Below are 111,999 nucleotides of genomic sequence, written 5' to 3'. Positions count from 1 at the left end.
TACTTCTGCACGGTTTCAAATACCCACTTGTTCACGGTGGCGCACTTGGCGAAGAACTCATCCTTGCTCAGGGTTTGCGGCTTGAGGATGTTCAGGTGCAGGTTGCCGTCGCCAATGTGGCCGAACCAGACGATTTCGAAGTCGGGGTAGTGCTCGCCAACGATCGCATCGATTTCCTTGAGGAAGGCCGGCACCTTGGAGACCGTCACCGAGATGTCATTCTTGTAGGGCGTCCAGTGGGAAATGGTCTCGGAGATGTACTCGCGCAGCTTCCACAGGTTGTGCAACTGGGTGTCGCTCTGGCTCATCACGCCGTCCAGCACCCAACCCTGCTCCACGCAATGCTCGAAGGTTTCCAGCGCATGGTTGGCGACGTCTTCGGTGGTGGCTTCGAATTCCAGCAACGCGTAGAACGGGCAATCGGTCTCGAACGGCGCGGGCACATCGCCCCGGCCCATGACCTTGGCCAGGGCCTTGTCGGAAAAGAACTCGAAAGCGGTCAGGTCCAGCTTGCCCTGGAACGCGTGCAGCACCGGCATGATCGAGTCGAAGTCGGTGGTGCCCAGCACCATGGCCGTGAGGTTTTTGGGCGCTCGGTCCAGGCGCATGGTGGCCTCGACCACAAACCCCAGGGTACCTTCGGCGCCGATGAACAGCTGGCGCATGTCATAGCCGGTGGCGTTCTTGATCAGGTCGCGGTTCAGTTCCAGCACGTCACCCTTGCCGGTGACAACTTTCATGCCCGCCACCCAATTGCGGGTCATGCCGTAGCGAATCACCTTGATCCCGCCAGCATTGGTGCCGATGTTGCCGCCAATCTGGCTGGAACCGGACGAGGCGAAGTCCACCGGGTAGTACAAGCCGTTTTCTTCGGCGACGTTCTGCAACTGCTGGGTGACCACGCCCGGCTGGCACACGGCCGTGCGGTCGGTGAGGTTCACGTCGAGAATCTGGTTCATGTAGTCGAACGACACCACCACCTCGCCATTGGCCGCCACTGCCGCCGCCGACAGCCCGGTACGCCCGCCGGACGGCACCAGCGCGACCTTGCGTTCATTGGCCCAACGAACGATGGCCTGCACCTGTTCGATGGTCTTGGGGAAGACGATGGCGGTGGGTGCCGGGGCGAAATGCTTGGTCCAGTCCTTGCCGTAGGTTTCCAGGGAGTCGGCATCGGTCAGCACCTTGCCAGGCTCAACCAGGGTCTTCAGCTCATCAATCAGGGCAGCCTGGGTCATCGACAGAACTCTCGAACAATTCATGGTCATCCTGAGAACGCTTCACGTCGCAGGAATAGGTGTTTAGCGGGGTGCGTATGCTAGCATACCGCCCCCGCAGGACAGACCCAAAGGGCGTTTCTGCGGCGACGGCTTTCCTGCCGTCCGGGTCAGCTTGCGCTGCTCGATTCCCTGCCATTTTTCTCCGGGATACAGGTTTACGCAGATGAGCAAGACTTCTCTCGATAAGAGCAAGATCAAGTTCCTTCTTCTGGAAGGCGTCCACCCATCGGCCGTCGACGTGCTGAAGGCCGCCGGGTACACCAGCATTGAGTACATCACCAGTTCTCTGCCGGAAGCCCAACTGAAGGAAAAGATCGCCGACGCGCACTTTATCGGCATTCGCTCCCGCACTCAGCTGACCGAAGAGATCTTCGATCACGCCAAGAAACTCGTGGCGGTCGGCTGTTTCTGCATCGGCACCAACCAGGTTGACCTGAACGCTGCGCGCGAGCGCGGTATTGCGGTGTTCAACGCCCCGTACTCCAACACCCGTTCCGTTGCGGAACTGGTGCTGGCCGAGGCCATCCTGCTGTTGCGCGGTATCCCCGAGAAGAACGCTTCCTGCCACCGTGGCGGCTGGATCAAGAGCGCGGCCAACTCCTTCGAAATCCGTGGCAAGAAGCTGGGCATCATCGGCTACGGCTCGATCGGCACGCAGTTGTCGGTGCTGGCTGAAGGCCTGGGCATGCAGGTGTTCTTCTACGACACCCTCACCAAGCTGCCACTGGGCAACGCCACTCAGGTGTCGAGCCTGACCGAGCTGCTGGGCATGTCCGATATCGTCACCCTGCACGTACCGGAAACGTCCGAGACCCAGTGGATGATGGGCGAGAAGGAAATCCGCGCGATCAAGAAAGGCGGGATCCTGATCAACGCCGCGCGCGGCACCGTGGTCAAGCTGGACGCCCTGGCCGACGCGATCAAGGACAAGCACCTGATCGGCGCCGCCATCGACGTGTTCCCGGTAGAACCGCGCTCCAACGACGACGTCTTCGAAAGCCCGCTGCGTGGCCTGGACAACGTGATCCTGACCCCGCACATCGGCGGTTCCACCGCTGAAGCGCAGGCCAACATCGGCTTGGAAGTGGCCGAAAAGCTGGTCAAGTACAGCGACAACGGTACGTCGGTGTCGTCGGTGAATTTCCCGGAAGTGGCCTTGCCGGCTCACCCTGGCAAGCACCGTCTGCTGCACATCCACCAGAACATTCCGGGTGTGATGATGGAGATCAACAAGGTGTTTGCGGAAAACGGCATCAACATCTCCGGTCAGTTCCTGCAGACCAACGAGAAGGTTGGCTACGTGGTGATCGACGTCGATGCCGAGTACTCGGACCTGGCGCAGGAGAAACTGCAGCACATCTCCGGCACTATCCGCAGCCGCGTATTGTTCTGACGTTTTACGCTGCACAAAAAATGGGAGACCCGCAGGGGTCTCCCATTTTTTTAGCCGAGCAACGCTTACTTGACGTTAACGGTAATGACCTTGGACACCACGGTCGGGTTGAACTGCATGTGCAGCTTGTCGCCCGCCACCAGTTGCAAGGTGTGCTTGCCCGGGGTGAGGGTCAGTTCGGTTTCGGTCTGAGCCTTGCCGTAATGGATCACGGTATCGGTGGCCGGGATCGGCAGCTTGGCGTCGGGCAATTCCTTCTGATCGATCAACAGGTGATGGTGACCGGTGCCGGCGGCCTGCTCGGTGGCTGGGGCCAGCTTCAAGCCTTCCATGCCGAATTTGACGGTGAAGGTTTTGTCGACGGTGGCGCCGTCCTTGGGCGAGACGATAAACACCTTGGCGCCTTCAGGTGGAGCGCTGCGCGGGATGCCGTCAGCGGCGCCAGCCAACATCGATGCACCCAGCAGCAGGCTGGCCAGGGCGGTACGAGACATAAGGCCTTTCATTCGCTTCTCCAGTTTTGTATGAAATCTGTAGGTTCGGGACAACTTCGCGACATATTGCTGTCCAAGGCACTCGACACCCTGACAAAGCGATGCTGATCGGCGCCTCGCACATTCGAATCTAGGAGTGACCATGCGCTTCTCGCCTGGCCTGTTACTGTTGCTGCCCCTCTTGAGCCCCTTGGCTCACGCCGAGTTGATCGACGATATCAACGATCGCGGCGAACTGCGCATCGTCCTGCAAGCCAATACGCCGCCTTACAACTTCAAGGACGGTGACAAGCTCACCGGTTTTGAAGTGGAGCTGGGCGAACAACTGGCCAAGGAGATGGACCTGCGCCCCTCATTTATCACCACCGATGACGCCGATATGCTGCCCGGCGTGGAAACCGGCAAGTACGACGTGGCCATCAACCATATCGCTATGACTGCCGAGCTTGAGGATCGTTTCGATTTCAGCGAGACGTATAGCGAGAAACCCGCGCTGGCGATTCCGTTTCAGAAGGGCAACCCGGCGTTCAAGTTGAGCCTGAACAACGCATTGCATCGAGTGCAGGCCGATGGCCGATTGAAGGCGCTGTCGCAGAAGTGGCTAAAGCCTGAGTAACACGCAGTGAATGTGGAAGGCGCTGCAGCCTCTGTGGCGAGCGGGCTTGCCCCGCGTTGGGGTGCGAAGCGCCCCCAATCCAGCAAAACGCGGTGTACCTGATACGGCTCAGCGCCTGGTCTTGGGGCTGCTGCGCAGCCCAACGCAGGACAAGCCTGCTCGCCACAGGGAGTCTGCGCTTAAATGAACGGCATTGGGGCCCGGCCGAATCAATGCTTAGAACGGCTCATTGCCCCGCCGGCGAAACCAGCCTGTGAGCGACAACCGTTCGCGGGTGGCGGGCAACACTTCATGGGGCACCTCGCCCGAGAGGAACACCACCAGGCTGCCGCCCGTGGGCACCACATCGTGTTCGATGCCGCCCTTGAGGTACATGCGCAACTGGCCGCCGTGCTCGGGCAGCCAGGCGTCGTTCAGGTAGATCACGGCTGACACCATGCGCCGATCATCGTCGCGAAAGCGGTCCACGTGCTTGAGGTAGAACGCGCCGGGCGGGTACATCGCAAAATGACTTTCGAAATCTTCCAGGCCCAGGAACAGGCCACGGTTCATGGCCAGGCGCAGGCTGTCCATCACGGCCATGTAAGTGTCGCAGACGGCAGCGTCGCCCTCCTCCAGCCACTGGATATGGTCACCGCGAATCCCCTCGCGAATCTCCTGCGCCGGACCGCGCCCCACGGCCGCTGGCGCCAGCTCACCTTCGGCCGCACGTTTACGGCACTCAGCCGCCAACTCCAGCGTCAGAACCTGGGGCAGAAAGGCGTGCTGCTGCGACCAGCCTTTTTCGGCCAGGTCGTCGACAATGCGCTGCAGCAAGGGGTGATCGTGGGGTATTTGCATGGCGCGCATAGTATCCATACGCCTGGGAATCCGACAGCGCCGTCGAGCGACTGAACTCACTTTAGTCAGGTGACTGATAGGACTTCTCGACAAATCCTACGCCCGACACGGACAATAGTGGCCGACTGACAGGAGTCCTTATGCGTCGTTTGTTTTTTTCCTTGCTGATGTTCTGCGTGTTGCCCGCCTGGGCAGACGGCCATGACCAGTTGTACAAGGTCGCCGGCTGGGCCGAACAACGTGCGCATTTCAATGACGCCCTCAGTGCCGCCCAGCAGCGCTACCGCAACAGCCTGCCGCCGGCGGTGTACCAGACGCTGGTGGACAACAGCAACAAACGCTTCGCCGCCCAGGCCATGGACCAGCGGGCCGAGGCGCAGTTGCGCAAGCACCTGGCCGACCCGCAACCGGCGCTGGGGTTTTTCCAGTCGCCGCTGGGCCGCAAGATCGTCGCCGCCGAGTTGCTGGCCACGCGCCGCGACCAACTGGCGAAAAACGCCCATGGCTTGCCGAAAATCCAGGCCGACGCTACCCGCAGCCTGATCATCGGCCACCTGGCCCAGGCGTTGCCCGCCCGTGAAGCCGGCGCGGAAGTCAGTCTGGCGATTGCCGGGGTGGCGGCCGACAGCCTGAGCCAGATGATCCCCGGCCTGCTCGGCGGTGGTCAGGCCCAGGGCATGTTGAACGGGCAGCGCGAACGGTTAATGCAGCAGATCGATAAGGACCTGAACAACACCCTGCTGTACGTCTATCGGGATCTGTCCGACCCGGAGCTGGAAGAATTCGCGACCTTTGCAGAGTCGCCACAGGGCAAGGCGTATTACCAGGCGGCGCTGGCGGCCATCCGGGCAGGATTGGCAGTGGGCCAAAGCACTTCAAGCCTGGCACCGTAAACAAGGTGGGAGGGAACAAGCCCCTTCCCAGCTTGCGACCTGAATTACTTCAAGTGGTCCGTCAAATAACGGAAGTACTCTGCACGAATCGGCGCAATCTCATTGGCCAGATGATGCCTGCCCCTGGGCAACATCAGCACCTCGGGTTGTTCGAACTTGCTGCGCAGCACCTGCAGGTTGTGCTGCCAGTCCACCGTCATGTCTTCCTCGCCCTGCACAATCACCACGCGCCTTGCGCTGCGTGGCGCCGCTTCGATGCGCTTGATCCATTGCACCAGCGCCCCCACCCAGGCGGTGGGCAATTGCCGGGGTTGCAGCGGGTCGGCCTCAAGAAACGGTTTGAATTCGGGGTCGTGGGTGTTCTCGCTGAACCGCCGCGCGATGCCTTTGACGAACGGCCGCAGCAGGTAATAGCTGAGCTGCGACCAACCCCAGGCGCGCGGACGCACCAACGGCGACAGCAGCAGGACCTTGCCTTGGGCCGGGCTGTCGGTGCCGTGGCTGAGCAAGTGGTCCACCACCACCGCGCCGCCGGTGCTTTGCCCGAACAAATGCCAGGGCTGCGGCAAATGCAACGCCCGGGCCTGCTCGAACAACCCGTGCACCACGTGCTGATACACCGCGAAATCATCGATGCTGGCGCGCATGCCGCTGGACAAACCGTGCCCGGGCAGGTCGCAGGCGATCACCACAAAACCCTGTTCCAGCGCCCAGTCCACCACATGCCGATACAGCCCCATGTGGTCATAGAAGCCATGAAACAGAAACATCGTCGCCACCGGCACCGGCGGCCACCATACCTGCGCCACCACCTCGAACCCGTCCACGTCGAAGCGCCCCAGACGGCTCGCCACCTTGCGCGCAGGCAAGTCGAGCCCGTAGAACCGCTGGTACACCCGCGCCTCGGCTGACAGCGGTTGCGCATCCACCAGCGGGCGCAAACTGGCGCGCAGGTGATCGGGGTCAAAGGTGACAGGCATAAAGGGTTCCAGACTCACGGTGAAGATGAAGATCGAGCCGCGATATTCATCTGTCGGGGCAGGCATGGCAAGCTACGCGACCCTTGAGGATCAATCCGAATGCGACAGACCCACCGTTCCGCCCTGTTCGCCGGCCTGTTGCTGGTCCTCTGCGCTGGCGTGCTGTGGGCGGCGTATGCCTGGTTTCAGGGCCGCTACCTGCGCGCCTTCAGCGCACACACGACGGTGTTCTCCGGCGATTCGCTGCGCCTGCCCGCCGAACTGACCGGGCCCGGCCCGATTCGTCTGGTGCACTTCTGGGACCCGGCCTGCCCGTGCACGGTCGGCAACCAGCAGCACCTGGGCGAACTGATCGAGCACTACGCGCCCAAGGGCGTCGAGTTCTACGCCGTGCAAAAGCCCGGCAGTCAGGGCCGGTTGCCCGCCAACCTGCTGGCGCTCAAACCGCTCGACTCGCTGCCCGGCGCCGACCAGCTGCCGGCCAGCCCGGCCGTGGGTATCTGGGACCGCAGCGGCAAGCTCGCCTACTTCGGGCCCTACAGCGAAGGGCTCACGTGCAACGCCGGTAACAGTTTTATCGAACCGATCCTGCAGGCGCTGGAGGGCGGACGCGAGGTCAACGCCACCCACACCCTCGCGGTGGGCTGCTATTGCCAATGGAGTTCGGCCGGCGCTGCACCCTGAGCAGGCAACCTGAACGTAGGCTGTTGCGCCAGCGAACTTCGAAAACCGTGTCGACCGGCTGCGGTATGTTGGCCGCTCCAAGACCACCGCACAGATCCCATGAGCCAACTGACCTTCATCCTCTGGATCCTCAACGTCATCGTTGACACCTCCGGCCAACTGGCCTTCAAGGCCGCCGCCACCAACAGCGCAGAGTTTTCCGGCATGGCCCACTGGCGCCACATGCTCGCGCGCCACTGGTTCTGGATCGGCATCGGTCTCTACGTGATCGAGTTCGTGCTGTGGCTGGCCTTCCTGTCGCTGGTGCCGTTGTCGGTGGCAGTGATGCTGGGCTCGTTCAATATCGTGGTGATCATGATTGCCGGCCGCCTGTGGTTCAAAGAAAGCCTGACCAAATGGCGCTTGATCGGCATCCTGCTGATCGCCCTGGGCACTGTCGTTGTGGGGTTCGACTGATGAAGCGTTTTTATATCCTGGGTTTTCTCTCGCTGATCTTTTTCGACACCCTGGCCCAGGTCAGTTTCAAGTATGCCTCGATCCACGCCGAGCCCCTGGCCATGGACGTGGCCTGGCTCGCCAGGGTGTTTGGTCACCCCTGGATCTACGGCGCGTTTGTCGGCTACATCGGTGCGTTCTTCACCTGGATGACCTTGATGAAGCACGCGCCCATCGGCCCTGCGTTCGCGGCGTCCTACCTGGAGCTGATCAGCGTGACGCTAGTGTCGGTGTGGCTGTTCGACGACACGCTGACAATTGCCAAGGTCATCGGCGGTCTGCTGATCGTGGCGGGTATTCTGTGCCTGGCGCGCCAGGAAAGCCCCGAGGAAAAGGGCGTTACCTGGCAGCCCAACCTTGATGAATCTGCCTGACCAGCCGCGCGTTCAGCGCGTTCTGTTGCTGCTGCCAGATCCGCACCTGATCCGGCGGTAGCGCCACCTGGCCGTCCGACGCACTCAGCCAGCGCTTGAACGCGCCCTGATAATGGTATTCGGACACGTCGCCAGTGATGTCGGCCCCGATAATCCGGCCCTGACAGGCCTCGATCAATGCGGCCAGGTGATGCTCCAGAAACTCACCCTGATCCCAGTTGGTGTTCACCACGTCCGGGCTCAGCACGTCCTTGTCGATGGACAGGTACACCGGCAGCGCGCGATCAAACTGTGCCAGAAATGCGCTCATCAGCTCATCGGCATCGCCAAAGGCGCGATTGCTGCGGCCACAGCCAACCCAGTTCATCCAGCGCGTGTCGACGTTGACGTTCCAGTAGGTCAGCTTGCCCTTGAGCAGCGGCGACCAGTGATTTTCCCAGGCGTGGCCCCGGCCGATGTCCTGCGAGCCGATACCCAGCACATGCACATGCTCGACCTGCGGCAGACGGCTGGCCCAGTACACCCATGAACCACAGTGGATGCCGAACGGGTAGCGCATGTTGTCGGGGTGGTTGTCGCAGATGATCAGCTGAAATGTCGGCTGCGCGGGCAGGCGCTTGAGCAGCAGATGACTGAGGTGGTGATAGTCGCCGCTGCCGGTAAATACACAGCCATGCTGGCCGGGCATGCGCGCATCCAGGGCTTTTTCCAACGCGTTGAACTGCTTCCAGCGACAGCCGAAGCGGATGGTTTCCTGCCAGGCCTGCAACGGCAGGTGCACCGCGTCGGGAATGTCACTCACAGCCGCGTCGAAATCGAGGATCAGCGGTACCAGGGCCGTCATGAGATGTGCTCCCGATGCCATTGGGTGTCGCTTTCAAAGTGATGACGCCAGTGGTTGCCCAGCTTGCGCAGCAACGGGTTGCGCACCCACACCAGATGGCGGGTGAAGGTGAAGCTGGCGCCGAGGCTGGCCTTGACCTCAGGGTCGGTCCAGCCCGCCACGTAAAAAGCCAGGCCCTGGGCGATGGCGTATTCCAGGTTCACGAACCAACTGACCACGTACAGGTTGAAGTCCAGCGCCAGCGGGTAGTTGAGGCCGATGTACTTGTCGAGCAACTTGCCGTCCTGCACGTAGCACAGGTTGTAGCCGACCAGTTCGTCGCAGTGCCAGTAACAGAACACGTGCCCATGGCTGTGGGCGTCGCGCAGCAGCTCGGTGAAGAACGCCGGCGTGAGCAGGTCAAAATGGATGTCGCTCTGGTCGTAAACCGCGCGATACAGCGCATAGAGGCGCGCCAGCCAGGCGTCGTCGTTGAAGCGCGCGTCGCCGGTGTGCAGCACCTCGATCTGCAGCGCCTCGCGGCTGCGCAGTTTGCGCCGGATATTGCGGCGACGGCTGTGGGACAGGCGCGCGAGGTAGTCGTCGACGCTGCTGAAGTCGATCGGCACATATGCCAGCGCCTGGCCTTCCACGCTGATGAAGCCGCGGCGCGTGCAGTCATCGATCAAGGCTTGCGCGTAGTGATTGTCTGCCTCGCTCAGCAGCGGCGATTGGCACGGCACGTCCTTGACGATGGTGAGCGCACGCTGCGGCGCGCATTCATATTGCAGCCATTGGGCAAGGTCCTGGGGCGGCACACCCTGGGGAAACGGCGCATATTCGCTGACGGTGGTGCCCACGAAGCAGCTGTCGATCCGCAGCCAGGCCTGCCAGAGCCCGTAGCCTGGCCAGCCGCGCACACGTTCCACGAATGCGTCGTCGGCGGTGGTCAGCAGGTCGAAGGGCGTAAAAAAGTGCGGCAGGCCCTGGCGGGAAACCTGCGCGTCAAACCCAACAGGCGGGTGTCGCAAAAAACCGGCAATCAGCGAAGGCGACTCCAGGCAGCCGGTGTAAGCCAACTCGGGACGCAGCGGGGCAGGCAAAGGTTGCAGGGCGCAGGTCATGGTAAAAAGCTCGAAAGTATCCCGCGCCATAGTGCCCCAGCGACGTGCGGCCCACTTGAACCTCGGCTGTCGAGGTGGCGTTCGGCATTTCATCGCCAAACCCATTAGACTTCGATGACCTTTGAAGGCGACTGACCAAGGACCGTCCATGAAACGCAGCCTGATCGTGCTTGCCCTGCTGATTGTCGCCGTCATGGCCGGCGTTGGCGGGTATGTCTACAGCAAACAGCCGACCCGCCAGGGCACGGTGACACTGGCCAACCTGCAAGGCTCGGTCACCGTGCGCTACGACGAGCGCGGCGTGCCGCACATTCGCGCTGGCAACGAGGCAGACCTGTATCGCGCCCTCGGCTATGTGCAGGCCCAGGACCGGCTGTTCCAGATGGAGATGATGCGGCGTCTGGCCCGTGGCGAACTGGCCGAGGTGCTGGGGCCCAAACTGCTGGAGACCGACAAGCTGTTTCGCAGCCTGCGCATTCGCGAGCGCGCCGCTGACTATGTGGCGCACATGGATCACGAGTCCGCGACCTGGAAAGCCCTGCAAGCCTACCTCGACGGAATCAACCAGTATCAGGCCGGCCACCCCAGCCCCCTGGAGTTCGACGTGTTGGGCATTGCCAGGCGACCGTTCACCGCCGAGGACAGCGTCAGCGTCGCCGGGTACATGGCCTACAGCTTTGCCGCCGCGTTTCGCACCGAGCCGTTGCTGACCTATATCCACGACCAGTTGGGCAGCGACTACCTGAAGGTCTTCGACCTCGACTGGCAACCCAGGGGAGCGCTGAACCTGGCGACCCGCGACTGGCAACACCTTGGCGCCCTCGCCCGGTTGAGCGACCAGGCCCTGGCCGACAACGGTTTGCCGCAGTTCGAAGGCAGCAACGCCTGGGCCATCAGTGGCAGCCGCACGCAGAGCGGCAAGCCGTTGCTGGCGGGCGATCCACATATTCGTTTTTCGGTGCCGTCGGTGTGGTACGAGGCGCAGCTGTCGGCGCCGGGTTTTGAGCTGTACGGCTACCACAACGCACTGTCGCCGACGGCGTTTCTGGGGCACAACCTGGACTTCGGCTGGAGCCTGACCATGTTCCAGAACGATGACCTCGACCTGATCGCCGAGAAGACCAACCCGGACAACCCCAACCAGGTCTGGTACCACGGCCAATGGGTGGACATGACCAGCAGCGAGCAGCAGATTGCGGTCAAGGGCCAGGAGCCGGTCACCCTCACCCTGCGCCGCTCGCCCCACGGCCCGATCATCAATAACGTGCTCGGCGATAACACCGGCACGACGCCGATTGCCATGTGGTGGGCATTTCTCGACACCGACAACCGCAGCCTTGAAGGTTTCTACGAACTCAATCGCGCCGACACCCTGGACAAGGCGCGCGCCGCGTCTTCCAAAGTGTCGGCGCCGGGCCTGAATATCGTGTGGGCCAACGCCAAGGGCGACATTGGCTGGTGGGCGGCGGCGCAATTGCCGATTCGCCCGCCGGGCGTGAAGGCCGGGTTGATCCTCGACGGCAGCACACACGAGGGCGACAAACTGGGCTTCTACCCGTTCAGCGCCAACCCGCAGGAAGAAAACCCGGCGCGGGGTTACGTGGTGTCCGCCAATGCCCAGCCGGTATCGCCCACCGGCGTGGAAATCCCCGGCTATTACAACCTGCCCGACCGGGGTCAGCAGTTGAATATGCAGTTGAGCGACAACAGCGTGAAGTGGAACGTCACCAACAGCCAGGCCCTGCAATTGGGCACCACCACAGCGTTCGGCCCGCGCCTGCTGGCGCCGTTGTTGCCGGTGCTGCGCGAGGAGGTCAAGGACCCGGCCCAGTTGCGGTTGGTGGAGCAACTGGCGGTGTGGAAAGGTGATTACCCGCTCGACTCCACCAGCGCCACGCTGTTCAACCAATTGCTGTTCAACCTCGCAGAGGCGGCGTTCCAGCCGAAACTCGGCGACGCACTGTTCAAGACCCTGCTCAGCACTCGCGTGATCGACGCCGCGCTGCCGCGCCTGGCCGCGTCAGCGGACTCGCCCTGGTGGGACGGCAAGCGCGCCGACACCGTCAAACGCGCCTGGGACAACAGCCTGAGCCATTTGAAGGCCACCTTCGGTGAGGATCCGACGCAGTGGCAATGGGGCAAGGCGCACACCCTGACCCACGGCCACCCGCTGGGCTCGCAGAAACCGCTGGACCAGATCGTCAACGTCGGCCCCTTCCCGGCGCCCGGCACCCACGAAGTGCCGAACAACCAGTCAGCCCCTATCGGCCCGGCGCCCTGGCCCGTCACCTACGGCCCCTCTACCCGACGCCTGATCGACTTCGCCGACGCCGCCCACGCCCTCACCATCAACCCGGTCGGGCAAAGTGGAGTGCCGTTCGACGCGCATTACAGCGACCAGGCACAGACCTACATCGAAGGCGGTTACGAACAGGCGCATTTCAGCGACGAGGAAGTCACCGCCAACACGCGCGGCACGCTCAAGCTGCTGCCAGCGCGGTAGGCATTGGTCGAGCGGCACTCTCAAACCGGTGCCTCAAACCGGTGCGGCGAAGTTGAGCCTGAACCGCTGCGGCGTCACCCCCAGCCGGCGGCTGAACACCCTGCGCATGTGCTGTGCATCGCGAAAGCCGCATTGATAAGCCACCGTCTTGAGCGGCGCGCGGGTGCTTTCGAGCATCACCCGCGCGGCGTCCACGCGTGCACGCTCGACGAACTCCGCCGGGGTGATGTGCGCTTCACGGGCGAACACCCGGGAGAAATTGCGCGCACTCATGCTGGCCGCCCTGGCCAGATCGGCGATGGTCAAATCCCCGGTTAAATTGGCCAACACATACAACTGCACCCGAGCCACCGCCGAGGACGTGTCGGCATGGGGTGTGAGAAATGGGCTGAACTGCGACTGCCCGCCCGAACGCTGGGTGAACACCACCAGGCGCTTGGCCACGCTCAAGGCCACCTCCGGCCCGTGATCCTGGGCCAGCAGGTACAACGACAAATCGATACCCGCCGTCACACCGGCCGAGGTGTAGAGGTTGCCGTCCTGCACGTAAAGACGGTCGGCCTCTACCCGCGTCGAGGGGCACAGACGCGCCAGGTCAGCGGCATCGTTCCAATGCGTTGTCACGGTTTTCCCGCCCAGCAAACCGGCACGCGCGAGCATGAACGCGCCGTTGCAGATCGACCCGAAGCGCTGCGAGCGGGCCGCTGCGCCGCGCAGCCAATCATAGAACTGCGCGCCGAAGTCCTCGAAGGGCAACTGCGGGCCGCCGGCGACCAGCAGCAGGTCACAGGTTTGCAGAGCTTCGCTGTAGTGTTTGTGGGCTTGCAGCGACAACCCATTGGAGGCGGCCATCACGCCGTGACCCACACCGATCACTTCCAGTTGGTAATGGTCCTCGGGCGCGAGGAATCGGTTCGCCTCGCAGAACACATCCATGGGTCCGCTCACGTCCAGGGACTGGACGCCGGGGAAGATGAGGATGGCGACGGTTTTGTGCATGGGCGAACCTTATATCTCGGGCTGACGTAAAACCCCTGTGGGAGCTGGCTTGCCTGCGATGCAGACGACTCGGTCCATCAGGTATACCGAGGTGATGCTATCGCAGGCAAGCCAGCTCCTACATTTGATCGTGTACGCCTTGGCACGATGTCGCGCCAGATTGGCCGGGATCGCACCCTCGTCACCCTGGCCGCTTCGTGGGCGCGCGACCAGACTGGATGCATTCCACAGGAGAACCACCATGACCACTACCATCGCCGGCATCAAGATCCCCGACAGCGCCCTGGCCAAGGCCACTACCGAGTATATCCGCGACATCGAAACAGACCTGCTCTACCACCACTCGCGCCGGGTGTTCCTGTTTGGCGCATTGAGCGGTGAACGCAAGCAGTTGGCGTACAACCCTGAGCTGCTGTACGTCGGCGCGATGTTCCATGACCTGGGCTTGATGGAAGGCCATCGCAGCGACGACGAGCGCTTCGAAGTGGACGGGGCCAATGCGGCGGCGAAATTTCTCAAGCCTTACGGACTGAGCGATGACGATATCGAGCAGGTATGGCTGTCCATCGCCCTGCACACAACCCCGGGGGTGCCGCAGCATCTGCGCCCCACGGTGGCGCTGGTAACCGCCGGTGTGGAAATGGACGTGCTGGGCATGGACTACGCCGCGTTCAGCAGCGCGCAGCGCGAGGCTGTGGTGCATGCGCATCCACGCGGTGAGGGGTTCAAGGAGTGCATCATCTGCGCATTTGCCGACGGCTTGCGCCATCGTCCGCAGACCACGTTTGGCAACGTAAAGACCGATGTTCTGCTGGACCAGGTGCCGGGGTTCAAGCCGACGAATTTTGTGCAGGTGATTCGCACGTCGCCGTGGGCAGCGTAATCAACTTGAAATGTAATTAAATGTGGGAATGGGCTTGCCAGTTAAGCGCACATCCCATGTGGGAGCGGGCTTGCCCGCGAAGGCGGTGGGTCAGTCAATATCAATGTTTGCTGGACTCCGCCTTCGCAGGCAAGCCAGCTCCCACATTTGATCGCGTTCACACCCCATACCGGCCCGCTCTCAGGCCGCCGGGTTAGCCGCGCTGGGCCAGGGATGGCCCAGCGCTGCGGCCCACGGTCGCCTTCGCGGGCAAATCGAATCGTCGAACCGCCGCTCCCACAATTGACTGACACCCTGCAATCGGGAGCAAGCCCCCTCCCACATTCTAAACCGGAGCCGGCGCCCGACGCTTGTCCGGCTGTTGCCAGCTATCCGCCGCTGCTTCTTCGATGGCTTGCTGGATCGCCTTCTTGCGATGCTCTTCGGCGCGCCGGCTGAAGAACCACACCAGGAACGTCACCAGCGACACCGCCAGCAGAATCAAACTCGCCACGGCGTTGATCTCGGGTTTGACCCCCAGACGCACCGCCGAGAACACTTCCATCGGCAAGGTGGTCGAACCCGGCCCCGACACGAAGCTGGCCAGTACCAGGTCGTCCAGCGACAGTGCAAACGACATCATGCCGCCCGCCGCCAGCGACGGTGCGATCATCGGGATGGTGATCAGAAAGAACACCTTCCACGGCCGCGCGCCCAGGTCCATCGCCGCCTCTTCAATCGACAGGTCCAGCTCACGCAGCCGCGCCGACACCACCACTGCCACGTACGCCGCACAGAACGTGGTGTGGGCGATCCAGATGGTGACGATGCCACGCTCCTGGGGCCAACCGATCAGTTGCGCCATGGCCACGAACAGCAGCAACAGCGACAGACCGGTGATCACTTCGGGCATCACCAGCGGCGCGGTCACCAGGCCGCCGAACAGCGTGCGGCCCTTGAACTGGCTGATGCGCGTCAGCACGAAGGCCGCCAGGGTGCCCAACGCCACGGCCGCCACCGCCGTGTAGCAGGCGATCTCCAGCGAGCGCGCCACCGAGCCCATCAGTTGGGTGTTGTCCAGCAGGCCCACGTACCACTTGACCGACCAACCGCCCCACACCGTTACCAGTTTGGATTCGTTGAACGAGTAGATCACCAGGATCAACATCGGCAGGTAGATGAACAACAAGCCTGCGACCAGCATGAAGCTGGAGAAACGAAAGCGCTTCATATCTTGCCCTCCAGCTCTTTGGCCTGGCTGCGGTTGAACAGGATGATCGGCACGATCAGGATCGCCAGCATCACCACCGCCAGGGCGGACGCCACCGGCCAGTCACGGTTATTGAAGAATTCCTGCCACAGCACTTTACCGATCATCAGGGTTTCCGGGCCGCCGAGCAGTTCCGGAATCACGAACTCGCCCACCACCGGGATAAACACCAGCATGCACCCGGCAATGATGCCGTTCTTGGACAGCGGCACGGTGATTTTCCAGAAGCTGTTGAAGGTGCTCGAACCGAGGTCCGATGCGGCTTCCAGCAGGCTCTGATCGTGCTTCACCAGGTTGGCGTACAGCGGCAGGATCATGAACGGCAGGTACGAATAGACCACGCCGATGTACACCGCAATGTTGGTGTTGAGGATCTGCAGCGGCTCGCTGATCAGCCCCATGGACATCAGGAAGCCATTGAGCAGCCCGTTGTTGCTGAGGATGCCCATCCACGCATACACGCGGATCAGGATCGCGGTCCAGGTCGGCATCATGATCAGCAGCACCAGCACGGTCTGCATCTCTTTGCGCGCGGTGGCGATGGCGTAGGCCATCGGGTAGCCGATCAACAGGCACAGCAGCGTACTGAAAAACGCCATTTTCAGCGAGCCGAGGTAGGCGGCGATGTACAGTTCGTCGCCCGCCAGCAAGCTGTAGTTGGCCAGGTTCAGCACCACTTGCAGCTTCTGCTCGACGTAGGTGTAGATCTCGGTGTACGGCGGGATCGCCACATCGGCTTCGGCAAAGCTGATTTTCAGTACGATGAAAAACGGCAGTGCAAAAAACAGGAACAGCCACAGGAACGGAATCCCGATGACGACCTGCTTGCCATTGGGGACGAGGCGGTTCAAGAGCCGCTTGAGTTTTTTGGTGTTCATGAGCGCAGTACCACGCCGCTGTCGTCTTCCCACCACACGTATACCTGATCACCCCAGGTGGGGCGCTGGCCACGGCGCTCGGCGTTGGCGACGAAGGACTGCACCAGCTTGCCGCTCGGCAGCTCCACGTAGAACACCGAGTGGCCGCCCAGGTAGGCAATGTCGTGCACCTTGCCGCTGGACCAGTTGTGTTCGCCCGTTGGCATCTCGGAGGTGACCAGCAGTTTTTCCGGGCGGATGGCGTAGGTCACCGACTTGTCTTCCACCGAGGTGGCGATGCCGTAGCCCACGTAGATATCGCGGTCCAGGTCCGGGCACTTGAGCACCGCGTGGCCTTCGGCGTCGTCCACCACCTGGGTTTCGAAGATGTTGACGTTGCCGATGAATTCGCACACCAGACGGCTGGTCGGCGTTTCGTAGATATCGATCGGGCTGCCGATCTGCGCGATCCAGCCCAGGTGCATGATCGCGATGCGCTCGGCCATGGTCATGGCCTCTTCCTGGTCGTGGGTGACCATCACGCAGGTCACGCCGACGCGCTCGATGATTTCCACCAGCTCGAGCTGCATCTGCGAGCGCAGTTTCTTGTCCAGCGCGCCCATTGGCTCATCGAGCAGCAGCAGCTTCGGGCGCTTGGCCAGAGAACGGGCTAGGGCCACACGCTGACGCTGGCCGCCGGACAACTGGTGCGGCTTGCGTTTGGCATATTGGCTCATCTGCACCAGTTTGAGCATCTCGGCCACACGGGCATCGACTTCGGCCTTGGGGATCTTGTCCTGCTGCAGGCCGAAGGCGATGTTCTGCGCCACGGTCATGTGCGGAAACAAGGCGTAGGACTGGAACATCATGTTGATCGGCCGCTCGTAGGGCGGCATGTCGGTGATGTCCACACCGTCGAGGTAGATGCGGCCTTCGGTCGGACGCTCGAAACCCGCGAGCATGCGCAGCAGGGTGGACTTGCCCGACCCCGAACCGCCGAGCAAAGCGAAGATCTCGCCTTTCTTGATTTCCAGGGACACATCGTCCACGGCAATCGTCTCGTCGAACTTCTTCGTGACCCGGTCGATTTTGACCAGCACCTTTTTCGGTGTCTGGTCGCCCTCGAGGGCTTTCTTGTAGGCGCCGGAGGCAACAGCCATTTACGAAACTCCCAAAAAAAGAGTGCAGCTCGCCCAATGCGGGCGAACCCTGGATAAGTTGAGCGCTACTTGCCCGTCTTGACCTTGGTCCAGCTACGGGTCATCAAGCGTTGCACCTTCGGGGGTAGCTCGAAGTTGACGAATGTCCGGTCGAGAACCGCCTGCGGTGGGTAAACCGCTGCGTCGGTGCGTATCGATTGCTCCATCAGCGTGTCCGACCCCGGGTTGGGGTTGGCGTAACCGACGTAATCACTGACCTGGGCGATCACCTCAGGTTGCAGCAAATAGTTGATGAAGGCGTGGGCCTCTTTGACGTTGGTGGCATCCTTGGGAATCGCCAACACGTCGAACCACAGGTTGCCGCCTTCCTTGGGAATCGCGTAGGCGATGTTCACGCCCTTGCCTGCCTCGGCCGCGCGGGCCTTGGCCTGGAACACGTCGCCGGAGAAACCGGCCGCCACGCAGATATTGCCGTTGGCCAGGTCCGAGATGTATTTGGAGGAGTGGAAATAGGTCACGTAGGGCCGCACTTTGAACAGCTTTTCCTCGGCCTTCTTGTAATCGGCAGGGTTGGTGCTGTTGGGGTCAAGGCCCATGTAGTTGAGCACCGCCGGCAGCATTTCATCCGCCGAGTCCATGAACGACACGCCACAGCTGGCGAGTTTCTTCATGTTTTCCGGCTCGAACAGCACTGCCCAGGAATCGATATGGTCGACGCCCAGCACCTCTTTCACTTTATCGACGTTGTAGCCGATGCCGTTGGTGCCCCACAGGTACGGCACGGCGTACGCGTTGCCCGGGTCATTCTTTTCCAGGCGTTTGAGCAGGGCCGGGTCGAGGTTGGCGTAGTGTGTCAACAGTGACTTGTCGAGCTTCTGGAACGCCCCGGCTTTGATCTGCTTGCCCAGAAAATGGTTGGACGGCACCACCACGTCATAGCCGGTGCGGCCGGCCAACAGCTTGCCTTCCAGGGTTTCGTTGGAATCAAACACGTCGTACACGGGCTTGATGCCGGTGGCCTTTTCGAAGTTGGCCAGGGTGTCGGGACCGATGTAGTCCGACCAGTTATAAATATGCACGGTGGGTGCAGCCTGCACGCTGACAGCCAGCGTGATACCTGCACCCACCAGCAAGGCTTTGCGAAATAAAGAAATTGGCAAGTGGAGGTCCTCTTCAATAGTTGGCCCTGAAGTTGTTGCCCGGCAACAAAACCGGCGCGCAACTTACCTTCGATAAATCGATCCGGCAAAACTTTCTTTCATTTAATTAATGTGTGGGAGGGCGTTTGCGCCCTCCCACAGGCAGCAGGGCTTACTTGCCCGATTTGATCTTGGTCCAACTGCGGGTCATCTCGCGCTGGGTAGCAGCCGGCAGGTCGGCAATCGCATACAGCTTGGCTTGCACGTCCGCTGGCGGGTAGATGCCCGGGTCGCTGGTGATGTCTTTATCGACCAGTGCGGTAGCCTTCTCGTTACCGTTCGGGAAACGCACGCTGTTGGTGATCGACGCCATCACTTCCGGCTTGAGCAGGTAGTTCATGAACTTATAGGCGGCATCGACGTTTTCGGCATCCTTGGGAATGGCGACCATGTCGAAGAAGCTGCCGGCGCCTTCCTTGGGAATGTCGTAGGCCACTTTGACCTTGCCACCGGCTTCGGCCGCGCGGGACTTGGCCTGCTGGATGTCACCCGAGTAACCCACGGCTACGCAGATGTTGCCGTTGGCCAGGTCCGAGATGTACTTGGACGAGTGGAAGTAGCCGATCGAAGGACGGATCTTCAGGAACAGCGCTTCGGCTTGCTTGAGGTCGTCTTTCTTCTGGCTGTCGGTTGGCAGGCCCAGGTAATGCAGGGCAATCGGCAGCATTTCGGTTGGCGAGTCGAGGAAGCTCACGCCGCAGCTTTTGAGCTTGGCGATGTTTTCCGGCTTCATCAGCACGTCCCACGAGTCGATCTTGTCCACGCCCAGCGCAGCCTTCACCTTCTCCGGGTTGTAGCCGATGCCGATCGAGCCCCACATGTAGGGGAATGCGTGCTTGTTGCCCGGATCGCTGACCGACACGGCCTTGAGCAGGGATTTGTTCAGGTTGCTGTAGTTGGGCAACTTGGACGTGTCCAGTTCCTGGTACACACCGGCCTTGATCTGCTTGGCGAGGAAGTTGTTCGACGGCACGACAATGTCGTAGCCGGACTTGCCTGCCAGCAACTTGGCTTCCAGGGTTTCGTTGCTGTCGAACACGTCGTACACCACTTTGATGCCCGACTCTTTTTCAAAGTTGGCGATGGTGTCCGGTGCAATATAGTCGGACCAGTTGTACACGTGCAGCACTTTGCTGTCTGCCTGGGCCGCGCCCGCCATTGCGCCCATCAAGGATAAGGCGAGAAGGGTCTTGCCAGCGTTTTTCAAACCTGATGCCTTCATTATTTTGATGCTCCAAATTTTTTTCTTTAATCGCCACAGCCTGCGTAAGTTGCTGCCTGCGGAGACTAGCACTTAGCCCTGCAATTGGGCCAAGGTCAGGTCCAGGCACTTGCGCGCTTTGGTGACCAACTCGTCGATTTCGGCCTGGCTGATCACCAACGGCGGCGAAATGATCATGGTGTCGCCCACGGCGCGCATGATCAGGCCATTGTCGAAGCAGAAGGTGCGACAGATCATGCCCGCGCCGCGGCCTTCATAACGCTTGCGAGTGGCCTTTTCCTGCACCAGCTCGATGGCACCGAGCATGCCCACACCACGCACTTCGCCCACCAGAGGGTGATCAGCCAGTTCCCGCAGGCGTTTCTGCAAATACGGTGCCGTTTCAGCCTGCACACGCTGGATGATTTTCTCATCGCGCAGGATACGGATGTTTTCCAGCGCCACCGCCGCCGCCACCGGATGCCCGGAATAGGTGAAGCCGTGGTTGAAATCACCGCCTTCATTGAGCACCGCCACCACGTCGTCGTGCACGATCAGGCCGCCCATGGGGATGTAGCCCGAGGTCAGGCCCTTGGCGATGGTCATCATGTGCGGCTTGAGCCCGTAGAAATCGCTGCCGAACCACTCACCGGTACGGCCGAAGCCACAGATCACTTCGTCGGCGACAAACAGAATGTCGTACTTCGCCAGAATTTCCTTGATGCGCGGCCAGTAGGTCGCAGGCGGCACGATCACGCCACCGGCCCCCTGGATCGGCTCGGCAATAAAGGCGCCGACGTTGTCCACGCCCAGCTCCAGAATCCTGGCTTCCAGTTGGTCGGCGGCCCACACGCCGAACGCCTCCGGGCTCATGTCGCCACCTTCGCCAAACCAGTACGGCTGCGCAATGTGGGTAATGCCCGGGATCGGCAGGTCGCCCTGCTCGTGCATATAGGTCATGCCGCCAAGGCTGGCGCCAGCCACGGTGGAACCGTGATAGCCATTCTTGCGGCTAATGATGGTTTTCTTGTTCGGCTGGCCCTTGATCGCCCAATAGTGGCGGACCATGCGCAACATGGTGTCGTTGCCTTCGGAACCGGAGCCGGCGAAGAACACATGATTCATGCCGGCGGGCGCGACATCGGCGATGGCCTTGGCCAACTCCAGGGCCGGCGGGTGGGCGGTCTGGAAGAACAGGTTGTAGTAGGGCAGTGCTTTCATCTGTTTGGCGGCAGCGTCGGCCAATTCATCGCGACCGTAGCCAATAGCTACGCACCACAGGCCGGCCATGCCGTCGAGGATCTTGTTGCCTTCGCTGTCCCACAGGTAAACGCCGTGGGCCTTGGTGATGATCCTCGGGCCTTTCTCTTTCAATTGCTTGAAGTCGCTGAACGGCGCCAGGTGGTGATCGTTGCTCAAGGCTTGCCATTCACGGGTTTGCGGGTTGTTGCTGGACATACCGGTCTCCTGGTTCGGTGTAGGGCGCGCCGTGTGCACGGCGCGCCCGGCGCATCAGACGGCGAAGAGCAGGAACTCCCGCTCCCACGAACTGATCACGCGCTTGAAGTTTTCATGCTCGGCCCGCTTGACGGCGACGTAGCCGGTGATGAATTTCTGCCCGAGGTATTTCTCGATGGTCTTGCTGTTTTCCATGCGTTCCAGGGCGTCTTCGATGGTCAACGGCAGCCGCAGGTTGCGGCGCTCGTAACCTCGGCCCACCACCGGCGCGCTGGGGTTGTGCTGCTCGACCATGCCGATGTAGCCACACAGCAGGCTGGCGGCAATCGCCAGGTACGGGTTGGCGTCGGCGCCCGGCAGGCGGTTTTCGACGCGGCGGTTCTGCGGGCCGGCATCCGGTACGCGCAGGCCGACGGTGCGGTTTTCTTCACCCCACTCCACGTTCACCGGCGCCGAGGTGTCGGGCAGGAAGCGGCGGAACGAGTTCACGTTGGGCGCAAACAACGGCAGCAATTCGGGGATGAATTTCTGCAGGCCACCGATGTGGTTGAGGAACAGCTGGCTCATGGTCCCGTCTTCGTTGGAAAAGACGTTCTTGCCGGTGGCGATGTCGATAATGCTCTGGTGCAAGTGCATCGCGCTGCCCGGCTCGCCGGTCATGGGCTTGGCCATGAAGGTAGCGGCCACGTTGTGCTTGAGCGCGGCTTCGCGCATGGTGCGCTTGAACACGAGGATCTGGTCGGCCAGGGACAGCGCGTCGCCGTGACGGAAGTTGATTTCCATCTGTGCGGTGCCGTCTTCGTGGATCAGGGTGTCGAGGTCCAGCTCCTGCAGTTCGCACCAGTCGTAGACGTCTTCGAACAGCGGGTCGAATTCGTTGGCCGCTTCGATGGAGAAGGACTGGCGGCCGGTCTCCGGGCGCCCGGAACGGCCAATCGGCGGTTGCAACGGGAAGTCCGGGTCTTCGCAGCGCTTGGTCAGGTAGAACTCCATCTCCGGCGCCACGATGGGCTGCCAACCTTTGTCGGCGTAGAGCTTGAGCACTTTCTTGAGCACGTTGCGCGGCGACAGCTCGATGGGGTTGCCTTGCTTGTCGTAGGTGTCGTGGATCACCTGGGCGGTGGGCTCGATGGCCCAGGGCACCAGGTACACCGCATTCTGGTCGGGGCGGCAGATCATGTCGATGTCGGCCGGGTCGAGCAATTCGTAATAGATGTCGTCTTCGACATAGTCGCCGGTCACGGTCTGCAACAGCACGCTCTCGGGCAGGCGCATGCCTTTTTCGGCGATGAACTTGTTGGTCGGCGAGATCTTGCCCCGGGTGATACCGGTGAGGTCGCCAATCATGCATTCGACTTCTGTGATCTTGTGGTCTTTCAACCAATCGGTGAGCTGGTCGAGGTTGTTACTCATAAATGCCTCTGGGCTGGGTTTCCTGGCGTCCATTAAAGGCCAGGCGTTGGTTGACGCAGCATCCGCGTCGTTTTTTCGTTCAGGTTGGGAGCTTACCTGCCATTTGCTGCAGCGGTGCAAACGAGGAGGCAAAAAAGAGGCCGGTCCGGGCGTCAAGAATATTGGCCGGTTCGCGGTGTTTCGCGAGGAATAAATGGACAGATGACAAGACTTGTCTGATGCGCGTCGAGACGCCGAGTGGCGGCAGGAGAGACATGAAGCACCCCGGTATTATTGCTGTTATGGGTTTGAATCGAGCTTAGCCTTGTTCATTTTTTTACACAACACCCCCGTAAAAAATACAACACGGCCCGCTTTAGCCTGCGACTGCATAGCCTTTCAAACCCAAAAAAACGCCGCAAAAAGCCCCAAAAAAGGCCACTCGGCGCTTTTTCAGGGCAAAAAAGGCCTCGCTTGACTTCGGCATGCCGTTCGGGTTGACTGAAACCAGAAAAGATCAATGATTGATATTTTTAACAACAAAGGTGTTGCATCATGTCGGTACCCCCGCGTGCCGTTCAGCTTAACGAAGCGAACGCGTTCCTTAAGGATCATCCTGAGGTTCTGTACGTAGACCTTCTAATTGCGGATATGAATGGTGTGGTGCGCGGCAAGCGCATCGAACGCACCAGCCTCCACAAGGTTTACGAGAAGGGCATTAACCTGCCTGCCTCTTTATTTGCCCTGGATATCAACGGCTCGACGGTGGAAAGCACCGGCCTGGGTCTGGACATCGGTGATGCTGACCGAATCTGTTATCCGATCCCCGACACCCTGTGTAATGAACCCTGGCAAAAGCGCCCCACCGCGCAACTGCTGATGACCATGCACGAACTTGAAGGTGAACCGTTCTTCGCCGATCCTCGCGAAGTCCTGCGCCAGGTGGTGAGCAAGTTCGACGATCTTGGCCTGACCATTTGCGCCGCCTTCGAACTTGAGTTTTACCTGATCGACCAGGAGAACGTGAACGGCCGACCGCAACCGCCCCGCTCGCCGATCTCCGGCAAACGCCCGCACTCGACACAGGTCTACCTGATCGACGACCTCGACGAATACGTCGACTGCCTCCAGGACATTCTGGAAGGTGCCAAAGAGCAAGGCATCCCGGCTGACGCCATCGTCAAGGAAAGTGCCCCGGCACAGTTCGAAGTGAACCTGCACCACGTTGCCGACCCGATCAAGGCCTGCGACTACGCGGTTCTGCTCAAGCGTCTGATCAAAAACATCGCCTACGACCATGAGATGGACACCACCTTCATGGCCAAGCCTTACCCGGGCCAGGCAGGCAATGGGTTGCACGTACACATTTCGATCCTGGACAAAGACGGCAAGAACATCTTTGCCAGCGAGGATCCCGAGCAGAACGCCGCATTGCGTCACGCGATCGGCGGTGTGCTCGAGACCCTGCCCGCCCAGATGGCGTTCCTGTGCCCGAACGTCAACTCCTACCGTCGGTTCGGCGCACAGTTCTACGTGCCGAACTCGCCGTGCTGGGGCCTGGACAACCGCACCGTGGCGATTCGCGTACCCACCGGCTCGTCCGATGCGGTGCGTATCGAGCACCGCGTGGCCGGCGCCGATGCCAACCCTTACCTGCTGATGGCTTCGGTCCTGGCGGGCGTGCACCACGGCCTGACCAACAAGATCGAGCCGAATGCGCCGGTGGAGGGCAACAGCTACGAGCAGAACGAACAAAGCCTGCCGAACAACCTGCGCGATGCCTTGCGCGAGCTGGACGACAGTGAAGTGATGGCGCGGTACATCGATCCCAAATACATCGATATTTTCGTCGCCTGCAAGGAAAGTGAGCTGGAAGAGTTTGAACACTCCATCTCCGACCTTGAATACAACTGGTACCTGCATACCGTGTAAGCGTTGGTTGTATTGAGAGAACGCCGCAGGCTTTTGGCTTGCGGCGTTTTTTTATGGGTTTCTTCCGGGCGACCGAGGTGTATCCATCGCAGGCAAGCCAGCTCCCACATTTTGATTTGTGAATACATTCAAAGGTGGGAGCTGGCTTGCCTAGACCCTGGCAGACAACACACCTTCCTGCTCATACAATGCCTGCTGCCTTGTAGGAGACTTCCATGCCCGCCCACCCCGCCGCCACTCGCAAACCCCGCGCTCGCAGCCAGGCACGGATCGACGTGATCCTCGACGCCGCCCGCACTTTGCTGGCAGCCGAAGGCGTGGCCGGGTTGTCGATCTACAGCGTGGCCAAGCGCGCGCAGATTCCGGCGTCGTCGGTGTACCACTTTTTCGCCAGTGTGCCTGCGTTACTGCAAGCGCTGACGGCAGATGTGCACGCGGCTTTCCGTGCGGCCATCGAGGCGCCCATCGAGCATGACTCACTCAAGCAATGGCGCGACCTGTCCTCTGTGGTCGAGCAGCGCATGCTCAGCATCTACGAGCACGATGCTGTCGCGCGCCAGTTGATCCTCACCCAGCACGGGCTCACTGAAGTGACCCAGGCCGACCGTCAGCATGATCTGGAGTTGGGGGATCTGATGCTGGCCGTGTTCAACCGCCACTTTGAAGTGCCAACGCTACCCACCGATATGGATGTATTTGCCCTGGCGCTGGAGTTGAGCGACCGCGTATATGCGCGCTCGGTGCATCAGCATGGGCGAATCACGCCGCGCATGGCGGAGGAAGGGATACGGGTGTTTGATGCGTATGTGGGGCTCTACTTGCCGCAGTATTTGCCCAAACGGGCCTCATCGCGGGCCAGCCCGCTCCCACATGTTGATGTGTGAACACCGTCGAGTGTGGGAGCGGGCTTGCCTGCGATAGCGATCTCACAAGCGACGCCACTCACAACTTGGCAATCGACACCTCAGTGGATTTCACAAAGGCGATTACTTCACTGCCGATCACCAGTTCCAGCTCTTTGACCGAGCGCGTGGTGATCACCGACGTGACGATGCCCGAGGCGGTCTGCACGTCGATTTCCGAGAGCACGTCGCCGACCACGATTTCCTTGATGGTGCCCTTGAACTGGTTGCGCACGTTGATGGCTTTGATAGTCATGGTGTTTTTCCTGTGTGGGTTATTGAGCCCAACGCAATTGCGTCGGCAGCGGTGAAACAGGTTCGGGCTCCGGCGGCACGCCGGGCAGGGACAGCACGCGGTTGAGCACTTCGGCTTCCAGTGCAGCCAGGCGATGTGAGCCACGGGCACGTGGGCGCGGCAGGTCGACGGTGAGGTCCAGGCCGATTTCGCCGTCTTCGATCAGGATCACCCGATCGGCAATCGCCACCGCTTCACTGACGTCGTGGGTCACCAGCAATACGGTGAAGCCATGCTTTTGCCAGAGGTTTTCGATCAGTTGCTGCATTTCGATGCGGGTCAGGGCATCCAGCGCGCCCAGCGGTTCATCGAGCAACAGCAGGCGCGGCTGATGAATCAGCGCGCGGGCCAGCGCCACCCGTTGCTTCTGCCCGCCGGACAAGGCCGCCGGCCATTCATCGGCACGCTCGGCCAGGCCCACCGCCTCCAGCGCGTCCAACGCCCTGGGGCGCCAGTTACCCTTGAGACCCAGGCCCACGTTGTCGATGATCTTTTTCCACGGCAGCAGCCGCGCTTCCTGGAACATCAGCCGGGTGTCTTCCATCGCCTCTTCGAGCGGCGCAGACCCGGCCAGCAGCTGGCCGCCACTGGCCTTATCCAGGCCCGCCAGCAGGCGCAGCAACGTACTTTTACCGCAGCCGCTGCGACCAACCACGGCGACGAACTGACCGGCGGGAATATGCAGATCGATCTCTTTGAGGACTTCCCGCGCACCAAAGGACTTGCGTAGTTTGCGCACTGCCAGCGGGATGCCCTTGAGCAGACGTGGAGGTTGTTGAGCCGTCATGCCGCACCTCCCTTGTGCACTTGATACGCCGGGTGCCAGCGCAGCCATACCCGTTCAAGGCCACGCGCGGCCAGGTCGGCCAATTTGCCGAGGATCGCGTACAACACGATGGCCAGCACCACCACGTCGGTTTGCAAAAATTCCCGCGCGTTCATCGCCAGGTAGCCGATGCCGGAGCTGGCCGAGATGGTTTCCGCCACGATCAGCGTCAACCACATGAAGCCCAGGGCAAAGCGCACGCCCACCAGGATCGACGGCAACGCGCCGGGCAGAATCACCTGCCAGAACAGGCTGAAGCCGGACAAGCCATAGCTGCGCGACATCTCTACCAGCGCCGGGTCGACGTTGCGGATGCCGTGATAAGTGTTGAGGTAGATCGGAAACAGCGTGCCGAGGGCGACCAAAAAAATCTTAGCCGTTTCATCAATGCCGAACCACAGGATTACCAGCGGAATCAGCGCCAGGTGCGGCACGTTGCGGATCATCTGCACCGAGCTGTCCAGCAGCCGCTCGCCCCAGCTCGACAGGCCGGTGATAAAGCCCAGGGCTAGGCCGATGCCGCCACCGATCACGAAGCCCAGGCCGGCGCGCCAGCCGCTGATGGCCAGGTGCGTCCAGATTTCGCCGCTGCGCACCAGGTTCACACCGGCCTCAATCACTGCGCTGGGCGCCGGCAAAATACGCGTCGACAACCAGCCCGCCGACACCGACAACTGCCACACCGCCAGCAATAGAATCGGCAGTACCCAGGGCGCCACGCGATGGCTCAATTGTTCGACATTCATGGCGCGCCCTCAGCTCTGTGACGCGGCTTTGGGAAGAATGTCGTTGGCAACCATTTCGCCGAACGGACTGACATAGCCGGTGCTTTTCGGCGGCTCGGCGCGCTCGATGTCCAGGTGCGGGAACAGCAGCTCAGCCACGCGATACGACTCTTCCAGGTGCGGATACCCGGAGAAGATGAAGGTGTCGATGCCCAGGTCCGCGTATTCCTTGACCCGCGCCGCAACCGTCGGGCCATCGCCCACCAGCGCGGTGCCCGCGCCGCCACGCACCAGGCCGACGCCGGCCCACAGGTTGGGGCTGACTTCGAGGTTGTCGCGGCTGCCCCCGTGCAAGGCGGCCATGCGCTGCTGACCCACCGAGTCGAAACGCGCCAGGGACGCCTGGGCGCGAGCGATGGTTGCCTCGTCCAGGTGGGAGATCAATTTGTCGGCGGCTTTCCATGCCTCTTCGTTGGTTTCACGCACGATCACATGCAGGCGAATACCGAAGCGCACGGTGCGCCCATGTTTGGCGGCCTTGGCGCGCACTTGCTCGATCTTTTCCGCCACTGCGGCCGGCGGCTCGCCCCAGGTCAGCACCATTTCCACCTGCTCGGCGGCCAGGTCCTGGGCGGCTTCGGAAGATCCGCCGAAGTACAGCGGCGGGCGCGGTTGCTGGATCGGCGGGTAGAGCAGCTTGGCGCCTTTGACGCTGATGTGCTCGCCGTCGTAATCCACGGTTTCGCCTTCCAGCACGCGACGCCAGATACGGGTGAATTCCACCGAGGCCTGGTAGCGCTCTTCATGGCTCAAGAACAAGCCGTCGCCGGCCAGTTCTTCGGGGTCACCACCGGTCACCAGATTGAACAGTGCGCGGCCGCCGGACAGGCGATCCAGGGTTGCGGCCTGGCGCGCAGCCACCGTCGGCGAAATGATGCCGGGGCGCAGGGCGACGAGGAATTTCAAGCGCTGGGTCACCGGGATCAGCGAGGCGGCCACCAGCCACGAATCCTCGCATGAGCGCCCGGTAGGAATCAGCACGCCGCCAAACCCAAGGCGGTCGGCGGCCTGGGCGACTTGCTGCAGGTAGCCGTGGTCGACGGCGCGGGCACCTTCGGCAGTGCCAAGGTAATGGCCGTCGCCGTGGGTAGGCAGGAACCAGAAAATAGTGAGGCTCATGGAGTTGTCTCCTGAAAAAGTCGAATTACGGCGCGGTGGCCACGGTGGCCGGCGGCGTCCAGATCACGTCCTTGATGCTCAAGGGCTTGGGAATCAATTTGAGCTGGTAGAAGGTGTCGGCGATTTTCTGCTGGGCGGCGACCACTTCCGGGGTCAGGAAGAGCGCACCGTAGCCCTGGCGTTTCACTGAGGTCAGGGTGATGTCGGCCGGCAGGCCTAGCAGCGGCGCCACCTGAGCGGTGACTTCCTGCGGGTTGGCCTTGGACCATTCGCCCACCGCGCGCACTTCTTCCACCAGCGCCTTGATCACGTCGGGGTGCTGTTGCGCGTAGGGTTTGGTGGCGAGGTAGAACTGGTGGTTGTCGGCGATGCCGGTGCCGTCACGCAGGGTGCGCGCCTGCAGTTGTTTCTCGGCGGCGGCCTGGTACGGGTCCCAGATGACCCAGGCGTCGACACTGCCCCGCTCGAACGCGGCGCGGGCATCGGCGGGCGGCAGGAATACGGTCTGCACGTCGGTGTATTTCAGCCCGGCATCTTCCAAAGCACGCACCAGCAAGTAGTGCACGTTGGAGCCTTTGTTGAGCACGATTTTCTTGCCCTTGAGCTCGGCCACCGATGTGATCGTCGACTCCTTGGGCACCAGGATCGCTTCGCTGGTGGGCGCTGGCGGCTCGTAGGCGACGTAGAGCAGATCGGCACCGGCCGCTTGGGCGAACACGGGCGGGGTTTCGCCGGTGACGCCGAAGTCGATGGCGCCGACATTCAAGCCTTCAAGCAGCTGCGGGCCGCCGGGAAACTCGGTCCATTGCACCTGCACGCCTTGGGCGGCCAGGCGTTTTTCCAGGCTGCCCTTGGCCTTGAGCAACACCAGGGTGCCGTATTTCTGATAGCCGATCCGCAGGGTTTCGGCGGCCTGGGCGTTAACAAAGGCGCCGAAGGACACAGCCGCAGCAAACAGTGCGACCAGACCACGACGCAAGATGACAGTGCGCATGGCGCTCTCTCCAAATAGTGCGATGAGGGGTTGGCTGCACCTGCTTGGCCGTTGGCGGCTGAGTAAGGTGAGTGTTACCGGATGTAGGGTGAGGCTTAAATGCTCCAGCGAGCACTCAACAAACGTTCATTCAATACGTCGGGATCCAGCGGTTTGGGGCGGCGGGCCATGGCGCTGTAGAGCTGCTCGACGGCTTCGCGCAGACGCGCTTCAAGCACCGGCACCAGCTGCGCCTGGGCACTGCCCTCGCCGTAAGCGATCTGGCTGTCCTCAGCGAAAATGCCGTGCAGCAATTCCTGGGCCTTGAGCGCCGACAACACTGGCTTCAAGGCGTAGTCCACTGCCAGCATGTGGGCGATGCTGCCACCGGTGGCCATTGGCAGGACGACCTTGTGCGCCAGGGCGCGTTCGGGCAGCAGGTCGAGCACGGTTTTCAGTGCACCGGAGAACGAAGCCTTGTACACCGGCGTGGCAATCACCAGGCCGTCGGCATTGGCCACCTGTTGCAACAGGTCGACCACCTTGGGGCTGTCGAAGCGCGCATGCAGCAAGTCTTCGGCCGGGAAGTCCCGTACCTGATAACTCACCACTTCGACGCCTTTGTCTTGCAACCACTGACGGGTTTTTTCCAGCAGCACCCCGGAGCGGGAACGCTGACTGGGACTGCCTCCGAGTGTTACGACCAACATGCGGGAATTCCTTGAGCAAGTGCCGACGAATCGCCGTAGGGCGATAGCGCCAAGATGGAACAGACCTTAGCAGCAGATTCATATATCTATAAATCTTATTTTTTCATTTGTTTATTCCATAAATACATATGCAATTTATAGAACACCAGACGAAAAAAAAGGCCGTCGAAACGGCCTGAAAAACCCCTGCTTTGATTCAGTGGTGTACTTACAGACGCCATCGCGGGCAAGCCCGGCTCCCAAGGGGAACGCAATCAAACTGTGGGAGCCGGGCTTGCCCGCGATGGCGGTATCAGCGGTTAGGTTGCGGGGTGAGGCGCAGGTACGGTTTCACTGCGCGATAGCCCTTGGGAAAGCGCTTCTGGATCTCTTCTTCGTCTTTGAGCGAAGGCACGATCACCACCTCATCACCGTCCTGCCAATTGGCCGGCGTGGCGACCTTGTGGTTGTCGGTCAGTTGCAACGAGTCGATGACCCGCAGGATTTCATGAAAGTTGCGGCCAGTACTGGCGGGGTAAGTGATAGTCAGGCGGATCTTCTTGTTCGGATCGATCACGAACAAGGACCGCACGGTGAGCGTATCGCTGGCGTTGGGGTGGATCAGGTCATAGAGGTCCGAGACCTTGCGGTCGGCGTCGGCCAGGATCGGGAAATTGACCACGGTGTGCTGGGTTTCGTTGATGTCTTCGATCCACTTGTGGTGGGAGTCCACCGGGTCCACGGACAGGGCAATGGCCTTGACGCCGCGCTTGGCGAACTCGTCCTTGAGCTTGGCGGTAAAGCCCAGCTCAGTGGTGCACACCGGCGTGAAGTCGGCTGGGTGGGAGAACAACACACCCCAGCTGTCGCCCAGCCACTCATGGAAACGAATGTTACCGACGCTGGAATCCTGTTCGAAATCGGGGGCGATATCGCCCAGTCTGAGGCTCATGGCATGGCTCCTGGTGAGTGCTTATGGAGCCCACTGTGCATGCTTCGACATTTATTTAAAAAGAATAAATAACGATTTATCCAGACGATAAAGGAATATTAAAAATCTGTTCACTGGACGCTGGGGCAGGCGGGGATCAACATCGATTTCAAGGTTCGAGAAGGCCTTGAGACGCTGCAAAGAGGGATTCAGGAAGGGCTTGCGGGGGTTGAGCCCGACTTGAAGCAACACACCTTGCCCGGCATTGCGCCGGGCAAGGCTTTACGCTGTTACTTGAATGCGTAGCTGTAGCTGACGATTACACGGTTTTCGTCCTGATCGCGCGCTGCGGCAACATCGTTGCGCCACATGGCGTTTTTCCAGGCGACGCCGAGGTTTTTCAGCGGGCCTTCCGGGATCACGTAGGCAACAGTGATGTCACGTTCCCACTCCGACTGACCGGTGAACTCGGCACGACTGCCGTTGACGGTATCGATGTCGGTACCTTTGAGGTAGACGATACCGGCGGTCAGGCCAGGTACGCCAACCTTGGCGAAGTCATACGCGTAGCGAGCCTGCCAGGTACGTTCGCCGGCACGGGCGAACTTGGCGATCTGCATGTCGGTGGTCAGGTAAGCCGACGAACCGTCGCCCTGGTTCAGCCAAGGGAAGTCGCTGTTACCGTTGCTGACCTGATAACCACCACCAAAGGTGTGACCGGCAATGGTGTACAGGAACAGGCCGCTGTACAGGTTGTTGTCAACCTTGCCACGACCGGAGTTCACGCCGCTGTAGTTGCCCGACGAGAAGTAGGCCGACTCGCTGCCATTCTTGCCGTCATCGGAGCTGTGGAAGTAACGCAGGTCAGACTTCAGGACGCCCGGGCCGATTGCCCAGTTGTGGGTCAGACCCAGGAAGTGCTGCTTGTAGAAATCTTCCAGGTTGCCGTAGTAGTACTGGGCAGTCAGGTCTTTGGTGATCTTGTAGTCACCACCGGCGTAGTAGAACTTGTTGCTGTCACGCCAGTTCACGCCACGGGTGTTGGCACCAGCGATCGACAGGTTGTCGACGTTGCTGGAGTTACGGCCCTTGGCCTTTTCGATCTGACCGGCAACCAGCGTCAGGTCCTTGATGTCGTTGGTGGTGATCTGGCCACCCTGGAAGGTCTGCGGCAGCAGACGACCGTCGTTGGTCACGATAACCGGCAGCTTGGGTTGCAGCGTACCCAGCTTCAGTTCGGTCTGGGAGATCTTGGCTTTGGCAGTCAGGCCCAGGCTCGAGTAGTTATCAACGGCTTCGCCATTGGACTTGCTCGGGAACACAGTGCCGCCGTACGAACCAGGGCTGGTAGCGGTCGCCGGGCTCGCGCCGTTGGTGCCGCCGCCCGAATCCAGGCGAATGCCCAGCAGGCCGATGGCATCAAGACCGAAGCCTACGGTGCCTTGGGTGTAACCGGAGATGAAGCGCAGATCGAAGCCCTGGCCCCATTCTTCCTGCTTGTTCTGTACACCAGCGGCCTTGTTGGCAGGAGTGCCGGCAGCGGCGTCACGGTTGTCGGTGTTGATGTAAAAGTTACGCACACCCAGCGTTACTTTACTGTCATCGATGAAACCGGCAGCGCCTGCTTGCTGGGCGATTGCGCCCAAAGCTACAGCCACAGCCAAGGTGGACTTCTTCATGTACCGCTCCTCTCGTTTCTAATTTTTGTGTTTCTTTGGTCGCGGGTCTGACGCCCTCGATCCACAGATGCGCGATTAGCACCGGTTAGTGACTGACAAGTCAATCGTAACCTTGTGTGTCTACTACCTTCGTCTAATCACAGTTGATTTGGTCCGTGCAGGGTAATGAGTTTCTCATACACCCAAAAAGAATTATTTCATCCCTTTTCATACGATTCGAGAATAAGGCTTTGCAGGACAGCGAACCGGTCAGAGTAGACGAGTTGCCGCACAACCTAATTCCTGAAGGGTATGATTCAAAGCTTTTTTAGATCGCTTAGTGACAGTGCTGACGTCAATCACGACCAGAAAGGCGGCGCCATCATGGCTAAGCGCTATCCTGGCGTCAATTTGTTACAGTTTTTGTGTCACTAATAATTTCTTTGGTTGTCAAAGCGGCCGATTCGAACGCCGACAATGGTTGTATCGGCGCGGTTCCACGGTTCTGAAGCAGTGAAACAAAATGTGGGAGGGAGCTTGCTCCCGATGGCAGTCGATCAGTCAACACATCAGCGACTGAGCTACGCCTATCGGGAGCAAGCCCCCTCCCACAGGTTGATTTGTACTGTCTTTTACAGCGCCTTTTCGAAAATCTTGGAGTTGCGCTGGTAGTTGTACAGCGACGCCCGCGCCGAAGGCAGGCGATCTACGCTGCTGGGCTCAAAGCCGCGCTCGCGGAACCAGTGCGCAGTACGCGTGGTAAGCACGAACAAGGTCTTCAAGCCCTGGGCCCTGGCACGGCCCTCGATACGCTCGAGCAACACATCACCGCGTGCGCCATGACGGTATTCCGGGTTTACGGCCAGGCAGGCCAGCTCACCCGCGTCGGAATCGGCGATCTGGTACAGCGCCGCGCAGGCGATGATCATGCCTTCGCGTTCCACCACGCTGAACTGCTCGATCTCGCGCTCCAGCACTTCCCGCGAACGGCGTACCAGGATGCCCTGCTCTTCCAGCGGGCTGATCAGGTCGAGCAAACCGCCGACGTCTTCAATTGCCGCCTCGCGTACCAGCTCGAATTGCTCCTGGGCCACCAGCGTGCCGCCGCCGTCGCGGGTAAACAATTCGGTGAGCAAGGCGCCGTCTTCCGCGTAGCTCACAATATGGCTGCGCCCCACGCCACCACGACAGGCCTGGGCTGCGGCGTCGAGCAGCTCGGCCTGATAGTTGTTACCCAGGCGTTGCAGGTGCGCCGGCACTTGTTGCGGGCGCAACTCACGTACCAGACGGCCATTTTCGTCGATCAGCCCGAGGTCGGCGCCAAACAGCAGCAGTTTGTCGGCGGCCAGGTCAATGGCGGCGCGGGTGGCCACGTCTTCGCAGGCCAGGTTGAAGATCTCGCCGGTGGGCGAGTACCCCAGCGGCGACAGCAGCACGATGGAGCGCTCATCAAGCAGACGATTGATGCCCTTGCGGTCGACCCGGCGCACTTCGCCGGTATGGTGATAGTCCACGCCTTCAAGAACACCGATGGGGCGCGCGGTGACCAGATTGCCACTGGCCACACGCAGGCGCGAGCCCTGCATGGGCGATGAGGCCATGTCCATGGACAGGCGTGCTTCGATGGCGATGCGCAGGTGCCCCACCGCGTCGATCACACATTCCAGGGTGGCGGCGTCGGTGATGCGCATCCCCTCGTGGTAAGCCGACGTAAGGCCACGCGCCGCGAGGCGGGTTTCAATTTGCGGGCGCGAGCCGTGCACCAGCACCAGTCGCACACCCAGGCTGTGCAGCAGCACCAGGTCGTGGACGATATTGCCGAAGTTGGGGTGGTCCACACCGTCGCCAGGCAACATGACCACAAAAGTGCAGTCGCGGTGGGCGTTGATGTAAGGGGAAGCGTGACGAAGCCAATTGACGTATTCGGGCATAACACCTGGGCCTGTAATAAAAAGCAGCCGAAAAAGGAAGGATCGTGAAAGCGCACGGCGGGCTGATGGTTATCGTCGGAACAGGCTTGGCGACACGCTCACTCTCCTTCTATGGACGTACAGGCAGGGGTTAATTTATGCAGGTTTCAGGCAGTAATGTTCGATCAGTTCGCGCAATAACCGCACTGTAGGCGTCAAGCGTGACATTTCGAGGTACTCGCCGGGCTGGTGTGCACAGGCGATATCGCCAGGGCCGAGCACCAGGGTTTCACAACCAAGGCGCTGAAGATAAGGCGCTTCGGTGCCAAACGCCACTGCTTCGGCACGATGGCCGGTCAAACGCTCCGCAACCCGTACCAGTTCGGCGTCCTCGGCCTGCTCGAAAGGCGGCACCTCGGGAAACAGCGGCGCGTAGTCGATCTTGACGTGATGGCGCTCGGCCAGAGGTTGGAGTTTCTGCCGAATAGCGGCACGCAGCACCTCAGGGTCCATGCCCGGCAAGGGGCGCAGGTCGAACTCAAGGGAGCACTGGCCGCAGATGCGGTTGGGGTTGTCGCCGCCGTGAATGCAGCCCAGGTTAAGGGTGGGCTGCGGCACGCTGAACTGCGGGTTGCGGTATTCGCGCTGCCAGGCCAGACGCAGGCCGCGCAGTTCGCCGATGGCATCGTGCATGGCTTCGAGGGCGCTGTGGCCCAGACTTGGGTCTGACGAATGGCCGCTGCGGCCAAGGATGTCGATGCGTTCCATCATCACACCCTTGTGCAGGCGGATTGGCCTGAGGCCGGTCGGCTCGCCGATCACCGCCGCGCGGCCCAGCGGACGGCCTGCTTCGGCCAGCGCCCGCGCGCCGGACATGGAACTCTCTTCATCGCAGGTGGCGAGAATCAACAATGGCTGTTTGAACGGCTGGTCGAGCAGCGGCAACACCGCTTCGATGGCAAGGGCGAAAAAACCTTTCATGTCGCAACTGCCCAATCCTACCCAACGGCCGTCGACTTCCGTCAGCTTGAGCGGATCGGTCTGCCACAAGGCGGCGTCATACGGCACCGTGTCGCTGTGCCCGGCCAGCACCAGCCCGCCGGGCCCGCTGCCGAATGTGGCCAGCAGGTTGAACTTGCCGGGGCTGACCTGCTGGATGTCGATGGCAAAGCCCAGATCGCCCAGCCAAGCAGCGAGCAGATCGATCACCGGGCGGTTGGTCTGGTCCAGGGACGCTTGCGTGCAACTGACCGATGGCGCGGCAATCAGCGCGGCGAATTGCTCTTTGAGGGTAGGTAATGGCATGCGCGGCCTCTCGACTTCCCGGATGAACCCCACTATAGAGCCATCTGCACGGCACAATAAACCGTTGCGGCGCGTTGCCGGGCTCAGTCCTGTACACTGCACGGCCTTGGCAGCCACTCTTTTCCCCGGCTGCGCTCCCGATCCTGGATTTTCCGGCCATGCAGAAAGAAACCGAAATCAAGCTCCGCGTCAGCCGCGAAACCCTCGCTGCGCTGCGCGAGCACCCGCTACTGAAAAAACGCAACAAAAATGGCTGGGAACGCCGTGAGTTGATGAACCAGTATTTCGACACCCCCGAGCGCGACCTGGCCCAGGCCAAGGTTGCCCTGCGCCTGCGCAAGGACGGTGACGAGATTATCCAGACCCTCAAGACCCGCGGCCAAAGCATCGCCGGCCTGTCGGAACGCAACGAGTACAACTGGAACCTGGCCAAAGCCAAGCTCGACGTGAAGAAACTCGACGGCGAATGCTGGCCCGAGCAACTGACCGATCTGGACAAAAAGACCCTCAAGCCGATCTTCACCACCGATTTTGTGCGCGAGCGCGCCGAAATCGCCTGGGGCCGTGGCAAGGCCAAGGTGGTGATCGAAGCCGCGCTGGACCTCGGCCATGTGGTGGTCGGCAAGCAGAAAGAAGAAATCTGCGAACTGGAACTGGAACTGCGCGAAGGCGAACCGGCAGCCTTGCTGGAACTCGCCGCCGAGCTGGCCGCCACCCTGGCACTGATGCCGTGCGATATCAGCAAAGCCGAGCGCGGCTACCGCCTGTACGACGCCGGCAGCTACTCCCTGAGCTTGCCGGCACCGCAGATCCACGCCGAAATGCCGCTGGACGACGCCTTCGCCGCGATCATGTGGCACTTGCTCGGCAGCAGCCAGCGTCTGGCCGAGCAATACCGGTTCAACGGCCATTGGCGCCTGTTGCAGGACTGGGTCGATCACCTCGGCGAATTGCGCGCCCTGATCGGCAGCCTCGGTCAGGCGGCACCGCGCCAGTCCACCAGCGAACTGCGCAGCGCACTCGACGCCCTGCTCGAGGACTGGCGCCCGCTGGTCCAGGCCGGTGACGACGACGAAGACATTCGCAAAGCCGCACCGGGGCAGTTCGCCGAAGAACTCGAAGACGTGCGCTGGGGCCTGTTCTCCTTGAACACCTCGCGCTGGCTGCTGGCCCGCACCTGGACCGCCGAGCGCACCGTGCGCGGCAACCGTCAGGGCGCAGCGCAACTCACCAACTGGCTGCCGCGCCTGCTGGCCGACGATGCCGTCGCCCTGCAACTGCCGCGCTACCAGCAGCAACCCGAAGACCTGGCCGAGCAACTGCCGCGCATCGAGCGCATCCAGGCCTGGCTGCACCATGCGCGTCAGGTAGTGGACATCGCCGAGCTGGACCGCTTGTACGGCGAGCTGAACAAGCTGGTGCAACTGGCTAACCAGCCGATCACCGATGAGTCGCTGGATGCGCGGATGCATCAGGCGATTGCGGTGTATCAGAACCGCGCGTGGAAGACGTTGCTGCGTCTGTAATTCACGGTTAACCGGTGGGAGCGGGCTCGCTCGCTCCCAAAGGTTTCAACGCAACACGGGCAGGCTGGTAGTGGACTTGATCTCGGACAACGCCACAATCGAATTCACCTCCTGAATCCCCGGCACCATCGACAACTTGTCGAAGAAAAACCGTTCGTACGCCTCGATATCCGACGCGACGATGCGCAGCAGAAAATCCACCGCCCCCATCAGCACATAACACTCCAGCACTTCGGGAAACCCACGAATCGCTTCGGTGAACTCCGTGAAGTTCGAGCGCCCGTGGGCGTTGAGTTTGACCTCGGCGAAGATCTGCGTGTCGAGGCCGATCTTCTTGCGATCCAGCAAAGTGACCTGGCCGCGAATCACGCCTTCGTCCTTGAGGCGTTGAATGCGCCGCCAGCACGGGGACTGCGACAACCCGACCTGCTCGGCGATCTGCGCGCTGGAGAGTGAGGCGTCCTCCTGCAGAAGGGCAAGGATACGGCGATCGTAGACGTCCAGCTCACTGCGCATATAAATACCTTAAATAGTCGTATGCTCGAATTGAATGAGTCTTAAATACCAAAATCGAGCCTATTCTAGATAAGAAATCTCCCGTAGCGCATGTAAAAATTTCTTCAGTCGAATCTGGAGATCCCGCATGCATATTGTCGAAACCGTCTGCCCTGTGACCCGCGTCGATGCGTGGGCCGTCAGCAGCGCCCACTGTCAGGCGCACTATCAGATCGTCGCCGAGGCGGAACCGGATGTGCTATGCCGGGTGCTCAATTATTTCGCGTTGCAGTTGCTCACCCCAAGCCAGGTGCGGATGGACCGCAAAGCGGACCTGCTGACTCTGGATATCGTGATCGACGGACTGAGCTGGCACCGCGCCCAGGTCATCGGTGAAAAGATTCGAAACCTGATCAGCGTCTGTACGCTGCAAGTGCATCAGGTTGATGCCGCAAGGCCCCAGGACCTGCTGGCCGCCGCCCGGTAAAAGGCTGAAATACACGCAATGAGGAAGAAACGGCGCCGCTGACTAGCCTGGATATACGTTCGCTTTTGCCAGGTAAACCTGCATGTCCGTAGATCACCGCTTGCACTTGAATTCGCTACTGCCGCCCCTGGTGAAGGCCGGTCTGGTCGCAGCCGACGTCGCGCAGCGCCTGTCGACATTGCCCGCTGGCCACCGGCATCCGCTGGAGCTCATCGCGGCCCAGGGGCCCGACCTTGAAGCGCTCACGCAATGGCTCGCCCAAGAGGCCGGACAACCTTATCTGCGCATCGACCCGCTGAAGATCGACGTGGCGACGGTGGTACCGCTGATGTCCCATGCATTCGCCCAGCGTCACGCGATCCTCGCGGTGGCTGTGGATGCGCAGACCGTCACCGTCGCCAGCGCCCAGCCCTATGTCACCGAGTGGGAAGCAGGCCTGGCGCAGGTGCTCAAACGTTCGATAAAGCGTGTGGTGGCCAACCCCCAGGCAATTGAGCATTGCATGGGCGAGTTTTACCGCCTGGCGAAGTCGGTTCGCGGTGCTGATCAGAACATCGCGTCGCCTGCCAATATCGAACTGCTCAACCTCGGCGGCGGCGATCAGGAGCCGGATGCCAACGACGCGCATATCGTCACGATCGTCGACTGGCTGCTGCAGTACGCCTTTGGCCAACGTGCCAGCGATATTCATATCGAACCTTGTCGGGACCAGGGCCGCGTACGCTTTCGCATTGATGGCCTGCTGCATGATGTCTATCAATTCCCGCCTCAGGTCACGATGGCCGTGGTCAGCCGTCTGAAAAGCCTGGGCCGGATGAACGTGGCGGAAAAACGCAAACCTCAGGACGGCCGCCTCAAGACCAGAAGCCCCGCCGGCGCCGAGGTGGAATTGCGCCTGTCGACCTTGCCAACGGCTTTTGGCGAGAAACTGGTCATGCGGATTTTCGACCCCCAGGTGCTGCTCAAGGACTTCGACCAACTCGGCCTGTCGCCCGAAGACCAGCAGCGCTGGCACGCCATGACCCGCCAGGCCCATGGCATCATCCTGGTCACCGGCCCAACCGGTTCCGGCAAGACCAGCACCCTCTACACCACGCTCAAGCGACTGGCGACCCGAGAGGTCAACCTGTGCACCGTGGAGGACCCGGTCGAAATGGTCGAACCGGCGTTCAACCAGATGCAGGTACAACACAACATCGACCTGACCTTCGCCAGCGGTATCCGCGCCCTGCTGCGCCAGGACCCGGACATCATCATGATCGGCGAGATACGCGACCAGGAAACCGCCGAAATGGCGATCCAGGCCGCGCTTACCGGACACCTTGTGCTGTCGACCCTGCACACCAACGATGCGCCCAGCGCCATCAGCCGCTTGCAGGAGCTGGGAATTGCTCACTATTTGATCAAGGCCACCTTGTTGGGGGTGATGGCCCAGCGTCTGGTACGCCTGCTGTGTCCCAGCTGCAAGCGTGTTACGGGCGCTACCTGCGAGGCTGCGGGGTGCGCAGAGTGTCGCGACAGCGGTTACCGCGGCCGGGCCGGCGTCTTCGAAATCATGGTGATGGATGAGACGCTCAAGGCGCTGATCACGCCCGGCACCGATGTGCAGATCTTACGCCAGGCGGCGCTGCGGCAAAACATGCACAGCCTGCGGATGGCCGGATTGCTGAAAGTACAGGCCGGGCTGACCACGCTGGCCGAGGTGTTGCGGGTCACCCCTGCAGATTCAGAAACAAATGCTTTGATTGTCGGACAATGAAACCGTCTTTATCGGTGGCAACACCGTTACAATCGGCCGAACGTCGTTTCACTGACACCATCAGATAGGGAATCGCAATGCAGATCGGAACCGTACTGCTTCTTTTCGTGGGTTTGGCCATCGCCATTCTCTTCATGGGATTCAAGGTGGTGCCCCAAGGCTACCAGTGGACGGTCGAACGTTTTGGCCGCTACACCAACACCCTCAAGCCTGGCCTCAATATCATCATTCCGGTCATGGACCGCATCGGTCGCAAGATCAACGTGATGGAAAGCGTGCTGGATATCCCGCCCCAGGAAGTGATCACCGCCGACAACGCCACCGTGCAGATCGATGCCGTGTGTTTCTTCCAGGTGGTGAACACCGCCCAGGCAGCCTACGAGGTCAACAACCTCGAACACGCGATACGCAACCTGCTGCAAACCAATATCCGTACCGTGCTCGGTTCCATGGAACTGGATGCCATGCTCAGCCAGCGTGACGGCATCAACGAAAAGCTGCTGCGCACTGTCGACGAAGCCACGGCGCCGTGGGGCATCAAGATCACGCGGATCGAAATCAAGGACATCAGCCCGCCGGCAGACCTGATGGCCGCCATGTCCGGGCAGATGAAGGCCGAGCGGATCAAGCGCGCACAGATTCTCGAAGCCGAAGGCCTGCGCGCCTCGGCGATCCTGACCGCAGAGGGCAAGAAGCAGGCGCAGATCCTCGAGGCCGAGGGTAGCCGACAGGCCGCATTCCTGGAGTCTGAAGCCCGTGAGCGTCAGGCCGAAGCGGAAGCTCGAGCCACGCAGGTGGTGTCAGAGGCAATCGCGTCGGGCAACGTGCAGGCGGTCAACTACTTTGTCGCGCAAAAGTACATCGACGCCCTGGGCAAGCTGGCTTCGGCCAACAACAGCAAGGTCATTCTCATGCCGCTGGAAGCCAGCCAGGTGATCGGCGCTGTCGGTGGTATCGGCGAGATCGTCAAGGCGACTTTCGACAACAAGAAAGGCTGAGGCCATCACCATGTGGGAATTCCTTCAGCATCTATCGTTTTGGGACTGGCTGGCACTGGGTACCGTGTTGTTGATTCTCGAGGTATTCGGGGCCGGCGGGTATCTGCTGTGGATGGGCATCGCGGCCGCTGTGGTGGGCGTGATCAAGTTCGTGGTGCCGTCGCTGGGGCTGGAGTGGCAACTGCTGCTGTTCGCCCTGTTGTCGATTCTAACGGCGGTGTATTGGTGGAAGCGCCAGCGCAGCAGCGCCAAGGCCAGCGATCAACCAGGTCTGAACGAGCGAGGCTCGGAGCTGATCGGCCGCACCTTTGTTGTGCATCAAGCCATCGTGGATGGCCGAGGCAAGGTGAAAGTCAGCGACGGTGTATGGATGGTGACCGGTCCGGATACGCCTGCAGGCGCTCAAGTACGGGTGATCGGCCAGGATGGCGTGGTACTGAAAGTTGAAACTGTTTAGTCATGATTGAACTCGATCGGTCTGATTACAATCAAACCCAACAGACAACCACCGGAGTCACCTACCATGCGTCTTAAATATGCTGTCGCAACCCTCGCTGTGCTATCCCTCCCCGTCGGTTCAGCCATGGCCGACAGCTTCTGGCGCAATGTCATCTCGTCGGGCGCCACGACCGGCTCGACGTACCTGACCTTCAAGGACCACAAGATGGTGGTCGCCGCTCAAGACGACGCCGGCAGCTTCGTTGCCAGCGACGGCGGTATTCGCGGCCCTTACCTGGAAGCCGCCATGCAGAAAGTCCGCGCCGACAACCCTGGCCTGCAGGCCACGGACATGCAACTGGCCAACGCCATTCTCGCGAAGAATGCCGTCACCGAGTGATAGCCGCTCCAAAAAATGCCGCTTTTTCAAGCGGCATTTTTTTGCCTGCCAGATGACAATTCGTTCACCAGCGACAGGCTATATTCAGTCGAACCGTGCAACCATGCCGGGCACTCACAGCCTTTTATTCGTCGCCACTCTGAAACGGATGCCTTCCTCGTCATGAGCCAACAGCCCTTCCTGCCGTTTTCCAAACCCACCATCGATGAAGCCACCATCTCGGCGGTTGGCGATGTGCTGCGCTCCGGCTGGATCACCAGCGGGCCGAAAGTGCAGGCATTCGAAGCACAGCTGTCGGAATACTTTGGCGGGCGCCCGGTGCGCACCTTCAACTCGGGCACCTGCACCATGGAGATTGCCTTGCGCATCGCCGGTATCGGGCCGGGTGATGAGGTGATTACCACACCCATCTCGTGGGTCGCCACGGCGAACGTGATCCTTGAGGTGGGCGCCACGCCGGTGTTTGCCGATATCGACCCGGTCACGCGCAATATCGATCTGACGCAAGTCGAAGCGGCCATTACCCCGCGAACAAAGGCCATCATCCCGGTGTACCTGGCCGGTTTACCGTTGGATATGCCGATGCTTTACGCGCTGGCCAACAAGTACAACCTGCGCATCATCGAGGATGCCGCCCAGGCTCTGGGCTCCAGTTGGGATGGCGAGCGAATTGGCGCCACCGGCGATTTCGTTTCCTTCAGTTTTCAGGCGAACAAGAACATCACCTCGTCCGAGGGCGGTTGCCTGGTATTGAACAACGCCGAGGAAGCCCGCCTGGCAGAAAAGTACCGTTTGCAGGGGGTTACCCGCACCGGCTTTGACGGCCTGGACGTGGATGTGTTGGGCGGCAAGTTCAACATGACCGATATCGCTGCTGCCATTGGCCTGGGCCAGTTCGCCCATATCGAAAAAATTACCGCCCACCGCCAGCATCTGGCGCGCCACTACTTCCAGTGTTTCGGCAGAGATTTTGAACAGACCTACGGCGCGCAATTACCGCCGGCGGACTTCGAAAACAGCAACTGGCACCTGTTTCAACTGGTGTTGCCGGAACGCCAGGACGGCCTGCCCGCCCGCGCTACGTTCATGGAGCAGATGCAGACCCATGGCGTCGGCATCGGTTACCACTACCCGCCGATCCACCTGCTGAGCCTTTATCGGGCGCAGGGTTTCAAGGAGGGCATGTTCCCGGTGGCGGAAAAGGTGGGACGTTTGATTGTGTCGTTGCCGATGTTTACGGCGATGACCGAGGCGGATGTGGAGCGATCGGTAGCGGCGGTAAAGGCGGTACTGAAAGCCGGCTGAAAAATCCGGCTCATCTCAACCAAGTGTGGGAGCTGGCTTGCCCGCGATGACATCACTGCGGTGTAACTCATACACCGAGGTGTCTGCATCGCAGGCAAGCCAGCTCCCACATTGATGTGTGCTGTTTCAACGCTTTGCGTTTACTCGCCAATAGCGGCCTTGTAGCCTGCGGCGTCCAGCAGTTTATCCAGGTCAGCCGGGTTACTTGGCTTGAGCTTGAAGATCCACGCACCGTAAGGATCGGAGTTCAGCAACTCTGGGCTGCCACTGAGCTCTTCGTTCACAGCGATCACTTCGCCAGCAACTGGCGCGTAGATATCCGAGGCGGCCTTCACCGACTCAACCACCCCCGCCTGCCCTTCGGCTTCGAACGTGGCGCCCACTTCGGCCAACTCAACGAACACCACGTCCCCCAGCGCTTCCTGAGCGTGATCGGAAATCCCGACGGTCACCGTGCCGTCGGCTTCCAGACGGGCCCATTCGTGACTTTCGGCAAAACGCAGTTCGGCAGGGATATTGCTCATATTCTGTGCCCTCTAGAAGTAATGTCAGCGGCCAAATGGCCTGCCGGAAATAGTTAGATCAGTGTCTTGCCATGGCGCACGAAGGTCGGCTTGACCACTCGAACCGGGTACCACTTGCCGCGGATCTCCACCTCGGCCCGGTCAGCCGTCGCCGTCGGTACCCGCGCCAAAGCAATGGATTTGCTCAGCGTAGGGGAGAAACTACCACTGGTGATCTCTCCTTCGCCAACATTGGCGATACGAACCACCTGATGAGCGCGTAAAACGCCGCGTTCCTCCAGTACCAAACCCACCAGCTTGAACTGCACGCCCGCCGCCAGTTCGGCCTCCAGCGCCGCGCGCCCGATGAAGTCGCGTTCGGCCGGTTCCCAGGCGATGCTCCAGGCCATGTTGGCCGCCAGGGGCGAGACGTCCTGATGAATATCCTGACCATACAGGTTCATGCCCGCTTCCAGGCGCAGGGTGTCGCGGGCGCCGAGGCCGATGGGGGAAATACCCGCACCGACCAGATCGTTGAAAAAACCCGGTGCCTGCTCGGCCGGCAGGACAATTTCCAGGCCGTCCTCGCCGGTGTAGCCGGTGCGGGCGATAAACCAGTCGCCGTCGGCCTGGCCTTCAAAGGGCTTGAGCTGGTGGATCAGGGTGCCGCGGGATTGGGTCACCAGCTCGGCTATTTTCTGCCGGGCATGGGGGCCTTGAATGGCGAGCATCGCCAGTTCCGCCCGCTCATGCAGTTGCACCTGATAGTCGCCAAGCTGCAGCCGCATCCAGGCCAGGTCCTGGTCACGGGTGGCGGCGTTGAACACCAGCCGGTAACCGGTTTGGGTGCGATAGACGATCATGTCGTCCACCACGCCGCCCTGCTCATTGAGCATGGCGCTGTAAAGCGCACGGCCGCAGCCATGCAAACGATCCACGTCATTGGCCAGCAGGTGCTGAAGCCACTCCCTGGCCTGAAGGCCTGTGACATCGATCACGGTCATGTGGGATACATCGAACACCCCGCAGTCGCGTCGCACCTGATGGTGCTCTTCAACTTGCGAGCCGTAGTGCAGAGGCATATCCCAACCGCCAAAATCGACCATTTTCCCGCCCAGGGCGAGATGCAGGTCATACAGAGGCGTACGCTGTCCCATGGGTTTCTCCTTCCGGGCTTGGCGAAGATGCGCAGGCTTGCCATATGCGCTGGACACCTTTATCTACAAGGTCTGCAGCCACGCACAGCGACCCGATCCGAAAGACGGCGCGCACCGAATGCCGCGCATTGTAGCCGCAAGCCGTAGGACTGACACCTAGCCGATTGGCCGGGCCGAGCGACGAATCAAGCCAATGACCGGCAACAGGCCGACACACACCAGCGTCAAGGCCGGCAGCGACGCTCGTGCCCATTCGCCTTCGCTGGTCATTTCAAAGATCCGCACCGCCAGCGTGTCCCAGCCAAACGGGCGCATCAGCAGGGTAGCGGGCATTTCCTTGAGCACATCGACGAACACCAGCAGCGCTGCACTCAGGGCGCCCGGCAGCAATAGCGGCAGATACACTTTGCAAAACAGTCGTGGCCCACTGACCCCCAGACTGCGCCCCGCTTCAGGCAACGACGGGCGGATACGCGCCAGGCTGTTTTCCAACGGCCCGTAGGCCACCGCAAGGAAGCGCACCAGATATGCCAGCACCAGGGCCGACAGGCTGCCCAGCAACAACGGCTTGCCTGCACCGCCCAGCCAACCGGACAGCGGCACCACCAGTACACGGTCCAGATAGCTGAACGCCAACATGATCGACACCGCCAGCACCGACCCCGGCAACGCATAACCGACGTTGGCCAGGCTGATGCCGGAGCGAATCGCCCGGGTCGGCGCCAGGCGGTTGGCGAACGCCAGCAGCATCGCCACGCTGACGGTGATAAGCGCCGCGATACCGCCCAGGTAAAGGGTGTGCACGATCAGCCCGGTGTAACGGTCATCCAGATCGAAGCGGCCACGCTGCCAGAACCACACGACCAACTGCAGCATCGGAATCACAAAGGCACAAGCGAACACCAGACCACACCAGGCCGTCGCGGCCGCCGCCTTGAGGCCACGCAAGTGATACAGCGCCTTGCCCCGTGGCCGTTCATTGCCGGGCCGGCTGGCGCCTCGGGCACGCCGCTCGCCGTAGAGCACCAGCATCACCACCAGCAGCAACAGGCTGGCCAGCTGGGCCGCGCTGGACAGGCTGAAAAACCCGTACCAGGTCTTGTAGATCGCGGTGGTGAACGTATCGAAGTTGAACACCGAGACCGCGCCGAAATCCGCCAGGGTCTCCATCAATGCCAGCGCCACGCCCGCGCCGATCGCCGGCCTTGCCATTGGCAACGCGACGCGCCAGAACGCTTGCCACGGCGATTGCCCGAGTACCCGCGCGGCCTCCATCAGGCCTTTGCCCTGAGCCAGGAATGCGCTGCGCGCAAGCAGATACACGTACGGGTAGAACACCAGCACCAGCACGATGATCACGCCGCCGGTGGAGCGCACGCGCGGCAGGCGCAAGCCGCTGCCGAACCCTTCGCGCAGCAGGCTCTGCACCGGACCTGCAAAATCCAGCAGGCCGACAAAGACGAAGGCCAGTACATACGCCGGAATCGCGAAAGGCAGCATCAATGCCCAATCGAGCCAGCGCCGTCCGGGGAACTCGCAGAGGCTGGTCAGCCAGGCCAGGCTGACGCCCAACAGGGTCACACCGACGCCAACGCCAAGCACCAGTGTGAGCGTATTGCCCAGCAGGCGTGGCATCTGGGTATCCCACAGATGGGCCCAGATTTGTGCATCAACACTTTGCCAAGACAGCAACAGCACGCTCAGCGGCAATAGCACCACAGCGGCGACGGTGAACACCGGCAGGTACCAGCGACGTTGGGCGGGGTGGGCCAAGGAAAAACTCTCTGGTGAGTGATAACTTTGAATTCACCACAACCACATTAGATTCGCGGTGCCCTGAAGATGTACTTAGTTCCAGCCAGCGCGGTCCATCAGGCGAATCGCTTCGGCCTGGCGCTTGCCCGCCACTTCCACCGGCAAGGTATCGGCCACGAACTTGCCCCAAGTCGCCACTTCGGCAGAAGGTGGCACCGCCGGGTTGGCCGGGAACTCCTGGTTCACGTCGGCAAAGATCTTCTGCGCTTCAGGCGTGGTCATCCACTCCACTAGCGCCTTGGCGGCTTCGGGGTGCGGCGCATAGTGGGTCAGGCCGATGCCCGACAGGTTTACATGCACGCCACGGTCGCCCTGGTTCGGCCAGAACAGCTTTACCGCCAGCTCAGGCTTCTGCTTGTGCAAGCGACCGTAGTAGTAGGTGTTGACGATGCCAACGTCGCATTGCCCGGCGTTGATCGCCTCCAGCACCGCAATATCGTCAGAAAACACGTCGGTGGACAGGTTGTTGACCCAGCCCTTGACGATTTCCTCGGTCCTGGCCGCGCCGTGGGTTTCAATCAGGGTGGCGGTCAGCGATTGGTTGTAGACCTTCTTCGCCGTGCGCAGGCACAGGCGGCCTTCCCATTGTTTGTCGGCAAGGGCTTCGTAGGTGGTCAGATCGCCCGGCTTCACCCGATCGGTGGAATAGGCGATGGTCCGCGCACGCAGGCTCAAGCCGGTCCAGGCGTGAGCTGAGGAGCGGTATTGCAAGGGGATGTTTTTGTCGATGACCGCCGAGGTGAACGGTTGCAGGATGCCCATGTGCTCGGCCTGCCAGAGGTTGCCGGCGTCGACGGTGAGCAGCAGGTCGGCGGTGGCATTTTCGCCCTCGGCCTTGATGCGCTGCATCAGCGGGGCTTCCTTGTCGGTGATGAACTTCACCTGCACGCCGGTCTTTTGGGTATAGGCATCGAACACCGGCTTGATCAGTTCGTCGATGCGCGAGGAGTAGATCACAACTTCGTCGGCGGCCTGGGCGCTGCTGCAGCCGATCAGGGTGAGTGCCAGGGCAGTCAGGAGGCGCTTGGGTGCCGACATGGGGGCGGTCGCTCATTTGCAAAAAAGAGGGCAAATGATAGGGACTCACATTTGGTAACGCTTGGCGGAGGCGTTACCAGATGTTGCACGACAACGTCAGGGTTTCGCCAACTCCGGCAGATCGCCGGTCAGCCCCAACGCCTGGCGCACGAACACAGCCTTGGCTTCGGGCATCTGATTGACCATCTTCAATCCGGCATTACGCAACCAGCGCAACGGCAGTTGATCAGCCTGGAACAGGCGCTCAAGACCCTCCATCGCCGCCATCAACGCCAGGTTGTGTGGCATTCGCCGACGTTCGTAGCGGCTCAGCACTTTCACCTCGGCCAGGCGCTCACCGCGTTCGCTCGCCCCCAGCAGCACTTCGGCCAGCACTGCGGCATCGAGCAAACCCAGGTTCACGCCCTGCCCCGCCAACGGATGAATCGCGTGGGCCGCGTCGCCGATCAGTGCCAGGCCTTCGGCCACATAGCGCTTGGCGTGACGCTGGCGTAAAGGCACACACACACGCGGGTCGGCGCTGACCACCGTTCCCAGCCGTCCTTCGAACGCGCGCTCCAGCTCACGGCAGAAGTGTTCATCATCCAGCGCCATCAAGCGTTCGGACTCAACCGGCGTGGTCGACCACACAATCGAGCACCAATCCTGCTGCCCGTCCCGATCCAGCGGCAGAAATGCCAGCGGGCCGGTATCGGTGAAGCGCTGCCACGCCGTGCGCTGGTGCGGCTGGCTGCTACGCACGCTGGTGACGATGGCGTTGTGCAGGTAATCCCATTCGCGGGTGGGGGTGCCGGTCAAGCGGCGCACGGCGGAGTTGGCGCCATCGGCGGCCACCACCAATGGCGTACGCAGCTTGCGGCCGTCGGCCAGGGTCAGCAGCCACTCGTCGCCGGAGCGACGCATCTGCTCCAGGCGTGCATTGGCCAGCAGGCCCAGGTCGCAGTCGTGCAGGCGATCGAGCAAGGCGTCCTGCACCACGCGGTTTTCAACGATATGCCCAAGTACATCGGCGTGCACGCTAGCCGCCGAAAAGTGGATCTGTCCGGTGCCGCTGCCGTCCCACACCTGCATCTCGCCATACGGGCTGGCGCGGCGCGCCACGATGCCATCCCACACGCCAAGCCGTTCGAGGATGCGCTGGCTGGCACCCGACAAGGCACTCACCCGAGGCTCGAAAACCGCGTCTGGGTCAAACGGTTTGACGCTCAGCGGGCTGCCATCGAGCAGCAGCACCTGCAGGCCACTACCCTGCAACGCCAGCGCCAGTGCGCTTCCGACCATTCCGGCCCCGACAATCAGCACATCTGCGCGCATGTCCATGATTTAAACCTGCCTCGCTGGCGGCGTGCGCCGCACGTAAAGGGTTTTGCCGACGCACCTGATCAAGCAAGGCATCGTCGATAAAGAATTCACTCACACATCCGAGCGCGTGCCCAGGCCCATGGCCTGACGGGCGAACCAGCGTTTGGCCGGCGGCAACAGGTCCAGGCCGAGCAGGCCCAGATTACGGCCCAATGCCACCAACGGCTGACCGCTGCCAAACAGGCGCGTCACCTGGTCGGAGAAGCCCACGGTCAGTTGCTGATCGCCGCGTTGACGCTCGCGATAACCCTGCAGGGTCGCGAGATCGCCCGGCACTTGCGGACCGGCCAGCAAGGCGTCGGCCAGGGCATCCGCATCGCGCAGGGACAGGTTGAAGCCCTGCCCGGCAATCGGGTGCAGGCTATGGGCCGCGTTGCCAAGGATCGCCAGGTGCGAGCGTACTTGCTCTTCGGCCTCCACCAGGGTCAGCGGGTACAGATGACGCGCACCGACTTGCTTGAACGTGCCCAGGCGGTAGCCGAACACGCTCTGCAGCTCGCCGAGGAAACTGCGCTCATCGAGGTCGACCAGGCGCTGGGCGTCCATGCCGATGCGGGTCCAGACCAGCGCGCAGCGATTGTCCGGCAGCGGCAGCAAGGCCATCGGGCCGTCATCGGTAAAGCGCTCGAAGGCCTCGCCGTTGTGGGCCTCGCTCGGGGTGACGTTGGCGATCAGCGCACTCTGGTTATACGCTCGGGTTTTGACGCTGATGCCGAGCTGTTCACGCAGGCTGGAGCGGCCACCGTCGGCCAGCACGGCGAGGTCGCACGTCAGCACCGTTTCATCGTTGAGGGTCAGGCGGTAGCCGTCGGGCAACGGCTCCATGCGCGTGACTTCCGCCGGACAGCGCCAGCTCACCACGTCTTTGTCCAGGCTCTGCCACAGGCACTGGCCGAGCCAGGCGTTTTCCACCACATACCCCAGAGCCGGCACGCCCTCTTCCAGAGCGGACAGGCGCGTGGTGGAGAAACGGCCACGGTCCGACACATGGATCTGTTTGATCGGCTCGGCGCGGCGGGCAATGTCCTGCCAGACGCCCAGCCGCTGATAGATCTGCCGCGCGCCGAATGACAGCGCCGAGGACCTTGCGTCGTAGCTTGGCTGATAGCTGTCGCCCGGTGCGAAGGGTTCAACCAGCATGATCTTCCAGCCCCGCGCCTTGGCACCGGCCTGCAATGCCAGCGCCAGGCTCGCGCCCACCAGACCGCCGCCGACAATGGCCAGGTTGACCCGGCTCATCGGGCAGCCGCCATCAGCGCTTCGATTTCGGCCACGGTCTTGGGCACGCCGCCGGTCAGGATTTCACAGCCCTTCTTGGTCACTACCACGTCGTCCTCGATGCGTACGCCAATGCCACGCCATTTCTTTGCCACGTTCTGGTTGTCCGGAGAAATATAGATACCCGGCTCCACGGTCAACACCATGCCTACTTCCAGCACCCGCCATTCACCTCCGACCCGGTACTCGCCCACATCGTGCACGTCCATGCCCAGCCAGTGTCCGGCGCGGTGCATGTAAAACGCGCGGTAGGCTTCGCTGGCGATCAGCTCGTCGACATCCCCCCGCAGCAGCCCGAGGCTTACCAGCCCGGCGGTGATAACGCGCACGGTCGCCTCATGGGCCTGGTTCCAATGTTTGTTCGGCGCGATTTCGGCAAAGGCGGCTTCCTGGGACGCCAGCACGATCTCATAGATCGCCTTTTGCTCGGCCGAAAACCTGCCGTTGACCGGCCAGGTGCGCGTGATGTCGCTGGCGTAGCAGTCGATCTCGCAACCCGCGTCGATCAACACCAGGTCGCCGTCCTTGAGCAGCGCATCATTCTGCTGGTAATGCAGGATGCAGCTGTTGCGCCCGGCGGCGACGATGGAGCCGTAGGCCGGCATTTTCGCGCCCCCCTGGCGGAACACGTAATCCAGCTCGGCTTCGAGGCTGAACTCATGCAGACCGGCGCGACTGGCCTGCATCGCCCGCACATGGGCAGCGCAGGAAATGCGTGCGGCCTCGCGCATCACCTTAAGCTCTGCCGCCGACTTGTACAGACGCATGTCGTGTAACAGATGATCCAGGGCCACGAACTCTTTGGGCGGCTGGGCGCCCAGGTGGGCTTTGGAGCGGATCACGTTGATCCACTCCATCACATGGCGGTCGAACTCGGCATTGCTGCCCATGGCCGAATAGACCCGGTCGCGGCCTTCGATCAGGCCGGGCAGGATGTCGTCGATATCGGTGATGGGGAAAGCGTCGTCGGCACCAAAGTCGCGGATCGCACCTTCGGTACCGGCGCGCAGGCCGTCCCACAGTTCGCGCTCGGCGTTGCGCTCGCGGCAGAACAGCACGTACTCGCCGTGTTGACGACCAGGCATCAGCACGATCACCGCCTGCGGTTCGGGGAAGCCGCTCAGGTACTGGAAATCGCTGTCCTGACGGTACACGTGCTCGACATCGCGATTACGAATGGCCACGGCGGCGGCCGGCAGAATCGCGATGCTGTTGGGTTCCATCTGCGCCATGAGCGCCTTGCGGCGCCGGGTGTATTCCGCTTTGGGGATATGGATCATGGGCAGAGGAGCTTCCTTTTTAGTGCAACGACGGCTTGGGTGCGGCGGGCTCAGCGGACTTTCTGGTCTCGGTGAACAGCAGCAGCGGCGCCACGCGCAGGTATTCCATGACTTCCATGTAGTCGCCTTCGCCGTCTTCGGATTCTTCCAGAGCGTCTTGCACCTGGGAGATGGCGGCGAGGTCCTGCAGCACTTCCTTGGCGTCGGTGCTCAGCTCCAGACCGCCGGCGTTCACGCCGAAACCGTGGAGAAAGCCTTGGCACCATTGGCCCAGCGCAGCGGCGCGGTCGGCCAGCGGTGCGTCGTCGGAGGGCAGCAGCAGGACGACGGTGACGTCATCGCCGGTCAGCTCGCCTTTGACCATCTCTTGCAGGCCGATCAACGCGTTGCGCACGTTGTCGGTGGGTTCGGTTTCCAGCAGCTCGGCCACATCGGCCAGCCAGTTGTCGGCATCGAAGCCGACACCGGTGCAACTGCGCCCCAACAGCACGCCATGCAGTTCGGCAGGCGAGCAAGGGTGGCCGCTGGTGCTCAGCAGTTTGGAAAAGGCATCGTACGGGGAGTTCTGAATAGGCATGGTGAGCTAGGCGCCAGACGGCGCAATGTCTAGAATGGAGCGCTGTATCCTAGCACCGGCAGACGTACCAAGACTATCGAGGGCGTCAGATCGTTTACCCTGCAGTTGCCATTCATCAGACAAATCCAGTGGAACCCAATGGAAGACACCGACCTGCAAGCGCTGATGGCCAGACTCGAACTGCTAATTGATCGGGTCGAGCAACTTAAGAGTCAAAACGGACTCCTACTAGCTCAGGAAAAGACCTGGCGCGAGGAACGCGCTCACCTCATTGAAAAAAACGAAATCGCCCGGCGTAAGGTCGAATCGATGATTTCGCGCCTGAAGGCCCTGGAGCAAGACTCATGAGTTCAAGCAATAGCGTTACCGTGCAGATCCTCGACAAAGAATATTCGATCATCTGCCCCCAGGAGGAGCGCAACAATCTGGTGAGCGCTGCCCGCTACCTGGACGGCAAGATGCGTGAAATCCGCAGCAGCGGCAAAGTGATCGGCGCCGACCGCATCGCCGTGATGGCCGCACTGAACATCACCCACGACCTGCTGCACAAGCAGGAACGCCCCGACGTACAGGCCAGCGGCTCGACCCGCGAGCAGGTGCGTGACCTGCTCGACCGCGTCGATCTGGCGCTGTCCAGCGATTCGGACGCAGCCAAGGGCTGATTGCCGAGTCTGTTTAAGGTATACTCGCCCCACTCCCTGGCGTGCTTGCCAGTCGGCGATGTCCCGGAGCCGATTCGCACTACCCTGGAAGTTGCACGTTGGGCTGGTGTGCATGTCCGCTAGACGGAAAGCCTTAAAGCCTACTGCTTCTTCCACCTTGAACTTTCGGGTTCAAGGGCTTAGTCGACAGCGGTTCTGTCGGGGAGCCTGAATTCCCAAACTCAATGCCAGTCCTCGGACTGGCATTGTTTTATGAGCCGAAAACCCATGACCGAACCTGCGCCGCTTTCCCGTCCGCAACTTCGACGCATGTTGCGCAAGGCCCGTCGCGCCCTTACGCCGAGCGAGCAGCGCCAGGCCGCCCAGGGCCTGTATCGACAACTGGCACAGCACCCGCTGTTTCGCCGGGCCAAACATATTTCCCTGTATCTGCCGACGGACGGTGAAATCGATCCGCGCCTGCTGCTGCGTGCGGCCCAGCGCCGGGGCAAGGCCACCTACCTGCCGGTGCTGAGCGCCTGGCCGCGAACCAAGATGGTGTTCCAGCGCGTGCGTCCCGGGGAAACATTGCGGCCCAACCGCTTTCGCATTCTGGAGCCTCGGGTGAATGCCCGCCGCCAGCGCAAGGTATGGGCGCTGGACCTGGTGTTGCTGCCGCTGGTGGGGTTCGATGATGTGGGCGGACGCCTGGGCATGGGCGGCGGATTCTATGACCGTAGCCTGGCCTACCTCGCCCGCCGCAAGCACTGGCGCAAGCCGACGCTGCTGGGGCTGGCCCATGAATGTCAGAAGGTTGATCGCCTGGCGCAGGCCAGCTGGGATGTGCCATTAGCGGGCACCGTCACTGACAGGCAGTGGTATATCGCAGGAGCGCCACTGGAATCAGCGGCGCCTTGAAGCAGGATTAACGCTTGTACTGTTGCTGCACGGGAGAGAGTTGAGCCGGCGCATCAGTCTTGTTCGTCCACAAGCTTTGCGCATACCCGGTGGTCACGACACCCAGACCAAATAAAATCACCAAAATCCATAGTAAATCCGGTTTACGTTGCATCGATTGCCCCCCTTCAGGCATCTCGTACACGATGACAACAACGTTCCAAAGTAGTCCGTTGCAGCTGCGTCAAGCTTAAAAGCCGGCATTCTGCGGTAACGTGAACCAACACGCAAACCTTGGCGCCAACCGACTGTCGGTTTGTCACGGAATTGCCCGACAGCTCACCCCACACCTTCTTCAGGAACCCGACAATGGCCTACTGGCTGATGAAATCCGAGCCCGACGAACTCTCCATCGATGGCCTGCAAAAACTCGGCGAAGCCCGCTGGGACGGGGTGCGCAACTATCAGGCGCGCAACTTTCTGCGCGCCATGGCCGTGGGCGATGAATTCTTTTTTTACCACTCCAGTTGCCCCGAACCCGGCATCGCCGGCATCGGCAACATCGTCAGGGCCGCCTACCCGGATCCGACCGCACTGGAGCCAGAAAGCCACTACTTCGATGCCAAAGCCAGCGCCGACAAAAATCCGTGGAGCGCGATCAATGTGGCGCATGTGCAGACGTTTCCCAACGTACTGGGCCTGGGTTACCTGAAGCAGCAAGCCGCGCTCGCCGAGTTGCCGCTGGTGCAAAAAGGCAGCCGTTTGTCGGTGATGCCGGTCACGGCCGAGCAATGGGCGGCCGTGTTGGCGCTACGCTGAGCGCCCGAAATACCTGGATGCATACCTGTCCGAACGGCTAGTCGCGGCGGGCAACAGGGTTTGGCAAAATCGTCGACCCCGTTATCCAGGAAGGAAGATTCCGTGACGCGTTCTACCCGTGCCTACTTGCCCGCTATCGACGGCATGCGCGCCATCGCCGTGCTCAGCGTGATCATTTTCCATCTGGATTTTCTCGGCCTGCTGCCCGGCGGGTTCACCGGCGTCGATCTGTTCTTCGTCATCTCCGGCTACGTGATCAGCCAATCCCTGTGGGAGCACCGTGACCTGCCCCTGGGCGCGTACCTGAAAGACTTCTACCGCCGCCGCCTGCTGCGCATCATGCCGGCGTTGCTGGCGGTACTCTCTGTGAGTTTCATGCTGTCGGCGATGTTCATGCCACAGTTCTGGCTCAGCGAACTGATCGACAGCACAGGCCTCGCGGCCTTCTTTGGCTTGAGCAACTTCGTGCTGGCCTGGAATACCGACACCTATTTCTCACCCTCTGCCGAGCTCAACCCTTACCTGCACACCTGGTCGCTGGGGGTCGAAGAACAGTTCTACGTGATCTTTCCGGCATTGTTCTTTCTCTGGTTGCGCTACCGCAAAAGCGCTGCGATCACCTGGGCCGTGCTGCCGTTGATGGCCGTTGCTTCGCTGATCGTCGGCGCCTATCAGGTCGATGCCGCGCCGCTGTCGGCGTTCTACCTGCTGCCCGGGCGGTTCTGGGAACTGGCTTCGGGGGCGCTGCTGTTCCAGCTCATCGGCACGGCGCCGCGCTTCAACCGATGGGCGCCTGCCATGCTGGCCGCAGGGCTGGGTTTGGTCATCGTCGGCTTGCTGTTCGCCAACCCTGGCCGATTCCCGTTCCCCTGGGCGGTGGTCAGCGTTATGGGCGCGCTCTCGATGCTCGCAGGGATCGTGCTGCAAGCCGACCAACCACCCAGTGCACTGCAACGCCTGCTGCAAAACCGGGTGGTGACCTACCTCGGTCGACTGTCGTATTCGCTGTACCTGTGGCATTGGCCGGTCGCGGTGTTCCTGCGCTGGACCACCGGACTCGAGCTGCTTGCGGTACAACTGCTTTACCCGGTATTGGTACTCGCGCTGGCGGCAGCGTCCTACCACTGGATCGAGATGCCGATTCGCACCGGCCGCTCTGTGGTGCAACGCCAGGCATGGCGTGCGATTGCCAGTGTCGCGGGCGTCACCGGGCTGCTTTGGCTGGGGGCGCAGTGGGTGTCGACGAATGCATCGACCCTGTCACTCAGCCAGACCCGCGACAGTTACACCTGGTATGCCTACAAACATTATCCACAGGAAGACTTTGAAACCCTCGATGACCCGCGTCTGCGGGAACGGCAGCTGTTCGTGATGGGAGACTCGCATACGGCGGCCTACCGCACCCTGTTGAAGCTGGTCTCACTCAAGCTCGGGGTGACGGTGGTGGAGTATGAACAGGGGGGTTGCGCTGTCGCCAGCCTGATCGGGCCGGACCCTGCGCGCTGCGCCGCATCGCGCGAAGCCCAGCTCAAGCAGATCAAGGCCCGCGCCAAGCCGGGTGATGTGGTGTTCCTGGCCTCCCTGCGCATGCCCGAACTCACCGACCGCCCGTGGCGCAAAGGTGAATCGGCAGTGATAGAGGAGGCACTGAAAGAGCTGACTGACGAGAACATGGAAGCGGCGCGAACCGATGCCGAGCGATTGTTGAAACGCCTGCAGGCGGCACAACTCAACATCCTGATCGACGCCCCCAAACCTGTGTTCAAGGCGGCGCCCAATCGTTGCTCTGACTGGTTCAACCGCATGAATCCGGTGTGTGCGCCGGGACTGACAATGGCGCGCGATCAGCTTGAGCGGCTGCGCGCGCCGCAGATGCAATTGTTGCAACAACTGGAGGCGCGTTATCCGGCCTTGCATACCTGGGATCCGTTGCCGCTGTTATGCGCCGGCCCCACCTGCTCGGCCTACGACGACAACGCCAAACCGCTGTTCTTTGACTCCAACCACCTCAGTGGCCATGGCAACCGGGTACTGGAGCCCGCTTTTACCGCAGCCTTGCTGAAGATATGGGAGGTGTCGCCGGTTACTGAATGATCAGGTTGTTGAACAACAGGTCTTCCACCATCGGCTTGCCGGTCTCATCGCTCATGACCTGCTGGGTTTGCTTCAGGGCTTCCTGACGCAGTTTTTCTTTGCCTTCGACGGTGCTCATGGCTTCGCTGGTCTGTTGGGTAAACAGCGCCACCAGCTGGTTACGGATCAGCGGGTCATTGGCCTTGACCGCCGCAGCCGCTTCGGTACCGGTGACGCGCAGGGCGATATCGGCTTTGAACACTTTGAGTTTCGCCGTGCCATCCAGGCCATAGTTGCCCACGAACGGCGGGGTCAGGCTGATATAATTGACCTTCGGCGCCTCACCTTCCTTGGCTTCTTCGGCCTGAGCCGCCATCGGCAAGATCAGAGCCAGCATCAACAGGGTCCACGCTTTCACAATTCATTCCTCACATTCGGTTGCCAAGCAGCATAACGCCAGCAAGGCAGAGCACAAGCTTATGGCGACTCATCAGGCCCGGGCATGCTCGTTGACCCGCGGGCGTTCCCTCCTACACTTATCGGCCAAGACGCCAAAAGGAATAGTCCGATGAAAGCTGTGCTGTGCAAAGCCTTCGGCCCCGCCGAAACCCTGGTGCTGGAAGAGATCGAAAGCCCGGCGTTCAAAAAGAACGAAGTGCTGCTGGACGTGCACGCGGCCGGGGTGAATTTCCCGGACACGCTTATTATCGAGGGCAAGTACCAGTTCAAGCCGCCCTTCCCGTTTTCACCGGGTGGCGAAGCGGCGGGGGTGGTCAGCGCAGTCGGCGAAAAAGTCAGCCATCTTAAAGTCGGCGATCGCGTGATGGCACTGACCGGCTGGGGCAGCTTTGCCGAACAGGTCGCCGTGCCTGGCTACAACGTGCTGCCGATCCCGCCGAGCATGGACTTCAACATCGCCGCCGCCTTCAGCATGACCTACGGCACTTCGATGCACGCACTCAAGCAACGGGCCAACCTGCAACCTGGCGAGACCCTGCTGGTACTCGGCGCTTCCGGGGGTGTGGGCCTGGCCGCCGTAGAAATCGGCAAGGCCATGGGCGCGCGGGTGATCGCCGCCGCCAGCAGCGCCGACAAACTCGCCGTGGCCAAGGCGGCCGGCGCCGATGAACTGATCAACTACAGCGACGCCAGCCTCAAGGACGAGGTCAAGCGCCTGACCGACGGCAACGGCGCCGATGTGATCTACGACCCGGTGGGCGGCGACCTGTTTGACCAGGCCATCCGCGCCATTGCCTGGAACGGCCGGTTGCTGGTGGTGGGGTTTGCCAGCGGACGCATCCCCGAACTGCCGGTGAATCTGGCATTGCTCAAGGGTGCGGCGGTGGTCGGCGTATTTTGGGGCTCGTTCGCCCAGCGTCAGCCCCAGGACAATGCGGCAAACTTTCAGCAGTTATTCACCTGGTATGGCGAAGGCAGGTTGAAACCGCTGGTGTCGAAAATGTACCCACTGGACCAGGCGGCCCAGGCGATCAACGACCTGGGGCAGCGCAAGGCCGTCGGCAAAGTCGTCGTCCAGACTCGCTGACGGAGGTGAAAGGCAATCACTGTGGAAGGGGCCCCCCGCTCCCTCCCATAGTTGGATCGACGGTGTGCCCTAACGCGTAATCACGACTCACACTTATCCCTGTGCGACATGTTCGGATTTCTTGTGTTTGCCAATAAGAGGCGATGCTATTTTCGGTAACGAAACTGTAACATTCGCATCCGCAGTCAAAACAAGAAATCTGGAGCCCTTGAATGTTTGCTTTCTTTCGTCCTGCCGCGCACCAGGCGCCCCTGCCTGAAGAAAAAATCGACAGTACCTACCGACGGCTGCGCTGGCAGATCTTCGCCGGCATTTTCATCGGTTACGCCGGCTACTACCTGCTGCGCAAAAACTTCTCCCTGGCCATGCCCTACCTGATCGACGAGGGTTATACCCGTGGTCAGTTGGGCCTGGCGATGTCGGCGATCGCGATTGCCTACGGCCTGTCCAAGTTCCTCATGGGCCTGGTATCCGACCGCTCCAACCCGCGCTACTTCCTGCCCTTCGGCCTGTTGGTATCGGCGGGTGTAATGTTCATCTTCGGTTTCGCACCCTGGGCCACATCCAGCGTGACCATGATGTTCATCCTGCTGTTCATCAATGGCTGGGCCCAGGGCATGGGCTGGCCGCCAAGCGGGCGAACCATGGTGCATTGGTGGTCGCAGAAGGAACGCGGCGGCGTGGTGTCGGTGTGGAACGTGGCGCACAACGTCGGCGGCGGCCTGATCGGTCCGCTGTTCCTGCTGGGCATGGCCTGGTTCAACGACTGGCATGCGGCCTTCTACGTGCCGGCGACCGTGGCATTGCTGGTGGCGGCGTTTGCCTTCATCACCATGCGTGACACCCCGCAATCGGTGGGCCTGCCGCCCATTGAGCAATACAAGAACGATTACCCGGAAGGCTACGATGCGAGCCACGAAGAAGAATTCAGCGCCAAGGAAATCTTCGTCAAGTATGTGCTGCGCAACAAAATGCTGTGGTACATCGCATTCGCCAACGTCTTCGTCTACCTGCTGCGCTACGGCGTGCTGGATTGGGCGCCGACGTACCTCAAGGAAGCCAAGCACTTTACCGTCGACAAGTCGTCGTGGGCCTACTTCTTCTACGAATGGGCGGGTATTCCGGGCACGCTGCTGTGCGGCTGGATGTCGGACAAGATCTTCCGTGGCAACCGTGGCCTGACCGGCATTGTGTTCATGGCCCTGGTGACCGTGGCGACCCTGGTGTACTGGCTCAACCCGCCGGGCAACCCGACTGTCGACATGATCGCCCTGGTGTCGATCGGCTTCCTGATCTACGGCCCGGTGATGCTGATCGGCCTGCAGGCGCTGGAACTGGCTCCGAAAAAAGCCGCCGGTACTGCTGCGGGCTTCACGGGTCTGTTCGGTTATCTGGGTGGTTCGGTCGCAGCAAGTGCGGCCATGGGCTACACCGTTGACCATTTCGGCTGGGACGGTGGTTTTGTGTTGCTGATAGGCGCGTGCCTGCTGGCGATTGCATTCCTGATCCCGACCCTGTGGCATACCAACAGTGTCAGCTCGGCGCGTTAATCCGCCGCGCAATCCTTGATACAACGCTTGAGCCGCGCCTCCAGGTTTTTATCTGGCATGGCGTGGCTGCGCAGGGCGTTGACGGTCTGCTCGACATAATCGCGAGTGGTACCGTAACGCCCGCAAGCGCTTTGCAACACATGGTTGAGCACGATATCGGGCAGGTTGCCGGCGTAGCTGGGCAAATGCCGCTCCAATACAAATCCCAGCGCCTGAACCTGACTGCCATCCTCCAGACGGCAGCTGAGCCAGTGCGGCTTGTAGGAGGGATAAGGCATCTCGCGCTGCCACAAGGCATAAAGCGATGCCTCCAGTTGATCTTCCGGCAAGCGATAGGCAAACCCGCTGCACGAACCACCGCGATCGAGCCCGAATACCAGACCCGGCAACTCCGGCGTACCCCGGTGCTCGTGGGACCACAGGTACAGCCCGCGATGATAGCCATGCACGCGTGCCCGCACGCGCTCGGTCGACGAACATTCGGGGCGCCAGATCAATGAACCGTAAGCAAACAGCCACACAGGCCCACCCTTGTGCCGCGCCATGGTGGCCTGCATCGAGCTCATCAGTTGTTCATGAGTGAGTTGCGGCCCCAGATCGAGTCGCGGAGGGTAAGCCAATTGCAGAAGATCGGTTTCTATGGCGGTCATGGCGAAAAGCGGTGCGCCTCCTGTGTATTACCCGTTGTGAGGGACTTTACCGCAATAAAACGCAACGCTGTAAGCGCACCGCCCACCTTTGGTCAGGATTGGGCCCGGCACTTCCAGTACTTTCAGCCCCGGTTCAGCCTTGTAACGCGCCCTGGCGCCAGAATGGCCCACACGTTACGGCCCGTCGTCCGCTCCTTACACCGACTACCGAGGTCGCCCCCATGAAAAAGATCCGACTGCCCGGCCTGCTGTTCCTGGCCCAGACCACCACCGCTTTCGCCGCAGAAGTGCCACCGGCCGAAGACGACAAAGGCTTCTGGTATGCGCAAACCAGCGTGTACACCCGGCACTTTTCGCCCGACCCTGACCACAACAACAAACAGAACCTGATCGGCCTGGAACGCAATGAGGCTTCAGGTTTTGTGTATGGCGGGGCGACGTTTCGCAACTCGTTCGGCCAGCGCTCGTACTACGCCTATGCGGGTCAGCGCTATGACATGACGGATTATCCGGTGTACTTGAAGATCACGGGCGGTGCGATTCAGGGCTATCGCGGCAAATACCGCGACAAGATCCCGCTGAATCGGCTTGGCGTGGCGCCGGTGGTCATCCCGTCGGTGGGCACGTATTACGGGCCCGTGGCGGCGGAGGTGGTGTTGCTGGGGCTCAATGCGGTGATGGTGACCACAGGCGTGCGATTCTAGGCGAAGCAACTCCCACAGAGCCCGTGCATCACTTCAGGGCCGTGGCGCGTAGGCAAACACGTCGGCGCGCATCTGATGGGCATCCATGCCAGCTTCGACCAGCGCATCGAGGGTGCCGTAGATCATGGCGGGTGAACCGCTGGCGTACACATGCACCGCTGTAAGATCGGTGATGTCTTCGCACACGGCTTCATGCAGCAGTCCGCAGCGCCCTTCCCAGCCGCACAGGTCACTGACCACCTTGTGCAGGAACAGGTTGGGCAATTGCAGCCACTGGTCCCAGTGTTCGATTTCGTAGAAATCTTCCGGGCGACGCACACCCCAGTACAGGTGCACCGGGTGTTTGAAACCCGACGCACGGCAATGCTCGATCAGGCTGTGCATCTGCGCCATGCCAGTACCGGCGGCGATCAGTACCAGCGGCCCATCCGGCAGCTCGGCCAGGTGCGTGTCACCAAACGGCAACTCGATGCGGGCCATCCGGTCACGCTGCAATTGCGCGAGCAAGTCACGCGCGCTGTCCTCGCGCACCAGCACGTGAAGTTCCAGCTCACGCCCTGCGTGGGGCGCCGACGCCAGTGAAAACGCCGACTTTTTCTCGCCATTGTCCCGCTCGATCATCAGGTACTGCCCGGCGTGGTAACGCACCGCCTTGCCGGCCGGTGCCAGCAGGCGCACGCGCCATACATCGCCACCGACCTCGACGCATTCACTCAATTGGCACGCCAACTTGCGCAACGGCAACTCTCCCGGCGCCAGCACGCCATCCCACAACACGATGCAATCTTCCAGCGGCTCGGCGATGCAGGTGTAGAACTCGCCATGGTCGAGCACCTCGCCATTTTGCTGCACCCGCCCCTCTACCAGCAGCGCCACGCACACGTGGCACACGCCATTACGACACGCCTGGGGGCACTCGTAGCCCAGGCGGCGTGCGCCTTCGAGGATTCGCTCGCCAGGGTCAAGCTCCAGTACAGCGCCGGAAGGTTGCAGGGTTACACGCATCAATCTATTCCCAATTCTTTCCAGATCGCATCGACACGTGCCGTGACGGCTTCATCCTTGACTATCACCCTGCCCCACTCGCGAGTGGTTTCGCCCGGCCATTTATGCGTGGCATCCAGGCCCATTTTCGAGCCCAGGCCCGACACCGGCGAGGCGAAATCGAGGTAGTCGATCGGCGTGTTATCGATCATCACCGTGTCGCGCTTGGGGTCCATGCGCGTGGTGATGGCCCAGATCACGTCATTCCAGTCGCGGGCATTGATGTCGTCGTCGGTGACGATAACGAACTTGGTGTACATGAACTGTCGCAAAAACGACCACACACCCAGCATTACCCGCTTGGCATGCCCCGGGTACGACTTCTTCATGGTCACGATGGCCATGCGATACGAGCAGCCTTCCGGCGGCAGGTAAAAGTCGGTGATTTCCGGGAACTGCTTTTGCAGGATCGGCACGAACACTTCGTTGAGCGCCACGCCCAGAATGGCGGGCTCATCCGGCGGTCGCCCGGTGTAGGTGCTGTGATAGATCGGCTTGATCCGGTGAGTGATGCGTTCCACGGTAAACACCGGGAAGCTGTCGACTTCGTTGTAGTAGCCGGTGTGGTCGCCGTAAGGGCCTTCATCGGCCATTTCGCCCGGATGAATCACGCCTTCGAGGATGATTTCGGCGGTGGCCGGCACTTGCAGGTCATTGCCACGGCATTTCACCAGTTCAGTACGGTTACCGCGCAACAGGCCGGCGAAGGCGTATTCGGAGAGGCTGTCCGGCACCGGGGTCACGGCTCCGAGGATCGTGGCAGGGTCAGCGCCCAGCGCCACGGAGACCGGGAACGGCTTGCCGGGATGCTTTTCGCACCACTCACGGAAATCCAGGGCGCCGCCACGGTGGCTCAGCCAGCGCATGATCACCTTGTTGCGACCGATCACTTGCTGACGGTAAATGCCGAGGTTCTGGCGATCCTTGTTCGGACCTTTGGTGACGGTAAGTCCCCAGGTGATCAGCGGGCCGACGTCGCCAGGCCAGCAGGTCTGCACCGGAAGCATGGCCAGGTCGACATCATCGCCTTCGATGACCACTTCCTGGCACACCGCGTCTTTGACCACCTTGGGCGCCATGGCAATGATCTTGCGAAAGATCGGCAGCTTCGACCAGGCATCCTTCAAACCCTTGGGCGGTTCGGGCTCTTTGAGGAAGGCAAGCAGCTTGCCGATCTCGCGCAGCTCGCTGACCGACTCGGCGCCCATGCCAAAGGCCACGCGTTCGGGGGTGCCGAACAGGTTGCCGAGCACCGGAATATCAAAGCCGGTCGGGTTTTCGAACAGCAGCGCCGGACCCTTGCTGCGCAAGGTGCGGTCGCAAATCTCAGTCATTTCCAGCACCGGGGAAATCGGCATCTGGATACGTTTCAACTCTCCGCGCTGCTCAAGTTGCTGCACGAAATCCCGAAGATCCTTGAATTTCATTAAACCCGCCACCCGTAAAATAGGCTTACATCCTACCTGCTCTGAGGACGGCTGGCAGCTTAATTGGCCGTCAGCCCCCGCGATTGGAGCGAACTGAACAACGGCTCCAGAAACGCTTCGATGTGCCGCGCGCCCACGTCGGACAAGTGATTATCGTCGGTGTACAACGCGCGCCCATTGAGTTCGACCCGGCACAGACCATCGGCGCCACATAACTGTGGCGCCGGGTCCAGCACCCTCACACCGCTGTCGGCGGCGGCCAATTCGTCGAACAACTGGGAGATAAATGCTTCACGCGCCAGGTGCTTGGCCACCGGCAGTCCTTCGCGGTCCACCGGCCGGTGCATCATGGCCAGGCGGCTGAGGCGGTACGGCACGATGATTTCCTGCAGCGGCACTTCCTTGACCAGCCACACACGATGCCCGGCCGCGCGCAGGCCCTTGATGCGCTCGCGCATGCCGTCGGCGAAGCGTTGTTCGGCCACCGCGCGCACATATTGACCGGTGCTCGGGTCCTTGAGCGCATGTTCCTTGTCACCCGACATTTGCCCATACAGATACAGGCTCCAACGCGCCGCCAGCACCACATCGCTGATCGGCTGTTCGCTCATGGCCTTCTCGACGCGGCGGTTGAAATGCGCGCAGCGGGCAATGTTTTCCAGGCCGTCCAGTGGCACACACCCGGCAAAACTGGCCTCCATCAGACTGATGTCGTGCTTCTCTGCGCCGATTTCGAGCGCCGGGATCAACGCAGTGGCATGGCTATCGCCCCATACCAGCGCAGACACCGCAGGATTTTTCGGACCGAAGTGACAGAACAGGCGCTCATCAGGCGTGTCTTTGTCTGCCATGCAGGCCATCAGCTCGGGGCTCCACTTCTTGGCCTTTGCATAGCGCAGCGCCTGCTCGGACAAGCGCGACGGCACACCGTCAGCCTTGCGCAGCGCCACGCCCGTAAGGCCGATGGACAGGATACCAACCGCTGCCGCAACGAGAATCGCCTTGCGCGTCGCCAGCAGACGCTTCTCCCTGAAAGGGGTCTCCACAAAGCGCCAGGACAGATAACCCAACACCAGGCTCAGCAGCATCAGCCCGCCCAGCTCCGTGGCACTCAGGCCATCGACCGCCGCGTAGTTGGCGTACACGAATACTGGCCAGTGCCAGAGGTACCAGGAGTACGAGATAAGCCCCAGGCCCACCATCAGCCTTGAACTCAGCAAACGACCCACCCAGGTGTATTGCTGCCCATTGGCCCAGATCAGTCCGACCACGCCGAGCACCGGCAGCAGCGCAGTGGCGCCGGGGAACGCAGTGTGTGAATCGAAGCCGAAGACGGCAATCAGGATCAACCCCATCGCCGCCAGGCTGACGCACTGGGCCAGGGCCGGTGAGGCGCGCCACTCACGCGCGGGCATCACCGCCAGCATGGCGCCGGCGAGCAATTCCCAGGCGCGTAGATGCAACAGGAAGAAGGCTTTTTGCGGTTCATGCTCCACCGCCCAGACGCTCATGCCGAACGACACCAGCAATACGCCGAACAGGGCCAGGCGCCAGTGCTTCAAGCGGCTTGAAAGCAGGGTGAGCAGCAAGGGAAAGAGGATATAGAACTGTTCTTCGACCGCCAGCGACCAGGTGTGCAGCAGCGGCTTGATGTCGGACGCCGCCTCGAAATAGCCATGCTGGCGCGCAAACAGCAGGTTGGAGGTGAAGATCACCTGATAGTGCGCCGCCCGCCCCAGTTCCTCATAGTCTTTGGGCGCCAGCAGGAACCAGCCCGCCACCAGCGTCGCCACGATCATCACGAACAGCGCCGGCAGAATGCGCCGGGCACGCCGCGCCCAGAACTCCACAAAACTGAAGCGTCCGGCCTGGCGTTCGCGCCAGATGATCGAGGTGATCAGGAAGCCCGAAATCACAAAGAATACATCTACGCCAACAAAGCCGCCGGTGACGCCCGGCACGCCAAAGTGAAACAACACAACAGCCAGAACCGCGATAGCACGCAGGCCATCAATGTCTCTTCGGTAAGCAAGAACAGTCATAAATCAATGTCAGCCAGATACGAATGGGGATGAGCGTAGACGCACTCGTGTTTTTTTGTGTCTCAACTGACACGTATGCCGCGAACCGCTCATTTGTGACACAAAAAAATGGCGCCCCAAAGGGCGCCATTCTCACGGACCTGAAGTGTTATTTACGCTTCATCGACAAGAAAAACTCGTCGTTGGTCTTGGTGGTTTTCAGCTTGTCGATCAGGAACTCGATGGCAGCGACTTCATCCATCGGGTGCAGCAGCTTGCGCAGGATCCACATGCGCTGCAGTTCGTCGTCGGCGGTCAGCAACTCTTCACGGCGAGTGCCGGAACGGTTGATGTTGATAGCCGGGAACACACGCTTTTCAGCGATGCGACGGTCCAGGGGCAGTTCCATGTTGCCGGTACCCTTGAACTCTTCGTAGATCACTTCATCCATCTTCGAGCCGGTTTCAACCAGCGCGGTGGCGATGATGGTCAGCGAGCCGCCTTCTTCGATGTTGCGCGCGGCGCCGAAGAAACGCTTCGGTTTCTCCAGGGCGTGGGCGTCGACACCACCGGTCAATACCTTGCCGGAGCTCGGGATCACGGTGTTGTAGGCACGCGCCAGACGGGTGATGGAGTCGAGCAGGATCACTACGTCCTTCTTGTGCTCGACCAGACGCTTGGCCTTTTCGATCACCATCTCGGCAACCTGCACGTGGCGGGTCGGCGGCTCGTCGAACGTCGAGGCAACCACTTCGCCGCGCACGGTGCGCTGCATTTCGGTTACTTCTTCCGGACGCTCATCGATCAGCAATACGATCAGGTGAACTTCCGGGTTGTTGCGCGCGATGTTCGCGGCAATGTTCTGCAGCATGATCGTTTTACCGGCCTTCGGCGGCGCGACGATCAGACCGCGCTGGCCCTTGCCGATCGGTGCACACAGGTCGATCACGCGGCCGGTCAAGTCTTCGGTGGAACCGTTACCGGCTTCCATCTTCATGCGCACGGTCGGGAACAGCGGGGTCAAGTTCTCGAAGAGAATCTTGTTTTTCGCGTTCTCGGGACGATCGAAGTTGATCGTGTCGACCTTGAGCAGGGCGAAATAACGCTCACCTTCCTTCGGAGGGCGAATCTTGCCGACGATGGTGTCGCCGGTGCGCAAGTTGAAGCGACGGATCTGGCTCGGCGAGACATAGATATCGTCCGGGCCGGCGAGATAGGAAGCGTCTGCAGAGCGGAGGAAGCCGAAGCCGTCCTGGAGAATCTCCAGCACGCCATCACCGGAGATTTCCTCACCGCTTTTTGCGTGCTTTTTGAGCAGGGAGAAAATCACGTCCTGCTTGCGCGAACGGGCCATATTTTCTATGCCCATTTCTTCGGCCAGTTGGAGCAGGTCGGTAATCGGCTTTTGCTTGAGTTCAGTCAGATTCATATAGGAATGACGTAATCATTTATGGAGGGGGGAAATTAAGCTTTTGGCTTAATGAGGCCGCGCCGCAGAGAAGGCGACAGGATCGCGTACTAATCGAAAAGGAATGCGTCGGCGACGGCTTGCAGGGGGCAGTGGAGAAACCAGTGCGGGGCCGAATGTACCACCTGAATTTCGGAGCGTCCAGCCCTGTTTTACGAAAAAGCCCCGCGATTTGCGGGGCTCTTTTTGGACGACGCTTAGATGTTGGCGTCGAGAAAAGCTTGCAACTGGGACTTCGACAGCGCGCCGACCTTGGTGGCCTCAACGTTGCCGTTCTTGAACAGCATCAGCGTAGGGATACCACGCACGCCATGCTTGGCCGGGGTTTCCTGGTTCTCGTCGATGTTCAGCTTGGCAATGGTCAGTTTGCCTGCATAGGTGGTTGCAATGTCGTCCAGGACCGGGGCGATCATTTTGCAAGGGCCGCACCACTCTGCCCAATAATCAACCAGTACAGGGCCGGTAGCCTTGAGTACATCAGCTTCGAAGCTAGCGTCGCTAACGTGTTTGATAAGATCGCTGCTCATGGAAGTCTCCAGGTTGTAAGCAAAAAAACGTCGCCCATCATAGCCGCCCTTCCCCCGTTCAGGAAGTCGCCTCTGATTGAGTGTTGCTATGGCGGCGCATGAGTGTGGATATGAGCCACTCAGGGTGACACGGGCGTCACGAAGGCAATCCCGGTGCGCAACGCTGCATTGCGAACGTGTTCCTGCATGGCTTTCTGCGCCGCCGCGCTCGCCCGCCGGGCCAGGGCGCGCAGGATTCTGCGGTGTTCCTGCCAGGTCTCCATGGCCCTTTCCGGCCGGATGAACGGTAGTTTCTGGCTTTCCAGGAACACTTCGGCACTGGTGCTGAGGATGCTCACCATTGCCTGGTTACCGCTGGCGAGCAGGATGCGCTGATGAAAGTCGAAGTCCAGCCGCGCAGCCGCCTCGAAATCGCCGGCCCTGAGAACCTTGCGCATGGCCTCGACATTGTCTTCCAGGCCGTCAAGCTCATCGAGGGTCAACGTCATCGCCGCCAACCCGGCGGCGAACCCTTCAAGGGCATAGCGCAGCTGAAAGATATCCAGCGGCGTCGCCTGTGCCGCGAACGGCCAGGCAAACCCGGGCGGCTCCTGCGCCGCTTGCACGAACACCCCTTTGCCCGGCTGCACGCTGACCACGCCCAAGGCACTCAGGGACGACAACGCCTCGCGCAAAGACGCACGGCTCACCCCCAACTGCAGCGCCAGGTCGCGCTGGGACGGCAGTGCATCGCCCGCGCAAAAGCCTTGCTCCTTGATCAGTTTGCGGATGGCCTGCAGGGCCGCTTCCGGTACGGCTTGGGCGATGGCTTGCATAAAAAACTCAAGGTTCCAGTCAACTGAGCGGCTAGTTGTAAAGCTATTCAAGGCCGTCGGCAAGCCACGCCCCAAAGGGGCTCGCACGATTTTAGCGACGCCCGAAAAAGGTGCGAAAAGCCTGCGAACTGTTCAGACCAGTAAGACCACCACGGCTCAGTAAATCCCGGTCCTTCAGACCATTCAGGCAAGGCTGGCATGGGCTGTGCAATCACGCAGAGCAGTCAAATTCAGAAATTCCTTCGCCCTTTTCCGGAGAGTTGCCATGACCAAGCGCTGCAGCGTCCTGCTCACTGCCCTGTTTGCCAGCCTGATGCTGAGCCAGGCGCCCGCCCAGGCCAACGGTCTGGACGATATCGTCGCCCGTGGCACCCTCAAGGTCGCCGTGCCTCAGGACTTCCCGCCATTCGGTTCGGTCGGCCCCGACATGAAGCCGCGCGGCCTGGACATCGACACCGCCAAGCTGCTGGCCGACCAGCTCAAGGTCAAACTGGAATTGACGCCAGTCAACAGCACCAACCGCATCCCGTTCCTTACCACCGGCAAGGTCGACCTGGTGATCTCCAGCCTGGGCAAGAACCCCGAGCGCGAGAAGGTCATCGACTTTTCCCGCGCCTACGCGCCGTTCTACCTGGCCGTCTTCGGCCCGCCTGACGCCGCCGTCAGCACCACCGACGATCTCAAGGGCAAGACCATCAGCGTCACCCGTGGCGCCATTGAAGACATCGAGCTGAGCGCCGTCGCGCCCAAGGAAGCGACCATCAAGCGCTTCGAAGACAACAACTCGACCATCGCCGCCTACCTCGCCGGCCAGGTCGACCTGATCGCCAGCGGCAACGTGGTGATGGTGGCGATCAGCGAACGCAACCCCAAACGCGTGCCGGCGCTGAAAGTGAAGCTCAAGGATTCGCCGGTGTACGTGGGCGTGAACAAGAACGAGCCGGCGCTGCTGGAGAAGGTCAACCAGATCCTGGCGGCAGCCAAGGCCGATGGCAGCCTGGAAAAGAACGCACTGCAGTGGCTCAAAGAGCCATTGCCTGCCGACCTCTGATACCACGGAGCTGAGTTATGGCGTATCAATTTGACTTCGTCCCGGTGCTGGCCAATACCGACCTGCTGTTGCGCGGCGCGCTGTTCACCCTTGAGCTGACGGCCATCGGCGCGATTCTGGGGGTGGCCCTGGGCATCGTCGGGGCGGTGGTGCGCGCATGGAAGATCCAGCCATTCGCCTGGTGCTTCGGCGTCTATGTCGAGTTGATCCGCAACACGCCGTTTCTGGTGCAGTTGTTCTTCATCTTCTTCGGCTTGCCGTCCCTGGGGTTGAAAATCACCGAGTGGCAGGCCGCCGTGCTGGCAATGGTGATCAACCTGGGGGCCTACTCCACCGAGATCATTCGCGCGGGCATCCAGGCCATCCCGCGCGGGCAACTGGAAGCGGCGGCGGCGCTGGCGATGACGCGCTTCGAAGCGTTCCGTCACGTAGTGCTGTTGCCCGCGCTGGGCAAGGTGTGGCCGGCGTTGAGCAGCCAGATCATCATCGTGATGCTCGGTTCGGCGGTGTGTTCGCAGATCGCCACCGAAGAACTCAGCTTTGCCGCCAACTTCATCCAGTCGCGCAATTTCCGTGCGTTTGAAACCTATGCCCTGACCACCCTGGTGTACCTGTGCATGGCACTGATGATTCGTCAGTTGCTCAACTGGATCGGGCGCCGTTTTGTGATGAGGAACGCCCAATGAGTGATTTTTCGTTCTGGGACATCGTGCGCAACCTGCTCACCGGCCTGCAATGGACGCTGTTGCTGTCGCTGGTGGCGTTCATCGGCGGCGGGGCGATCGGCCTGCTGGTGATGACGATGCGCATCAGCCACAAGGCCTTTGCGCGCAATGTGGCGCGCGGCTACATCGAGCTGTTCCAGGGAACGCCGTTGTTGATGCAGCTATTCCTGGTGTTTTTCGGTGTGGCCCTGCTCGGCGTGGATATCTCGCCCTGGCTCGCCGCAGCCATCGCCTTGACCCTGTTCACCAGCGCCTACCTGGCCGAAATCTGGCGCGGCTGCGTCGATTCCATCGCCCATGGGCAGTGGGAGGCGTCGGCCAGCCTGGCGCTCAACCCGCTTGAACAACTGCGTTACGTGATCCTGCCCCAGGCGCTGCGCATTGCCGTGGCGCCCACCGTGGGTTTCTCGGTGCAGGTGGTCAAAGGCACCGCCGTGACCTCGATCATCGGCTTCACCGAACTGACCAAGACCGGCGGCATGCTCGCCAACGCCACTTTCGAACCCTTCATGGTCTACGGCCTGGTGGCCCTTGGTTACTTCCTGCTCTGCTACCCCTTGTCCCTCAGTGCGCGCTACCTGGAAAGGAGACTGCATGCCTCTGCTTAGAATTTCCGCCCTGCATAAGTATTACGGCGATCACCACGTCCTCAAGGGCATCGACCTGACCGTTGAAGAAGGCCAGGTGGTGGCGATCATCGGCCGCAGTGGCTCGGGCAAATCCACCCTGCTGCGCACCCTCAACGGCCTGGAATCGATCAACGACGGCGTGATCGAAGTCGATGGCGAATACATCGACGCGGCACGCGCCGACCTGCGCAGCCTGCGGCAGAAAGTCGGCATGGTGTTCCAGCAGTTCAACCTGTTTCCGCACCTGACCGTTGGCGAAAACGTGATGCTCGCCCCTCAAGTGGTGCAGAAAGTGCCCAAGGCCAAAGCCGCGCAGCTCGCCAGGCAGATGCTCGAACGCGTCGGCCTCGGCGAGAAGTTCGACGCCTTCCCTGATCGTCTGTCCGGCGGCCAGCAGCAGCGCGTCGCCATCGCCCGAGCCCTGGCCATGTCGCCCAAGGTGCTGCTGTGCGATGAAATCACCTCGGCGCTGGACCCGGAACTGGTCAACGAAGTGCTCAGCGTGGTGCGCCAATTGGCCAGGGACGGCATGACGCTGATCATGGTCACTCACGAAATGCGCTTCGCCCGGGAAGTCGGCGACAAGCTGGTGTTCATGCACCAGGGCAAGGTGCATGAAGTGGGCGATCCGAAGATCCTGTTCGCCAACCCGCAGACGCCCGAGCTTGCCAACTTCATAGGTTCAGTGGAGCAACCGGCCTGACCGGGGGCTGGCACGCACGTTGCCGCGCGACCCGCGCGCGGCACTTACTCAAGCACAACGCGTTGGCGCCAGCGGTCGATCGTGGCACGATGGCAAGGTTATCGACCGAGATCCCCAAACCATGCCGCAATCCCAAGCCAAGAATCTGTCCCTGATCGCCGCCATAGACCTGGGCTCCAACAGCTTTCACATGGTCGTGGCCAAGGCCCAGAACGGTGAGATCCGCATCCTTGAGCGGCTCGGCGAAAAAGTGCAACTGGCGGCCGGCATCGACGACGCGCGCCAGCTCAACGAAGAATCCATGCAGCGCGGGCTCGATTGCCTCAAGCGCTTTGCCCAACTGATCAATGGCATGCCTCTGGGCGCGGTGCGCATCGTCGGCACCAATGCCTTGCGTGAAGCGCGCAACCGCGGCGAATTCATCCGCCGCGCTGAAGAGATCCTCGGGCACCCGGTGGAAGTCATCTCCGGCCGTGAAGAAGCGCGCCTGATCTACCTCGGCGTGTCCCACACCCTCGCAGACACCCCCGGCAAGCGCCTGGTGGCGGACATCGGCGGCGGCAGCACCGAATTCATCATCGGCCAGCGCTTCGAGCCGCTGCTGCGTGAAAGCCTGCAAATGGGCTGCGTCAGCTTCACCCAGCGTTACTTCAAGGACGGCAAGATCACCCCGGCGCGCTATGCACAGGCCTACACCGCCGCGCGGCTGGAGATCATGAGCATCGAACATGCCCTGCACCGCCTCACCTGGGATGAAGCCATTGGCTCCTCCGGCACTATCCGCGCCATCGGCCTGGCCCTGAAAGCCGGCGGCCATGGCACCGGCGAAGTGAATGCCGAAGGCTTGGCGTGGCTCAAGCGCAAACTGTTCAAGCTGGGCGATATCGAGAAAATCGACTTTGACGGCATCAAGCCCGACCGCCGCGCCATTTTCCCGGCCGGCCTTGCGATTCTCGAAGCGATCTTCGACGCCCTTGAGCTGCAACGCATGGACCACTGCGACGGCGCGCTGCGTGAAGGCGTGCTCTACGACCTGCTGGGCCGCCATCACCACGAAGACGTGCGCGAGCGCACCCTCACCTCGTTGATGGAGCGTTATCACGTCGACCAGGAACAGGCCGCCCGTGTGGAGCGCAAGGCGCTGCATGCGTTCGACCAAGTGGCCGCCGACTGGGACCTGGAAGACGGCGTCTGGCGTGAACTGCTGAGCTGGGCCGCCAAGGTGCATGAAGTGGGCCTGGACATCGCCCACTACCATTACCACAAGCACGGCGCCTACCTGATCGAGCACTCGGACCTTGCTGGCTTTTCACGGGAAGACCAGCAAATGCTCGCGCTGCTGGTGCGTGGTCATCGCCGTAACATTCCCAAGGACAAGTTCGCCGAGTTCGGCGACGACGGCATCAAGCTGATCCGCCTGTGTGCGCTGCTGCGTTTTGCGATCCTGTTCCACCACATCCGTGGCACCCAGGAAATGCCCCAGGTCAGCCTGCACGCCAACGGCGACAGCCTGGACGTGGTATTCCCCAAAGGCTGGCTGGACGAGAACCAACTGACCCAGGCGGACTTCGCCCAGGAAGCTGAGTGGCTGACGCGGGTGGGGTTCAGCCTGAACCTGCGCTAAGGCACACCCCAAAACAAATGTGGGAGGGAGGCTTGCCCCCTCCCACATTTTTTACACTGCGCCGGGTTTAGTTCACCGTCAGAATCGGGCTACCCAGCTTCTCCAGCAACGTCGCCTGCGCACTGCGCGGGTTCTGGTTGCCGGTTGGCGTGTTGCGCACGTAGCGGCCGTCCGACTGCAGGCTCCAGCTGTGGGTGTTATCGGTGAGATAACTCTCCAACTCTTTCTTGACCCGCATGATCAGCTTCTTGCCCTCTACCGGGAAACAGGTCTCCACGCGCTTGTCGAGGTTGCGCTCCATCCAGTCGGCGCTGGAGAGGAACATCTGTTCTTCGCCGCCGTTGAGGAAGTAGAACACGCGCGTGTGCTCCAGGAAGCGGCCAATGATCGAGCGCACATGGATGTTGTGCGACACCCCGACGATGCCCGGACGCAGGCAGCACATGCCGCGCACCACCAGGTCGATGCGCACGCCGGACTGGCTGGCCTTGTACAACGCGCGGATGATCTTCGGATCGGTCAGCGAGTTGAACTTGGCAATGATGTGCGCCGGCTTGCCGTCGAGGGCGAACTGGGTCTCCCGGGCAATCATGTCGAGCATGCCCTTCTTGAGCGTGAACGGCGCGTGCAGCAGCTTCTTCATGCGCAGGGTCTTGCCCATGCCGATCAACTGGCTGAATAACTTGCCGACGTCTTCGCACAAGGCGTCGTCGGAGGTCAGCAGGCTGTAGTCGGTATAGAGCTTGGCGTTGCCGGCGTGGTAGTTGCCGGTGCCCAAGTGGGCGTAACGCACGATTTCACCGGCTTCGCGGCGCAGGATCAGCATCATCTTGGCGTGGGTCTTGAAACCGACCACGCCATAGATCACCACCGCGCCGGCCGCTTGCAGGCGGCTGGCAAGCTGCAGGTTGGACTCTTCGTCAAAGCGCGCACGCAGTTCGATCACCGCCGTGACTTCCTTGCCATTGCGCGCAGCATCGACCAGGGCGTCGACAATTTCCGAGTTGGCGCCGGAACGGTACAGGGTCTGGCGCACGGCGAGCACATGCGGGTCCTTGGCCGCCTGGCGCAACAGGTCGACCACCGGCGTGAACGACTCGAACGGGTGCAGCAGCAGGATGTCCTGCTTGCTTACCACGCTGAAAATGTTTTCGCTGTTTTGCAGCAGTTTGGGGATCTGCGGCGTGAACGGCGTGTATTGCAGCTCCGGGTGACTGTCCAGGCCAGTGATGCTGAACAGCCGCGTGAGGTTGACCGGGCCATTGACCTGATACAGCTCGGACTCGGCCAGATTGAACTGCTTGAGCAGGTAATCCGACAGGTGTTTGGGGCAGGTGTCGGCCACTTCCAGGCGAACCGCGTCACCGTAGCGGCGCGAAAACAGCTCGCCACGCAGGGCGCGGGCAAGGTCTTCGACGTCTTCGGAGTCCAGTGCCAGGTCGGCGTTACGGGTCAGGCGGAACTGGTAGCAGCCCTTGACCTTCATGCCCTGGAACAGGTCATCGGCGTGCGCATGGATCATCGACGACAGGAATACATAGTTGTCGCCAGCGCCCCCCACCTCTTCCGGTACCTTGATGATGCGTGGCAACAGGCGCGGCGCGGGGATGATAGCCAGGCCCGAGTCGCGGCCGAACGCATCGATGCCTTCGAGCTCGACGATGAAGTTGAGGCTCTTGTTCACCAGCAACGGGAACGGGTGCGTCGGGTCGAGGCCGATGGGGGTGATGATCGGCGAAATCTCGTCGCGGAAATAGCGACGCACCCAGGTCTTGATCTTGGTGGTCCAGTGACGACGACGGATGAAGCGAACCTGATGCTTCTCCAGCTCCGGCAACAGGATGTCGTTGAGGATCGCGTATTGGCGGTCCACATGACCGTGCACCAGCTCGCTGATGCGCGCCAGCGCCTGGTGCGGCTGCAGGCCGTCGGCGCCGGCCTGTTCGCGGGCGAAGGTGATCTGCTTCTTGAGGCCGGCCACGCGGATCTCGAAGAACTCGTCCAGGTTGCTGGAGAAGATCAGCAGGAACTTGAGCCGCTCCAGCAACGGGTAGGACTCATCCAGCGCCTGTTCCAGCACGCGGATGTTGAATTGCAGCTGCGACAGCTCGCGGTGGATGTACAGGCTGCTGTCATCCAGGTTGGTCACCGCGGCCACCGGGGCCGGCGCAGGCGCATCGGCGACCACGGCAGGCGGGGCCGGCTCGAACTCCGGCGGGGTCTCGGCGACTTGTTCAACCACCGGATGAGCGTCTTTTACGGCAACTTCGGTAAGTCCTTCGGTATTCATCGCGTGTTCCTGTGAGGGCTATTGTTGCTCTCGAAGCAATTGGGCTGCGCGGGCGGCAAAATAGGTCAGGATGCCATCGGCCCCGGCACGTTTAAAGGCAGTCAGGGATTCCAGGATGACCCCTTCACTCAACCATCCATTCTGTATTGCCGCCATGTGCATGGCGTATTCGCCGCTGACCTGATAGACAAAGGTCGGCACCTTGAATTCCTGTTTGACCCGGTAAAGGATGTCCAGATACGGCATGCCGGGCTTGACCATCACCATGTCGGCGCCTTCGGCCAGGTCGGCCGCCACTTCGTGCAGGGCCTCATGGCTGTTGGCCGGGTCCATCTGGTAGGAGGCCTTGTCGGCCTTGCCCAGATTCAGCGCCGAGCCCACCGCATCGCGGAACGGGCCGTAATAGGCGCTGGCGTATTTGGCCGAGTAGGCCATGATCCGCACATTGACGTGGCCGGCCAGCTCCAGGGCTTCGCGGATCGCCTGAATGCGACCGTCCATCATGTCCGACGGTGCCACTACCTGGGCGCCTGCGGCGGCGTGGGACAAGGCCTGCTTGACCAGCGCATCGACGGTGATGTCATTCTCTACATAACCGTCCTGGTCAAGAATGCCGTCCTGGCCGTGGGTGGTGAACGGGTCAAGCGCCACGTCGGTGATGATACCCAACTGTGGGAAACGCTCGCGCAAGGCGCGGGTGGCGCGCTGCGCAATGCCCTGCGGGTTCCAGGCTTCGGCGGCATCCAGGGATTTGAGTTCAGGCGGCGTCACGGGAAACAGCGCCAGCGCCGGGATCCCCAGTTCAACCCACTGCACCGCTTCTTCAAGCAGCAAGTCAATGCTCAAGCGCTCCACACCCGGCATCGACGCCACGGCCTCCCGGCGGTTTTCACCGTCGAGCACAAATACCGGCAGGATCAGGTCATTCGTCGTCAGCACATGTTCGCGCACCAGGCGGCGAGAAAAATCATCACGACGATTGCGACGCAGACGAGTGGCGGGGAACAGGCGGTTGGCAGGGGTAAAGCTCACGACAGACTCCTGAGCCCGCGTTTCGCGGGCGAGCGTTGCAGTTATAAGCGGCCATTATGACGAAGGAATGACAGTTGTGCTTATCGACGCGACCTGTAGGCACATTCGTCATTCACGTAGGAATTGTTCACTTCGTGACACATCTCGATACTTTCATGAATCTTCGTGAAGGCGTAGGCTGCGCGTTCATTTCGCCAGCACCCAGACCATGCTTCAACAATTTCTGCATGACTTCGGCTACTTTGCCCTCTTCCTCGGCACGTTCTTCGAAGGTGAGACCATTCTGGTACTCGCAGGCTTCCTGGCGTTCCGTGAATACATGGACATCAAACTGGTGGTGGTCGTGGCCTTTTGCGGCAGCTACGCCGGTGACCAGCTTTGGTATTACATGGGCCGCAAGCACGGCCGTAAATTGCTGGCGCGCAAGCCGCGCTGGCAATTGATGGGCGACAAGGCGCTGGAGCACATCCGCAGGCACCCGGATATCTGGGTGCTGAGCTTCCGCTTCGTCTACGGGTTGCGCACGGTGATGCCCGTGGCAATCGGCCTGTCTGGCTACCCGCCGCTGCGCTATCTGATCCTCAACGGCATTGGCGCGGCGATCTGGGCTGCCGCGCTGGGTGCTGCGGCTTACCACTTTGGCGCGGTGCTCGAAGGCATGCTGGGCAGTGTGAAGAAATACGAGCTGTGGGTGCTCGGCGCTCTGCTCCTGCTGGGCGTTGTGCTGTGGCTGCGACGCCGCTTCAAGAACGCGCGCATCGCCCGCGAAGAATGCGCCCAGGCCAAAGCCCGAGAGGCGGCCGAAACCGCGTCGATCGAAGCGCCTGTCGAGCAAACCGAGTCCAAATAATGAACACCCCGCCGCCGTTGCGATCCATCTAGAGAGCGTTCCGTGCGGGGGGTGCCGGTTACCCGTCAATCGTCACCCAACGCCACTAACCAGGAGAAATGCCCATGAGCAAAAAAATTGCAGTGATCCTTTCCGGCTGTGGCGTGTACGACGGCGCAGAGGTCCAGGAAAGCGTGATCACCCTGCTGCGCCTGGATCAGCGCGGCGCTCAGGTCCAATGCTTCGCTCCGGATATTGCGCAGTTGCACGTGATCAATCACCTCACGGGCGAAGAGATGCCCGAGTCGCGCAATGTGCTGGTGGAGTCGGCGCGCATCGCCCGTGGCGAGGTCAAGGATATCGGTAAGGCCAACGCCGCCGACTTCGATGCGCTGATCGTGCCGGGCGGCTTTGGCGCAGCGAAGAACCTGTCGAATTTCGCCGTGGAAGGCGCCGCTTGCAGCGTCAACCCGCAGGTACTGGCACTGGCCGAAGCCTTTGCCGAAGCCGGCAAACCGGTGGGCCTGATCTGTATCTCGCCAGCCCTCGCCGCGAAAATCTACGGCCCGGGCGTGATCTGCACCATCGGCACGTGCGCCGACACCGCCGCCGCCCTCGACAAGATGGGCGCCACGCACCAGGAGTGCGCGGTGGAAGATATTGTCGAGGACAACGCGCGCAAGCTGGTAAGCACACCGGCCTACATGCTCGGCAAGAACATCAGTGAAGTGGCCTCGGGCATCAACAAGCTGGTGGATCGCGTGCTGGAACTGACCCACGAGAACGACTGACGGTCAGGACTGGCGCATCAATCGGGTCAGGATACGGTCCAGTGAATTGGCGAACGCCTGCTTGTCCTTATCGCTATGGGGCGCTGGCCCGCCGCCCATCTGACCCTGTTCGCGCAGGTCGGTGAACAGGTTGCGCACCGCCAGCCGTTCGCTCATGTTGGCCGGGCTGAATTCCTTGCCACGCGGGTCAAGGGCCGTGACGCCCTTTTTCACCAGACGATCGGCCAGCGGCACGTCGCTGCAAATCACCAACTCGCCCGGCGCGGCGTGTTCCACCAGGTAGTCGTCCGCCGCATCCGGCCCGCTGGGCACCACGACCAGCTTCACGCAAGCAAAGCCTGGCTTGATCTGACTCTGCCCGGCCACCAAAACCACTTCGAACTGGCGCTTGAGGGCAAACTTCACCACTTGATCCTTGGCCGCCCGAGGGCAGGCGTCGGCATCGATCCATACGCGCATACACCATCTCCAACACAAAATAACGTGCAGGCAGCCACATTCCCGTGGCGAGCGGGCTTGCCCGCGTTGGGGTGCGAAGCGCGCCCAATCCAGCAGAACGTGGTGTACCTGATACGGCTCAGCGCCTGGTTTTGGGGCTGCTGCGCAGCCCAGCGCGGGGCAAGCCCGCTCGCCACAACAAGCCTGCTCGCCACAGGGAATCTGCGCTTAACTGAACGGCATTAGGGCAAGCCCACTAGCCACAACAAGTCTACTTGCCACAGAGCTTCCAGTTTACTGCGCGACAGCGCCAAGCCGAAGACCTGGCGGAGCCTCCCCCATTTTTTACCGGCTGCGACGGTACAACACCACAATCGCCAGGATAGCCACCGCCTGCGCGCTCAACGAATACGCGTCGGCGTGAATCCCCAACCAGTCGAACTCAAAGAACGCCACCGGCCGTGTGCCGAATACACCGGCTTCCTGCAGCGCCTTGACGCCATGCCCGGCGAACACCACCGACAGCGCGCACAGCAATGCGGCGTTGATGCCGAAAAACAGCGCCAGCGGCAATTTGGCCGAACCGCGCAGGATCACCCAGGCCAGGCCCACCAACAACACCAGCGCCGTGGCACCACCGGCCAGCACCGCGTTATGCCCGGCCGGGCCTGCCTGCAGCCACAGGGTTTCGTAGAACAGGATCACCTCGAACAGCTCGCGGTATACCGAGAAGAACGCCAGCAGCGCAAAGCCGAACCGTCCGCCGCCGCCCACCAGGCTGCTCTTGATGTAGTCCTGCCAGGCCGCTGCGTGACGGCGGTTGTGCATCCACACGCCGAGCCACAGCACCATCACGCTGGCGAACAGCGCCGTGCAACCTTCCAGCAGTTCGCGCTGGGCACCGCTGACGTCGATCACGTACGCCGCCAATGCCCAGGTGGCGAGGCCGGCCACCAGCGCCAGGCCCCAGCCCACGTTGACACTGCGCACCGCCGATTGCTGACCGGTATTGCGCAGGAACGCGAGGATCGCCGCCAGCACCAGAATCGCTTCCAGGCCTTCGCGCAGCAGAATCAACAGGCCGGAGATATAGCTCAACGACCAGCTCAAGCCGTCACTGCCAAGCAGGCCGGCGGATTCGCCGAGCTTGCCTTTGGCCACGTCCAGGCGCTGCTGCACTTGCTCAACCGGCAGGCCGTCCTGCAACGACTGCCGATAGGCCATCAGGGCTTTCTCGGTGTCCTTGCGCACGTTGGCGTCGACGTTGTCCAGCGAGCTTTCCACCAGCTCGAAGCCTTCCAGATAAGCCGCGACGGACAAGTCGTAGGCCTGTTCGTGGTCACCGTTACGGAACGCGGCGATGCTCTTGTCCAGCGTGGTGGCGGTGTACTCAAGCAATTGCGCGGGGCCACGGGCGACCTGTGGCGGCTGCGCACGCTGGGCGCGGAAGGTCGCGGCGGCGGCCGGGCCGCTGGTGGTCAGCACCTCATTGGGCGTCTGGCGGGCCAGGTCGGCGAGGTTGAAGGGCTGCCCGCTCTTGGCGGCGGTCGGGTCGGCGGTGAAGCCCGTGAGGTAGGTGGCCAGATCCCAACGCTGACGGTCGTCCAACTGATCGGCGAACGACGGCATATCGGTGCCTTCGATACCCAGGCCGAGGGTGTTGTAGATCGCGTAGAGGCTCAGACGATCGAAACGCGCCGCGTCGCGCAGGTCGCCAGGCGCAGGCTCCATGCCCAGCGAGGCCGGGCCGTCCCCGGCACCGGTCGCGCCGTGGCACACCGAGCAATGCTGAGCGTAGAGCGGTGCGCCGCGCGCCGGGTCCGGCGTAATGGCCGGTGCCTGGCTGACTTCATAGGCCACCGCCAGCCTGGCGCCTAATTGACGGGCCTGGCGCGCGACGGTGGCGCCGTCTGCACGGGCGCTGACAGCGGCCAGCAACTGGTCGACGCCCGTGACCAATTCGGCGCGTTCGGGCTTTTGCGGCAACTGCGCGACCAGACCCTGCAAGGCGCTGATAGACGCCACCTGCGCCTGGTAGGACGTTGAATCCACCCCCTCACCCGACGCTACGGTCGATGGGTAGTCGGCGCTAACGTAGTCCAGCAGATGCAAGGCTTGCGAGGCACCTTCGGCGGTGGCAGCCAGCAGATTCAGGCTGCACGACATCAACCCCGGCAACAGCAGCCAGGCGAGAAAACGGAAGGGGGCGGTCATGAATGAATCTCAGGGGGAAATACGAAGTAACACTATTGTTCAGCTTTAACCGATTGGACTCAAGCTTATTTGGCACCCGCCGCAAACCCATGTGGGAGGGGCTTTGCCCCCTCCCACAGGTTGATCTGTGTTTAGTGCACGTTATGCCGTGGCGCGATGCAGGCTGGCGAGGAAGCCCGCCGCGCCCACGAACAGCCCGGCGAACGTGCGGTTCACACGTTTCTGCTGGGTGGGCGTGCGCAACAGGCGCAGCACTTTCGCGGCCAGCCCGGTGTAACCGGCCATTACGATCATGTCGACGCTGATCATGGTCGCGCCAATGATCAGATACTGGATGGCCAGAGGCGCGTGAGGGTTCACGAACTGCGGCAGCACCGCCAGCATGAACACCAGCGCCTTGGGATTGCTCGCATTGACCAGGAACCCGCGAAACATCATCGCCATCGGCTTGCCGATCTGGCGCGGAGTGGCGTCATCGGTGAGGTCCATGGGCAAGGCGCGCCATTGTTTGATGGCGAGGTAGACGAGATACGCCACGCCAAACCATTTGATCGCATAGAACGCGGTGGACGACGTCGCCAGAATGGCACCCAGGCCCCCAGCCACCACGGCAATCTGCATCGCCAGGCCCAGTTGCAGGCCAATGGCGTTCCAGTAGCCGCGCGCAAAACCGTATTGCAGGCCGCTGGACATCGAGGCGATAGCGCCCGCGCCGGGGGAGAGGGAGATGATCCAACTGGCGAGAAAAAACGCCAGCCATGTGTCGAGTGCCATTGCACACCTCAAGGGAGAGTTTGCTGTTGGGCCTTAAGCTAACTCCGCCGAATGAAGGCTGGCTATCAGTTTTTTACAGCGGCGAGATATTGCCGGGCCAGCGCCGCACCGAGCGCTGGAAGAACAGGCTGTTGGGCACTTGCACGATGGCGCCGTTGGTGCCCGCCTCTTCCACTTCGACCAGCGTGGTGTAAAGCAGGTTGATCGCCACCACGCGGCCTTTCACGCCGGGCTTGTCGACGGTGTCCACCAGCTCGACGATGTCACCCAGGCGAAACGGTCCGACGGTAAAGATCAAAATCGCGCACAGCAGGTTGGACAGCACCGACCACATGGCGAAGAACGCCACAGCCGCCACGGCCACGAACCCTGACAACGCCGTCCACAGCACGGTGGCGGACACGCCCAGCCGGCCCAGCACGAAGATCAGCGCGCTGCCCATGATCAGCCAGCGCAGCCCCCCGCGCAGGGGCATCAGCAATTGGGGCGGGAACGGGTAGCGCTCACCCAGGCGAGTCAGGCCCTTGGCGACGAAGCGCTGGGCAAAATAGCCGGCCAGCAGGATGAGCAGAATTTGCACACCGATCCAGATCGGCGCCACCCATTGCGCCGGCAGCGGCAGTTGCAGCGCGTCCATCAGGACAGCGCCTCCAGCTCCGCTTGCAGGGATTCCAGCAGTTCGAGGGCTTCCATCCAGGCGTCCTCCAACTGGCCTTCACGCACCTTGAGTCTGGCCTGCTCGGCCAACAGGTCGCGCAACTCATCCTTGCGTGCGGCCTCGTACACGGCACTGTCACCCAGGCTGGCTTCGATGCTGGCCAGACGCTCGTGCACCTTGCCCAATTCGGCTTCCAGCTTGTCGGCTTCGCGCTTGTGCGGCGCCAACTGCTGGCGCAAGGCGGCGGCGGCCTGGCGCTGGGCTTTCTTGTCGGTCTTGTCCGGGTTGACCGGCGTGTTGCTGGCCGGCGCGTTGCGCAGACGGTAATCGGTCAGCCAGCGTGCGTAGTCATCCAGGTCGCCGTCGAACTCCTCGACCTTGCCGTCAGCCACCAGCAGGAAGTTATCGGTGGTGCTCTTGAGCAAGTGGCGGTCGTGAGACACCACCAGAACCGCACCGCTGAATTCCTGCAGCGCCATGGTCAGCGCCAGGCGCATTTCCAGGTCCAGGTGGTTGGTCGGTTCGTCGAGCAGCAGCAGGTTCGGCCGGTCCCAGGCGATCAGGGCCAGGGCCAGGCGGGCCTTTTCGCCGCCGGAAAAGTTCAGCACTGGCTCATCGATGCGCGCGCCACGGAAGTCGAAACCGCCGAGGAAATCGCGCAGGACCTGTTCGCGTTCGGTCGGCGCCAGGCGCTGCAGGTGCAGCAACGGGCTGGCCTTCGCATCGAGCGAGTCGAGCTGGTGCTGGGCGAAGTAGCCCACCACGGTGTTTTCGCCGCGGGTGAGGCGGCCAGACAGCGGCGAGAGCTCACCTGACAAGTTCTTGATCAGCGTCGACTTGCCCGCGCCGTTGGGGCCAAGCAAACCGATGCGGGCACCCGGCGTGAGCTGCAGCCGGACCTTCTCCAGGATGGTCTTGTCGCCATAACCCAGGCGTGCATCCGAGAGGTCCAGCAGCGGGCTGGAGATTTTCACCGACTCGCGGAACACGAAGTCGAACGGCGAATCGACGTGGGCCGCCGACAGTTCCTCCATGCGCTCCAGGGCCTTGATCCGGCTCTGGGCCTGGCGCGCCTTGGTGGCCTGGGCCTTGAACCTTGCGATGTAGCTTTCCATGTGCGCACGCTGCGCCTGTTGCTTCTCGAACGCCTGTTGCTGCTGGGCCAGGCGTTCGGCGCGTGCGCGTTCGAACGCAGTGTAGCCGCCACGGTAGAGGGTGATTTTTTTCTGTTCGACGTGGGCGATATTGTCGACCACGGCGTCAAGGAAATCCCGGTCGTGGGAAATCAGCAGCAAGGTGCCCTGGTAGTTCTTGAGGAAGTCTTCCAGCCACAGGATCGCATCGAGGTCCAGGTGGTTGGTCGGCTCATCGAGCAGCAACAGGTCGGAGGGGCACATCAGCGCCTGGGCCAGGTTCAGGCGCATGCGCCAGCCGCCGGAGAAGTCGGCGACCGGGCGGTCCATCTGTTCGTTGGCAAAACCCAGGCCGGCGAGCATTTTGCGCGCGCGGGCGTCGGCGGTGTAGCCATCGGCACTGTCGAGCTCCGAATGCAGGCGGGCCTGGGCGGCACCGTCCTGGGCTTTCTCGGCCTCGGCGAGGTCGTGTTGCACCTGGCGCAGACGCAGGTCGCCATCGAGCACGTAGTCGATCGCAATGCGGTCCAGGGTGTCGATCTCCTGGCGCATATGGGCGATGCGCCAGTCGGCCGGCAGCAGGCAGTCCCCGGAATCCGGGGTCAGCTCACCGAGCAACAGCGCGAACAACGTGGATTTGCCGGCGCCATTGGCACCGATCAGACCGGCTTTGTGACCGGCGTGCAGGGTTAGCTCGGCGTCTTCAAGAAGACGTTGCGGGCCACGCTGTAATGTTAGGCTTTGAAGTCGGATCATAATGGCGGCGGAGTCTACCAGCTTCGTTGGCCGCTGGCTTGGGTGTGAATATGTGCGCTGACCTGTGGAGCTTTGCCCTCTCGACCTACGCTCGCCCCGGCGTCGAGGCCGCGTGCCTGCACTTGCAGGAGCGCGGCGCGGATGTGTGCCTGTTGCTGTGTGGCGCGTGGCTGGAAGCTCGCGGTGTGGCGCCGGTGGCCGAACGTCTGGAGGCATTGCAGCAGCTTGCTCGTCCGTGGCGCCAACAGGTTGTAGAGCCGTTGCGACAGCTACGTGTTCAATGGCGCGACCTGGCGCAGCTGGACGATCAACTGGAGACGTTACGCACGGGGGTCAAAGCGCTGGAATTGGAAGCGGAACGAGCACTGCTGACGCGCCTGGAACAACTGGCGCAGGGCTGGCCGAAGGATGGGGCGAGGGGTCAATACGGATGGCTGGAAGGCCTGGCGACCGAAGTCGCCAACCTTGACCACAACGCGCTACAGACACTGCGCGTGGTGGTTGCCAGCACTTAGGACGCGCTGGTTGGCGTGGCGCTTGGCGCTACCGGTGCAGAGGTGCTGCTGGCCGGTGCGGTTGGAGCGGTGGAAGCTGTTGACGTAGCGGCCGATGCAGCGGGCTTGGCCGGTGCTGGTTTTGCAGCGGCAGGCTTGGCGGCTGGTTTGGCAGCAGTCGTTTTAGCAACTGGCTTGGCAGCTGGTTTCGCAGCAGTCGTTTTAGCAGCAGGCTTGGCGGCTGGTTTCGCAGCAGCCGTTTTAGCAGCAGGCTTGGCGGCTGGTTTCGCAGCAGCGGTTTTGGCAACTGGTTTGGCGGCTGGTTTGGCAGCAGCAGTTTTAGCGGCTGGCTTGGCAACCGGTTTTGCAGCAGCGGTTTTAGCGGCTGGCTTGGCGGCTGGTTTGGCAGCAGCGGTTTTAGCGGCTGGCTTGGCAACCGGTTTTGCAGCAGCGGTTTTAGCGGCTGGCTTGGCGGCCGGTTTTGCAGCAGCAGTTTTGGCAACTGGCTTGGCAGCAGCGGTTTTGGCGGCTGGCTTGGCGGCTGGTTTTGCAACAGCGGTTTTGGCAACTGGCTTGGCAGCGGTTTTAGCCGGTGCCTTCGCTGCAACAGCCTTGCTCGCAGGCTTTTTAGCCGTGCTTGCTGCAACCGCTTTGGCTGGCGTACGCGCACCCAGGGCCTTGGCTACGGCTTCTTTCACACGACCAACGCCCTGGGCCAGTTTCAGGCTTTCCTGAGCGTCTTTTTTCAGTTGGGAAATGTAGGTGCGGGTCTCAGCCTGGCGATCTTTGAGAGCGTCCAGCAAGTCCTCGAGTTCTTTGACTGCGTCTTTGGCCTTGGCTTGCGCCTTGGACTTGCCGGCAGTGGCGGCGTCTTGCAGTTTGGTGCGGGATTTGTGCAGCTTTTCTTGCGCTTTGCCGCGTTGTTTTTCCAGTTTGGCGAGCAGTTTTTCTGCATCGGCCAAGGCCTGGGCACAAGCGCTTTCCAGATGTTCGAGCAGGCTGCCCGACAGTTGTTGGAGCAAATGCAACGGGGTATTAACAGGCTTCTGTTTGGCCGACATGGTTTACCTCCTGACTGACGTGGGTGCGGCTCATACTAGCCCTCTGCTCTTACCGCCGCTAGCGCATGTTGACAGTATCGATTGACTTGCGTTGCGCCCTGCGAAAATTCTTATCGACCTGACCGGAATCCACGACACTTTTTACCCTTCCACGCTGGCATAATCCGTCGCACTTTCGGCGGGAGCATACCCATGTCGCGTTACCTTTTTCTTGTGCTTGGCTTGATGGTTGGCGGGGCTGACGCGAGCGAGCAATCGCCGCCCGGCGCTGCAAGCCAAGACCAGCATGACCTCGCGTACAGCCTGGGCGCCAGTCTTGGTGAACGGCTACGCCAGGAGGTCCCCGACCTGCAGATACAGGCATTGATCGACGGCCTCAAACAAGCCTATCAAGGCAAGCCGTTGGCGCTGGACAGCGCGCGTATCGAAAAACTGCTTGCCCAGCACGAGGCACAAACTGAAGCCGATGCGCAGGCGCCTCAAAGTGAAAAGGCGCTGGCCGCAGAGCAACACTTTCTCGCCAGGGAAAAAGCCGCGCCCGGTGTGCGCGAATTGGCGGACGGAATCCTGCTCACGGAGCTGACGCCGGGCACCGGCAACAAACCGGCAGCCAGCGACCAGGTACAGGTCAAATACGTGGGTCGTTTGCCCGATGGCACGGTGTTCGATCAGAGCACGCAGCCGCAGTGGTTTCGACTGGACAGCGTGATCAGCGGCTGGCGCAGTGCGTTGCAGCAGATGCCGGTGGGCGCAAAATGGCGCCTGGTGATTCCCTCGGCGCAGGCCTATGGCGCTGACGGTGCGGGTGAGTTGATCGCGCCCTACACGCCGCTGGTGTTTGAGATCCAATTGTTGGGCACGCGTCATTGAGCCAAAAAAAACGGTGCGACATGCGCACCGTTTTTGTTACCACCAAGGTTCAGGCCTGGGTAACAGCCTCGTCCTTGTGAGCGTTGTGCAGCACTTCGATCAGGCAATCTTCCAGTTCGAAACGCTCATGCAACAGTGCGCCCAGCTCTTTGAATTTTTCAGCAACACATTTGCCCGCATCACACAGGTCGTTGAAGGCAACAAGCTTCTCAGTGATCGCGTCGAGGCGAGGATACAGCGTGTCTGCCAGCTCCAACCCTCTTTCATCACCGAAAGCTTCTGCTTCCTTGGTCAATTGATCGTAGACGCCGAAATGGCCGGCTGACACGTAGTCCATCAGCACACCGCAGAAGTCCTGCAGCAATTCGCCGTTCTCGGCCAGCGCGTCGGGCTTGGCGCCAAGCGCATCAAAGGAGCGAATCAATTCGTGACGCGCCTTCAACCAGCTGTCTATCAGCTTGTGCACCCCACCCCAGCGCTCCTGGGCATTCCGGCAACTTTCCAACATGATGATCTCTCTTCCCTAGGGGATGCGTTCGCCTTGTGCCGCGCAACACTCAACGGTGAAGCGCCGGCCATACAAAGCTGCAACTGACAATCGGTTTCGATAACGCGTGCGGGCCAGATTATGCCCGCATGACTATGGCTTCAAGGTACGCAGGACAGAAAGTTCATACAAGCGTTTAATCCCGTCCTACGAATCGCCCTGCCCCGTCGCTACCTCGCGACAACTGCTCGGCGACTGAACAACAGCGGTGAAAACTGCAGGATGCCCAGGATCAGCATCGCTACGAAAAACAACAGGCTCCACTCTGGAAGGCTCAGGTCAAACAGTGTCCAGTTGATCTCGACGCAATCGACGGTGCCCCTGAACGTCAGTTGCAACGCCTGCCATGGCGACAGGTTTTCAATCATGTATTGCAGGTTCGGCCAGCAGTCGCCGGTCTGCTCCGGTGCGGCATTCTGCAGCAGCACCTGGCGCGCGGCGGTAACGGCACCGAGTACTGCGCAGCTCATGCTCGCCAGGCCGTAGAGGTAGCTGGCAGAACGCTTTGGATTATGGAGCGCGGCGACCAGATTGATCAGCATGAAGGTCGCCAGCAGAATGCGTTGCACCTGGCACAGGAAACAAGGCCGCAGCAACGCGCCGTACTCAAGATAAAAAGACGCACCCAACGTCAGCGCACCGGCCACGAAGGCCAGAAGAAACAAGGAGCGTGAAGGGGCCAAAGACATTGTTATCCGTACCGCAAGAGATAGGTCGTTACGGTAGAGGAAAGTCCTGCCGCCTTTCAATACGCGCCGGGGCAGACAATTCCGCGAGAACGCAGGGATATGCCGTCAGACCCTGGATGACTTCAAGAAGCTGTCAGTAGGAATTTACTACACAGCGACCTGAACCCAGGTTTTACGCGGCAATCGATGGGTTGGCCCTCAGAATCGCCTGAACCAACCCACATCATCTTTCCTACTTAAAACGTTGCAGGGACTGGCAAGGGTGACGCCAGAAGGCGGCTGTCCAGCAAGCCCAGCCCTTCCTGGAACAATTGATTGCTGCGCTCGGTATCACCCAGTTGAGCCAACAGGCGTGCCAATTCAGCGCAGGCTTCAGGATTGCGCTGCACCTGCAGACTGCTTTCCAGATAGTCACGCGCCTTGCCCCACAGACTGTTCTGCAGGCACAGGCGACCCAATGTCAGCAACAGGCTGGCATCAGCGGGATGGTCCTTGAGCCAGCCTTCTGCAAACTTCAATTGCCGTGCCGGATCGCTGCCGCGCAGCAAACCGTAGAGTCGGATCAGATGACTGTCATAGCCGCGCTTGATGGCACCACGCAAGGCTTCCTCGGCTTGCGCATCAGCACCCAGCTGGCGCAGTTGCTCAGCGTAGGCCAATACCAGTTGCGGCTCCTGACGCTGGGCGGAAGTCAGCTGTTGCCAAGCCCGCTCAAGCGACTGCAACCCCGCTTCGCCCTGCTCTTCGCGCTGAACGGCCAGCCCCAGGTTTTCACCCCAGGCGCGGCGCTCCAGCTCGGCCAACTCGGCAGCAGGCAGCACCTTGTCCTTGCGTAACTCGGGCAGCAACCGGATCACCGATGACCAATCGCCGCGCTGCTGATGCAGACGCTGCAACTGACGCAGCACCTGCGCGTTGTGAGGATGACGCTCATGCATGGCCTGCAGGGTGGTCAGCGCGCCTTCGGTATCGCCGCGATCCATCTGCAACTGTGCATGGCTCAGGGCGACCGCCAGTTCGGCTTGGGGCTGACGCTCCAGCGCGCGCTCCAGCAGGCTGTCGCACTCTTCATAACGCCCTTGCTCGTTGGCGGCACGGGCGGCGCCGAGGTAGTACAGCAATGGCTGGCGCTCTGCCTCGGCTGCGCGGTGCAGGTGGCGCTCGGCGCTGGCCCAACGGCCTTCGGCGAGGTCCATCTGACCTTGTTCGATTGCAATCTGCACGCGACGGCTGCGATTACGCCGCGACCACGGGTTGACCACACCGCTGGAGGTCATCACCAGACTCAGCAATAGCCGCAGCAGGTAGATCACCAGACCGATCACAAAGATCGCGACCAACGTGGCCCACAGGCTCGACTCGTAATGCAGCAGGTGCGGATAGGTAATCAGCACGTAGCCGGTGTGTTTCGAAATGCCCACGGCCAGAGCGAGGGCAATGGCAATCGCCAGCACCAGGATCACATAGAAACGCTTCATCGGCTCTACTCCTGGGTCGCCGGCTTGCTCGCCGACGCCTTGGCCTCATCGGCAGACAAATGACGACGCTCGAGGTAGGCCTGCACGGCAGCCAGACTCGCCGCCAGGTCCGGTGTCACCACCGAGACAGCCTTGGGCTCAAGCTCGGCGATACGCGCCAGCATGGCCTTGCTCTGCGGATTGTCCTGATTGAAGTTATCCTGCAACACGCTGCGCGCCTCACCCAGCGAGCGGCTGTACACCGCCGATTCGCCATTGAGTGCTGCCCATTGCGCCTGCTCCAGGGCCAGGCTCAGGGCCAGCCGCACCTGGTTCAGGCCTTGACCTGCCAGCAATGGGCGAATCGTGTCGTCAGGGTTGAAGTTGATGCGGAAGTAACGGGAAATCTGTTCCCACCACTGGCTCAGGCGATTTTGCGTATCGTCGGTAGGACGCCCTTGGGAGGCGGGCTCGGTGAGTGAGTACTCCGGCGCGATGGCCGACAGTTGCACCACTTGGTCACGCAGTGCTGCCAATTGCAGGTACAACCCGGTGCGGTCCGGTTGCTCGGTGCTGCGCAGTGCCGCCAGGCTCTTGGCCAATTGTTCACGGGCGGCGTAGGCACCCGGATCGCTCTGTTCGCGCAGGATTTCGTCGGCACCCTGGACCAGCGACTGGGCACTGTTGATGTCCTGCAGAGCGGACAGGCGCAGGCTCGCCAGACGGATCAGGTGCTCGGCTTCAGCCAGGCGCCAATCCTTGCGGCTGGCGCCCAGCACGGTTTCCAAGCGCTGGTTCAGACGCTGCTGATCACCCTGCAATTGGGCAACCAGACGTCGACGCTCTTCCAGCTCATCCGCAGCCGGTAATTGTGCCAGGCGCGAGGCCAGTTGCTGCTGGCTTTGCTTGAGGCTCTGGGACTGGTCATCAAGGGTCTGCACCTGGCCCAGCTGTTGCTGGCTGCTGGCTTGCAGTGCACGCACCTGCCACACCCCCCAGCCGCCAACGGCAACGCCTGCGGCACCGAGCAGCAAGGCGACGATTGCCAGGCCATTACCACGGCGTGGCGCGGTAACCGGTGTCTCCACCGGCGCATCGAGCGCGGGCTGAGTCTCATCTTTAGGCAAGGCTGTTTCGCTCACGTATCCGTCCTTTGCGTATCAGAGAGTGGGAACGGGATAACTCCGTAACGCCACTAACAACGCCGCGGCACTCGCGCCGCGACAATCCACAACTTTTTCTGCGCCAGCAGCCTGCGCCATCTCACAGACTCGCGGGCTGGGCACGAACAAAGGCAACTGCGCCACCAGCGGCCAATCAGCGCCCGCCAGGGCCTGCAGGTGTGTAAAACCCTGCCCACTGCTGACCACCAGCCCGTTCAAGCGTTCCAACCGGATGCGTTGCATCAGCACGCCCGAATCATAGGTCGGAAGAAAACGCCGATACAATTCCAGATAGTCGACACTAGCACCTCTGGCGCGCAAACACTGCGCGAGTAACTCCCTTCCGCCTTCGCCGCGCAGGATCAACACCCTTGCACCGAGGCGCGCGACAGCGGCCTGCAAGGCGGGCAATGCGAGCAAGGCTTCACTGTCATCGCCGGTTTGCGGACAGTGCACCGTGAGCCCCTGATCGGCCAGCACCTGCGCCGTCGCGGCCCCCACGCTGAACCACGGCACTTGCCGCCAATGAGGCTGAAGCTGTTGCAGGGCAATGCGTGCGGCCGGCTTGCTCACCACGATGATCGCGCAATAGCGGCCCAGGTCGCGAAACACCGCCTGCTGCTCGGATGTGACGGGCAACGGTTCGATGTCCAGCAAGGGCAGGCTGCTGCTGAAAATACCGGCGGCGGCCAGCGACGCCGCCAGGGCCGTCGATTCCTCGGCCGGCCGCGTCAGCAGCACACGCCAGCCGCTCACTGCGGCCCGGCCTCGCCGTAGACTTTTTGCAGAATGGCGCCAGCGCCTTTTTCGAGCAGCTCTTCGGCCACCTGGATGCCTAGCGCCGTTGCCTCATGTTGCGGTCCGCGCGTCTCGGCGGTGAGCAGCAAGCCACCGTCCGGGTCGCCAACCAGCCCGCGCAACCACAGGTTTTCGCCCTCAAGCACCGCGTAGCAGGCGATGGGCACCTGGCAACCGCCATTGAGATGTTTGTTCAGGGCGCGCTCGGCGGTGACCCGCACCTCGGTGTCCTGGTGATCCAGCGGCTTGAGCAGCGCATGGATTTCACTGTCGGCGGTACGGCACTCGATGCCCACCGCGCCCTGTCCGCCGGCAGGCAGGCTGTCTTCGACGCTGATCGCCGAGGTGATGCGGTCTTCGAAGCCCAGGCGGATCAAGCCGGCCGCCGCCAGGATGATCGCGTCATATTCACCGGCGTCCAGCTTGGCCAGGCGCGTGTTGACGTTGCCCCGCAGAAAGCGGATTTGCAGGTCCGGGCGACGCGTGAGCAACTGGGCCTGACGGCGCAGGCTCGATGTGCCGACGATACTGCCAAGGGGCAGCTCATCCAGGGATGCATAGGTATTGGAGACGAACGCATCACGCGGGTCTTCACGCTCGCAGATACAAAAAAGGCCCAAGCCTTCAGGGAAGTCCATGGGCACATCTTTCATCGAATGCACGGCAATGTCGGCGTGGTTTTCCAGCAGTGCGGTTTCCAGTTCCTTGACGAACAGCCCCTTGCCGCCAATTTTGGACAGTGGCGAATCGAGCAGCTTGTCGCCGCGACTGACCATGGGCACCAGGCTCACCTTGAGGCCCGGATGGGCCAGTTCAAGGCGGGCCTTGACGTATTCGGCCTGCCACAAGGCCAGGGCACTTTTACGGGTGGCGATGCGGATTTCGCGAAGAGACATTGAACAATCCGTACTGGGTAGATACGGCAGATAATAACAGCTCAGGCCAATACGCTTTGACTTGAATCAGCACGCGCGGGGCCTCCCTGACCGCGTCGCACCTGAATCAGCAATGCAGGCAACGCCTGGCTAAAGCTGCTGCATCATCTTGCGCACACCAGCGACATGGCGCCGACTCACGATCAACGCATCGCCATTGAGCCCTTTGAGGAACAGTTGAAAGTGCCCCAGCGGCGTGCGCTGCAAACGCTCGATACGCTCACGGGCAACCAGCGCGTTGCGATGGATGCGCACGAAGCGATCGCCGAACTCATCCTCAAGCGCCTTGAGCGGCTCATCGAGTAACACTTCGCCGGCCTCGTGACGCAAGGTCACGTACTTGTGATCCGCAATAAAATAGACCACCTGGTCCAGGGGAATAAGTTCGATGCCTTTGCGGGTGCGTGCGCTGATGTGACTGCGCGGCCCGTTACCGCTTTGAGCGGCAGGCTGAGTCAGGGCAGACAGTTGGAGGCGGTTCGGGCGCTCGGCTTTTTTCAGGGCCTTGAGCAGGCCTTCGCCGGCCACGGGCTTGGTCAGAAAGCTCACACCGCTGTCTTCCAGGGTCTGCGCAGAAAACTCTTCCTCGGCCGCGCACAGCACCACCGCCGGGGGTGATTCGCGCTCGCTCAGGCGGGCCGCGACTTGCAGGCCATCAAGGCCAGGCATGCGGATATCGAGCAGCACCACATCGGGCTTGAGGCTGTCGATCAGCGTCAACGCCTCTTCGCCGGTGGTGGCGCTCGGCTCCAGGACGGTATAACCCTCGAGCTCTTTGACCAGACGGCTCAGACGCTCGCGGGCTTGGGGTTCGTCATCAACGATCAGGACATTCATATTGCGCTGGATTCCTGCGTGAGTCTCGCACAAGGATAGCGTAGACAGGTGCGGTGACTTGCGTCACAGCGATCCACGCTAAGACTGGTGCGAACGGCAAAAAGTGCCCCGGCAGCGGCACCCATGTTTACCCGGACCTGTTCACTAGCGCCCAGGACCTGCTGCCTCCGGGCATCGTCGTGGGGTTTGCTGATACACAATCCGAATACCCTCTTTTTCAATAGACAGTCAGGCTCTGACCGCATCACCCGACTTTGGTGCATTCGTACACTGTCAGTCCAACTGTAGACGCTCGCCAAGACGATATTGCTCAATCGTCAAATATCGTATCAATAAGCCCGCGCTTGCAGTCTCGTCCCGGACGCGGTCGTCGGCAAGGCGCTTAGCCACCTCTGACGCAAATAAAAATGCCGATCACCCGCAGCACCGCCTCCACGGGCAACCCTGTTATTATCGGCGCCACACTCCAAGCCTCTTTCAAGCAGACCACGAGCGAATCCATGAGCACCGACAAGACCAACCAGTCCTGGGGCGGCCGCTTCAGTGAACCCGTCGACGCCTTCGTCGCCCGCTTCACCGCCTCCGTAAATTTCGACCAGCGTCTGTACCGCCACGACATCATGGGCTCCATCGCCCATGCCACGATGCTGGCCAAGGTCGGCGTACTGACTGACGCCGAGCGCGACAGCATCATCGACGGCCTGACCACCATTGGCGGCGAGATCGAAGCCGGCACATTCGACTGGCGCGTCGACCTGGAAGACGTGCACATGAACATCGAAGCGCGCCTCACGGATCGCATCGGCGTGACCGGCAAGAAGCTGCACACCGGCCGCAGCCGTAACGACCAGGTAGCCACCGATATCCGCCTGTGGCTGCGCGACGAAATCGACCTGATCCTGGCTGAAATCACCCGTCTGCAAAAGGGTCTGCTGGAACAGGCCGAACGTGAATCGGACACCATCATGCCCGGTTTCACCCACCTGCAAACCGCGCAGCCAGTGACCTTCGGCCACCACCTGCTGGCCTGGTTCGAAATGCTCAGCCGCGACTACGAGCGCCTGGTGGATTGCCGCAAGCGCGCCAACCGCATGCCGCTGGGCAGCGCTGCGCTGGCCGGCACCACGTACCCCATCGACCGCGAGTACACCGCTCAGCTGCTGGGTTTTGATGCGGTGGGTGGCAACTCTCTGGACGGCGTGTCGGACCGTGACTTCGCCATCGAATTCTGCGCCGCCGCCAGCATCGCGATGATGCACCTGTCGCGGTTCTCCGAAGAGCTGGTGCTGTGGACCAGTGCGCAATTCCAGTTCATCGACCTGCCGGACCGCTTCTGCACCGGCAGCTCGATCATGCCGCAAAAGAAAAATCCCGACGTACCCGAGCTGGTGCGTGGCAAAAGCGGCCGCGTATTCGGCGCGCTGATGGGCCTGTTGACCCTGATGAAAGGCCAGCCTCTGGCCTACAACAAGGACAATCAGGAAGACAAGGAGCCGCTGTTCGACGCCGCCGACACCCTGCGCGATTCGCTGCGCGCGTTCGCCGACATGATCCCGGCCATCAAGCCCAAACACGCAATCATGCGTGAAGCGGCCTTGCGCGGTTTCTCCACCGCGACAGACCTGGCGGACTATCTTGTGCGCCGTGGCCTGCCGTTCCGTGACTGCCACGAAATCGTCGGGCATGCTGTGAAGTATGGCGTGGACAGCGGCAAGGACCTGGCGGAAATGAGCCTGGAAGAACTGCGCCAGTTCAGCGACCAGATCGAGCAGGACGTGTTCGCCGTGCTGACCCTGGAAGGTTCGGTGAATGCGCGCAACCACATCGGCGGCACCGCGCCGGCACAGGTGAAAGCTGCGGTCACGCGCGGCCAGGCATTGCTCGCCAGCCGCTGAGAACAGTGCAGGCAAGCAGCTCCCACCCTGGAATGCAGTCCAGGTGTGGGAGGGGCTTGCTCCCGATGGCGTCGGCCCAGCAAACATTGATGTTGACTGACGCACCGCTCCCACAGTTAAGGAAAACGTGTGGGCTTATTGTGGCAAGCGGGCTTGCCCCGCGTTAGGGTGCGAAGCGCCCCCAATCCAGCAAAACGCGGTGTACCTGATACGGCTTAGCGCCTGGTTTTGGGGCTGCTGCGCAGCCCAACGCAGCACAAGCCTGCTCGCCACAGGGAATTTGCGCTTAACTGAACGGCATCAGGGCTTGCCCGCTCTCACACTGGATTACTTCTTCGCCGCTATCATCGCCAGAAACGCCGGCATCGCCGCCTGCCGGTCTGCCTCGACCTTTCGCGCATTCGGCATATCGTTCAGCCGCTCAAGCAGCGCCTTCGCCATTGGTAATTCGGCCAGCAAATCCAGGCCAAACAGCTTCTCGCCCACGCCACATGCCAGGTTCAAGCTGTACATGAAATACAGGTCGGCAATCGTGAAGCTCTCCCCCGCGACATAAGGCGCAAACTTGCCGTGACGCCCCAGAGAACCAACGCCCAACAGTAACTCGGCGCGGGATTTTTCCTTGATCGCCTCCGGCACCGTCATGCCAAAAAATGCCTCGGCGAAACATGCGCGGGCGGGCAACTCGATGTACAGCTCGATTTCCCGACACAGCGCCAGCACCTGGGCCCGCGCGAAGGGGTCGCCCGGCAGCAGCGCCGGCCCTTCCTGGGTTTGCTCGATGTATTCGAGAATCACGCTGGTTTCGTTGATAAAACCCTGTTTCACCTCCAGCACCGGCACCTTGCCGCGCGGGCTGACCGTCAGGGTCTCCTCCGTTTGCCCAGCGTAAAAAGGCACTTCTTCAAAGGGCAATCCCTTTTCCAACAGCGCCAGCTTGACCATGTTGTAGTAGTTGCTGACCGAAAATCCGTAAAGCTTGAGCATCGCAAAGCCTCCAGGCCGTGTGCGGGGTTGGCTGCAAGGGTTATAGATCCTCGCGCCCCGCCTGACCAGCAGCATCATCCACCTGAATGGAGGTAGACTGCGCCCTTTCCTTGAGGAGCCTGCCATGAGCGAGCCAACCGACATCGACAACGACGAAGAAGAATTTACCGAAAACACGCTGATCGAAGCGATCGAAAACCAGATCGAAAGCGACAACCCGCCAGCTGCCAAAGCCGTGTTCAACAAGCTGACGCTGGTGGGTTACGAGCGCGAAGACATTCTTAATTTGATGGCCCACGTGCTGGCATTCGAGATCGACGCAATGCTGGACGAAGACCGCGCCTTCGATACCGACTGGTACGAAACAGCATTGCGGGCGCTGCCTGAGCTGCCGCCGGAAAAGGAATAACCCCGGCACGCAGCAACACGCTGGACAGTTCGGCAAAGTGCGTTCACCTTATGGCCTGCTAGCCTCTAATAAATTTAGAACGTCTGGAGTCCTTATGTCGTATACCCCTGAGTTGGTTGCCGAACTGGAAATCCTTGCACTCTTCAACCTGGACAGCTCCCAGGAAGGCCTGAAAGTCCATCAGACCGCCGCCCCCACTGCCGTTGCCGCCGCCAGGCGCCTGTTTGACAAAGAACTGATTACCCAGCCCGATGGTGGCTATCTGACCAGCCTTGGTCGCGATGCCGCCGAACACGCCCAGGGGCTGCTGACCATCCTGAGCACCGCCCAAAAAGAAGCCGCCTGACACCTGATACCGCCCATGGAGTCCGCTGCCTGCGGATTCCGCGGGCGTTGCCGTGGGTGAGCGAAAATTCTGACACTAAACATCACTCCCCTCTAAAACTCCTGCGCTTCTGACTGTAGACTCCTACACGGCCGCCCGCGTCGGGCTCTGCGAGCCACCGAGTTCGACATGACCCGCACCCATGAAATCCGCCCTGACCTGGACGAGGGCATCGACCGCAAGGTGCTGGCCCAACTGCGTGGGCGCTTCATGGCGCTCAACGAAGGTCGCATGGCGCGTGCCGTCGAAGGTCTGACGCCGCGCCAGCACAGCGTATTGACGCTGCTGCCACTGTTTTTCCATGTCAACCATCCGCTGTTGCCCGGCTACGTGTCGGGCAGCACGCCGGCCGGGCTGTCGAATTTCGAACCCGATGCTCAGGCCCTGGCTGAAGCTCAGCGCCTGACCCGTTCGTTCTCCTACAAACCGCGCCCTGGCAACCAGCCCAGGCCGATCCATGGCTTATTCCTGATGGGCAGCCTGGGCACCCTGGCCCAGGCGGATCAGAGCGACATGGACGTGTGGGTGTGTCATGCCGCAGACCTTGGCGACGCCGAACTGGCCGAGTTGCGCAAGAAATGCCAACTGCTGGAAGCCTGGGCGCTGACCCTGGGCGCCGAAGCGCATTTTTTCCTGATCGAGCCGACGCGGTTTGTGCTGGGTGAGCGCGATACGCAACTGAGTTCCGACGATTGCGGCACCACTCAGCACTATCTGCTGCTGGACGAGTTCTACCGCACCGCCATCTGGCTGGCCGGGCGCACACCGATCTGGTGGCTGGTGCCGGTGTACGAAGAATCGCGCTATGCGGAGTTCACCCATACCCTGATTTCCAAGCGTTTTATCCGCGCCGATGAAACCCTCGACCTCGGCCACCTGGCGCGCATTCCCCCGGGCGAATTCATTGGTGCTGGCCTCTGGCAGCTGTTCAAGGGCATCGAGTCACCCTACAAGTCGCTGCTCAAGCTGCTGTTGACCGAGGTCTACGCCAGCGAACACCCGAACGTGGACTGCCTGAGCCTGCGCTTCAAACGCGCCGTGTTCGCCGATCGTATGGACCTGGATGAGCTGGACCCGTACATCGTGGTATACCGCCGTATCGAGGAATACCTCAACGCGCGCAACGAACCCGAACGCCTGGAGCTGGTACGACGCGCGCTGTACCTGAAGGTCAACCGCAAACTCAGCGCCGGCCAGCGCGCCGCCAGCTGGCAACGCTTGCTGCTCGAGCGCCTGGCCGATGAGTGGGGCTGGGACACGCGCCAACTGGCCCTGCTGGACAGCCGCAGCCAGTGGAAAGTGCGCCAGGTCGCAGCCGAGCGCCGCGCCCTGGTCAACGAGCTCAATTACAGCTACCGGTTCCTGACCCAGTTCGCACGCACCGAACACACCGTCAGCCTGATCAACAGGCGCGACCTCAATGTACTGGGCCGGCGCCTGTACGCGGCGTTCGAGCGCAAGGCCGGCAAGATCGAATTCATCAACCCCGGTATCGCCCCGGACCTGGCCGAAGACACGCTGACGCTGGTGCAGTCGCCAAACCGCAAGGAGCCCGGGCATCATGTCTGGGGCTTGTACAACGGCAGTCTCACTGCCCTGGAATGGGAGCACTTCGCACCGATCAAGCGCAGCCGTGACCTGCTCGAAATGCTCACTTGGTGCCACCGCAACGGCGTGATCGACAGCAGCACGCGCCTGGCCCTGCACCCGGGCACCAGCGACATGACCGAGTTCGAACTGTTCAACCTGCTGGGCAGCCTGCAGCAGACCCTCCCCCTGCCCTTGCCCAGCGTCGATGAAACCCGCCTGCTGCGCTCGGCGGTGCCCGACGAGGTGCTGCTGCTGATCAACGTCGGCGTCGACCCGCTCAAGCATCACCGCGACCTGAATATCCTGATGACCACCGAGCGCACCGACTCCCTGAGTTACGCCGGTGTACGCGACAACCTGGTGCTGACGCTGGACCAGATCACCCTCAACAGCTGGAACGAGGTGATGGTCAGTCGTTACGACGGCCCCCACGCGTTGCTCGATTGCCTGCGCGACTACCTCAACCAGTTGCCCGCAGATCACCTGCCGCGCCTGCGCGTGCGTTGTTTCTGCCACAACCGGGCACCGTTCATTGCCCAGCGCGTGGAGGATATTTTCGACACCGCGCAGCACTTGATGCTGGGACAGTCCAACCACCGTTATCTGTTGCAGGTGCAGCAGCACTATCACGTGATGGAATTGACGCCCGGCCAGGCCAACCACGTGTCGCTGCCCACCCAGCAGGCACTGATCGCCTACCTCAGCGAAGAACTGGCCAGCTACAGCCCTTGGCATCTGGATGCCATGGCCCTGGAAGATCACGACCTGGCGTTGCTGCTGCCGATGGGCCTGGCCGATTGCGTGCAGGTGTTCTACCGGGTCAACGAAGGCTTCGCCGAGCTGTATGTGCTGGATGAGTTCAACGCGCTCTGGCAACAGCGCTTGCCGTTCCATGACGAGCAGAGCCTGCTGGCGCCATTGCAGCGCTTTCTGCAATCGATCCTCTATCGGCGCGAAGCACTGTCGCCGCTGGATCCCCAGCAACCGCAGGGCGCAGTCCACGTCCTGTATTACCAACTGCTGCCTTCGGGCAGCAACCGTGCGCGCGGCGTCGAGCCGCGTCCGGCACCTTCGACGCCGGCCAACAAGTCTTTTTATGAGGTGCAGGCAATCATCGCCAGGGCGGCGCCAGGCCAAGTGGGCATTACGCTCTACTGCAATCAACGGGAGTTTTGCGAGCTGGAATTCGGCGATCAGCTGTTCATCGTGGTCGCCCGGGAAATCGTCGGGCAACGCCGGGAAACCGAGCGCTACCGCTGCTACATCACCGACCTCGACCTGTCCGGCCTGCTCGGTGATGTGCAAAGTCCGAGCAACCTGTACCTGCGCTACAAGACCGAACTGGAACTGTCACTGAACGAGGCGCTCAGCCAGATTTAAAGCGGAAATGCGCCACCGTCTTTTGGCTGGCCTTCGACACTGAGCAACTCCAGCTTGAGGGTCTTGCCGCCGGGCGCCGGCCAGTCGATGTGCTGGCCAACCTGCAGACCGAGCAGCGCGCTGCCGACCGGCGCAAGGATCGAAACCTTACCCTCGTCGGCATTCGCGTGCTTTGGGTACACCAGGGTCAGGTGGTAATCCTTGCCGCTGCCTTGCTCACGGCAATGCACGCTGGAGTTCATGGTCACGACCCCCGCAGGCACTTCATCGTGGCCAACCACCTCTTCGGCGCGGTCGAGTTCGGCTTGCAACGCTTCGACACCGGGAAACTCGTCGCCCAGGCGATCGATCAGTTGCTCCAGACGCTGCACGTCAAGACGGGTGAGGATGATGGACGGTGCGGTGGTCATGATTCAGGCAGACTCCTTTTTTCTGCACAAAAAAGCAAAACCCCGCCAGGAAAGGCGGGGTTCTCACGAGCCTCGATGGGTTGAGGCGTAGGCCGGACACTAACACAGCGTCACAAATAAACAAGACGACCTCAGGCGAGTGCTCGGCGCTGTTCGGCCTCGGCGCAGATCACCCGGCGCCGCGCATCGTCGGCCGAGCGCCATTCGCGGATGTCTTCCACGTGACGAAAGCACCCAAGGCAGACTTTCTCCTCATCCAGGCGACACAAACTGATACAAGGTGACGGCACCGCCGGGCTGACATTACTGAACAACGGCTTGGGCGGGCGCGTGGGTGCAGGCTGGCTCACAGTCAAATCTCGTCGAAATCCAGCTCGGCGCCGGATTGTTCCAGAACCAGACGCGCCAGCATCTCGCTGAGCAGCTCATCGCTGGTATCGCATTGCCAATTGTTGTCTTCTTCGTTGTAGTCGAAGTGGAAACCACCGGAACGTGCCGCCAGCCACAACTGACGCAATGGCTCCTGACGGCTGAAGATCAACTGAGTGCCGTTCTCGAACTTGACCGTCAGCACGCCGGCGGAGTTTTCCAGGTCGACGTCCAGGCCGCTGTCGTCGAAAATATCCTCCAGCGCCTGCTGTGTCGAATCCACCAGATCGTGAAAACGGGCTTCGGTCAAACTCATTGTGGCAACCTCAAAAGTGTCGGGTTCTGCTCAAGCGCCGCACGATACGGAGGCGCCTGCGTGAATGCAACGGATACCGATTTCATTACCGGTGACGGTACGAATTATCACCAGCGAGCGTAGCTCTATTCCCGAACAAGTCGGCAAACCCCCGCCGGACGGGTATTTCGGCGCATAGGCAAGCTGGCGGGTGGTCGGTATACTCGGGCGCAATTAATGCATATTCAAGGATTTCGCCATGAAGCGCCTGATCTCTTCCCTCGCTGCGCTCGTCGCGGTCGCTTGCCTCGTTAGTGCCTGTGGACAAAAAGGCCCGCTGTACCTGCCCGATGACAGCAAGGATCCCAACGAACAGGCGCAATCGTCGCAGAAACCTTCAAAAGCGCACAAGCACGACACTTACTAAGGGAACACCATGGACGCTTTTAACTACCGGGACGGTGAACTGTTCGCGGAAGGCGTGGCGTTGTCGGCAATCGCCGAGCGCTTTGGCACCCCGACCTATGTGTACTCGCGCGCGCACATCGAGGCGCAGTACCGCTCCTTCACCGACTCGTTGAACGGCGTGCCGCACTTGGTGTGCTACGCGGTCAAGGCCAACTCCAACCTGGGTGTACTCAATGTCCTGGCGCGTCTGGGCGCCGGTTTCGACATCGTGTCCCGTGGTGAGCTGGAGCGCGTGCTCGCCGCCGGCGGCCAGGCTGACAAGATCGTGTTCTCCGGTGTCGGCAAGAGCCGCGACGACATGCGCCGCGCCCTGGAAGCAGGCGTGCACTGCTTCAACGTCGAATCCACTGACGAGCTGGAGCGCCTGCAGGTAGTGGCCGCCGAGCTGGGCGTTCGCGCGCCGATCTCGCTGCGCGTCAACCCGGACGTCGACGCCGGCACCCACCCGTACATTTCCACCGGTCTCAAAGAGAACAAGTTCGGCATCGCCATTGCTGACGCCGAAGACGTGTACATCCGTGCCGCCCAACTGCCGAACCTGGACGTGCTGGGTGTCGACTGCCATATCGGCTCGCAACTGACCAGCCTGCCACCGTTTCTCGATGCCCTCGACCGCCTGCTCGCGCTGGTCGACCGCCTCGGCGACTGCGGCATCTACCTGCGCCACATCGACCTCGGTGGCGGTGTGGGCGTGCGTTATCGCGACGAAGAACCGCCGCAGATCGCCGACTACATCCAGGCTGTGCGCGAGCGCATCGAAGGCCGCGACCTGGCGCTGTTGTTCGAGCCGGGCCGCTACATCGTCGCCAATGCCGGCGTGCTGCTGACCCAGGTCGAGTACCTCAAGCACACCGAACACAAAGATTTCGCCATCGTCGATGCGGCGATGAACGACCTGATCCGCCCGGCGCTGTACCAGGCCTGGATGAACGTCACCGCCGTGACCCCTCGCGACAGCGAAGCGCGCGCCTACGATATCGTCGGGCCAATCTGCGAGACCGGCGACTTCCTGGCCAAGGATCGTCAGCTGGCGCTTGCCGAAGGCGATCTGCTGGCCATTCATTCGGCCGGTGCCTATGGGTTTGTCATGAGTTCCAACTACAACACCCGCGGGCGTACCGCCGAGGTGCTGGTGGACGGTGATCAAGCATTTGAAGTGCGTCGCCGCGAGACGGTAGCCGAGTTGTATGCTGGCGAAAGCCTGCTGCCGGAGTAAGCCATGCTGCTGCGTTTTACCAAGATGCACGGGCTGGGTAATGATTTCATGGTCCTCGACCTGGTCAGCCAGCACGCGCACATCCTGCCCAAGCACGCCAAACAATGGGGTGACCGGCACACCGGCATCGGTTTCGACCAGTTGCTGATCGTCGAGGCGCCAAGCAATCCGGAGGTGGATTTCCGCTACCGGATCTTCAACGCCGACGGCACCGAAGTGGAACAGTGCGGCAACGGCGCCCGCTGTTTCGCGCGCTTTGTGCTGGACAAGCGCCTGACCGCCAAGCGCCAGATCCGCGTCGAGACCAAAGGCGGCGTGATCGAGCTGGATATCCGCAATGACGGCCAGATCAGCGTCAACATGGGCGCGCCGCGCCTGGTGCCGGCGGACATTCCGTTTCAGGCCGACGTGCAGGCCGCAAGCTACCCGCTGGACGTCGACGGCCACAGTGTTGAGATCGCCGCCGTGTCCATGGGCAACCCCCATGCGGTGCTGCGGGTCAACGACATCAACAATGCGCCGGTGCATGAACTGGGGCCGAAGATCGAACATCATCCGCGCTTTCCGGCGCGGGTGAACGTGGGCTTCATGCAGGTGATCGACCGCTCCCGCGCGCAACTGCGTGTATGGGAACGCGGCGTCGGCGAAACACAGGCCTGCGGCACCGGCGCCTGCGCCGCCGCCGTGGCCGCGATCAGCCAGGGCTGGATGGATTCGCCGCTGCTGATCGACCTGCCCGGTGGACGCCTGTCCATCGAATGGGCAGGCCCGGGCCACCCGGTGCTGATGACCGGGCCGGCCTCGCGTGTATACGAAGGACAGGTCCGTCTATGAGTGAGCCAAGCCAATGACCGATAAACCTCGAGTACCCGCACACGCTACCCCGAGCGAAAGTCTGGAGGCCGCTGCAGTCGCGGCGTACCTTGAGGCTAATCCGGATTTCTTCGTCGAACACGAAGAATTGCTGCCGGCCCTGCGCATTCCTCACCAGCGCGGCGATACCGTGTCGCTGGTGGAGCGGCAGATGAAGATTCTGCGCGAGCGCAACATCGAAATGCGCCATCGGCTCTCGCACCTGATGGACGTGGCCCGTGATAACGATCGCCTGTTCGACAAGACCCGCCGCCTGATCCTGACCCTGATGGACGCCACCAGCCTGGAAGAAACGGTCATGGCCGTCGAGGACAGCCTGCGCGAGGATTTCCAGGTGCCTTTTGTCAGCCTGATCCTGTTCAGCGAAAACCCGATGCCGGTAGGGCGTTGGGTCAGTGGCAGCGACGCACAGACCGCCATCGGCGGCCTGCTGTCCGAAGGCAAGAGCATCAGCGGCACCTTGCGTGAACACGAGCTGGACTTTCTATTCGGTGCTGAACAGCGCAAGCAGATCGGCTCCACCGCCGTGGTCGCGCTCAGTCACCAGGGCCTGCACGGCGTATTGGCCATCGCCAGCCGTGACCCGCAGCACTACAAGAGTTCGGTGGGCACGCTGTTTCTGACCTACATCGCCGAAGTGCTGGGCCGCGTGCTGCCACGCTACACCACCGCCCTGCGCGCGGTGCGCTAGTCATGCACGGGCAACTGGACGCTTATTGCGCACACCTGCGCAACGAGCGCCAGGTGTCGCCTCATACCCTTGAGGCCTACCGGCGGGACTTGAACAAGGTCCTGGCCTATTGTGAGAAACAGCACGTCAGTAGCTGGAAAGCCCTGGATATCCAGGCCCTGCGCAGCCTGATCGCACGGTTGCACCAGCAAGGCCAGTCCTCGCGTAGCCTGTCTCGCCTGCTGTCGGCAGTGCGGGGGCTCTATCATTACCTGAACCGCGAAGGCTTGTGCGACCACGATCCGGCCAATGGCCTGTCGCCGCCAAAGGGCGAGCGGCGCCTGCCCAAGACACTCGACACGGACCGCGCCCTGCAGTTGCTCGATGGCGCGGTGGAGGATGACTTCCTCGCCCATCGCGATCAGGCGATTCTGGAGCTGTTCTACTCCTCGGGCCTGCGTCTCTCTGAGCTGACCGGCCTGAACCTTGATCAACTGGACCTCGCGGACGGCCTGGTGCAGGTGCTGGGCAAGGGCAGCAAGACCCGCGTCCTGCCGGTCGGCAGAAAGGCCCGCGAAGCCCTGCAACTGTGGCTGCCGCTGAGGGCGCTGGCCAATCCGGTGGACGACGCGGTATTCATCAGCCAGCAAGGCCGGCGCCTAGGGCCCCGGGCCATTCAAGTGCGGGTCAAGGCGGCGGGCGAGCGTGAACTGGGGCAGAACCTGCACCCGCACATGCTGCGACACTCCTTTGCCAGCCATCTGCTCGAATCCTCCCAGGACTTGCGCGCGGTCCAGGAACTGCTCGGCCACGCCGACATCAAGACCACGCAGATCTACACCCACCTGGACTTCCAACACCTGGCAACGGTATACGACAGCGCCCATCCACGGGCCAAACGCATCAAGGGCGGCGACTCATGAGTATCAAGCTGATCACCTTCGACCTGGACGACACGCTCTGGGACAACGTACCCGTCATCATCAGCGCCGAAGCATCAATGCGCGAATGGCTAGCGCTCAATGCCTCCAGGGTCGGCGACCTGCCTCTGGAGCATTTCGCCAGCCTGCGCCAGCAGGTGTTGCAGCGCCATCCGGAGCTCAAACACCGCATCAGCGTGCTGCGCCACCGTGTGCTGATGCTGGCATTTGAGGAAGCGGGCTACCCTCAGCCTGAAGCCACGCAAATGGCCGATGTCTGCTACGAGGCGTTCATTCACGCGCGGCATCAGCTCACCGTATTCCCCGATGCCGAGCCGATGCTCAAGGCGCTGCGCCAGCACTTCCTGCTCGGGGTGATCACCAACGGCAACGCAGACGTGCAGCGTGTAGGTCTGGCGGATTATTTTCATTTTGCGCTACGCGCCGAAGACATCGGCATTGCCAAGCCGGATGCGCGTTTGTTTGAGGAAGCGTTACAGCGTGGTGGCGTGGATGCCAGTGAGGCGGTGCATGTTGGCGATCATCCTGGTGATGACATTGCCGGCGCGCAGAAGGCCGGGTTGCGTGCAGTGTGGTTCAACCCGACAGGCAAGGCGTGGGAAGCGGACAAGCGTCCTGATGCCGAGATTGGTAGTTTGACGGAGCTGCCGGCGGTGCTCGCGGGCTGGAAGTGACGCGATTGTTGCAACACTGAATGTCAATTGTGGGTGGGGGCTTGCTCCCGATAGCAGTGGGTCAGCCAACAGAGGTATGGACTGACAGCCTGCTATCGGAAGCGAGCCCCCTCTCACATTCTTTAGTGGTGATTTATAAATTTGTGTCCGCCATGAAAAAGCCCGCAGCGACGGCGGGCTTTTTCCTACAGGCAGCTAGCTGACCTTAGATAGGTCGGCTGCCGTATTTGTTATCCGGCTTCTTCGGCGGATCCGCCACGACATTGGGTTCGACCTCGACCACTTTGCCGCCTTTTGCGAGGAATTCTTCCATCGCACGGGCCAGGGCATCGCGCTCTTTGTTCTTGGCTTCAACGCTTGGCAGCTCGTCTACCGACACCGCAGCCTTGGCTTTGCCTTTGGCTTTGGGAGCCGCGTCATCGGCACCGCCGTCCTCGGCATCGTCAGCAACGTCTTCCGCCGCTACTTCAAGACCTTCTTCGGTGTCGTCTTCATCACCTACTTCGAGGTCGTCTTGTTCCAGATCATCGTCGCTCATGTTCTACCTCATGACTTGCGAAAAGCAGATTAGTTATAGCCCAGCTTCACCCCCTGTCGAGGTCGCCGGAAAAAAATCAACATCCACCGGGTTTCCAGTGGCTTATGCCTCTTCACCGTGCAAGGTGGCGAGGACTTTACGAGCACCACCATGATCACGGTGCTCGCCCAGATAAACACCTTGCCAGGTCCCCATCGCCAAGCGGCCGGCGCTTACCGGCAGACTCAGTTGGCAGCCCAGCAGGCTGGCCTTGAAGTGCGCAGGCAGATCATCCGGTCCTTCGTCGTTGTGTTCGAACCCGGACCGACCTTGCGGCACCAGCGAGTTGAAAAACCGTTCGAAGTCACGACGTACCGCCGGGTCGGCATTCTCGTTGACGGTCAACGAGGCCGAGGTGTGCTGCAGCCACAGATGCAACAGGCCCACACGGCAAGTCTTCAATTCAGGCAAGCCGGCAAGCAACTCTTGCGTTACCAGATGAAAGCCCCGGGGCTTGGCCCGCAGGGTAATCAGGGTCTGTTGCCACATACAGTTCTCCGCCCATCGGCGCGCATTCTAGCGCGCTCTGGGAAAAAACAAAGTGCCGAATACGCCTACATGCCTGTAAGACTTTCGCACCCTTGAAAGCACCGAGTGCGCCCCATTACAAACTCGGGGTCAAAACCGGTACAGCGTGTTATGACTGACAAACGCCAGACAAAAAAATGCCCGGCAAGCCGGGCAGTTTTTTTTCGCATGCTTACAAGTTGTAACCACGCTCGTTGTGTTGCGCCAGGTCGAGGCCCACGGCCTCTTCCTCTTCGGTAACCCGCAGGCCCATGACCATGTCGAGAACCTTGAGGATGACGAAGGTCACGATGGCCGTGTAGATCACGGTGAAACCGACGCCTTTGCACTGGATCCAGACCTGCGCCGCGATGTCGGTCACGGTGCCGAAGCCGCCCAATGCAGGGGCTGCGAATACACCCGTGAGGATCGCGCCGACGATACCGCCGATACCGTGTACGCCAAAGGCGTCCAGGGAGTCATCGTAGCCCAGCTTGCGCTTGAGCGTGGTGGCGCAGAAGAAGCAGATCACACCGGCCGCCAGGCCGATGATCAGCGCGCCCATCGGGCCCACGGTACCGGCAGCTGGCGTAACGGCAACCAGACCGGCCACAACACCCGAGGCAATACCCAGTGCGCTTGGCTTGCCGTGCGCGATCCACTCGGCAAACATCCAGCCCAGCGCCGCAGCCGCGGTGGCGATCTGGGTTACCAGCATCGCCATGCCGGCGGTACCGTTGGCCGCAGCGGCGGAACCTGCGTTGAAGCCGAACCAGCCGATCCACAGCATCGCCGCGCCCACCAGGGTGTAACCCAGGTTGTGCGGAGCCATCGGGGTAGTCGGGAAGCCTTTACGCTTGCCGAGCACGATGCACGCTACCAGGCCAGCCACACCGGCGTTGATGTGCACCACGGTGCCGCCGGCAAAGTCCAGCACGCCCCAGTCCCACAGCAGGCCACCATTACCGCTCCAGACCATGTGCGCGATCGGCGCATAGACCAGGGTGAACCAGATGGCCATGAAGATCAGCATCGCGGAGAATTTCATGCGCTCGGCGAATGCACCGACGATCAGCGCCGGGGTGATGATCGCGAACGTCATTTGGAAGGTGATGAACACCGCTTCCGGGAACAGCGCCGCAGGACCGGTGATGCTGGCCGGGGTCACGCCCGCCAGGAACGCCTTGCCCATGCCGCCGAAGAAGGAGTTGAAGTTGACCACGCCCTGTTCCATACCGGTGGTATCGAACGCGATGCTGTAGCCGTAGACGACCCACAGGATGCTGATCAGGCCGGTGATGGCAAAGCACTGCATCATCACCGACAGAATATTTTTGGAGCGGACCATGCCGCCGTAGAACAGCGCCAGGCCGGGGATGGTCATGAACAGCACCAGAGCGGTGGCGGTCAGCATCCAGGCGGTGTCGCCGGAGTTGAGGACTGGAGCCGCCACTTCGTCTGCCGCCATGGCCAGGCTTGGCATTACGATGGACAACAGGGCTCCGAGCCCTGCGAATTTACGCAGAGTCATATTGTTTTCTCCTGGGGCGTTGGGGTTTGGCGGCTTAGATTGCGTCGGTATCGGTTTCGCCGGTACGGATGCGAATAGCCTGTTCCAGATTGACCACGAAGATCTTGCCGTCACCGATCTTGCCGGTGTTGGCGGCCTTGGTTATCGCCTCGATAACCCGATCAAGATCCTTGTCGTCAATGGCGACATCAATCTTCACCTTCGGCAGGAAATCCACCACGTATTCCGCGCCGCGATACAGCTCGGTATGACCCTTCTGCCGACCGAAGCCTTTGACCTCGGTAACGGTAATGCCCTGCACGCCGATCTCGGACAATGACTCGCGTACATCGTCCAACTTGAACGGCTTGATGATGGCAGTGACTAGCTTCATGAAAACTCTCTCCCGAATTGGTGGACTTGCCCCAGGAAAACAAACCCGACTCAAGTCTAAGCGCAGTGCCTGGCTTTGTAACGCATCGTTACCTCGGCATTCACCGTTGCAACGCAAGCGAACCACTGGTGACGAAACCTGTACCCCTGATCCATCGGCGCACTGCATTCGTCACAGCGACTGCATCAGTGCATGGGTCATGATCGACTAAGCAGAAACCTTGCCAGCTCCGTAAAAATCACTGAAATCAGCCTTTTGCCCTCATATGCCGCAACACGCAGGAGATTGGCGGCGGCAATGCGCACAAAAACAGTGCGCAGGCGCCAGGCACGATGCGCGAAAAGCGTGCGTCCTCGCGGTTGAAAAAGACTATAGACGCTGCGTGATACACTGCCGGCCAACAGTTATTCCGGAATATTTCCCATGCTCGCGCCCAAAGACTTCCTCGACGCCCTGAGCGGCCATGCCTCTCGCCTGTTCAGCGGCGACACCCCGCTGCCCCGCAATGAAATCGAAAGCCAGTTCAAGGCATTGCTGCAAAGTGGCTTCAGCAAACTCGACCTGGTAAGCCGCGAAGAGTTTGACAGCCAGATGGTGGTGCTGGCCCGCACCCGTGCGCGGCTGGAGAGCCTGGAGGCGAAGGTCGCGGAGTTGGAAGCACGGCTGCCCCCCACTGCCGAGTAACTGACGCAACAGGGTCAGAATGTGGGAGCGGGGTTGCTCGCGCCCACATTTACTCTGTGTCGCTCCTTGGATACGTTCTGTAAAACCTCCTCGCTTCGCTCTTTCCAGCCTCGTCTACCCTTGAAAAAGCCGCACAAAGCGGTCCTCCATTTCAAGGAACGAGCATGTCCCTCGCCATTGTCCACAGCCGCGCCCAGGTTGGCGTCGAAGCCCCCGCCGTCACCGTCGAGGTGCATATGGCCAATGGTTTGCCGTCCCTGACGCTGGTGGGTTTGCCCGAAACCGCCGTCAAGGAAAGCAAGGACCGTGTACGCAGTGCCATCCTCAATTCGGCCCTGCAATACCCGTCGCGCCGGATCACCCTCAACCTTGCACCCGCCGACCTGCCCAAGGACGGCGGGCGTTTTGATTTGGCAATTGCCTTGGGCATTCTGGCAGCCAGTGTGCAGGTGCCGGCGTTGATGCTCGATGACGTGGAGTGCCTCGGGGAATTGGCGTTGTCCGGCGAGGTGCGCGCCGTCAAGGGCGTGTTGCCGGCGGCGTTGGCCGCGCGCAAGGCCGGGCGCACCGTGATAGTGCCGCGGGCGAACGCCGAGGAGGCGTGCCTGGCGTCGGGACTGAAGGTCATAGCGGTGGATCACCTGCTGCAGGTGGTCGCACACCTGAATGGACAGGTGCCCATTGAGCCCTACAAGTCAGACGGTTTGCAGTACCTGAACAAGCCGTATCCGGACCTGAGCGAGGTGCAGGGCCAGCTCTCGGCCAAGCGCGCCTTGCTGATCGCAGCGGCGGGCGCGCATAACCTGCTGCTCAGCGGCCCGCCCGGCACTGGCAAGACCTTGCTCGCCAGTCGCCTGCCGGGCCTGCTACCGCCGCTGAGTGAGCAGGAAGCGCTGGAAGTCGCGGCGATTCAATCGGTCGTCAGCCTCGCGCCCTTGAGCCACTGGTGTCGGCTTTCGAATTAAATGCGAATTTTTGGAAATTAATGCGACTGAAAGCAGCGTCGAGCTGTACCGAATGTCATGACAAGGCGTGTCATCATTTTGTTCGGGCAGCTATTGCATATGCCACGCCAAAATCGGGCTCAAGATGTTCCATCACACTGAATCGCCCCTAGTTTCGTTGACGCCTCCAGCCTTTAGGAATTTTGGAAGCGTTTAGAAAGCCAATGCGATAAATTATCCCCAATTAACTCGCCAGCAATAAATGATTAACTTCTGACCAAAAAAAATGGGGGGGGGCAGTTTTCAGCTTGTAGCTGAAAAGATATCGCATCAGCGCCAGTGAGAATCTCTGGACTGAAGGCCACATAGCGTAGCTCCTTGATCCACTTTCCCCGCTCAGCTCAGCATTCTACGCATCAGACGGCGCTTTCAGTCCCGCCAAGATCGAGAGTGCGGCCGGCGTATAATCGCCTCCCCTCAGGAGAGCTGTGCCTATGACCGAGTTTGTGAAACACGATGATCTGCAAGGCGCCAGCCGCTTCGTTGCGGCAATTAGCGCCTGGATGGTGCGCCCAGGCCGCGGACCGCTGCCCAATCCGTCCGAGCCCACGGCCACGGTCACCTTTGTCCGATTCGAGGGAGGCGTGTATGCCCTGACTGCCAAACACGTCCCCGAAGAGCTGGACTTGGTTTTGGCGAAATCCGGTCAGTTGGGCGGCAGTTACTTTTGCCCAGCCCACCAGGGCGCAATGGTCTCCGGCCCCTTTATCGTGCCACCGCCATTGTTTCCTCACCGCCAGCCGGACGTGGCTCTGCGTCGAGTGAGTGAAACCACTTTGAAGCTGCTGGGGAAAGAAGCCTTCGAGATCCTGCCAACAGCAGAGATGCCCTGGCCGATTACCCATGGTATGGCGTTTGGCTTCCCGACCATCGACAAAAAAGCCATTACAGATGCAGGCGGTGAACGTTTATCTATGCCTAGCGTTGAGGCAGTTGCAGAATGCGTCAGCACCAGCAACGACAGCGACCAAATCCTCTACCACAGTGCTCTTCCAACTCCCCTTGAGCGTGGCAGTCTCAGTGGCCTCAGCGGCGGCGCCGTGTTCTGGAGTACGGATACACATTATGGGCTGGCGGGAATCGTGAAAGAGGCCCTCGATGTCAATCCGAAAGAGGGAGAGGACAGCTTCTACGACATGCCAAAAGTCAACTTCATCTGTCAACGTGTCGACTACAGCTCAATGGCACGGTGGGTCGAGTTCTATGAGACTAACTGGCAGTTGGAGCGAGACAAGCTTAACCAGAAGGTCTGCGAAAAAAATGCACTAGAGGTTCAGGAGCAGCGCGACGGTCTTCCAGTGTTCGATGGCGATATGTAGTGGTCAACTAATCCCGGACACGACGTTAAGTTTTTCCTCGGCCCGCGCTGGGGCCAACCCATCGTTGAATTGATGAGGCCTAATCCAGTTATAGCGATGCATCAAAAAATGGCTGATATCGC

111 protein-coding genes, 1 other RNA gene and 2 pseudogenes (1 of these 114 only partly in view) are annotated in these 111,999 nt (G+C 61.3%); 48 read left to right on the top strand and 66 right to left on the bottom strand.

What is annotated here, in order from left to right; translation table 11 throughout:
- On the bottom strand, window positions 1-1,238 hold the 5' portion of the coding sequence (locus TU75_RS02165; RefSeq protein ID WP_003234721.1) for an FAD-binding oxidoreductase. Its footprint begins 157 nt before the window's first position; the window shows 1,238 of its 1,395 coding nt (coding positions 1-1,238); the start codon lies at window positions 1,236-1,238; its stop codon lies beyond the left edge, outside the window.
- Between the two features lie 205 nt (window positions 1,239-1,443).
- Here TU75_RS02165 and serA point away from each other — a divergent pair, with 205 nt between their 5' ends.
- Window positions 1,444-2,673, top strand: a complete 1,230-nt coding sequence (gene serA / locus TU75_RS02160) for a phosphoglycerate dehydrogenase (RefSeq protein WP_003234722.1) — start codon at window positions 1,444-1,446, stop codon at window positions 2,671-2,673.
- Window positions 2,674-2,738: 65 nt separating this feature from the next.
- On the opposite strand, the gene TU75_RS02155 is transcribed toward serA, so the two are convergent.
- Complete coding sequence (locus TU75_RS02155) at window positions 2,739-3,179, bottom strand: DUF4399 domain-containing protein (protein ID WP_015373242.1); 441 nt, start codon at window positions 3,177-3,179, stop codon at window positions 2,739-2,741.
- Window positions 3,180-3,309: 130 nt separating this feature from the next.
- Between TU75_RS02155 and TU75_RS02150 the strand changes: the two genes are divergently transcribed.
- A complete protein-coding gene (locus tag TU75_RS02150) occupies window positions 3,310-3,783 on the top strand; it encodes a transporter substrate-binding domain-containing protein (RefSeq protein WP_060548083.1) in 474 nt (157 codons plus the stop codon).
- Between the two features lie 216 nt (window positions 3,784-3,999).
- Here the strand turns inward: TU75_RS02150 and TU75_RS02145 are convergent, their stop codons facing one another.
- The gene (locus TU75_RS02145; RefSeq protein ID WP_060548082.1) at window positions 4,000-4,632 is read right to left on the bottom strand and encodes a 2OG-Fe(II) oxygenase; all 633 of its coding nucleotides are present in this window, start codon (window positions 4,630-4,632) and stop codon (window positions 4,000-4,002) included.
- Window positions 4,633-4,763: 131 nt separating this feature from the next.
- Here TU75_RS02145 and TU75_RS02140 point away from each other — a divergent pair, with 131 nt between their 5' ends.
- Window positions 4,764-5,516: a DUF2059 domain-containing protein gene (locus TU75_RS02140; RefSeq protein WP_060548081.1), complete on the top strand. Its 753-nt coding sequence runs from the start codon at window positions 4,764-4,766 to the stop codon at window positions 5,514-5,516.
- Between the two features lie 44 nt (window positions 5,517-5,560).
- Here the strand turns inward: TU75_RS02140 and bipL are convergent, their stop codons facing one another.
- On the bottom strand, window positions 5,561-6,496 hold the full coding sequence (gene bipL, locus TU75_RS02135) for a phospholipase BipL (RefSeq protein WP_003234732.1): 936 nt from the start codon (window positions 6,494-6,496) through the stop codon (window positions 5,561-5,563).
- 99 nt (window positions 6,497-6,595) lie between these two features.
- Between bipL and TU75_RS02130 the strand changes: the two genes are divergently transcribed.
- The 3 genes from TU75_RS02130 to TU75_RS02120 all read left to right on the top strand — a co-directional run bounded on the left by TU75_RS02130 (window position 6,596) and on the right by TU75_RS02120 (window position 8,049).
- The gene (locus TU75_RS02130) at window positions 6,596-7,180 is read left to right on the top strand and encodes a DUF6436 domain-containing protein (RefSeq protein WP_060548080.1); all 585 of its coding nucleotides are present in this window, start codon (window positions 6,596-6,598) and stop codon (window positions 7,178-7,180) included.
- A gap of 99 nt (window positions 7,181-7,279) precedes the next feature.
- Window positions 7,280-7,636 carry an EamA family transporter gene (locus TU75_RS02125; protein WP_003234735.1) on the top strand — a complete coding sequence of 119 codons (357 nt, stop codon included), beginning with the start codon at window positions 7,280-7,282 and terminating at the stop codon, window positions 7,634-7,636.
- A complete protein-coding gene (locus TU75_RS02120) occupies window positions 7,636-8,049 on the top strand; it encodes a DMT family transporter (protein ID WP_003234737.1) in 414 nt (137 codons plus the stop codon). Before TU75_RS02125 ends, TU75_RS02120 begins: the two co-directional genes overlap by 1 nt.
- Here the strand turns inward: TU75_RS02120 and TU75_RS02115 are convergent.
- Entirely contained in the window at window positions 8,015-8,893 is an 879-nt protein-coding gene (locus TU75_RS02115; RefSeq protein WP_060548079.1) for a hypothetical protein, read from the bottom strand. The genes TU75_RS02120 and TU75_RS02115 overlap by 35 nt on opposite strands.
- On the bottom strand, window positions 8,890-9,996 hold the full coding sequence (locus TU75_RS02110) for a GNAT family N-acetyltransferase (protein ID WP_082630268.1): 1,107 nt from the start codon (window positions 9,994-9,996) through the stop codon (window positions 8,890-8,892). The genes TU75_RS02115 and TU75_RS02110 overlap by 4 nt, the downstream gene beginning before the upstream one ends.
- Window positions 9,997-10,144: 148 nt before the next feature.
- Between TU75_RS02110 and TU75_RS02105 the strand changes: the two genes are divergently transcribed.
- Complete coding sequence (locus TU75_RS02105) at window positions 10,145-12,499, top strand: penicillin acylase family protein (protein ID WP_060548078.1); 2,355 nt, start codon at window positions 10,145-10,147, stop codon at window positions 12,497-12,499.
- Between the two features lie 33 nt (window positions 12,500-12,532).
- Here the strand turns inward: TU75_RS02105 and TU75_RS02100 are convergent, their stop codons facing one another.
- Window positions 12,533-13,498, bottom strand: a complete 966-nt coding sequence (locus TU75_RS02100; protein WP_060548077.1) for a GlxA family transcriptional regulator — start codon at window positions 13,496-13,498, stop codon at window positions 12,533-12,535.
- A gap of 241 nt (window positions 13,499-13,739) precedes the next feature.
- On the opposite strand from TU75_RS02100, the gene TU75_RS02090 reads away from it, so the two are divergent.
- Window positions 13,740-14,381, top strand: a complete 642-nt coding sequence (locus tag TU75_RS02090; protein ID WP_060548075.1) for an HD domain-containing protein — start codon at window positions 13,740-13,742, stop codon at window positions 14,379-14,381.
- Between the two features lie 325 nt (window positions 14,382-14,706).
- Here the strand turns inward: TU75_RS02090 and TU75_RS02085 are convergent, their stop codons facing one another.
- The 7 genes from TU75_RS02085 to TU75_RS02055 form a co-directional block, all read right to left on the bottom strand.
- Entirely contained in the window at window positions 14,707-15,591 is an 885-nt protein-coding gene (locus TU75_RS02085) for an ABC transporter permease subunit (protein WP_060548074.1), read from the bottom strand.
- Window positions 15,588-16,508: an ABC transporter permease subunit gene (locus tag TU75_RS02080; protein ID WP_060548073.1), complete on the bottom strand. Its 921-nt coding sequence runs from the start codon at window positions 16,506-16,508 to the stop codon at window positions 15,588-15,590. The genes TU75_RS02085 and TU75_RS02080 overlap by 4 nt, the downstream gene beginning before the upstream one ends.
- Window positions 16,505-17,647: an ABC transporter ATP-binding protein gene (locus TU75_RS02075; RefSeq protein WP_003234749.1), complete on the bottom strand. Its 1,143-nt coding sequence runs from the start codon at window positions 17,645-17,647 to the stop codon at window positions 16,505-16,507. The genes TU75_RS02080 and TU75_RS02075 overlap by 4 nt, the downstream gene beginning before the upstream one ends.
- Before the next feature lie 65 nt (window positions 17,648-17,712).
- Window positions 17,713-18,807 carry a polyamine ABC transporter substrate-binding protein gene (locus TU75_RS02070; protein ID WP_060548072.1) on the bottom strand — a complete coding sequence of 365 codons (1,095 nt, stop codon included), beginning with the start codon at window positions 18,805-18,807 and terminating at the stop codon, window positions 17,713-17,715.
- 151 nt (window positions 18,808-18,958) lie between these two features.
- Window positions 18,959-20,053, bottom strand: coding sequence for a polyamine ABC transporter substrate-binding protein (locus TU75_RS02065; RefSeq protein ID WP_003234753.1), 1,095 nt, complete (start codon window positions 20,051-20,053; stop codon window positions 18,959-18,961).
- Window positions 20,054-20,140: 87 nt separating this feature from the next.
- Complete coding sequence (locus tag TU75_RS02060; RefSeq protein WP_060548071.1) at window positions 20,141-21,505, bottom strand: aspartate aminotransferase family protein; 1,365 nt, start codon at window positions 21,503-21,505, stop codon at window positions 20,141-20,143.
- 54 nt (window positions 21,506-21,559) lie between these two features.
- Window positions 21,560-22,918, bottom strand: a complete 1,359-nt coding sequence (locus TU75_RS02055) for a glutamine synthetase family protein (RefSeq protein WP_003234756.1) — start codon at window positions 22,916-22,918, stop codon at window positions 21,560-21,562.
- A 534-nt stretch (window positions 22,919-23,452) separates the two neighbouring features.
- Between TU75_RS02055 and TU75_RS02050 the strand changes: the two genes are divergently transcribed.
- Window positions 23,453-24,829, top strand: a complete 1,377-nt coding sequence (locus tag TU75_RS02050; RefSeq protein ID WP_003234758.1) for a glutamine synthetase family protein — start codon at window positions 23,453-23,455, stop codon at window positions 24,827-24,829.
- Between the two features lie 215 nt (window positions 24,830-25,044).
- Window positions 25,045-25,713 (top strand): TetR/AcrR family transcriptional regulator, encoded by a 669-nt coding sequence (locus tag TU75_RS02045; protein ID WP_060548070.1) that lies wholly within the window; start codon window positions 25,045-25,047, stop codon window positions 25,711-25,713.
- Window positions 25,714-25,771: 58 nt separating this feature from the next.
- Here the strand turns inward: TU75_RS02045 and TU75_RS02040 are convergent, their stop codons facing one another.
- The 10 genes from TU75_RS02040 to argE all read right to left on the bottom strand — a co-directional run bounded on the left by TU75_RS02040 (window position 25,772) and on the right by argE (window position 36,222).
- Window positions 25,772-25,987, bottom strand: coding sequence for a TOBE domain-containing protein (locus TU75_RS02040; protein ID WP_003176783.1), 216 nt, complete (start codon window positions 25,985-25,987; stop codon window positions 25,772-25,774).
- 19 nt (window positions 25,988-26,006) lie between these two features.
- A complete protein-coding gene (gene ssuB / locus TU75_RS02035) occupies window positions 26,007-26,813 on the bottom strand; it encodes an aliphatic sulfonates ABC transporter ATP-binding protein (RefSeq protein WP_060548069.1) in 807 nt (268 codons plus the stop codon).
- Window positions 26,810-27,598, bottom strand: a complete 789-nt coding sequence (gene ssuC, locus TU75_RS02030; RefSeq protein ID WP_060548068.1) for an aliphatic sulfonate ABC transporter permease SsuC — start codon at window positions 27,596-27,598, stop codon at window positions 26,810-26,812. Before ssuC ends, ssuB begins: the two co-directional genes overlap by 4 nt.
- A gap of 9 nt (window positions 27,599-27,607) precedes the next feature.
- The gene (gene ssuD / locus TU75_RS02025; protein ID WP_003234766.1) at window positions 27,608-28,756 is read right to left on the bottom strand and encodes an FMNH2-dependent alkanesulfonate monooxygenase; all 1,149 of its coding nucleotides are present in this window, start codon (window positions 28,754-28,756) and stop codon (window positions 27,608-27,610) included.
- A 25-nt stretch (window positions 28,757-28,781) separates the two neighbouring features.
- Window positions 28,782-29,750 carry a sulfonate ABC transporter substrate-binding protein gene (locus tag TU75_RS02020; RefSeq protein ID WP_060548067.1) on the bottom strand — a complete coding sequence of 323 codons (969 nt, stop codon included), beginning with the start codon at window positions 29,748-29,750 and terminating at the stop codon, window positions 28,782-28,784.
- 95 nt (window positions 29,751-29,845) lie between these two features.
- Window positions 29,846-30,439, bottom strand: coding sequence for an NADPH-dependent FMN reductase (gene ssuE, locus TU75_RS02015; protein ID WP_003234770.1), 594 nt, complete (start codon window positions 30,437-30,439; stop codon window positions 29,846-29,848).
- Window positions 30,440-30,731: 292 nt separating this feature from the next.
- Window positions 30,732-31,370 carry a peroxiredoxin gene (locus tag TU75_RS02010; protein ID WP_003234773.1) on the bottom strand — a complete coding sequence of 213 codons (639 nt, stop codon included), beginning with the start codon at window positions 31,368-31,370 and terminating at the stop codon, window positions 30,732-30,734.
- 269 nt (window positions 31,371-31,639) lie between these two features.
- Window positions 31,640-33,028, bottom strand: a complete 1,389-nt coding sequence (locus TU75_RS02005) for an OprD family porin (RefSeq protein WP_003234775.1) — start codon at window positions 33,026-33,028, stop codon at window positions 31,640-31,642.
- 611 nt (window positions 33,029-33,639) lie between these two features.
- The gene (gene argA / locus TU75_RS02000; protein WP_015373252.1) at window positions 33,640-34,938 is read right to left on the bottom strand and encodes an amino-acid N-acetyltransferase; all 1,299 of its coding nucleotides are present in this window, start codon (window positions 34,936-34,938) and stop codon (window positions 33,640-33,642) included.
- A 135-nt stretch (window positions 34,939-35,073) separates the two neighbouring features.
- Window positions 35,074-36,222 (bottom strand): acetylornithine deacetylase, encoded by a 1,149-nt coding sequence (gene argE, locus TU75_RS01995; RefSeq protein WP_003234778.1) that lies wholly within the window; start codon window positions 36,220-36,222, stop codon window positions 35,074-35,076.
- Between the two features lie 158 nt (window positions 36,223-36,380).
- Here argE and TU75_RS01990 point away from each other — a divergent pair, with 158 nt between their 5' ends.
- The gene (locus TU75_RS01990) at window positions 36,381-37,748 is read left to right on the top strand and encodes a CYTH domain-containing protein (RefSeq protein ID WP_060548066.1); all 1,368 of its coding nucleotides are present in this window, start codon (window positions 36,381-36,383) and stop codon (window positions 37,746-37,748) included.
- Window positions 37,749-37,793: 45 nt separating this feature from the next.
- Here the strand turns inward: TU75_RS01990 and TU75_RS01985 are convergent, their stop codons facing one another.
- Entirely contained in the window at window positions 37,794-38,264 is a 471-nt protein-coding gene (locus TU75_RS01985) for an Lrp/AsnC family transcriptional regulator (protein WP_003234782.1), read from the bottom strand.
- A 127-nt stretch (window positions 38,265-38,391) separates the two neighbouring features.
- On the opposite strand from TU75_RS01985, the gene TU75_RS01980 reads away from it, so the two are divergent.
- The 6 genes from TU75_RS01980 (at window position 38,392) to TU75_RS01955 (ending at window position 43,630) form a co-directional block, all read left to right on the top strand.
- Window positions 38,392-38,730, top strand: a complete 339-nt coding sequence (locus tag TU75_RS01980) for a hypothetical protein (RefSeq protein WP_003234784.1) — start codon at window positions 38,392-38,394, stop codon at window positions 38,728-38,730.
- Between the two features lie 82 nt (window positions 38,731-38,812).
- Complete coding sequence (locus tag TU75_RS01975) at window positions 38,813-40,489, top strand: GspE/PulE family protein (RefSeq protein WP_060548065.1); 1,677 nt, start codon at window positions 38,813-38,815, stop codon at window positions 40,487-40,489.
- Window positions 40,490-40,566: 77 nt separating this feature from the next.
- Window positions 40,567-41,487, top strand: coding sequence for an SPFH domain-containing protein (locus TU75_RS01970; RefSeq protein ID WP_003176797.1), 921 nt, complete (start codon window positions 40,567-40,569; stop codon window positions 41,485-41,487).
- Window positions 41,488-41,497: 10 nt separating this feature from the next.
- A complete protein-coding gene (locus tag TU75_RS01965) occupies window positions 41,498-41,944 on the top strand; it encodes an NfeD family protein (protein ID WP_060548064.1) in 447 nt (148 codons plus the stop codon).
- Window positions 41,945-42,010: 66 nt separating this feature from the next.
- Window positions 42,011-42,325, top strand: coding sequence for a DUF2388 domain-containing protein (locus tag TU75_RS01960; RefSeq protein WP_003234790.1), 315 nt, complete (start codon window positions 42,011-42,013; stop codon window positions 42,323-42,325).
- Between the two features lie 162 nt (window positions 42,326-42,487).
- Window positions 42,488-43,630, top strand: coding sequence for a DegT/DnrJ/EryC1/StrS family aminotransferase (locus tag TU75_RS01955; RefSeq protein ID WP_060548063.1), 1,143 nt, complete (start codon window positions 42,488-42,490; stop codon window positions 43,628-43,630).
- Window positions 43,631-43,770: 140 nt separating this feature from the next.
- Here TU75_RS01955 and gcvH read toward each other — a convergent pair whose 3' ends face one another.
- The 8 genes from gcvH to TU75_RS01915 form a co-directional block, all read right to left on the bottom strand.
- The gene (gene gcvH, locus TU75_RS01950; protein WP_003234794.1) at window positions 43,771-44,154 is read right to left on the bottom strand and encodes a glycine cleavage system protein GcvH; all 384 of its coding nucleotides are present in this window, start codon (window positions 44,152-44,154) and stop codon (window positions 43,771-43,773) included.
- A 53-nt stretch (window positions 44,155-44,207) separates the two neighbouring features.
- On the bottom strand, window positions 44,208-45,290 hold the full coding sequence (gene gcvT, locus TU75_RS01945; RefSeq protein WP_060548062.1) for a glycine cleavage system aminomethyltransferase GcvT: 1,083 nt from the start codon (window positions 45,288-45,290) through the stop codon (window positions 44,208-44,210).
- Between the two features lie 156 nt (window positions 45,291-45,446).
- Window positions 45,447-47,063, bottom strand: coding sequence for an ABC transporter permease (locus TU75_RS01940; protein ID WP_060548061.1), 1,617 nt, complete (start codon window positions 47,061-47,063; stop codon window positions 45,447-45,449).
- Window positions 47,064-47,138: 75 nt separating this feature from the next.
- Window positions 47,139-48,143, bottom strand: a complete 1,005-nt coding sequence (locus tag TU75_RS01935; protein ID WP_060548060.1) for an extracellular solute-binding protein — start codon at window positions 48,141-48,143, stop codon at window positions 47,139-47,141.
- A 96-nt stretch (window positions 48,144-48,239) separates the two neighbouring features.
- Window positions 48,240-49,457, bottom strand: coding sequence for a 2-octaprenyl-3-methyl-6-methoxy-1,4-benzoquinol hydroxylase (locus tag TU75_RS01930; protein ID WP_169794338.1), 1,218 nt, complete (start codon window positions 49,455-49,457; stop codon window positions 48,240-48,242).
- Between the two features lie 99 nt (window positions 49,458-49,556).
- On the bottom strand, window positions 49,557-50,744 hold the full coding sequence (gene ubiH, locus TU75_RS01925) for a 2-octaprenyl-6-methoxyphenyl hydroxylase (RefSeq protein WP_060548058.1): 1,188 nt from the start codon (window positions 50,742-50,744) through the stop codon (window positions 49,557-49,559).
- Complete coding sequence (gene pepP, locus TU75_RS01920) at window positions 50,741-52,063, bottom strand: Xaa-Pro aminopeptidase (protein WP_003234805.1); 1,323 nt, start codon at window positions 52,061-52,063, stop codon at window positions 50,741-50,743. The genes ubiH and pepP overlap by 4 nt, the downstream gene beginning before the upstream one ends.
- Before the next feature lie 19 nt (window positions 52,064-52,082).
- On the bottom strand, window positions 52,083-52,640 hold the full coding sequence (locus TU75_RS01915) for a YecA/YgfB family protein (RefSeq protein ID WP_003234806.1): 558 nt from the start codon (window positions 52,638-52,640) through the stop codon (window positions 52,083-52,085).
- 138 nt (window positions 52,641-52,778) lie between these two features.
- Here TU75_RS01915 and TU75_RS01910 point away from each other — a divergent pair, with 138 nt between their 5' ends.
- The 4 genes from TU75_RS01910 (at window position 52,779) to TU75_RS01895 (ending at window position 54,199) form a co-directional block, all read left to right on the top strand.
- On the top strand, window positions 52,779-52,988 hold the full coding sequence (locus tag TU75_RS01910) for a TIGR02449 family protein (protein WP_003177365.1): 210 nt from the start codon (window positions 52,779-52,781) through the stop codon (window positions 52,986-52,988).
- A complete protein-coding gene (locus TU75_RS01905; protein WP_003234809.1) occupies window positions 52,985-53,302 on the top strand; it encodes a cell division protein ZapA in 318 nt (105 codons plus the stop codon). Before TU75_RS01910 ends, TU75_RS01905 begins: the two co-directional genes overlap by 4 nt.
- Window positions 53,303-53,332: 30 nt before the next feature.
- Window positions 53,333-53,511: non-coding RNA, 6S RNA (ssrS, locus tag TU75_RS01900), on the top strand.
- Between the two features lie 58 nt (window positions 53,512-53,569).
- Entirely contained in the window at window positions 53,570-54,199 is a 630-nt protein-coding gene (locus TU75_RS01895) for a 5-formyltetrahydrofolate cyclo-ligase (protein ID WP_003234810.1), read from the top strand.
- 7 nt (window positions 54,200-54,206) lie between these two features.
- Here the strand turns inward: TU75_RS01895 and TU75_RS27610 are convergent, their stop codons facing one another.
- Window positions 54,207-54,353, bottom strand: coding sequence for a hypothetical protein (locus TU75_RS27610; RefSeq protein WP_163001020.1), 147 nt, complete (start codon window positions 54,351-54,353; stop codon window positions 54,207-54,209).
- Between the two features lie 194 nt (window positions 54,354-54,547).
- Here TU75_RS27610 and TU75_RS01890 point away from each other — a divergent pair, with 194 nt between their 5' ends.
- The gene (locus TU75_RS01890) at window positions 54,548-54,997 is read left to right on the top strand and encodes an EVE domain-containing protein (protein ID WP_060548057.1); all 450 of its coding nucleotides are present in this window, start codon (window positions 54,548-54,550) and stop codon (window positions 54,995-54,997) included.
- A gap of 102 nt (window positions 54,998-55,099) precedes the next feature.
- Window positions 55,100-57,091 (top strand): acyltransferase family protein, encoded by a 1,992-nt coding sequence (locus tag TU75_RS01885; RefSeq protein WP_060548056.1) that lies wholly within the window; start codon window positions 55,100-55,102, stop codon window positions 57,089-57,091.
- On the opposite strand, the gene TU75_RS01880 is transcribed toward TU75_RS01885, so the two are convergent.
- On the bottom strand, window positions 57,081-57,488 hold the full coding sequence (locus tag TU75_RS01880; RefSeq protein ID WP_060548055.1) for a flagellar basal body-associated protein FliL: 408 nt from the start codon (window positions 57,486-57,488) through the stop codon (window positions 57,081-57,083). The genes TU75_RS01885 and TU75_RS01880 overlap by 11 nt on opposite strands.
- A 150-nt stretch (window positions 57,489-57,638) precedes the next feature.
- On the opposite strand from TU75_RS01880, the gene TU75_RS01875 reads away from it, so the two are divergent.
- Together TU75_RS01875 and glpT are read left to right on the top strand one after the other, a co-directional pair.
- Complete coding sequence (locus TU75_RS01875; protein ID WP_003234819.1) at window positions 57,639-58,616, top strand: NADPH:quinone oxidoreductase family protein; 978 nt, start codon at window positions 57,639-57,641, stop codon at window positions 58,614-58,616.
- Window positions 58,617-58,828: 212 nt separating this feature from the next.
- Complete coding sequence (glpT, locus tag TU75_RS01870; protein WP_003234821.1) at window positions 58,829-60,166, top strand: glycerol-3-phosphate transporter; 1,338 nt, start codon at window positions 58,829-58,831, stop codon at window positions 60,164-60,166.
- On the opposite strand, the gene TU75_RS01865 is transcribed toward glpT, so the two are convergent.
- Window positions 60,163-60,816: a gamma-glutamylcyclotransferase gene (locus TU75_RS01865; protein WP_003234823.1), complete on the bottom strand. Its 654-nt coding sequence runs from the start codon at window positions 60,814-60,816 to the stop codon at window positions 60,163-60,165. The genes glpT and TU75_RS01865 overlap by 4 nt on opposite strands.
- Before the next feature lie 221 nt (window positions 60,817-61,037).
- On the opposite strand from TU75_RS01865, the gene TU75_RS01860 reads away from it, so the two are divergent.
- Window positions 61,038-61,520, top strand: a complete 483-nt coding sequence (locus TU75_RS01860) for a hypothetical protein (protein ID WP_060548054.1) — start codon at window positions 61,038-61,040, stop codon at window positions 61,518-61,520.
- A 33-nt stretch (window positions 61,521-61,553) separates the two neighbouring features.
- Here the strand turns inward: TU75_RS01860 and TU75_RS01855 are convergent, their stop codons facing one another.
- From TU75_RS01855 to TU75_RS01830, 6 genes are all read right to left on the bottom strand, one after another.
- The gene (locus TU75_RS01855; RefSeq protein WP_003234827.1) at window positions 61,554-62,525 is read right to left on the bottom strand and encodes a CDP-6-deoxy-delta-3,4-glucoseen reductase; all 972 of its coding nucleotides are present in this window, start codon (window positions 62,523-62,525) and stop codon (window positions 61,554-61,556) included.
- Window positions 62,525-63,991, bottom strand: a complete 1,467-nt coding sequence (ubiD, locus tag TU75_RS01850; RefSeq protein WP_015373264.1) for a 4-hydroxy-3-polyprenylbenzoate decarboxylase — start codon at window positions 63,989-63,991, stop codon at window positions 62,525-62,527. Before ubiD ends, TU75_RS01855 begins: the two co-directional genes overlap by 1 nt.
- Before the next feature lie 59 nt (window positions 63,992-64,050).
- On the bottom strand, window positions 64,051-66,033 hold the full coding sequence (locus TU75_RS01845) for an acyltransferase family protein (protein WP_032870784.1): 1,983 nt from the start codon (window positions 66,031-66,033) through the stop codon (window positions 64,051-64,053).
- 148 nt (window positions 66,034-66,181) lie between these two features.
- Complete coding sequence (gene rho, locus TU75_RS01840) at window positions 66,182-67,441, bottom strand: transcription termination factor Rho (RefSeq protein WP_003176825.1); 1,260 nt, start codon at window positions 67,439-67,441, stop codon at window positions 66,182-66,184.
- 236 nt (window positions 67,442-67,677) lie between these two features.
- Window positions 67,678-68,007, bottom strand: a complete 330-nt coding sequence (gene trxA, locus TU75_RS01835; RefSeq protein ID WP_003234832.1) for a thioredoxin TrxA — start codon at window positions 68,005-68,007, stop codon at window positions 67,678-67,680.
- A 119-nt stretch (window positions 68,008-68,126) separates the two neighbouring features.
- On the bottom strand, window positions 68,127-68,822 hold the full coding sequence (locus tag TU75_RS01830) for a FadR/GntR family transcriptional regulator (RefSeq protein ID WP_060548053.1): 696 nt from the start codon (window positions 68,820-68,822) through the stop codon (window positions 68,127-68,129).
- 265 nt (window positions 68,823-69,087) lie between these two features.
- Here TU75_RS01830 and TU75_RS01825 point away from each other — a divergent pair, with 265 nt between their 5' ends.
- The 5 genes from TU75_RS01825 (at window position 69,088) to ppx (ending at window position 73,554) form a co-directional block, all read left to right on the top strand.
- Window positions 69,088-69,873 (top strand): transporter substrate-binding domain-containing protein, encoded by a 786-nt coding sequence (locus tag TU75_RS01825; RefSeq protein WP_003234837.1) that lies wholly within the window; start codon window positions 69,088-69,090, stop codon window positions 69,871-69,873.
- A 17-nt stretch (window positions 69,874-69,890) separates the two neighbouring features.
- Window positions 69,891-70,559 carry an amino acid ABC transporter permease gene (locus tag TU75_RS01820; protein WP_003234839.1) on the top strand — a complete coding sequence of 223 codons (669 nt, stop codon included), beginning with the start codon at window positions 69,891-69,893 and terminating at the stop codon, window positions 70,557-70,559.
- Window positions 70,556-71,206 carry an amino acid ABC transporter permease gene (locus TU75_RS01815; RefSeq protein ID WP_060548052.1) on the top strand — a complete coding sequence of 217 codons (651 nt, stop codon included), beginning with the start codon at window positions 70,556-70,558 and terminating at the stop codon, window positions 71,204-71,206. Before TU75_RS01820 ends, TU75_RS01815 begins: the two co-directional genes overlap by 4 nt.
- Window positions 71,193-71,930 (top strand): amino acid ABC transporter ATP-binding protein, encoded by a 738-nt coding sequence (locus tag TU75_RS01810; RefSeq protein WP_003234845.1) that lies wholly within the window; start codon window positions 71,193-71,195, stop codon window positions 71,928-71,930. The genes TU75_RS01815 and TU75_RS01810 overlap by 14 nt, the downstream gene beginning before the upstream one ends.
- Window positions 71,931-72,051: 121 nt before the next feature.
- Complete coding sequence (gene ppx, locus TU75_RS01805; RefSeq protein WP_060548051.1) at window positions 72,052-73,554, top strand: exopolyphosphatase; 1,503 nt, start codon at window positions 72,052-72,054, stop codon at window positions 73,552-73,554.
- A 67-nt stretch (window positions 73,555-73,621) separates the two neighbouring features.
- Here ppx and ppk1 read toward each other — a convergent pair whose 3' ends face one another.
- Both ppk1 and hemB read right to left on the bottom strand, forming a co-directional pair.
- Window positions 73,622-75,844, bottom strand: coding sequence for a polyphosphate kinase 1 (gene ppk1, locus TU75_RS01800; RefSeq protein ID WP_003234848.1), 2,223 nt, complete (start codon window positions 75,842-75,844; stop codon window positions 73,622-73,624).
- 18 nt (window positions 75,845-75,862) lie between these two features.
- Window positions 75,863-76,876: a porphobilinogen synthase gene (gene hemB / locus TU75_RS01795; RefSeq protein ID WP_003234850.1), complete on the bottom strand. Its 1,014-nt coding sequence runs from the start codon at window positions 76,874-76,876 to the stop codon at window positions 75,863-75,865.
- 208 nt (window positions 76,877-77,084) lie between these two features.
- Here hemB and TU75_RS01790 point away from each other — a divergent pair, with 208 nt between their 5' ends.
- Both TU75_RS01790 and elbB read left to right on the top strand, forming a co-directional pair.
- Window positions 77,085-77,726 carry a DedA family protein gene (locus TU75_RS01790; RefSeq protein ID WP_015373267.1) on the top strand — a complete coding sequence of 214 codons (642 nt, stop codon included), beginning with the start codon at window positions 77,085-77,087 and terminating at the stop codon, window positions 77,724-77,726.
- 104 nt (window positions 77,727-77,830) lie between these two features.
- Window positions 77,831-78,496, top strand: coding sequence for an isoprenoid biosynthesis glyoxalase ElbB (gene elbB, locus TU75_RS01785; RefSeq protein ID WP_003234853.1), 666 nt, complete (start codon window positions 77,831-77,833; stop codon window positions 78,494-78,496).
- 3 nt (window positions 78,497-78,499) lie between these two features.
- Here the strand turns inward: elbB and TU75_RS01780 are convergent, their stop codons facing one another.
- From TU75_RS01780 to TU75_RS01760, 5 genes are all read right to left on the bottom strand, one after another.
- Complete coding sequence (locus TU75_RS01780) at window positions 78,500-78,955, bottom strand: YaiI/YqxD family protein (RefSeq protein WP_060548050.1); 456 nt, start codon at window positions 78,953-78,955, stop codon at window positions 78,500-78,502.
- Between the two features lie 324 nt (window positions 78,956-79,279).
- Window positions 79,280-81,148 (bottom strand): cytochrome c/FTR1 family iron permease, encoded by a 1,869-nt coding sequence (locus TU75_RS01775; RefSeq protein WP_060548049.1) that lies wholly within the window; start codon window positions 81,146-81,148, stop codon window positions 79,280-79,282.
- Between the two features lie 141 nt (window positions 81,149-81,289).
- A complete protein-coding gene (locus tag TU75_RS01770; RefSeq protein WP_060548048.1) occupies window positions 81,290-81,922 on the bottom strand; it encodes a LysE family transporter in 633 nt (210 codons plus the stop codon).
- A 73-nt stretch (window positions 81,923-81,995) separates the two neighbouring features.
- Complete coding sequence (locus tag TU75_RS01765) at window positions 81,996-82,559, bottom strand: mechanosensitive ion channel family protein (protein ID WP_060548047.1); 564 nt, start codon at window positions 82,557-82,559, stop codon at window positions 81,996-81,998.
- Window positions 82,559-84,469 (bottom strand): ATP-binding cassette domain-containing protein, encoded by a 1,911-nt coding sequence (locus TU75_RS01760; protein WP_060548046.1) that lies wholly within the window; start codon window positions 84,467-84,469, stop codon window positions 82,559-82,561. Before TU75_RS01760 ends, TU75_RS01765 begins: the two co-directional genes overlap by 1 nt.
- A gap of 50 nt (window positions 84,470-84,519) precedes the next feature.
- Between TU75_RS01760 and TU75_RS01755 the strand changes: the two genes are divergently transcribed.
- Window positions 84,520-84,984 carry a TIGR02444 family protein gene (locus tag TU75_RS01755; RefSeq protein ID WP_060548045.1) on the top strand — a complete coding sequence of 155 codons (465 nt, stop codon included), beginning with the start codon at window positions 84,520-84,522 and terminating at the stop codon, window positions 84,982-84,984.
- On the opposite strand, the gene TU75_RS01750 is transcribed toward TU75_RS01755, so the two are convergent.
- Window positions 84,981-86,024 (bottom strand): AlgP family protein, encoded by a 1,044-nt coding sequence (locus TU75_RS01750; RefSeq protein WP_060548044.1) that lies wholly within the window; start codon window positions 86,022-86,024, stop codon window positions 84,981-84,983. The two genes, TU75_RS01755 and TU75_RS01750, sit on opposite strands and share 4 nt — an antisense overlap.
- Window positions 86,025-86,216: 192 nt before the next feature.
- Here TU75_RS01750 and TU75_RS01745 point away from each other — a divergent pair, with 192 nt between their 5' ends.
- Entirely contained in the window at window positions 86,217-86,894 is a 678-nt protein-coding gene (locus TU75_RS01745; RefSeq protein WP_003234869.1) for an FKBP-type peptidyl-prolyl cis-trans isomerase, read from the top strand.
- A gap of 49 nt (window positions 86,895-86,943) precedes the next feature.
- Here the strand turns inward: TU75_RS01745 and TU75_RS01740 are convergent, their stop codons facing one another.
- From TU75_RS01740 to TU75_RS28440, 8 genes and pseudogenes are all read right to left on the bottom strand, one after another.
- Window positions 86,944-87,402 carry an Rsd/AlgQ family anti-sigma factor gene (locus TU75_RS01740; protein WP_003231536.1) on the bottom strand — a complete coding sequence of 153 codons (459 nt, stop codon included), beginning with the start codon at window positions 87,400-87,402 and terminating at the stop codon, window positions 86,944-86,946.
- 209 nt (window positions 87,403-87,611) lie between these two features.
- On the bottom strand, window positions 87,612-88,130 hold the full coding sequence (locus TU75_RS01735) for a disulfide bond formation protein B (protein WP_003231537.1): 519 nt from the start codon (window positions 88,128-88,130) through the stop codon (window positions 87,612-87,614).
- 236 nt (window positions 88,131-88,366) lie between these two features.
- The gene (locus tag TU75_RS01730; RefSeq protein ID WP_015373273.1) at window positions 88,367-89,608 is read right to left on the bottom strand and encodes a heme biosynthesis protein HemY; all 1,242 of its coding nucleotides are present in this window, start codon (window positions 89,606-89,608) and stop codon (window positions 88,367-88,369) included.
- Window positions 89,609-89,613: 5 nt separating this feature from the next.
- Window positions 89,614-90,729: a uroporphyrinogen-III C-methyltransferase gene (locus TU75_RS01725; protein WP_003231539.1), complete on the bottom strand. Its 1,116-nt coding sequence runs from the start codon at window positions 90,727-90,729 to the stop codon at window positions 89,614-89,616.
- A gap of 18 nt (window positions 90,730-90,747) precedes the next feature.
- Window positions 90,748-91,506 (bottom strand): uroporphyrinogen-III synthase, encoded by a 759-nt coding sequence (locus TU75_RS01720; protein WP_060548043.1) that lies wholly within the window; start codon window positions 91,504-91,506, stop codon window positions 90,748-90,750.
- Window positions 91,503-92,444: a hydroxymethylbilane synthase gene (hemC, locus tag TU75_RS01715; RefSeq protein WP_003231543.1), complete on the bottom strand. Its 942-nt coding sequence runs from the start codon at window positions 92,442-92,444 to the stop codon at window positions 91,503-91,505. The genes TU75_RS01720 and hemC overlap by 4 nt, the downstream gene beginning before the upstream one ends.
- Before the next feature lie 129 nt (window positions 92,445-92,573).
- The gene (locus TU75_RS01710; protein WP_003231545.1) at window positions 92,574-93,320 is read right to left on the bottom strand and encodes a LytR/AlgR family response regulator transcription factor; all 747 of its coding nucleotides are present in this window, start codon (window positions 93,318-93,320) and stop codon (window positions 92,574-92,576) included.
- A pseudogene (locus TU75_RS28440) lies at window positions 93,317-93,451 on the bottom strand (sensor histidine kinase); the annotation flags it as partial. The pseudogene TU75_RS28440 and the gene TU75_RS01710, both read right to left, overlap by 4 nt.
- 369 nt (window positions 93,452-93,820) lie before the next feature.
- Between TU75_RS28440 and argH the strand changes: the two are divergent.
- A complete protein-coding gene (gene argH, locus TU75_RS01705; protein WP_003231547.1) occupies window positions 93,821-95,215 on the top strand; it encodes an argininosuccinate lyase in 1,395 nt (464 codons plus the stop codon).
- A gap of 327 nt (window positions 95,216-95,542) precedes the next feature.
- Here argH and TU75_RS01700 read toward each other — a convergent pair whose 3' ends face one another.
- Complete coding sequence (locus TU75_RS01700) at window positions 95,543-96,202, bottom strand: glutathione S-transferase family protein (RefSeq protein WP_060548042.1); 660 nt, start codon at window positions 96,200-96,202, stop codon at window positions 95,543-95,545.
- 124 nt (window positions 96,203-96,326) lie between these two features.
- Between TU75_RS01700 and TU75_RS01695 the strand changes: the two genes are divergently transcribed.
- The 3 genes from TU75_RS01695 (at window position 96,327) to TU75_RS01685 (ending at window position 99,966) form a co-directional block, all read left to right on the top strand.
- On the top strand, window positions 96,327-96,611 hold the full coding sequence (locus TU75_RS01695; RefSeq protein ID WP_003231551.1) for a hypothetical protein: 285 nt from the start codon (window positions 96,327-96,329) through the stop codon (window positions 96,609-96,611).
- A 94-nt stretch (window positions 96,612-96,705) separates the two neighbouring features.
- The gene (locus TU75_RS01690) at window positions 96,706-96,957 is read left to right on the top strand and encodes a TIGR02647 family protein (RefSeq protein ID WP_003231553.1); all 252 of its coding nucleotides are present in this window, start codon (window positions 96,706-96,708) and stop codon (window positions 96,955-96,957) included.
- A 168-nt stretch (window positions 96,958-97,125) separates the two neighbouring features.
- Window positions 97,126-99,966 carry a class I adenylate cyclase gene (locus tag TU75_RS01685; RefSeq protein WP_060548041.1) on the top strand — a complete coding sequence of 947 codons (2,841 nt, stop codon included), beginning with the start codon at window positions 97,126-97,128 and terminating at the stop codon, window positions 99,964-99,966.
- Here TU75_RS01685 and rnk read toward each other — a convergent pair.
- The 3 genes from rnk to cyaY all read right to left on the bottom strand — a co-directional run bounded on the left by rnk (window position 99,963) and on the right by cyaY (window position 101,061).
- Window positions 99,963-100,376 (bottom strand): nucleoside diphosphate kinase regulator, encoded by a 414-nt coding sequence (gene rnk, locus TU75_RS01680; protein WP_060548040.1) that lies wholly within the window; start codon window positions 100,374-100,376, stop codon window positions 99,963-99,965. The genes TU75_RS01685 and rnk overlap by 4 nt on opposite strands.
- Before the next feature lie 131 nt (window positions 100,377-100,507).
- Window positions 100,508-100,726, bottom strand: coding sequence for a DUF1289 domain-containing protein (locus tag TU75_RS01675; RefSeq protein WP_003231559.1), 219 nt, complete (start codon window positions 100,724-100,726; stop codon window positions 100,508-100,510).
- A gap of 2 nt (window positions 100,727-100,728) precedes the next feature.
- Complete coding sequence (gene cyaY, locus TU75_RS01670; protein WP_003231561.1) at window positions 100,729-101,061, bottom strand: iron donor protein CyaY; 333 nt, start codon at window positions 101,059-101,061, stop codon at window positions 100,729-100,731.
- A 238-nt stretch (window positions 101,062-101,299) separates the two neighbouring features.
- On the opposite strand from cyaY, the gene lptM reads away from it, so the two are divergent.
- From lptM to TU75_RS01645, 6 genes are read left to right on the top strand one after another with little or no spacing between them, the layout of a single operon-like run.
- Window positions 101,300-101,467 (top strand): LPS translocon maturation chaperone LptM, encoded by a 168-nt coding sequence (lptM, locus tag TU75_RS26190; RefSeq protein ID WP_003195417.1) that lies wholly within the window; start codon window positions 101,300-101,302, stop codon window positions 101,465-101,467.
- 9 nt (window positions 101,468-101,476) lie between these two features.
- Window positions 101,477-102,724 (top strand): diaminopimelate decarboxylase, encoded by a 1,248-nt coding sequence (gene lysA / locus TU75_RS01665; RefSeq protein WP_060548039.1) that lies wholly within the window; start codon window positions 101,477-101,479, stop codon window positions 102,722-102,724.
- 3 nt (window positions 102,725-102,727) lie between these two features.
- Window positions 102,728-103,558, top strand: coding sequence for a diaminopimelate epimerase (gene dapF / locus TU75_RS01660; RefSeq protein ID WP_003231565.1), 831 nt, complete (start codon window positions 102,728-102,730; stop codon window positions 103,556-103,558).
- A gap of 13 nt (window positions 103,559-103,571) precedes the next feature.
- Window positions 103,572-104,288, top strand: a complete 717-nt coding sequence (locus TU75_RS01655; protein ID WP_003231567.1) for a DUF484 family protein — start codon at window positions 103,572-103,574, stop codon at window positions 104,286-104,288.
- Window positions 104,289-104,290: 2 nt separating this feature from the next.
- Window positions 104,291-105,190, top strand: coding sequence for a tyrosine recombinase XerC (gene xerC, locus TU75_RS01650; protein ID WP_003231572.1), 900 nt, complete (start codon window positions 104,291-104,293; stop codon window positions 105,188-105,190).
- Complete coding sequence (locus TU75_RS01645; RefSeq protein WP_003231574.1) at window positions 105,187-105,882, top strand: HAD family hydrolase; 696 nt, start codon at window positions 105,187-105,189, stop codon at window positions 105,880-105,882. Before xerC ends, TU75_RS01645 begins: the two co-directional genes overlap by 4 nt.
- A gap of 205 nt (window positions 105,883-106,087) precedes the next feature.
- On the opposite strand, the gene sutA is transcribed toward TU75_RS01645, so the two are convergent.
- The 4 genes from sutA to glnK all read right to left on the bottom strand — a co-directional run bounded on the left by sutA (window position 106,088) and on the right by glnK (window position 108,870).
- A complete protein-coding gene (gene sutA, locus TU75_RS01640; protein ID WP_003231576.1) occupies window positions 106,088-106,420 on the bottom strand; it encodes a transcriptional regulator SutA in 333 nt (110 codons plus the stop codon).
- A 102-nt stretch (window positions 106,421-106,522) separates the two neighbouring features.
- Window positions 106,523-106,948, bottom strand: a complete 426-nt coding sequence (locus TU75_RS01635) for a secondary thiamine-phosphate synthase enzyme YjbQ (protein WP_015373280.1) — start codon at window positions 106,946-106,948, stop codon at window positions 106,523-106,525.
- A gap of 211 nt (window positions 106,949-107,159) precedes the next feature.
- Window positions 107,160-108,497, bottom strand: coding sequence for an ammonium transporter (locus TU75_RS01630; RefSeq protein WP_003231579.1), 1,338 nt, complete (start codon window positions 108,495-108,497; stop codon window positions 107,160-107,162).
- Between the two features lie 34 nt (window positions 108,498-108,531).
- Complete coding sequence (gene glnK, locus TU75_RS01625; protein ID WP_002555808.1) at window positions 108,532-108,870, bottom strand: P-II family nitrogen regulator; 339 nt, start codon at window positions 108,868-108,870, stop codon at window positions 108,532-108,534.
- A 423-nt stretch (window positions 108,871-109,293) separates the two neighbouring features.
- Here glnK and TU75_RS01620 point away from each other — a divergent pair, with 423 nt between their 5' ends.
- From TU75_RS01620 to TU75_RS01610, 3 genes and pseudogenes are all read left to right on the top strand, one after another.
- On the top strand, window positions 109,294-109,554 hold the full coding sequence (locus TU75_RS01620) for an accessory factor UbiK family protein (RefSeq protein ID WP_003231581.1): 261 nt from the start codon (window positions 109,294-109,296) through the stop codon (window positions 109,552-109,554).
- A 164-nt stretch (window positions 109,555-109,718) separates the two neighbouring features.
- Window positions 109,719-110,501, top strand: a pseudogene (locus tag TU75_RS01615) (YifB family Mg chelatase-like AAA ATPase); the annotation flags it as partial.
- A 491-nt stretch (window positions 110,502-110,992) separates the two neighbouring features.
- Complete coding sequence (locus tag TU75_RS01610; RefSeq protein ID WP_060548038.1) at window positions 110,993-111,877, top strand: hypothetical protein; 885 nt, start codon at window positions 110,993-110,995, stop codon at window positions 111,875-111,877.
- The last annotated feature ends 122 nt before the right edge of the window (window positions 111,878-111,999 follow it).

Source organism: Pseudomonas poae (assembly GCF_001439785.1).
In the GTDB taxonomy this organism is placed as follows: Bacteria; Pseudomonadota; Gammaproteobacteria; order Pseudomonadales; family Pseudomonadaceae; genus Aquipseudomonas; species Aquipseudomonas poae.
Note: the sequence above shows the minus strand (reverse complement) of the source record. Positions and strands in the feature narration are given on the sequence as shown.

Bases quoted from the DNA above. Each gene is read 5' to 3' on its own strand.
- argH (WP_003231547.1), top strand. From the start codon at position 93,821: ATGAGCACCGACAAGACCAACCAGTCCTGGGGCGGCCGCTTCAGTGAA.
- TU75_RS01695 (WP_003231551.1), top strand. From the start codon at position 96,327: ATGAGCGAGCCAACCGACATCGACAACGACGAAGAAGAATTTACCGAA.
- TU75_RS01750 (WP_060548044.1), bottom strand. From the start codon at position 86,024: ATGTCGGCCAAACAGAAGCCTGTTAATACCCCGTTGCATTTGCTCCAA.
- ppx (WP_060548051.1), top strand. From the start codon at position 72,052: ATGCCGCAATCCCAAGCCAAGAATCTGTCCCTGATCGCCGCCATAGAC.
- TU75_RS27610 (WP_163001020.1), bottom strand. From the start codon at position 54,353: ATGCAACGTAAACCGGATTTACTATGGATTTTGGTGATTTTATTTGGT.
- TU75_RS01865 (WP_003234823.1), bottom strand. From the start codon at position 60,816: ATGACCGCCATAGAAACCGATCTTCTGCAATTGGCTTACCCTCCGCGA.
- TU75_RS02055 (WP_003234756.1), bottom strand. From the start codon at position 22,918: ATGAGTAACAACCTCGACCAGCTCACCGATTGGTTGAAAGACCACAAG.
- ssuC (WP_060548068.1), bottom strand. From the start codon at position 27,598: ATGAATGTCGAACAATTGAGCCATCGCGTGGCGCCCTGGGTACTGCCG.
- TU75_RS01825 (WP_003234837.1), top strand. From the start codon at position 69,088: ATGACCAAGCGCTGCAGCGTCCTGCTCACTGCCCTGTTTGCCAGCCTG.
- lysA (WP_060548039.1), top strand. From the start codon at position 101,477: ATGGACGCTTTTAACTACCGGGACGGTGAACTGTTCGCGGAAGGCGTG.
- TU75_RS02060 (WP_060548071.1), bottom strand. From the start codon at position 21,505: ATGTCCAGCAACAACCCGCAAACCCGTGAATGGCAAGCCTTGAGCAAC.
- ubiH (WP_060548058.1), bottom strand. From the start codon at position 50,744: ATGAGCCGGGTCAACCTGGCCATTGTCGGCGGCGGTCTGGTGGGCGCG.
- TU75_RS02075 (WP_003234749.1), bottom strand. From the start codon at position 17,647: ATGGCTGTTGCCTCCGGCGCCTACAAGAAAGCCCTCGAGGGCGACCAG.
- TU75_RS02125 (WP_003234735.1), top strand. From the start codon at position 7,280: ATGAGCCAACTGACCTTCATCCTCTGGATCCTCAACGTCATCGTTGAC.
- lptM (WP_003195417.1), top strand. From the start codon at position 101,300: ATGAAGCGCCTGATCTCTTCCCTCGCTGCGCTCGTCGCGGTCGCTTGC.
- TU75_RS01810 (WP_003234845.1), top strand. From the start codon at position 71,193: ATGCCTCTGCTTAGAATTTCCGCCCTGCATAAGTATTACGGCGATCAC.
- pepP (WP_003234805.1), bottom strand. From the start codon at position 52,063: ATGATCCATATCCCCAAAGCGGAATACACCCGGCGCCGCAAGGCGCTC.
- TU75_RS01955 (WP_060548063.1), top strand. From the start codon at position 42,488: ATGAGCCAACAGCCCTTCCTGCCGTTTTCCAAACCCACCATCGATGAA.
- bipL (WP_003234732.1), bottom strand. From the start codon at position 6,496: ATGCCTGTCACCTTTGACCCCGATCACCTGCGCGCCAGTTTGCGCCCG.
- ubiD (WP_015373264.1), bottom strand. From the start codon at position 63,991: ATGAAATTCAAGGATCTTCGGGATTTCGTGCAGCAACTTGAGCAGCGC.
- gcvT (WP_060548062.1), bottom strand. From the start codon at position 45,290: ATGGGACAGCGTACGCCTCTGTATGACCTGCATCTCGCCCTGGGCGGG.
- TU75_RS01875 (WP_003234819.1), top strand. From the start codon at position 57,639: ATGAAAGCTGTGCTGTGCAAAGCCTTCGGCCCCGCCGAAACCCTGGTG.
- serA (WP_003234722.1), top strand. From the start codon at position 1,444: ATGAGCAAGACTTCTCTCGATAAGAGCAAGATCAAGTTCCTTCTTCTG.
- TU75_RS02100 (WP_060548077.1), bottom strand. From the start codon at position 13,498: ATGCACAAAACCGTCGCCATCCTCATCTTCCCCGGCGTCCAGTCCCTG.
- TU75_RS01755 (WP_060548045.1), top strand. From the start codon at position 84,520: ATGTGCGCTGACCTGTGGAGCTTTGCCCTCTCGACCTACGCTCGCCCC.
- TU75_RS02130 (WP_060548080.1), top strand. From the start codon at position 6,596: ATGCGACAGACCCACCGTTCCGCCCTGTTCGCCGGCCTGTTGCTGGTC.
- TU75_RS01710 (WP_003231545.1), bottom strand. From the start codon at position 93,320: ATGAATGTCCTGATCGTTGATGACGAACCCCAAGCCCGCGAGCGTCTG.
- ssuB (WP_060548069.1), bottom strand. From the start codon at position 26,813: ATGACGGCTCAACAACCTCCACGTCTGCTCAAGGGCATCCCGCTGGCA.
- TU75_RS01890 (WP_060548057.1), top strand. From the start codon at position 54,548: ATGGCCTACTGGCTGATGAAATCCGAGCCCGACGAACTCTCCATCGAT.
- TU75_RS01685 (WP_060548041.1), top strand. From the start codon at position 97,126: ATGACCCGCACCCATGAAATCCGCCCTGACCTGGACGAGGGCATCGAC.
- TU75_RS01655 (WP_003231567.1), top strand. From the start codon at position 103,572: ATGACCGATAAACCTCGAGTACCCGCACACGCTACCCCGAGCGAAAGT.
- TU75_RS01935 (WP_060548060.1), bottom strand. From the start codon at position 48,143: ATGTCGGCACCCAAGCGCCTCCTGACTGCCCTGGCACTCACCCTGATC.
- TU75_RS01970 (WP_003176797.1), top strand. From the start codon at position 40,567: ATGCAGATCGGAACCGTACTGCTTCTTTTCGTGGGTTTGGCCATCGCC.
- TU75_RS02115 (WP_060548079.1), bottom strand. From the start codon at position 8,893: ATGACGGCCCTGGTACCGCTGATCCTCGATTTCGACGCGGCTGTGAGT.
- TU75_RS01815 (WP_060548052.1), top strand. From the start codon at position 70,556: ATGAGTGATTTTTCGTTCTGGGACATCGTGCGCAACCTGCTCACCGGC.
- TU75_RS01765 (WP_060548047.1), bottom strand. From the start codon at position 82,559: ATGGACGCGCTGCAACTGCCGCTGCCGGCGCAATGGGTGGCGCCGATC.
- hemC (WP_003231543.1), bottom strand. From the start codon at position 92,444: ATGTCTCTTCGCGAAATCCGCATCGCCACCCGTAAAAGTGCCCTGGCC.
- TU75_RS01830 (WP_060548053.1), bottom strand. From the start codon at position 68,822: ATGCAAGCCATCGCCCAAGCCGTACCGGAAGCGGCCCTGCAGGCCATC.
- TU75_RS02080 (WP_060548073.1), bottom strand. From the start codon at position 16,508: ATGAACACCAAAAAACTCAAGCGGCTCTTGAACCGCCTCGTCCCCAAT.
- TU75_RS01975 (WP_060548065.1), top strand. From the start codon at position 38,813: ATGTCCGTAGATCACCGCTTGCACTTGAATTCGCTACTGCCGCCCCTG.
- glpT (WP_003234821.1), top strand. From the start codon at position 58,829: ATGTTTGCTTTCTTTCGTCCTGCCGCGCACCAGGCGCCCCTGCCTGAA.
- TU75_RS01790 (WP_015373267.1), top strand. From the start codon at position 77,085: ATGCTTCAACAATTTCTGCATGACTTCGGCTACTTTGCCCTCTTCCTC.
- TU75_RS01960 (WP_003234790.1), top strand. From the start codon at position 42,011: ATGCGTCTTAAATATGCTGTCGCAACCCTCGCTGTGCTATCCCTCCCC.
- argE (WP_003234778.1), bottom strand. From the start codon at position 36,222: ATGCCATTACCTACCCTCAAAGAGCAATTCGCCGCGCTGATTGCCGCG.
- gcvH (WP_003234794.1), bottom strand. From the start codon at position 44,154: ATGAGCAATATCCCTGCCGAACTGCGTTTTGCCGAAAGTCACGAATGG.
- TU75_RS02040 (WP_003176783.1), bottom strand. From the start codon at position 25,987: ATGACTATCAAAGCCATCAACGTGCGCAACCAGTTCAAGGGCACCATC.
- TU75_RS02005 (WP_003234775.1), bottom strand. From the start codon at position 33,028: ATGAAGAAGTCCACCTTGGCTGTGGCTGTAGCTTTGGGCGCAATCGCC.
- TU75_RS01985 (WP_003234782.1), bottom strand. From the start codon at position 38,264: ATGCGCAGTGAGCTGGACGTCTACGATCGCCGTATCCTTGCCCTTCTG.
- TU75_RS01730 (WP_015373273.1), bottom strand. From the start codon at position 89,608: ATGAAGCGTTTCTATGTGATCCTGGTGCTGGCGATTGCCATTGCCCTC.
- TU75_RS02150 (WP_060548083.1), top strand. From the start codon at position 3,310: ATGCGCTTCTCGCCTGGCCTGTTACTGTTGCTGCCCCTCTTGAGCCCC.
- xerC (WP_003231572.1), top strand. From the start codon at position 104,291: ATGCACGGGCAACTGGACGCTTATTGCGCACACCTGCGCAACGAGCGC.
- sutA (WP_003231576.1), bottom strand. From the start codon at position 106,420: ATGAGCGACGATGATCTGGAACAAGACGACCTCGAAGTAGGTGATGAA.
- TU75_RS01610 (WP_060548038.1), top strand. From the start codon at position 110,993: ATGACCGAGTTTGTGAAACACGATGATCTGCAAGGCGCCAGCCGCTTC.
- TU75_RS01770 (WP_060548048.1), bottom strand. From the start codon at position 81,922: ATGGCACTCGACACATGGCTGGCGTTTTTTCTCGCCAGTTGGATCATC.
- glnK (WP_002555808.1), bottom strand. From the start codon at position 108,870: ATGAAGCTAGTCACTGCCATCATCAAGCCGTTCAAGTTGGACGATGTA.
- TU75_RS01760 (WP_060548046.1), bottom strand. From the start codon at position 84,469: ATGATCCGACTTCAAAGCCTAACATTACAGCGTGGCCCGCAACGTCTT.
- ssuE (WP_003234770.1), bottom strand. From the start codon at position 30,439: ATGTTGGTCGTAACACTCGGAGGCAGTCCCAGTCAGCGTTCCCGCTCC.
- TU75_RS01965 (WP_060548064.1), top strand. From the start codon at position 41,498: ATGTGGGAATTCCTTCAGCATCTATCGTTTTGGGACTGGCTGGCACTG.
- TU75_RS02140 (WP_060548081.1), top strand. From the start codon at position 4,764: ATGCGTCGTTTGTTTTTTTCCTTGCTGATGTTCTGCGTGTTGCCCGCC.
- TU75_RS01690 (WP_003231553.1), top strand. From the start codon at position 96,706: ATGTCGTATACCCCTGAGTTGGTTGCCGAACTGGAAATCCTTGCACTC.
- ppk1 (WP_003234848.1), bottom strand. From the start codon at position 75,844: ATGAATACCGAAGGACTTACCGAAGTTGCCGTAAAAGACGCTCATCCG.
- TU75_RS02120 (WP_003234737.1), top strand. From the start codon at position 7,636: ATGAAGCGTTTTTATATCCTGGGTTTTCTCTCGCTGATCTTTTTCGAC.
- TU75_RS01980 (WP_003234784.1), top strand. From the start codon at position 38,392: ATGCATATTGTCGAAACCGTCTGCCCTGTGACCCGCGTCGATGCGTGG.
- TU75_RS01645 (WP_003231574.1), top strand. From the start codon at position 105,187: ATGAGTATCAAGCTGATCACCTTCGACCTGGACGACACGCTCTGGGAC.
- TU75_RS01745 (WP_003234869.1), top strand. From the start codon at position 86,217: ATGTCGCGTTACCTTTTTCTTGTGCTTGGCTTGATGGTTGGCGGGGCT.
- TU75_RS02020 (WP_060548067.1), bottom strand. From the start codon at position 29,750: ATGCGCACTGTCATCTTGCGTCGTGGTCTGGTCGCACTGTTTGCTGCG.
- argA (WP_015373252.1), bottom strand. From the start codon at position 34,938: ATGCCCGAATACGTCAATTGGCTTCGTCACGCTTCCCCTTACATCAAC.
- TU75_RS02110 (WP_082630268.1), bottom strand. From the start codon at position 9,996: ATGACCTGCGCCCTGCAACCTTTGCCTGCCCCGCTGCGTCCCGAGTTG.
- TU75_RS01990 (WP_060548066.1), top strand. From the start codon at position 36,381: ATGCAGAAAGAAACCGAAATCAAGCTCCGCGTCAGCCGCGAAACCCTC.
- TU75_RS01910 (WP_003177365.1), top strand. From the start codon at position 52,779: ATGGAAGACACCGACCTGCAAGCGCTGATGGCCAGACTCGAACTGCTA.
- TU75_RS01700 (WP_060548042.1), bottom strand. From the start codon at position 96,202: ATGCTCAAGCTTTACGGATTTTCGGTCAGCAACTACTACAACATGGTC.
- TU75_RS01630 (WP_003231579.1), bottom strand. From the start codon at position 108,497: ATGACTCTGCGTAAATTCGCAGGGCTCGGAGCCCTGTTGTCCATCGTA.
- TU75_RS02085 (WP_060548074.1), bottom strand. From the start codon at position 15,591: ATGAAGCGCTTTCGTTTCTCCAGCTTCATGCTGGTCGCAGGCTTGTTG.
- TU75_RS01620 (WP_003231581.1), top strand. From the start codon at position 109,294: ATGCTCGCGCCCAAAGACTTCCTCGACGCCCTGAGCGGCCATGCCTCT.
- TU75_RS02010 (WP_003234773.1), bottom strand. From the start codon at position 31,370: ATGAGCCTCAGACTGGGCGATATCGCCCCCGATTTCGAACAGGATTCC.
- TU75_RS01855 (WP_003234827.1), bottom strand. From the start codon at position 62,525: ATGCGTGTAACCCTGCAACCTTCCGGCGCTGTACTGGAGCTTGACCCT.
- TU75_RS01860 (WP_060548054.1), top strand. From the start codon at position 61,038: ATGAAAAAGATCCGACTGCCCGGCCTGCTGTTCCTGGCCCAGACCACC.
- TU75_RS02090 (WP_060548075.1), top strand. From the start codon at position 13,740: ATGACCACTACCATCGCCGGCATCAAGATCCCCGACAGCGCCCTGGCC.
- elbB (WP_003234853.1), top strand. From the start codon at position 77,831: ATGAGCAAAAAAATTGCAGTGATCCTTTCCGGCTGTGGCGTGTACGAC.
- TU75_RS01915 (WP_003234806.1), bottom strand. From the start codon at position 52,640: ATGCCTATTCAGAACTCCCCGTACGATGCCTTTTCCAAACTGCTGAGC.
- TU75_RS01820 (WP_003234839.1), top strand. From the start codon at position 69,891: ATGGCGTATCAATTTGACTTCGTCCCGGTGCTGGCCAATACCGACCTG.
- TU75_RS02105 (WP_060548078.1), top strand. From the start codon at position 10,145: ATGAAACGCAGCCTGATCGTGCTTGCCCTGCTGATTGTCGCCGTCATG.
- ssuD (WP_003234766.1), bottom strand. From the start codon at position 28,756: ATGAGCCTCACTATTTTCTGGTTCCTGCCTACCCACGGCGACGGCCAT.
- TU75_RS02045 (WP_060548070.1), top strand. From the start codon at position 25,045: ATGCCCGCCCACCCCGCCGCCACTCGCAAACCCCGCGCTCGCAGCCAG.
- trxA (WP_003234832.1), bottom strand. From the start codon at position 68,007: ATGAGCAGCGATCTTATCAAACACGTTAGCGACGCTAGCTTCGAAGCT.
- TU75_RS01740 (WP_003231536.1), bottom strand. From the start codon at position 87,402: ATGTTGGAAAGTTGCCGGAATGCCCAGGAGCGCTGGGGTGGGGTGCAC.
- TU75_RS01845 (WP_032870784.1), bottom strand. From the start codon at position 66,033: ATGACTGTTCTTGCTTACCGAAGAGACATTGATGGCCTGCGTGCTATC.
- TU75_RS01635 (WP_015373280.1), bottom strand. From the start codon at position 106,948: ATGTGGCAACAGACCCTGATTACCCTGCGGGCCAAGCCCCGGGGCTTT.
- TU75_RS02050 (WP_003234758.1), top strand. From the start codon at position 23,453: ATGTCGGTACCCCCGCGTGCCGTTCAGCTTAACGAAGCGAACGCGTTC.
- TU75_RS01780 (WP_060548050.1), bottom strand. From the start codon at position 78,955: ATGCGCGTATGGATCGATGCCGACGCCTGCCCTCGGGCGGCCAAGGAT.
- TU75_RS01930 (WP_169794338.1), bottom strand. From the start codon at position 49,457: ATGCGCGCAGATGTGCTGATTGTCGGGGCCGGAATGGTCGGAAGCGCA.
- TU75_RS01895 (WP_003234810.1), top strand. From the start codon at position 53,570: ATGACCGAACCTGCGCCGCTTTCCCGTCCGCAACTTCGACGCATGTTG.
- cyaY (WP_003231561.1), bottom strand. From the start codon at position 101,061: ATGAGTTTGACCGAAGCCCGTTTTCACGATCTGGTGGATTCGACACAG.
- TU75_RS02155 (WP_015373242.1), bottom strand. From the start codon at position 3,179: ATGAAAGGCCTTATGTCTCGTACCGCCCTGGCCAGCCTGCTGCTGGGT.
- TU75_RS01735 (WP_003231537.1), bottom strand. From the start codon at position 88,130: ATGTCTTTGGCCCCTTCACGCTCCTTGTTTCTTCTGGCCTTCGTGGCC.
- TU75_RS01905 (WP_003234809.1), top strand. From the start codon at position 52,985: ATGAGTTCAAGCAATAGCGTTACCGTGCAGATCCTCGACAAAGAATAT.
- dapF (WP_003231565.1), top strand. From the start codon at position 102,728: ATGCTGCTGCGTTTTACCAAGATGCACGGGCTGGGTAATGATTTCATG.
- rho (WP_003176825.1), bottom strand. From the start codon at position 67,441: ATGAATCTGACTGAACTCAAGCAAAAGCCGATTACCGACCTGCTCCAA.
- rnk (WP_060548040.1), bottom strand. From the start codon at position 100,376: ATGACCACCGCACCGTCCATCATCCTCACCCGTCTTGACGTGCAGCGT.
- TU75_RS02145 (WP_060548082.1), bottom strand. From the start codon at position 4,632: ATGCGCGCCATGCAAATACCCCACGATCACCCCTTGCTGCAGCGCATT.
- TU75_RS01775 (WP_060548049.1), bottom strand. From the start codon at position 81,148: ATGACCGCCCCCTTCCGTTTTCTCGCCTGGCTGCTGTTGCCGGGGTTG.